The sequence below is a fragment of the Bacillus cereus group sp. BceL291 genome (assembly GCF_051776705.1).
GTDB classification, from domain to species: Bacteria; Bacillota; Bacilli; order Bacillales; family Bacillaceae_G; genus Bacillus_A; species Bacillus_A cereus.
Window position 1 is genome coordinate 1 of record NZ_JBPWAP010000017.1, and the last position, 94,965, is coordinate 94,965.

The window sequence follows — 94,965 nt, forward strand, 5'->3', positions numbered from 1 at the left end:
TTGAACCGGCTTAATGATTTTTTGTCCGCCTATTTCATAAGAGTGATTCATACATTGATCAGAATGGTAATTCACCTTCAATTCCAGGGATTCTGCCATTTTTTTCATTGGCGTTGCCATTTCTATTCGCTCCTTTTTTACCTTTGTTTTTAAACTCTATTTCTGCCGCATTAACATCAGCTAAAGTACGAATGTTTTTATTAACCCACTGTTTTAAAATGCCCTCAGCATAATTCCATTTCTTCTGCTGTTTCAAAGTACGCTCCATAGCTGCTTGTACAAGTTCTTCGCTTGTATCGTTTACCCATTGCGAAATACTTTCGGCTATGAATGAATTTAAAATACCGAAATTATTTTCGTAGAAAGAGAAGATGCTACTACTACTTACATTCTCTGTAGTATTCTTTGTAGTAATCTCTGTATTTGTCTTTACTTTAAAGTCAGGAGCTTCATTACTTTCATGTGAAGAGGTACCTGATTTTGAAGTAACTACCCTCTTTACTTCAAAGTCAACAGGGTCTTCTTCGACTTGTTGATACATACTTGATATGCTTTTTATTTCATTTACTTTAGGCTCAACGAACATTACATTATTTAAAGTGATTTCATTTACAATAATTGTTCTAAATTCGATTACGATTAAGTTCATATCCACTAATAAGTCACAAGCTCGTTTAACTTGTAGTTTTGAAAATCCAAATGTTTCTGCTAATTGCTGATAACTCTTTTGTAACTTATCTGATTTGAATTTTTTCTTATAAGTAACCTTGCCAGTATATTCATCTCGAATAACTGTAGGACGATACCAATAGACGATTTCACTCAATACCATAATTGCTACAATGTGAGGCTTACCATTACTAAAAGTGATGTAATTAAACCATTCATGATCCACTACATTACCTTTGAAATTTAATCCACCAATTTCAGTTACTACGTTTGCCATAAATATTTACCTCCTAATACAAACTGCCACATATGCTTGTCCACTTTTGATTATTCGTTGAATTTCATAATGCGGATAACCAACTTTGAAATACTGTTCAATCATTTCCTTTAATTCGTCCTTGCTCTCTGCTAAGTTCCAGAATTTATTAGGTAATAGCACTTGATATTCAGTTAAACGCATGTACTATTTCCCTACTTTCCGTGATATACTTATAACAAGTGTTTTTTCTTAAAGGACCCACTGCCATGGGTCTTTTTATTTTGTTCTACGTCACTCCAAGCCCATTGTTTTATTGGCTCATAAGTGATGTAAAGTAACCATGAACCGCATGCGATTAACATTGCAAATATGACTAATGATGTTGTATCTTCCACTAAATCACCTCCTTATTTATCAAACGGTAATTTTGTTAAAATTCCGAAATTTAGTTTTAACTAGCATTCGCTCCAACCTTTTGCGCTTCCACCCATTTAAGGAAATCTTCAGCTTTAACACGTTTACTTTTCCCAATTACAATTACCGGAAAATCTTCTCTCTTCATAAGTGCATATGCAGCTGATCGAGAAATGTTGAGGAATTCCTGTATATCCTCTGCTTTCAATGCGAATGGTAGTTGTTTAATTTGGTACATGAATTTCACTCCTTTTTTATTTTATGTATAGTTGATGACTTCATTGAGATACTACATAAAAGGTAACGATACTCAACAGTTTGCTTGAAGCAAACTGTCGGGTAAAAAAATAAGTCAACTTATACTGACTCCTTCAAAATCTCTTCTGTTGTTACATTTAAAAATTTTGCTAATTTCACTAATTTAGTAATACTTGGTTGTCTGTTCCCTAATTCTAGGTTGCAGTAGATCGATTTGTTTCGATATCCGATGTTTTCAGCAACATCACTTTGACTATATCCTAACTGTGTCCTCAGGGATTTAACTTTTTCAGTATCAAGTATCATCATGTTTTATCACCTTCATCTTGTTTGGTTAATTTGATTATATACTAAAGGTTTGCTTGAAGCAACCCTTTTATTCAAAAAAATTTTAGTTGTCTTGTAGCAAACCTTTTTGATACATTCTATATAGAGGGTTCATAAACTATAGTTAATGGTTTTAGGGGAGGAATTATTAAAATGAGTGAAAATATAATTGGCGTTAGAATTAAAGAAATACGAGTAGAACTTCTCAAAATGAGCCAACGTGAATTCGCAGAAGCTCTAGATGCAAAAAAAACTATGATTTCTTTATACGAAAATGGTCGAAGAAATCCGTCAAGAGAGACCGTTGAAAAGATGTCTCGTTTATCAGGTGTTTCAGCGGATTATATCATGGGAATCTCTGAACATAAAAGTTTAAACTCAAATGATTCTAAAGACTTAAAAGACGAACTTAAAGAAATAATGCTACAAATTAATGAACTCGATCCGAAAAAACGAGAAGAAATAATAGCTATGATTAAAGATGAGTTATAAGAAAAAAGCGATAGATAGCTTATTTGCTAACCATCGCTTTTTTTATTTTCTCAAGTTTCTTCATTACTTCTTTATCGCCTTTATATTTTTTTTCTAACGCTGCTTCTATTTTACTTTCAACTAACATCATATCATTTTTTTCTTTTATTAAATTCCCCATCTAACCCTTCCCCCATCATCCTTAATTATTCAAAAATATCAAAATGTAGAAAATGAATAACCCCTTAAACGTACGAAATGCCATTGCACCCTTAGATGCAATGGCATTTTAATTTATTTGTTATCCTAAAGTACCTGGATCCATTTTCATTAGTTGTACTTCTTTTACTTTTCCTGTTGCTTGATTATCTTTAGTTGGTACCGAACTAATCGATAACACTGATAATGCGAGCGTACATGCAATAACTACACTAGCAATTATTTTTTTCATTCTCACTGTCCCTCACTTTAAGATATCAAAAATTTTTATGTAGAATAAGTTTCCGTCCTTTAAGAACCGGTGATATGCCTTTTTTCTCAATTCTTCATCATTCATCGCAATCGATAAATAAAAATCTTGAGTTGCAGTTCGATTACTGATTTGATTTAATATTTTGCAAGCTTCACTGTTCTTGTTTTGACGAATACATTGTAACGCAATTTCAGCGTCGTCATGTATATATTCTGATTTTACAGGAATATTATGAATAATACAACAGAAAGCAGTTGTATTTTCCACTAATTTTCTTTTTAGTAATGATTTGTTATTCTTAATCTTTCTTAATTCTGAAAGCGATAATTCAAAAAAATACAATGCTTTATCAGGATTACTGAAAATATAACTCTCAGCAAAAATACTAAGTGCTGTAGCTTTCAATAAACGCGGAATCTCTTGTTTCTCTAGTACATGCTGTAATAATTCCCTTGCCGTTTTTACTTCGTCTTGCATTAAACTTGCATATGCACAGATTATATTTAATTCTACTTCGTTTAATGTCTTTTCTAAACCTTTTGGCATTTTATCAATTTTCTCCTGAATAATTCCTTGGAGAACAGTTAATACATTATATGCCCCTAAATCAAAATAACCATATACACTTAAGGTATTTACAAGAATATTCACACCTGTTTTATTTAAATTCACTTTTGTACGTAATGTTTCAATTTCTTTAAGAAACGCTCCCGATCTCAATGATTGAGTTTGTCTATCTAAACAAACTCGGAATATATCTCTATAATTATTAGTTACAGATTGTTTATAATCGTTCTCAACAAGATCATGAAGTAATTCCGTATAACCTGACTGATATAAATAATACATTGCAGTTCTTATATCAGCTTCTTTATCTGTATACTTTAAAAATTCTTGAACCACTGCCATCTTCTGTTCTTCAGAGTCAAGACCACTCAATATCTTAACTAATTTTGCGAAAGTCATAGGTACTTTTCCATTCAATGTTTTCCATAAATTTGACTGTGATAAATTTGTGATTTTTGAAAGCTTTACTGAATTTAATTCATCATCTAAAACAATACCACTTAAACTAGATACTTTATTCATAACGAAGCCTCCTTTGAACGCGAGACACCTTCCCTGAACTTTCTCAATAGAAAACCTATACCATTCAAGTTTTTTTTAAGTTTATATGTTATACTTGTGCTGACTCATGGCAAGTATTTTCCCTACCGTATTAGGGGAACAGCATAAGAGTGGCTGCACACTACTTTTGCTGCGCTATGGGTCTTTTTTGTTCTTATTTTTATATTTAAAATCAGTTTATCACAAGATTTAGAATCTTCCATTCAGTTTATTATCAAATCATGTTGAGAAAGTTTTTTTCGAAAATTCCTTTTTCACTAAGAATATTTTACCATCAAAAGAACACTTGTTCTAGTTTATTTTTAAATACAGTCCAAAAAATTAAGCAAATATAATATTTAAGGCAAATTATTTGGTATATATAGTCTAAAAATAATGCCTTATTTATAATAAAGGCATGAATACATTTGGAGAAAATTTAAAAAAATTTAGGAATGCTCGCTCTTTAACACAAGCCGAATTCGGCGATAAAGTCCAATTAAGCCGTAGTCAGATTAGTAATTTGGAAACTAATTTTAATGAGCCGGATTTGGATTCGCTAGATCGTATCGCGTCATTTTTTGATATCTCTGTCGATACACTAATGGGCCGGAAATTCACGACAAGTGAAAAGCACCTAGAAAATGTTCTCGATGAAATTCAAACGGTTTTCGCAGGCCTAGATGAATCCCAACGAGAACAATTCTGTAAACAACTCAAGTTTTACACGCAATTCTTAAACGAGAAAAAAGAATTGTTATGAGTCGATTGTAGTAGAAAACATTTCCAATCGCAACGGTAAAAATTAACAAATCCCCACAAAAAAAGAGAGCACTTGGCTCTCTTTTTTTATATTCCTGTGCCTGGATCTTTTATGTATCCTCCACCTACCCCAGGATCATACATCCCCATTCCGCCACCTGGATCTTTCCAATACCCTCCACCCGGATTTGGGTCATACTTCAATTGACTTCCACCTAAACCGCCTGGATCAAAGTTATCTCGTTTCATTTTCTTAAGCCTCCCGGTTCTTTTCGCCAGCCACCACCTGGATCAGTTGTATATCCCCCGCCTGGTCCTGGATCAAGTACTAATGGACTTCCAACTGTTCCTCCTGGGTCAGAAATCACCTTTGAACCTCCCAGATCTTTTATATAGCTTCTCATAATCTCACTCCCCCCCTTTCTTTTATACACCTGTCCCCGGACCATAAATTGGTTTCCATCCGGTTCCTGGATCTTCGTTGTATTTCCAACCACCACCGCCTGGCTCGTTATGCCAACCTACACCAGGATCGGTTACTCTGTGACCACCAGGGTCCTTTGTAAATTCCTCCATATTTCCCCCTCCTTTATTTAATATACAAATATTGTAGCTCACTTCTTTTATATCTGTAAATTTCCTTTTACAGAAATTAGGCTTACATGCTATCATTTCTTATACCACTACCACATATCACAGTTTGTATCTAGAAAACGACTATGACGAGGTGAAAAATCATGGCATACTTTCGTAAACGTGGTGAGAAGTGGTCTTTTACTATGGATGTCGGCAAAGACCCTATCACAGGTAAACGGAAACAAATCACTAAAGGTGGTTTTAAAACAAAGAAAGCTGCTCAAGAAGAAGTGGCTAGAGTCACAAATGATTTAGCAAATGGAGATTATGAGAATAGTGATATTCGCTTTTCTCAGCTCGTAGAAATCTGGATGCAAGAGAAAGAATCCTCATGCAGACCATCAACATTGTATCAATACAAACGCATCCTACGCTCGCGTGTAATGCCTGAATTCGGCGAGAAGAGGTTATCAGATATAAAACCTCTGACTGTTCATAATTTTCATCAGAAGCTACTTAAAGAGGGTCTAACAACCAAATACATTTCATCCGTTGATGTTATGTTAAAACAAATCCTTGATAAAGGTGTAGAGTTAGAAATGATTAACTCTAATCCTGCTAAGAAAGCTAAGCGGCCAAAAGTTAAAAAGAAAGCGCAAGCTAGTTGGACAGTTGAAGAAGCAATGAAGTTTATGGAGTATGCAAAAATACAAGGAAGCTATTATATTGCATTCGTTTTAGCATTGCATACAGGTATGCGTATTGGTGAAGTATTAGCTTTACAGTGGGATGATATTAATTTCGAAAACAAAACTATTCATGTACAAAGAACATTAACACTTGTGGATGGTAAGTATGAATTAGGCGAGACAAAAACCGAAGCATCTAATCGCATAATCCCCATGACAGAAGAATTAATGGAAGATTTATTAGAATATCGAAGTCATAAGAAAGAGAATTCTTTCGATTTATTAATTTGTACAAGAAATAAAAAAATCGTGCATCCATATACGATACGCTACCAGATGCATGCTTTGTGCGAAGCAATTGACGTACCGTATATTAGATTCCACGATATCCGAAGAACGTTTACAACTATTTTAATCGATTCTGGCGCAAATGCAAAGGTTGTTTCAAAATTACTTGGTCATACAAATGTTTCTACAACTTTAAATATTTATACTGATGTTTATGAAGAACGTCAAATTGAGGTAACTGAAATGCTAGGAAATGTACTAAAAAGTGGTCGAAGTGGTCAAAAAGTGGTCATTGAAGAAAAACAAGAGGATTAAACCCCACGGTATAAGTGATATAATGCATTTATAGTGTAAGTTTTTTCTTTACACTATAATGAAGTCATCATAGTAAATAATATATAGAGTATCACGTTTTTCAAAAAGATGCTACATCGAAAGGAGAGATTACCATAAAAGCTGGTGGTATTGTTGTTGAATATAACCCTTTTCATAACGGTCATCTTTATCATGTGCAACAGACAAAAAAGTTAACACAATCTGATATAATAATTGCCGTTATGAGTGGTCCTTTTTTACAGCGTGGTGAGCCCGCACTCATTTCCAAATGGTATCGCACTAAAATGGCCTTAGCAAACGGCGTAGACCTTGTTGTAGAGCTTCCATACATCTTTGCAACACAAAAGGCTGAAACCTTCGCAAATGGTGCTATTTCCATTTTAAATGCCCTACGTGTTTCTGAAATTTGTTTCGGTAGTGAGGATGGACAAATCGAAAATTTTTATAATACCATCTCCGTACAAAAAAACGAAGAAGAGACTTTTAACTACCTTGTAAAACAATTCATGGACGCTGGTAATAGTTATGCAAAAGCAACATCGGATGCTTTCTCACACATTTTAACATCTGAAAAAAACATAGATATGTCACAACCAAATAATATTTTAGGCTTCCAATATATGAAAGCAATTCTGTCACAAAATAGCTCTATACAAGCTCAAACTATAAAAAGATTTGCCTCTCATTATCATGATGAAACATTTAATGACCAACATATTGCAAGCGCGACAAGCATCCGAAAACAACTCTTTAGCGAAGAAGGATCATTTACAACAATTGAACCTTTTCTCCCACAGGCAACCACTTCGCTTTTAGCAAATTACAAACAAAATTACGGGATATTACATAATTGGGAACAATACTTTTCATTTTTTAAATATAGACTCATGACGATGTCTCCAGGGGACTTACGACATATATATGAAATAGAAGAAGGTTTAGAGCATCGTATTTTATCAAAAATACAAAACAGTTCCTCCTTCTATTCATTCATGGAAGCATTAAAAACAAAACGTTATACATGGACTAGATTACAAAGAGCTTGTACACACATTTTAACAAACACAACAAAAGAGGAAATACGTAGCGCAAATATAGAACAACACGCACCATATATTCGCCTGCTAGGTATGTCACAAAAAGGACAAACTTACCTTTCAAAAAACAAGAAAAAAATCGAACTTCCAATCCTTACTCATACAAAAACATTCGACCATGCCGCTTTAGATATAGAGAAAAAAGCAAACTCTGTATATTTCTCCATCATGCACGAACCGTTACGCACACAACTATTAAAACAGGATATAACACACCATCCTGTTCGCTATGATGAAACAACTACAAAATTCCTATAAAAAAACATCTCTATTTCAGAGAGGTTTTTTCCTTATCCATCTTTTCTAAATATGTTAACGCATCATCCAGCGTATCTACTGGTACAATTTTCATTTTTGTTTTAATATCCTTTGCAGTCTCAAGTGCATCTTTATAGTTCGATTTCTCCGCACCTTTTTCATTTGGCGCAAAGAACACTTCAGCCCCGGCATCGCTAGCAGCCACCACTTTTTGATTTATACCACCAATTGGGCCCACTTCTCCTTTTTCATTAATTGTACCTGTTCCAGCTATTTCATGTCCTTTCGTTAAGTCTTCTTCCACAAGTTGATTATATATTTCTAATGTGAACATTAAACCTGCGGATGGTCCACCAATTTCATGAGAATTAATTTTCACTTTCGGATCGACCACTAATTCTCTTTCCGTAACGATAGAAACACCTATGCCGACACGCCCATTCCCATTAGGAATCGTCTTTACATTTAAATTCTCTTTCAATTGTTTTCCATTTCTCATGTACTCAATACTTACAGCATCGTTTTCTTTTTTCCCTGTCATATATTCAATAAATTGCTCCGTCTTTTCAAATGTTTTTCCGTCAACAGCTATAATAACATCACCAAGCTTAAGCTTTCCTTCTGACGGCATTCCTTTTGCCACACCAGCAACTAATACACCTTTATTTTCAAAAGATACTGAGCGATTTGCACGTTTATATGCATTATAAATTGCTGCATTTTGCGAATCTTTCATCGCATAATTTTGGCGAAATTGATATTCTTCATCACTCTCACCTTTTTGCAATATTTCTTCCGCTTTCGAAATATGTGTATATTTATTAAACTGTGCCGCTATTAAATTCACCACATTTGCTGGTCCCATTGAAACCGTAACAAGCATAAAATCACCAGATTCTTTCGTTCCACCCTCAACTTGAACATAAGGCTCTAATTTGGCAGCCATTCCTGGTTTTGTTATATAATACGGTAAACGTACGTAAACAAGTAACATCGCCAATATAACCCCTATTAAGATTGCATATATAAACCGAAAACGCTTAAACATTATGTTTCTCCTTCCACTGCTCAATTAATAAATAAATATTTGAAACATGTTTTTCTGCTTCTACTTCTCCAACTCGAATAATGTCTTCAATGTTTGTAAAAGCACGTGAACTAAATTGCTCTACAGCTGGTCGCATCATTAAATCCGATGCAATTTGCCGATTCATTACAAGCTCATGCTGCATAATTTCAATACTTTGCATGATTACGTCATAAATGGACGTAACATCGCCATTCACCTTAATTGGAGATACATCAACAGCGATAACAATATCGGCCCCTAACTCTTTCACAACCGATACTGGGATGCGATCAATGACTCCACCATCCACTAATAATCTTCCATCTATTTTTTCTGGTACAAACACTCCAGGAACAGATATGCTAGCCCTCACCGCATCTGCAACTGGCCCACTTGTAAAAACCACTTTTTCCCCCTTCAATATGTCAGTAGCCACAACAGCCGTCGGGATATCTAACTCTTCTAAATTTTTATTATATGTAAACATTTTAATCATATCTTTGACACGTTTTCCAGCAATAAATCCCATTTTCGGTACCGTGAAATCTAAATAATACTTCCGCTTAAAAACAGATGCCAATTTATACAATCTTTCAACGTTACTACTTGCCGCATAAAACGTACCTATTAGCGCCCCCATACTACTTCCTGCAATCATGTGAATAGGGATACCAGCTTCCCTTAAAACCTTTATTACACCAATATGAGCAAACCCTTTGGCTCCTCCAGACCCAAGTGCTAAACCAATCTTTGGTTCTTTCATTTTTCTCACCCTTTAATTTTTTTCATTCCTTTTTCATACTTATGGTCTAAATTCACTACGTATCCACGTATACTGAAATGAACGTTTTTTGGGACAAAGGGGGATTTACTTACATGTATGAAAAATGGAAAACCGCTTTCCTTACCATATCAACGCTATTTTTAACCTTTTCTCTTGTACTCCACCCCCAAGCCGCTTTGCAAGCTTCTATTCGCGGGTTAAATATATGGTGGGAAGTTGTATTCCCTTCACTACTACCGTTTTTCATCATTGCGGAACTTCTAATTAGTATCGGTGTTGTAAAATTTATTGGCGTTATATTAGAACCACTCATGCGCCCACTTTTTCGCGTTCCAGGGATAGGCGGATTTGTTTGGGCGATGGGAATGGCTTCTGGTTTCCCTGCAGGCGCCAAATTAAGCGCTAGACTACGAAAAAGCAATCTTTTAACTCAGATTGAAGCAGAGCGCCTCGTTTCTTTCACAAATTCTTCTAATCCACTTTTTATTTTCGGTGCTGTGTCTATCGGTTTTTTTAATAATCCGAAATTAGGAATTATATTAGCCGCTGCCCATTATTTCAGTAACTTTGCTGTCGGATTAATTATGCGTTTTTACGGCGATAATACCGCTTACAAAAATAATACACACACTACAAAAAAACGTCGCTTTCAAAACCCTTTTTTAATTCTTCACGAGACACGCTTACAAGAAAAAAGACCAATTGGTAAATTACTTGGGGATGCCATTGTTTCTTCTATTCAAACATTACTTATGATTGGCGGATTTATTATTTTATTCTCTGTGTTAAATAAAATGATTACTGTATTCCACATTACAGCAGCTCTTTCTTTTATTATGCAACATATTTTATCATTCTTCCAACTAAGTACAGATTTTAGTATACCTATATTATCAGGTATTTTCGAAATGACACTCGGAAGCCAAATGATTAGTCAAATAAATGAAACACCGCTCTTACAACAAGCTATGGTAACAAGCTTCATTTTAGCATTTAGCGGTCTTTCTATTCAGGCACAAGTTGCTAGCATATTAGCTGAAACAGATATCCGATTTAAACCCTATTTTTTCGCACGAATTATTCAAAGTATTCTTGCCCCTATTTTTACATTTGTATTTTGGACACCATTTTATGAGAAAGTGAGTTCTTTCTCACCTATGCCAAAAGATATTCCTGTATTTTTATCCGAGCATCCTTCTATACTACATGAAATTTGGACATCTTTTATACATTATGGACCAATTTTTACATTATTTTGTCTATACTTATATGTTATTTTATTATTTTTGCGCACGTATAAAGAAAAACCCCGTTCACTTTAACGGGGTTTGAAACTTTTCTTTTAAAGCACGCTCTACAATAGGAGGTACAAGATCCACTACACTTCCTCCATACCTCGCAACTTCTTTTACAATACTCGAGCTTAAAAATGAATATTGGTTGTTTGTCATAATAAAAAATGTTTCAATATTTTCATCTAATTTTCGATTCATAGAAGTAATTTGCATCTCATATTCAAAATCAGAAACTGCTCGTAAACCACGTAATATTGCATTTGCATTACGCATTTTTGCATACTCTACTAATAGCCCACTATGCGAATCTACCTTTACATTCGGGATATCCTTTGTCGCTTCTCGAATTAGTTCTAATCGCTCTTCAACTGAAAAGAATGGTTTTTTTGATGAATTGTTTAAAACGACTACGTACACCTCATCAAATACTTTTGCTCCCCTTTTAATAATATCCAGATGCCCAAGGGTAATTGGATCAAAACTTCCTGAAGAAATAGCTATACTTGTCATTCTGTCCCCTCACCTTCATACTTATAAATCGATATTGCAGTAATCCCATAATTCTCAGCTCGTACTTTTACAAGCCTTCCTATTGAATTAGGTAAAACTACATCATTACCATGCTCTGCCATAATTAATCCATCACTATGTAGCAATCCATGTTGATCCATTACACTAATTAAAGATACAATTTTTTGCTCTTTATATGGAGGATCTATTAATATAAGATCGAATGACATTTCACGTTTTATTAACGCCTTTACTGCACGTTCAGCATCATTTCGATATACTTCAGCTTGTTCCTGTACTCTACAACTTTCTAAATTTTGATGAATTACTTTTATCGCTTTACTATCCCGATCAACAAAAATTGCTTTATCGATCCCTCTGCTCAAAGCCTCAATTCCAAGACCACCACTACCACCAAATAAATCAAGGGCGATACCACCATCAAAATAAGGACCTATCATATTAAAAATAGATTCTTTTACTTTATCTGTCGTTGGACGTGTTGTATTACCAGGAACCGCTTTAAGTGGGTGTCCTTTACATTTTCCTGAAACTACTCTCATCTGTTGTCACTACCTTTATTTCAATCTATCGAGCGATTATAGAAAGCCATTCCCACTTCGGTAACCGTTAACAAACCACATTCACCTAACTATAGAAAAACTCGGCCTCAAATAACCTCTCGTTATTTTTATGTATTCATCTCATCATTCACTAATATGAACCCAATATGTATATTAGTTCCACTTTATCTTTTTTATCCTATCACAAAATAAAAAAAAGAAAAATAAAAAGCCCAACATAAAATTTAATTTCATTATGTATATCTTCATTTAGATTGGACATAAATAATTATAACAACATCACCTTCGATGTTGTTGCCAACCGCGGAGAAGACTTACGTTTCCCCATAAGTTCTTCCTCCGGTTTCTCCTCTCCCTTTGCCTTCTTACTAGTACATGCTAGTATAAGAAGGGCCCTGCTATGCAGGGTTTTTTTTCTTTGTGTGCTTTTCATTTAAAAAGTGAAATGGTACAGTAAAAGAAAGAGGAGGAAAAGATATGATTCAACGCTTTATAGAACTTGGAGAAGGCTACTCTGATTTATATGAATTACTTGAAATTGCCAAAACAAATCAAGAACGTATAGCACATATGTTACAATTTGAAACGATAAAAAACGATAAAAAAGTGTGTTCGCTTGTTGTAATATTAAAACCAACTACTACTGGTGATTTCCAACCATTATACATATGTCGTGAAGGCATTCCTGTATTTGAAAATAAAAAAAGTAAACGTATCATTTTATTTGAAGAAACGGCAGAACAACTCGGGAAAAAAGTGGCTACCTTTACTGTAAAACCATCTACAACTTTCCCAGAAAAAGAACTATTTTTTAATCATTTAATTGGTATTTTACGAATGAACAATTTCATTCCTCCGATGAAATAACACGTTATTTCAAGTGAAAAATCCCCCGCTAAATTTAGCAGGGGATTTTTTCTATTAGCTATAATCGTATTCTTTTGCTCGATCAGGACGGGAATTTTCAAATTCCGTTTTTAAATACGGGCGATACGACTGTTCTATCTTTTTCACAAAAGGAAGTTTGTTCAACTTATGCATCATATGCTCAATTTGTTCCATATCACAATATACTACAGCATATTTTAATCGTTTTGATATGTAATGTATGTTACCATATTTCCTTAAAATCTTGGCATGTTTCAATGAATGTAAATAAACAATCATACTTTGTCGTTGCCCGAACATAATCTTCTCCATCTTCTCCTTTTAAAAACATATATTTTATATTCTATGAAAACCAATCAGAAATTTATAACATTACAGGACAAACTCTGTATACGTTTTCTTCCAACTTCTAAAAAACGGGGTACATCACCCCGTTTTTTTACAACCACAACCTCCGCCAGTACCACAACCTCCACCACAGCCACCAGCATCAAAGAATGGATTTCCTGTTGGCACTTTAATGGAAGAAGACACTTCCGAACCGATTGCTACACTAACTTCGTCTAATAACTTCTGCAAAGCAGTTTCTGCTCTTTTAAAAGCTGCAACCTTATCATGTAAGTCCACAGAACGCTTTAATTCTCTCATTTTCATCGACACGGTAGTATAGTCAGGATGGTATTTTCCAAAACGCTGTACTTCCTCATACCGTTCTTTCATCGCTGTAAATTGCTGAATTAGCGTCTGAAGTTCCATATCTTCATGTAATTCTCTATAATACTTACGATAATCTTCTGCTATATCTGAACAGATAATCGCTTTTGCAAGCTGCTCTGCCTTATCTAATATTAATACGCTTTCTAGCGTCGCTACAATCATGAGAGACACCTCCGAGTATCCATCATACCACATTTAGATTAGAACTACTAATTGAAGTGACTTACTCAAAAGAAAGATATAACGTAACTATTTTTACACTATATCCGTACACACTTATACATTAATATGTTCCGCTATATTATATTTAAGAACATCCCATTTTCCACTATTTTGTTTCACATAACTAATACACGCATTTTTTAATGGTGTCTTAAATGTAATTTCATCTGGTTCAATGGCATGTAAAATCGCTTTTATCGCGTGTGAGTGAGCAACAATAATAATACGTTTGCCAAAATGAGTTGTCGCAACATCTTCTAAAGCAGCAAAGCAACGAGCTACAATCTCTTCATCTCGCTCCATACCTTCTACTTTACCCTCAGCAATCAACTCTCTAACAGCCGCAACCGGCTTCCCTGAAGCTTCTCCAAAATTCCGTTCAACAAATCGCTCATCTAATAAAATCGATTGTAATCCAACTGCCGTTGCGATTTCATTAGCCGTTTCTTGCGCTCTAATTAACGGGCTACTTATAATGATATCCCACGTTTCTTCTTGTAAAGCAGCTGCACTTTGACTCGCTTGCTTCTTACCAACTTCATTAAGCGGAATATCTTCTCGCCCCTGAATAATTTCTTGAAAATTCCAATCAGTTTGTCCATGTCGTACTAAACAAATTTCCGTCATGCTGCAACTCCTTTTTAAATAATCAACTTCTATTGTAACAAAAGTTCTGCATGACGGACATATTTTTCACTTCCAATTAGGTTGCGTTTTGTTGCTTCATATACTGAAACATATCAATCATGATCGAAGCAACGGCCAATTGATTTTGAAACTTTTCCACTTTATCTGGTATCGTTTTTTTGAAATGTTGCATCGCCGCTAACTCAAAAGCCTCTTTTTCTTCAGGATTTCGTGTTAATTTTCTATACCAGTACGGTTGCTCTCTAATATAACGAGATAAATCCTCATCAGCCTTTATAAACTCCATAATTTCTGCTCTCATCATCTTTCCCCCTAATCCTTTTGAAAGAAAAACGGGTTATTTTCTGAAGTACTTTGCTCTTGCTGCGTACGGTTACCTTGAAATTGCTGAATAACTTGTTGCACGCTCCCAATTGCACTCGTCACATTGGCTAAATGGTTCTGCATTTGTTCCACGTCCAACTTTTTAAAAAAAGAAAGCATTTGCCCCATCACATCAGCAGTTTTTTCCTCTTCAGTTCGATTATCTTTTTCTTTTTTATTTTCTTTTACCGAAGAAAACGCAGGCGCTCCATCCGGTCTATAAGTTGCCCATATTGGATCTTCTTCACCAAGTAAGTACCATTCTTCATAAAATTGTTGCCATGTTTTATGACCACTTCTAACCTCATGAACCATTTTAGGGTGATGGTTTACAAATTCTTTAAACTGTTGAACCGATGGATGTAACGGTCCTTTTGTTGTTGGCATAATCCTCACCTCTTCATGTATATCTACTATATAGTAAGAAAAAAAAGGCGCATGGTTCGCCTATTTTTAGACGATTCATGCACCTTTTTTTCTGCTATTTGCATACGGTCAGATTCCCACCTACAATTCAGTGAATACGAAGTAACTAATTAGGTGATGTAACACCCCACCGCTTACAGTTTCGCTTTATTTTCGAATAAAGTTTTGTGTATAAAATTTATCGTATACACCAACACCTAATCCTGTAAATTGTTCATTTAATAAATTCTTTCTATGCCCTTCACTATTTAACCAACCTTGCACTGCGGCAATTCCATCACTATGTTGCGCCGCTATGTTCTCACCAGCAAGTTGAAATCCTACTTTCCCGCGCTGCAAACGATCTCCTAGTGTACCTAATGTAGGTGAGTCATGAGAAAAATAATTATTGTCTTTCATATCTTTACTGTGACCAACAGCAACATCTGCTGTTTCCTGATCCCATGTTAATAATGGTAATTTATGACGACTTCGAATGATATTTGTTAAATCAAAAATTTGTTGCATATTCCCATTTTCTACTTGTTTTATTTTTTCTGGAGTCAATGGTTGTTCTGCTATTAATTCACCTGAATAAACGAGCTGATACGGTCTTTGGCGTAATAAAGTTTCATCATCCATATAACGAACACCAACAAGCTCATGTGTAAATTGATCAAAATACAATTGCGCCCATCCATCTTCTACAGGTATTAACGGTTGTTCCATGACTTCGGTATCAGATAGCTCAAATTGATAACTATTTTTCCCTCTTTTTAATGAAATTTCATGCGAAAGCGGACTTTTTTTATATACTTCTTCATATTTTTCATTTATATAATAAGGTGGAACCTTAACTTGTTCACCAGCTGCGTATGCCGTTACAACTTTACGTTCAGAAACTCCAAATTGAACATACTGAGTTAAATCCTGGTTGTATACCCACCATTCATATCCGTATGCAGATGGCTCTATTCGAGAGGGTTCTCCCCACTTCGCTAATAGGTTTTCAGAGTCTTCACCAATCATATTTAAAACAGTGTCTGAGGAGTCTTCCTTAATTTGCTTTTTCTTTTTCACAATTTTATTTTCTTGCTTTGATTGAGATGGGGTTAATATATATTGTGAAACGAGTAATTTCCCGTATAAATCAACAGCTAAAATTAAAAATGTAATCATTACGATACGCAATAATTTCTTCAAACGATATACCTCCTGAACAAAACATAAAATTGAGATATACACAAATCCTTTTCTTTCTTTTTGTGTGTACCGTACTCTTTTCACTATATCATATTTTTGTGAAAAAAGTCTGGATTATCCCTTTTCTCTCAATATGAATTGCACTTTCTTATTATTCATACTATTATAAAAATAATGGTGTAACATTAAAAAAGGAGGTATTATATGCAATTTACAAATACGAAATTTAATGGAGCCGTCGTTGAATTAACTCTTTTAACTGAAATCATGGAAAACAACCACTTCGTACTTGCCGGACAGTGGGATTATGAACGAGTTACATACGATTATAAATTTGAAATATTAAAGGATGTTTATTATTTACGAGTGCAAGGAGTTGCTGTTGAAGGTGACATTGGCAGTAGACACGCTGAAGTAAAACTACTCCCCCCCTTATTAGGAAAACATTATTATCCTCACGGCGTTGAATATGGTGATGATGAGACTTTCCCAACGAATGTACTTCAAAAAAGCGAACAACTCCTACAAAATGTCGAAAAAGAGTTAAAAGAATTTCAAATTATTGATTAACAAAAACAAGCGCATCAATATGATGCGCTTGTTTTATTTCCCTTCCCTAAGAATGAATCGTTTTTTTTACTGGATATCCATAAATAGATCCATCTTTTACTTTAATCTCATCTTCCCAGGGGACCTTATATTTACCTTCAGCTAAATCTTTTACAAACGTATATGGATTTTCTTTCACCCCACCAGGAGTTGCTACATATCCTCTTGAACCTAAATTATATATATTATTTTCCAATCCCCATCCTAATCTAGCCTGATCTGCTAGTTCTGGATATACTTCAGCAGTAACAATCTCCCAAGGATTTCGATGACCCTGTACTAAAGTAGTCCCATCAAAATTACATACTTGTCCTTCACCAAAGTAATAAAATACACCATCATAACCCGCTAAGTTTACCGACAATGTATACATTAAATTTTGCCATGCATTTGAACGATTCGTTAGCATCCATTGTTCACTAACTTGTGTACTATATCCAGAAATACGAATTAAGACATTTGCACCTTTATAGGCCGCTTCACGAGCTACTTCAGGGAACATGCCATCATGACAAATACAAACAGCTAATTTACTTCCTCCAGGTCCATCACAAACAGGTAAGCCTAAATCTCCAGCTTTCCAAGGCTCGACTGGCACCCAAGGATTTAGCTTACGATACTTCAAAATCATTTCACCTTGTGGATCAATAATAACTGCTGTATTATATGGCTCTCCACCATCAGGATTTTTCTCCATTATTGAAAAAACACCATATACTTTAGATTCTTTACATGCCTCAGCAAATAAGTCTGTTTCTGGCCCAGGCACTGTGCATAAAAATTCTTCTGTAGTCCATTTTTTTGTATTAAGCCCTTGTGTACTATATTCAGGAAATACTATCAATTCTAAACCAGGGTAACCTGATTTGGTCGAATGAATTGTTTTTATGATTTGTTGAATTTGTTTATCAATGTCTGCACGCGATTCTACTACTGGTACTGGATATTGAATTAGTGCTGTCAAAAAACCACTAATCGGCTTTACCATACTTCCACTACTACCCATTTAAACTCCCCCTTAAAATAGTTCGTGTTTATTAAAGATAACAATATATATTTGTAACTCTCTAAAAAACTTGCACTACATATGGAATTATTACGCATGAAAGCTAGTAGTAAATTTTATCTCCACTTTTAGTACACGCCTACACTAACTTAACATAAAAAGTTAGAAAATTCAATCTTTTTAAGGTAGCTAAAAAAGAAAAAGCGCATGGAATCCCATACACTTTTTTACTTAATCTGTAAATACGGCGGCAATTGTTGCAACTGCTCCTTATCCTTTTCACGTTCTCTACGTGCCCATCTAAAGAATACATAGCCTATAATTGTACCGTACACTATTTCCTGGACAATTTTCATTATGATACCACCAGTTTGCTGATCTTGTACGACTGGCATCCAGTGCAAAAATTCTGGTCCCGTTATATTTAAATCTGATAAAGTGCCCGCTGGTACACATAGTTCCATCGCTTTCATCCAAGCAGCCGGATCCGTATACGTTGCAAATAACGGGGCTGTCGCAAAAATGATTAACGCACATGCAGGCGTTAATAATATGCCGTTAGCAAACATATAACCAAGTTTCTTTATATCACTTAACGTTTGATATTCTGGTAATGGATTTAACATCGGCCACCACATCATGATTGCTGTAAAAAACAATATAGCGAGACAAATAGGATGAGCTATTTGACTTTGTTTTACTGTATCAAAAACAACTGGTAAATGATAAAAAGAAAACAGGCCGTTAAATACAAACAACGCAATAAGTGGTTTAGCAAATGCCTTTAATATAATTTGAACGAACTTAAAAGAAGTAATGTAACGATATAACCAAATTGGTATACCAAGCAACAGTAACGGTGGAACTGCAATATACATGACTGCCATTTCAAACATATGAGCACTAAATATAATATGGCCAATTAAATCAATAGGCCCTCCCTTTACAAAATATAAAAGAACAATACCAGTCGTAAAATAAAAAATTTGCTTCTTACTTACCTTCGTCGCATTTTCAAATCGCATTCTATATGGTCCAATAATTAAGAAGTACCCAATAAGAATCGAAAGCATAAATAATAAAAAGATTGGACTCCATAAAGCCTGAAAACCAAATATCCACAAGTTACTCATTTTCACACCTGCCTTCGTAAGGTTATCTCATAATATGAAGAGGGAGCTGTGACAACACAAGCTCCCTTATTTTTCACTTTTCAAATCCACACAATTGTCATAAAAGCTAAAATTGTAATTAACCCTATTAGCAGACCAGAGTAAAGAAAGAAACTTGCTGCTTCATGTCCTTTATGACTCATATGCATAAAATAATACAATTGAAAAATTACTTGTACCACTGCTAATAGTAAAATAAACGGTACAGAGAAAATCGGACTAAAAGTTTTTGGATACGCCACTGCTACAAATGCAACTAATGTTAAAAAAATCATTAATGCAAACGTAATAACTTGATGCCTCATTTCCTCCGCACTTTTTCTCTTCCGATAAACAAGATCAACTTTAGGATTATTCGTTTGCTTTATCGCCATTGTTTATCCCACCATTCCCATTAAATATACTACAGTGAAAATAAACACCCAAACTACGTCAATAAAGTGCCAATAAATCGATGCAACATAAAACTTCGGTGCATTGTATAAATTTAGACCTCTCTTCGCATTTCTAAAGATTAATGTTAAAATCCAACATAACCCAAACAATACGTGGAGTCCATGTGTACCAACAAGAGCATAAAACGCAGAGCCAAAGGCACTACTTCTCATAGTATGCTTAAATTCATGTGTATAATGATAAAACTCATATATCTCAAATCCTAAAAACCCTAAACCTAGCAATACTGTTACTAGTAACCAAAGCTGCATTTTCTTAAAGTTAAAGTTTTTCATGTGATACATCGCATATACACTCGTTAAGCTACTCGTTAATAAAAGCATCGTCATAATGAAAACGAGTGGCATTTGGAACATCTCTTGAGATGTTGGTCCACCATTTGTAGAATTCTTTAACGCTAAATATGTTCCGAATAAGGAAGCGAACAACACTGTTTCGCCTCCAAGAAATAACCAAAAACCGACAAACTTATTTTTCCCTTCAAGGGTTGCTTTTTCAGGCTCTGCTGGAAATGTTTCATTCGTTAATTTTTCATCTACATGCATTATGCCTTGCCCCCCTTATCCTCTAAATCTTCTTTATGAATATGATACCCATGATCATCAATTACTGAACATAGGAACATTGTGCCAAATGTAATGATTAAACCAATAATTGCTACTAATAACCAGAACTTATCTTTTCCGCCCTGCATATACATCGCACCAAATGCCGCTATAAACAATCCGAAAGAAATGACAAATGGTGAAAACGAAGGATTTGGCATATGAATATCACCAACTGGTTCCGCTGCTGTCATTTCTTTATTACCTTCACGTTTTTCAATCCAAAACGGATCTAATCCGCGAACAAATGGTAATTGTTTAAAGTTATATTCTGGTGTCGGTGCTGGCATTGTCCATTCTAATGTACGTGCATCCCACGGATCACGACCAGCTTTTTCTTTTGATACTGTTGTTTTAATTACATTGAATAGAAGAACAATCGTTCCAAGAGCCATAAACACCGCTCCGATGGAACTAATCATATTCCCCATTTCCAACCCTTGCCCTTCAAGATATGTGTAGTAACGGCGTGGCATACCAATCAAGCCAAGGAAATGCTGAATAAAGAAAGTTAAATGGAAGCCGATAAAGAATAGCCAAAACGTTATCTTTCCTAATGTTTCATTTAATACTTTATTAAACATCAGTGGCCAATAATAATGAGCTCCTGCAAGTAAACCAAATACAACACCGCCAACGATTACATAATGAAAATGCGCTACTACGAAATAGTTATCATGAAATTGATAATCAGCTGGTGCAGATGCTAGCATAACCCCTGTAACTCCACCCATTACGAATGATGGAATGAAAGCTACTGCCCACATCATTGGTGTCGTAAAACGAATACTTCCGCCCCACATTGTAAAGAGCCAGTTGAATATTTTGATACCAGTCGGAACCGCAATCGCCATTGTTGCAACTGAGAAAATAGCATTAGCAACTGGACCAAGTCCAACAGTAAACATATGGTGCGCCCATACCATAAATCCTAAAAATCCAATTAATACAGTCGCAAACACCATCGATGAATAACCAAACAATCGTTTTTTCGAAAATGTTGCGAAGATTTCTGAGAATATTCCGAAAGCTGGGAGTATAAGAATGTATACTTCTGGATGACCGAAAATCCAGAATAAATGCTCCCATATAATTGTATTCCCGCCCAATGCCGGATTAAAGAAACTTGTTCCAAATAAACGATCTAACATTAAAAGTCCTAATCCTACAGTTAACGGCGGAAAAGCGAATAATATAAGCGAAGATGTTACAAATGTTGTCCATGTAAACATCGGCATACGCATATACGTCATTCCTGGAGCGCGCATATTAATAATGGTTACAAGGAAGTTAATTCCTCCAATTAATGTACCAATACCTGAGATTTGCAAGCCGAGTACATAGAAATCAACACCATGACCTTTAGAGGCTAAAGCTAAAGATGCATAAGATGTCCATCCTGCATCAGGTGCTCCACCTAAAAACCAACTTAGATTTAAAAATACTCCACCAAAGAAAAATAACCAAAATCCGAGTGAATTCAAAAACGGGAACGCTACATCACGTGCACCAATTTGAAGTGGTACAGCGGCGTTCATAAATGCAAACACGAGTGGCATAGCTGCGAGGAAAATCATTGTTGTACCGTGCATCGTTAATACTTGATTATAAGCATCCCCAACAAGAAAAGCGTTGTTAGGAATCGCTAATTGAAGGCGAATAAATAGAGCTTCTATTCCGCCTATTACAAAAAACAATCCACCTGCAATTAAATAGAGAATGGCAATCTTTTTATGGTCTACTGTCGTTAAATAATCCCATATGACAGCACCCATCCCCTGTTTTTTTGCTACAGAACTCACGTTTTCAACCTCCCCTTCGCGAATAGTCCCTCTTTACTTTTCAACTTTTAACGTTTGTAAGTATGCATTTAATGCATCAATTTGATCATCCGTTAAGTTGCCATATTTGCCAGTCATTTTGTTTCCTGGCTTCATATTTTCAGGATCTTTCAGCCATTTTTTTAAGTTTTCTTCATTGTTTTCGGCAATACCGGCAACCATATCGCGATCCGCAAAGTTTGCTAAGTTTGGTGCGATACGAGCGGAAGGTGGTCTACTATCATTAGATCCAACTGCGTGACAACCAATACAGCTTTTATTAAATATTTCTTGGCCCTCTTGCGCCTTTGTTGAAGCTACTTCTTTCTTCCCATCAATCTTCTTCATATCAGCAAGCCATTTTTTGTACTCGCTTTCATCTAAAGCTTTCACTTTAAATTGCATTAAAGAATGTGATGGGCCGCAAAATTCTGTACAAAAACCATTATAAGTGCCCGATTTATCTGCCTTTAACCACATTTTGTTCACATTGTCTGTATTTGTATCCATTTTCCCTGCTAAAGATGGAACCCAAAATGAGTGTTTAATATCGGCACCCTTCAAATTTAAATACACTTTCTTACCTGTGGGGATGACCAAATCTTGCGAAGTTACTATCTTTTCTGATTTATAAGAAAATTCCCACCAATAAAGATTCGCTGTTACATCAACAACGATAGTATCTTTATCAATATTCTTTTTCTCCATCGCACTTACATCAGCAAGTTTGAATGTATATGTAACTGTTGGAACAGCTAAGATTAGTAAAAGAATAATCGGAATAACTGTCCATATAATTTCTAGCTTGTGATTCCCTTCAACTTGCTCTGGAATATAATCTTCCTGACCTTTCTTTTGTCGGAAACGCACAATTACATATAAGAAAATAATAGTAACTACTAGTACTACTCCTACCATGATTGCACTCGCCAGTAGAAGTAAATCATATTGCATTTTTGCTACTTCTCCTTGCGGAATTAAAGTAGATTGAAAGGCTTTACCGCATCCCCCTAACAGTAAAGCCAGCAGTGAAACGAACGAAAGCAGTCGCCACTGTTTCTTCATACAAACAACCCCCACTTTCCTTGTGAATTAGATTGTACTTTATAGTTAAGTAAAGTAAATCTCAACGTAAAGAAATCCAATTATGTCGTTGTCTTAGAAGAATGTAACTACAATCATTGATACAAATAAGATTGTTAAATAATTTAGGGAATAAACAAACATTTGCACGGACCATTTGATGTCATCTTTCTTACGGAAGCCATAAAATCCTAAAACGATCCATCCGATGTTAAGCAGTGTTGCAATTACCATAAATGTTATCCCTAGTCCACTCATATAAAATGGTAGTGGTAATAAACATACTGTCCAAATCATAATTTGGCGTTTCGTAATTTCAAATCCATGAACTACAGGAAGCATTGGAATTCCTGCATTTCGATATTCATCAACACGTTTCATTGCTAATGCAAGGAAATGTGGGATTTGCCAAATAAACATAATTAAAAATAACATCCAAGCAATTGGATGGCCTAAAGATGGATCGATTGCTGCCCATCCAATTAAAGGAGGAACTGCACCAGATATACTACCTACAACAGTATTTAGTGTATACTTTCTCTTTGTCCATAAACTATATAGAACAACATATGTGAAAGCACCAATAAATCCCATTAAGACTGCCATTGGTGTTGTTAATAATAAAAATACAAAACCAAGAAGTAATATGACTAGTCCAAATGTAAGTGCAAATCCTGGTTTATACTTTCCAGTAACCGTTGGACGGGTCTTTGTTCTTTCCATTAATGGATCGATGTCTCGATCAATGTAGTTGTTTAAACAACATACCCCTGCCATAATTAATCCTGAACCAACGATTGTAAAGAATAACTTATCCAGATTGTCCATTACACTTAATCCATTAAAGTGTAATGCCAACCAAAATCCTGTAAATACAGTAAGTGTATTTGAGTTTACAATCCCCATTTTAACGAGTGCTTTTAAATCTTGTAACCGAGTTGTTTCCGGTACACTTGTAACAGCGGACTCATCATGCAGCTCACTTGTTGCATGGTTCATCACTCTAACCCCCTCTTAAAACTTTCATCTTTCTTTTTGCGCCTATTTCAAATGAAATAATTCGCTTCTATATAGCAATATTATTACAGTAGAAACATTGTTAACCCATTCTACTACTAATCTACGCCCATACTCCAATATATTAAATCATATTTCCCGAACATTTTGTGAAGAAAACATGAACTTTTTGTGTCGAATATAAAAAACTTCATTCTGACTTGTCCTTATCATAACATGATGTTACCTTCTATAATAAACTATTTTGTCCTATTTAACACGTATTCTCCCCATTTCTTTTCAAAATAGCCTATTTTTCACCCAAAATTTTCCTTGCGAACCCTGTTTTTACACCTATTTTCTCTCCCTTTCCTTCCCCCTCCATTTCTTTGCTATTTTATTATTTTTTATATATCATAGGAACTAGCGCGTTTTATTCTATACATAATGGAATGAAAATATTTCGCAATAACTTCATAGCAGAAAGATGGTGAAAGAGATTGCAACGCTTTATTAAATGGTTAGCAGTCATTACAAGCCTTGATTTATTAATAGTTTTATTAGGAGGCGCTTTAGTTACAAAAACAGGTTCTGGTCAAGGTTGTGGTAAATCATGGCCACTTTGTAACGGTGAATTTGTTCCATCTAATTTATCAATGGAAACTATTATTGAACTTAGCCACCGATTAACATCAGGATCAGCTGGAATTCTTGTCACTCTACTTTGTATTTTGTCCTGGAAATATTATAAACATGTGCGTGAAACAAAAACGTTAGCAATTTTATCCTTCGTATTTTTAGTTGCACAAGCATTAATGGGAGCAGCAGCAGTTGTTTGGGGACAAATGCCAGCTGTACTAGCTATCCATTTCGGTATTTCCTTAATTTCATTTGCTTCTGTCATTTTATTAACGTGTCTTATCTTTGAAATTGACCAAAAATTTGATGCACGTTCACTTATTATGGACAAAAAAATGAAATTTCATATTTATGGTGTAACAATTTACAGTTATATCGTCGTCTACACAGGTGCTTTAGTACGTCACGAACGAGCTAGCTTAGCCTGTCCAGACTTTCCTTTATGTAGCAAAAACAGACCTATGCCAACTCAACTACATGAATGGGTTCAAATGGGCCATAGAGTTGCAGCGATGTTAATTTTCGCTTGGATACTATACGCGATGATTCTCGCTATTCGCCATTACAAGCAGCAATCTGTAGTATATTGGGGATGGATTATTTCATTTATCCTTGTTACACTTCAAGCTGTAGTAGGAGTTTTAGTTGTATTTACAAACGCTAGTTTAGCAATGGCATTGTTACATTCTCTATTCATTTCTTGCTTGTTTGCCGTACTATGCTATTTAGTTATGCTGGGAACAAGAAGTAAAGTGAATGCCAAAGAAGCCGAATCAACTTCTAAACAAACAAAATAATTTAAAACTAAAATCCCTTGCCAATTCGGCAAGGGATTTTTTGCAATAAGAAAAGAGCTGTATTTACACAGCTCTTTTCTTATTTTAGTGATCTAATTCAATAAGTAAATCACCCGTTTGAATCGCATCACCATCGTTAACATATACTTTCTTCACTTTACCATTGAACGGCGCTTGAACTGTCGTTTCCATTTTCATCGCTTCTGTAATTGCCATAGAATCGCCTTTTTTCACTTCGTCGCCTTCTTTTACAACTACTTTAATTACCGTTCCTGGCATCGTTGCACTAATATGATTTGGATTCTCACGGTTTCCTTTCACACGTTGTGCAACTGTTGCTTTTACACTCTCGTCTTTCACGATAATTTCACGTGGTTGACCGTTAAATTCCAAGTAAAGAACACGGTTTCCATCCGACTGAGGTTCTCCAATTGATACTAGTTTAACCATCAATGTTTTACCCTGTTCAATTTCTACATCAATTTCTTCACCTAGTCTCATACCATAGAAGAACGTCGGTGTATCAAGTACAGATACATTTCCATAAAGCTCAGCAACTTTTTCATAATCCATAAATACTTTTGGATATAAAGCATATGCTACTACATCAAAAATCGTTACTTCGCGTCCAAGTTTATGGAATAATTCTTCTTTTAACGCTTCGAAATCTACTGGCTCTAGTAATTCACCTGGTCTTACTGTTAATGGCTCTTTCCCTTTTAAAATAATCTTTTGTAATTCTTTCGGGAAACCACCGTACGGTTGACCTAAATCACCAGAGAACATTTCAACAACAGACCCTGGGAAGTCCATCGCATGTCCACGCTCTAAAACATCTTGTTCTGTTAGATGGTTTTGAACCATAAATAATGCCATATCACCAACAACTTTTGATGATGGTGTTACTTTTACAATATCTCCAAACATGTCATTCACACGGCGGTACATTACTTTCACTTCATCGAAGCGATCTCCTAAACCAACCGCCTTCGCTTGTTGCTGAAGATTACTATACTGCCCACCCGGCATTTCATGCATATATACCTCTGTATGAGGCGCATTCATACCACTTTCAAACGGTGCATAGTATTTGCGTACATCTTCCCAATAGTGAGATAGTTTTTCTAAAGAATCTATATTAACATCTGGTTGTCTTTCGTTTCCGCCTAACGCATAGTATAGCGTGTTCGCACTTGGTTGTGACGTTTGACCAGCCATAGAACTCACTGCTACATCGACGATATCAACACCTGCTTCAATTGCCTTCGTATACGTTAATATACCATTTCCACTCGTATCGTGCGTGTGCAGATGAATTGGAATCGACACTGTCTCTTTTAATGCAGAAACTAAATCATATGCTGCATTTGGTTTTAGTAAGCCCGCCATATCTTTAATACCTAAAATGTGAGCTCCTGATGCTTCTAACTCTTTTGCTAAATTTTTATAATAATTTAAATCATATTTACTACGCAGTGGATCATGAATATCCCCTGTGTAGCACATTGTTGCTTCTGCAATTTTACCAGTGTCTCGTACAGCGTCAATTGCAACTCTCATGCCTTCCACCCAGTTTAAACTATCAAAAATACGGAATACATCAATGCCTGCTTGAGCAGAACATTCCACAAATTTTTGAATTAAATTATCTGGATAGTTTTTGTATCCAACTGCGTTTGAAGAACGAAGTAACATTTGGAATAACACGTTCGGCATTTTTTCACGAAGATCTAGTAATCGTTCCCATGGATCTTCTTTTAAGAAACGATACGCAACATCAAACGTTGCACCGCCCCACATTTCCGCTGAGAATAGGTTCGGTAACATTCTCGCTGTTGGCTCCGCAATTTGATGTAAATCTTTTGTACGAATACGAGTTGCAAGTAATGACTGGTGTGCATCACGGAATGTTGTATCCGTTAAAAGTACACGTTTTTGATCCTGTACCCATTTTACTAATCCGTCCGCTCCACGCTCGTCCAAAATTTGTTTCGTTCCATTTTGGATTGGCTCTGAATGTTTTAAACATGGAATACGAGCATCTGGGAATATTGGTTTTTCTTTTTTCCCTACTCCTGGGAAACCATTTACTGTTACTGTACCAATGTAATTTAACATTTTCGTTCCACGGTCTTTACGTTTCGGGAACAAGAACAATTCAGGTGACGCATCGATAAATGAAGTATCATATTCTCCTGATAAGAAGTTTTTATGCTTTACTACATTCTCTAGGAATGGAATATTTGTTTTAATACCACGAATACGGAATTCTTTTAAGTTACGTTCCATTTTTGCAGCAGCTTGCTCAAAAGTAAGTGCCCAAGTTGTAACTTTTACAAGTAAAGAATCGTAGTACGGTGTAATAACTGCACCTTGGAAGCTATTTCCTGTATCAAGACGCACACCAAAACCACCACCTGATCGATACGCCATAATTTTTCCTGTATCCGGCATAAAATTATTTAGCGGATCTTCAGTTGTTACACGAGATTGAATTGCAAATCCATGTACAACTACTTCCTCTTGCTTCGGAACACCTACCATTTTGCTATGTAATGAATGTCCATCCGCTATTAAAATTTGTGATTGAACAATATCTACTCCCGTAATCATTTCTGTAATCGTATGTTCTACTTGAACACGTGGATTTACTTCAATAAAGTAAAACTCATCATCTTTTACAAGGAATTCTACTGTTCCTGCATTTAAATAGTTTACATTTTTCGTTAACTTCACAGCAGCATCACAAATACGCTGACGCAGATCATCTGAAAGTGATACACTCGGTGCAATTTCTACAACTTTTTGATGACGACGTTGTACAGAACAGTCACGCTCGTATAAATGAACAACATTGCCTTCTTCATCTGCTAAAATTTGTACTTCTATATGTTTAGGTTTTTCAACGAATTTTTCGACGTAAACTTCATCATTACCAAAAGCTGCTTTCGCTTCTGATTTCGCTCGATTATATGATTCTCCTAATTCCTCACTAGTACGCACAATACGCATACCACGACCGCCACCCCCAAGGGATGCTTTAATAATAATCGGGTAATCATACTTTTCAGCAAATTTTTCGACTTCTTCTAATGAATTTACTGGACCATCACTACCAGGTATAACTGGAATTTGTGCTAGCTGCGCTTGTGTTCTTGCTTTCACTTTATCTCCAAACATATCTAAATGCTTACTTTTCGGACCGATAAAGATAATTCCTTCTTCTTCACAACGTTTAGCGAATTGAATATTTTCTGACAAGAAACCATATCCAGGGTGGATTGCATCTACATGATTACTTTTTGCAATCTCAATAATGCCTTCAATATCTAGATAAGCATCAATTGGTTTTTTTCCTTCCCCAACTAAATAGGACTCATCGGCTTTATAGCGATGATAAGAACCACTATCCTCTTTAGAATAGATTGCAACTGTTTTTAATCCAAGTTCCGAACAAGCTCGAAACACACGAATTGCAATCTCTCCACGGTTAGCTACCAATACTTTTTGAATACGTTGCAGCTTTGTCATGATTTTCCCCCTCTACTTTCCTACCACTCTAGAGATAAAATATATACACACCTTAAAAAGCGTGAAGTTCTTCACTTTCCACATTATATTATACTTAGAAAGCTTCACTTTATTTTTATCCATCATACCTTATTTTCTAACAAATGATAAGTTTTCTGTGCAATTTGTTTCACAAAAATAGTATAGCATACCTCTTCCTTTTCTAACAACTTAATTGTATATCACATTTAACTTAATGTGATATACCTTTTAACTGAAAGAGAAATTAGTACATCATATTTAAAACTACTTAAAAATAAAAAACACATCATGCTCTAAAGCACAATGTGTTTTTATTTTACAACTACAAGATGTGGTCCATTTTGTTCTCTTTCTTTCATTACACCATTCTGTTGTTTCTCTTGTCGTTTCACGTGACTAGCAATATTAAGTAGTATTCCCATTGCAAGTAGATTAGCTATTAAAGAACTTCCACCATAACTAATAAACGGTAAAGGCACTCCAGTAAGCGGTATTAATCCAGACATACCACCAACATTAACAAAAGTTTGTACTCCTATTAAACTTGCAATTCCGATTGCAATTAAACTTCCAAAAGGATCGTTACATTTTTGAGCAATCCTGAATGAACGAATAATAATAAGTAGCAAGCAAATTAAAATAATAGCTACACCAATAAAACCTAATTCTTCAGATATAATAGCCATAATAAAATCTGTTTGAGGTTCTGGTAAATAACCATATTTTTGCACACTATTTCCTAATCCTCGACCATTTAGCCCTCCTGAAGCAATTCCAATAAAAGAATTTACTAATTGGAATCCATCATTCTGAGGATCATTGAATGGATCAAGAAAAACTGAAAAACGTGCCTTTTGATATCCACTTAATTTATAATTAGCCAAAAAATATAGAGCTGGAATCCATACTATAGAAGTTAAAACAATTCGTTTAATCCATAAATTAATCCTTACTCCTGAACAAAGAAACATAATCCCTACTGTTCCTGCAATTAACAAATCGGTACCTAAATCATTTTGCTTTAAAATTAAAAACATTGCCATTCCAACAAAACCAAGTGTAAGTCCCGACCCTTTAAAAACAGGTGTATTTGTTTCTTGTCTCCTTGCAAAAAAGCGAGCTAATATAATAATAATCGATAATTTAACAAATTCAGCGGGCTGTATACCTAATATCCAACCTTTTGCACCATTTATTTCCTTACCAAAAATCAAGGCTGCTGCTAGTAAAGCAATACTCCCTAGCCCCATCGCCGATAAAATTATTCGTTTTCTCCAAAACTTATAAGGTAACGAAGCTACAATTACTAACAATACCGTTCCAATAGCTAAAGTTATTAATTGTTTTTTAAAAAAGTAATTTGCCGGCCAGTTATGCCTCGAAATCGCAACAATGGAACTAGAACTATATACCATTATTACTCCCAGCACACATAAGATAACAAGAGGAAGTAATAATGAATAATCCATTGATTTCCATACTTTTTTCATTTCATTTCCTCTTTCTGTTTCAATTTAATTATTGTTGTATTCCATATGTACATTGATTCTTCCTGCTTTATTATACAAATAAAAAGCTCAAACTAATTTAGTTTGAGCCCCCTTATTTGAACCCGTTATTGTTGTTTGTTTGTAAATGCTTCATGAAGTGCAGATAACTCACGTTCGAGCTCACCTAACATTGCTTTCCCTTGTTCTTCTGCAATAAGACCAAGGCGAACCGCAAAATCGACCTCGCGGGATAGTCCAAACATTTGTGTGTCTAACACTTCTTCATATAATGGACATTGCGGCATTGTAAGATGGTCCATTTGCACCTTAATAAGTCTTAAAATCTTCTCTGCATCCGCTTGTAGAAGGGCTAGTGCCTTTTCCTGATGATTTGCTACTGTCTCAGACGCCAAATTGATTCCCTCCGTTTCCGTCCTACTCTCCTCTATCCTATCTATTAATATTAGCGATAGTTTTAATAAATTGCAATAGAAACATTTTTTGTGACAACAGTGTCTAATACTATTATACTGAAAAGTGGGAGTATAACACAAATGGGGGAACAACAATGAGCGAAATTTTATTTATTAACGGAAAAGTACGTTTTCCAATCACTATTGATCCAACTGTTTGGATCTTTGATGATCGAAAAGTAGATTTGACAACTTACTTTGATGAAACTAGAGAAAACACGTCTGAACTAGAAACTTATTTAAAAAACACTTCAGAACATTGGGATCGCGAAATCCGTGATGGTGCCGCTTTTCCTCCAATACAACAAAGTGTGAAGAAATATAAAAAAGAACAGCTGATTACTGGAACATTTGGTATACCATTTCATCCATTTCTTGCTAACGCTGAAATTTTAGAGGACGCTAGGCAAGTTGAAATTGAAACGGTAGATCATACAATGACACTTCCATTAGAAACTGTCAAAAATGCTATACTAGGCTTTTCAAAAGAAGGAAAACCATTAAAAGAAGACGGGCCTGTTCATCTCTATTTCAATGATGGATCTAATCAACAAAATCCAATCCGTAACATCCGTAAATTTACAATTATTTAAAGAAAAGGAGTGAGCTTAAGCTCACTCCTTTTTACAATAAATCTGCTGCTAGTTGAGCTAAATTAGATCGCTCCCCTTTAACAAACTTCACATGACCACTAATACGCTGTTCTTTAAACTTCTCTACAACATATGTTAAGCCATTATTATATTCATCTAAATATGGGTGATCAATTTGCTGAGGATCTCCCATCAATACAATCTTACTCTTTTCCCCTACCCTAGTTAATATCGTTTTCACTTCATGCTTTGTTAAATTTTGTGCTTCGTCAATGATAATGAACTGATCTGGAATACTTCTCCCGCGTATATAAGTAAGGGCTTCTACTTCAATCGAACCCATTCCAGCTAAAATAGCATCTAACTCTCCTGGCTTTTTCGTATTAAATAAATACTCTAGGTTATCAAAAATTGGCTGCATCCATGGTCTTAACTTTTCTTCTTTTTCTCCTGGTAAATAACCGATATCTTTTCCGACTGGAACAATTGGTCTTGCCACAAGTAATTTTTTATATAACCCTAAGTCTTCTGTTTGCATAAGTCCCGAAGCTAACGCAAGTAACGTTTTTCCTGTGCCGGCTTTCCCCGTTAACGTTACAAGCGGAATATCTTCACGAAGCAACAATTCTAATCCCATAATTTGCTGCACATTTCGTGGTCGTATCCCCCACACTTGTTCATTGTGAAAAATAAGTTTCTTTACCTTCTTACCTAAGTGATCCACAATGCCAAGAGCAGAACTAGAGCCCCCTAATGCATCTTTCATCACTACAAACTGATTTGGGTAAAAAGGATGATTCGCAATTTCAGATAGAGGCAATTCACCTTTCTCATAAAAATAATCCAATTGTTCTTTTGATATATATCCTTCTAAAAAGCCAGAATATATATTTTCTACTTCAATTACGCGATCACTTAAATAATCTTCAGCCTTCAAACCAATTGCATCAGCTTTTACCCTTACGAGCACATCTTTACTTACCAAAATAACAGACTTCCCGTCCTCTTTTTCCTGTTCTTCTAAAGATAGATTTTTTGCTACAGCTAAAATTCGATTATCATTTGTTTTTTCTACAAAAATATCTTGTAGTTGCACGAATGAACGATGGTTCAATTCAATACGAAATGTTCCGCCGTTTTCTAGCGGGATACTTTCATGCAGCTTTCCTATTTCACGAAATTTATCTATTAACTTAGATACATAACGAGCGTTTCGTCCTACTTCATCCATATAACGTTTTTTCGAATCAACCTCTTCTAATACAACTGCTGGAATCACTACTTCATTGGTTTCAAATGAAAAAATAGATAAAGGATCCTGCAAAAGTACATTCGTATCTAACACATAAATTTTATCCAACCTGTTACCCCCTGACTCCACTTTTAAATTTGTAGAACAAGGGTTTCATCCATACAATATGGACGAACCATTGTTATAATTATATGTACCGTGTAAACGAGGTAGAATCGAAAATCATAGTCATTAAACCTTTTATTTATTCTTTATTCATTTCTATTCAATATATTACTTTTTATTATAATTATTAACGTTAAATCACAATAACCGATTACAAAAGTGAATAAACGAATTTCCTATTTAGCATCTTTATAATTCTCTTATCCCTACTAACACTTCATTATCCAGCTTTTTCGCTGCCCGAAGATCATATGTTTTTTCATATGTTGGTTCAATTGCAAGTTTCGCTCCATAAAACATAACATCACGCACTTCTTGCACATTTACTTCTATTACAGTTAATTTTAGAGAAATACCTTCCATTCTATCTGTCAAAATTTCACCTGCACCACTTATAGAAAATACGGATTCATTCGCCATTATAGTCAATACCACACCTGTATTATGCCGTATATTTTCCACAATACGTGAACGTTGATCTACTGCAAATCGAATACTAGTTTTACTCACTGCATACACCCAAGAAATAGCACTTACGTTAGGAACTTGCTTTTCGAAATCTGTCGTTGCTATCATAACAATACACTCTTTACGCAACGTTTGTACTAAATCCTCTGTTAAGGTAGGCTCTACTACATTCGCCATATTTTCACCTCCAAACATACTTGGTATATCCTTATCATAACTTATTTTTTGAATTGCGAAAATATTATTTTTTCCCACTATTATTCAAAAACATTATACTTCCATGATATACTTATACTGATAGAATTCGTATTGAGGTGACGAAATGAGAGTCAAATGTATGATTTGTGATAAAAAAGATATGTTAGATGATGAAAATCCTATGGCAAAAAAACTGCGTAATCGCCCTATTCATACATATATGTGCATGGAATGTTCGGAACGAATTGCAGAGCGTACAATGGAACGTCATGCAAGTGGTAATTTCCGATTATATCGTGATAAAAAAATCGAAGATGATTGGTAAAATGTAAATAAGTCCTTACTCATATAGATAAGGACTTATTTATATTTTTCTGGTTCACGATTCATCTGATCCAAAAAACAATCAATGGCTTCTAACGGAAACCTTGCAGATTTCCGTTCTCCATTCATTTCATATGTAATTAAATACATTTCCTCGTTCTTTTCGACTTCAACATTTCTTAATTTATGTTCTTCATATATCATATTTTGAAATAACAAATATGTTTCTTTTGCAGCACTATCATCTGGGCGTGCTTCCGCAACTGTTTTAATTGTTAACCAATTATATAGTGCATCTTGTACTGAACGCATGAAAACTCCCCTTCCTTATCCTGCTTTTTGTTGTTTCGCTTGACGCAAACGCAATCTATAAATTCCAAGTACAATTGCCGCTACAACAAGTCCTTCTCCAACAGGTAAAAACACAGCAAAAAAGGTTAATACTGTGCATCCAATTGCTAATGATATGTATATCACAATATTTTTTAGTACAGACAACTTTCTAGCAAACCCTAAATTATAAACGAGAGCACTTAATATAATAATCGTCCCATAAAGTAACCACATTCCTAACTCTGGATTTTCATCTACCTTACACAATTTTGCAAAAAAAGACATCCTTTCTAACACACTCTTCCCCCCTAGCAGTAAAATGCAATTTTCTTTATACACTTAATACAAGAGTAACTCGCAAAAAAAATACTGTCCACAAAAATGAGTAAATATTCTAAAAAATAAACAAAATAAAAAAACAACGCCCTTTATAAAGGGCGTTGTTTTTTTATTTTTACGCTTCGACAGATTTCTTTTTCTTAGCAGCTCTTTCGCGCTCACTCTTATCAAGAATCTTTTTACGTAGACGAATTGATTCTGGAGTTACTTCACAGAACTCGTCATCGTTTAAGTACTCTAATGATTCTTCTAAAGTCATTAGGCGTGGTTTCTTCATTGTTGAAGTTTGATCTTTCGTCGCAGAACGAATGTTAGTTTGTTGTTTCATTTTCACAACGTTAACTGTTAAGTCATTCTCACGAGTATGTTCTCCTACAATCATACCAGCATATACTTCTGTACCTGGTTCAACGAAGATTACACCACGGTCTTCAACTTGCATAATACCGTATTGTGATGCTTTTCCTGTTTCAAGTGAAACTAGAACACCTTGACGACGTCCACCAACTTGTCCAGCGTGTACTGGTTGGTAGCAATCGAATGTATGGTTTAAAATACCGTAACCACGAGTTAATGTTAAGAATTCTGTTGTGTAACCAATTAAACCACGTGCTGGAACCATGAAAGTAAGGCGAACTTGACCGTTTCCGTTATTCACCATATCTAACATTTCACCTTTACGTGCACCCATAGATTCCATAATAGAACCAGTGTATTCTTCAGGTACATCGATTTGTACACGCTCTACAGGCTCACATCTTACGCCATCAACTTCTTTAATGATTACTTCTGGCTTAGATACTTGTAATTCATAACCTTCACGACGCATGTTTTCAATTAAGATAGATAAATGTAGTTCCCCACGTCCAGATACGATCCACGCATCAGGAGAATCTGTATTATCTACACGTAAACTTACATCTGTTTCTAATTGTGAACGAAGACGCTCTTCAATTTTACGAGATGTAATGTATTTACCTTCACGACCTGCAAATGGGCTGTTATTTACAAGGAACGTCATTTGTAGTGTTGGCTCATCAATACGTAATAATGGTAACGCATCTTGATGTTCAACTGGACATACTGTTTCACCTACGTTAATGTCTTCCATACCAGAAACGGCTACTAAGTCCCCTGCTTTTGCTTCTTCAATTTCTTGACGTTTTAATCCCATGTAACCGAATAATTTCGTTACGCGGAATTGCTTCACACTTCCGTCTACTTTCATTAAAGCAACTTGTTGTCCAACCTTCATTGTACCGCGGAATACGCGACCAACTCCAATACGTCCAACGTAGTCGTTGTAATCAAGAAGTGCTACTTGGAATTGAAGTGGCTCTTCGCTGTTATCAATTGGTGCTGGAATATGTTCGATAATTGTATCGAATAATGATTTCATATTCTCTTCTTGATTTGCTGGGTTTGAATCTAAGCTTGCTGTTCCGTTCATTGCTGATGCAAATACAACTGGGAACTCTAATTGATCTTCGTTTGCACCAAGCTCAATGAATAAGTCGATTACTTCATCAACTACTTCATCTGGACGAGCGAAGTCACGGTCAATTTTGTTTACAACTACGATTGGAGTTAAGTTTTGCTCAAGAGCTTTCTTTAAAACAAATCGTGTTTGTGGCATACAACCTTCATATGCATCAACAACAAGTAAAACACCATCAACCATTTTCATGATACGTTCTACTTCTCCACCGAAGTCAGCATGACCAGGTGTATCTAAAATGTTAATTCTTTTATCTTCATAGTGAATCGCTGTATTTTTCGCTAAAATTGTAATACCGCGTTCTCTTTCTAGATCATTTGAATCCATTGCGCGTTCTTCAACGTGTTCGTTCGCACGGAAAGTCCCCGCTTGACGTAATAACTGGTCAACAAGTGTTGTTTTACCATGGTCAACGTGGGCAATAATTGCTATATTACGTAAATCTTGTCGTTTTTTCAACATGTCCAACTCCTAATGTCTTTTTAATCCTTCTCTATTATAAGAGCGAAGGGGATACAATAGCAATTAAAATAAAAGCAAGAATGAAAATATAGTTGTATTCTTACTTTTGTGAAAGTAAAATGAGATTGGAGGGTGAAGAAATGGAACACATTCAATATCGCTTTTTATTAACTGCAATTATCGGTGTTATTTTCTTAATCGGTATCGGCATTATGATTGCTGAAAATAGTCCAATCGGTATTATTATTTGCATTATCGGCACATTTGTTACAGTTGGATACGGTTTTGTAACAAAAAGAAAAATGCGCAAATCACAATAACGCTAAAAAGTAAGAAGCTTATACACAGCCTCTTACTTTTTTTGTTGCTCTCATATAAACGATAACACTTCTTCATACACTCCTGGTTTTGCAACTAACACACTGCTCTTCTCTATGATAGAAAGTGGCGCTCCAGAGAATGTCGTCACCTTACCTCCAACTTCTTCTACAATTATCTTTCCTCCGCCAAAATCCCATGGTGATAATCTCGGCGTTACATATGCATCTATTCTTCCTGTTGCAACGTATACCATCTCTAACGCTGCACAGCCATATGATCTTGTGCCTCTTGCTTTCTTAACAAGTGCCATCATACTTTCCATATTAAGCAATGGATTATCTGTAAGCCATATCGCATTTAAAGCTACAATACCTTGCTCTACAGTTCCTTTTTTCAGTGTAGGAATTGATATATCATTACAAAAAGCTCCATATCCCTTGACTGCATGATATAGTTCATCATGCACTGGATCATATATAAGTCCAATCTTTCCGATACCGTTCTCATAAATCCCAATTGAAATCGCAAAATTTCTTTTTTGATGAACAAAGTTCATCGTGCCGTCAATTGGATCAATTAACCAAACAACCCCGTCAGAAGACGTTATCTCGTCTCCATAACCCTCTTCTCCTAAAATATTATGATTCGGGAATGTTTCTTTAATTTTCCCAATTAAAAACTGTTCTATCTCTCGGTCCATATTTGTAACTAAGTCAGCTGCATTTGATTTTGTTTCTATAATAAGTGCTTTTTTCATTGATGCCATTAAATGCTCTCCTGCATCCCGAATCCACCGTTTGGCGTGTGCATCAATGTCTTTCCATACTTCTTGCATGTTTAAACACTCCGATCTATACTGTTCACAGAAAAAACGAACCCTTTATAAGGTTCGCACCAACTAATTTTTTATACATATACTATTATTACGCTTCTAAACGAATCATTTCAAGTCTTAACACTTCTAACTTTTGTACACACTCTTCTTTTTTCTGTTTGTCATCTTCCATCATCGCATCATATAAAGTTGCTAATTCATAATCTAGCTCCAAACGTAGCACCGGTATTCTCTTTTCAGCATCTGTTCTCTTTAACGCATTAATCACCTGTCTCATATTATTTGCCTCCTCCCAATATTCGTCTGCCCTCGGACTAGAATTGATTCAATTTTCTGATTTTTTGTTTTATACTATACTATGTTGGATAAATCATCTATGCAACAAAATTATATTTTTTTATTTAAATTTTTTTGTGCTGTTTTTTTTATGAATAGTACAAGCTATGCTAAAATAAAAGCAAAATAGGAGTTGGAGGAACAATCATGACAATACAAACATTCAAGTCAACTGATTTTGATGTCTTTACAGTTGATGGTCTCGAAGAACGAATGAGTGCAATTAAAACGAACATTCATCCTAAGCTAGAAGCTTTAGGGGAACAATTTGCAGAATACTTATCCAAACAAACTGATGAGAACTTTTTTTATCATGTTGCAAAACACGCACGCCGCAAAGTCAATCCACCAAACGATACTTGGGTTGCTTTTTCAACAAATAAACGAGGATATAAAATGCTACCGCATTTCCAAATCGGCTTATGGGGTACTCATGCCTTCATATACTTTGGTTTAATCTATGAGTGTCCACAAAAAGTTGAGACGGCTCATGCCTTCTTAGAACATTTAAATGATTTAAAAACAAATATTCCAAATGACTTCGTTTGGTCCATTGACCATACTAAACCAAGTGTGAAATTACATAAAACACTTGAAACCGAAGACTTACAAAAGATGATTGAACGATTAGCTACTGTAAAAAAAGCAGAATTATTAGTTGGTATTCATATATCACCAGAGGAGTTTTCAGCAATGACCAACGAACAATTCCTTGCTAAGATTGAATCTACGATGCAATCACTCCTTCCTTTATATGCACTGTGTAATCGATAGTAGAAAACGGACAATTTATATTGTCCGTTTTTAGTTGTTATCACATTATATCACTTCAGTTTTTATTTTTCAAAATATTTTTACATTTTTACGAGCTTTTGTTCTTCGACTTCTTTTGCCCTTTGAATAGCACGATATATAGAGTATCCACTTACTTCTTGAAATTCTTTATCAATTTTCTTTTCTTCTGCTTTCGATGGAACAATCTCTTTAAAACGACGATATAAACCCATTAACTCTTCTCTTATAATCCCTTTTTCATAAGCTTTCTCAATCGCTTCATAAAACTTAACAATTGTAACCATTTCCTCATTTGACCAATCATAATCTAACGGATATTGATATTCCATTTCGCACCTCATTTATCATTTCTTCTTGTTTCATTATGCTATCTTAAAGAGAATATTTTATTCTTCATTATAGCCACTCTGCATTATACACTATTTATTCATTTTAATGGAATTGTCTTCCTCTATTCATTAGTTGAGGCTAACTATTAAACATACTCACCTTAAAAACATTTTTTTCTATACATCTATAATTATTGGTGATATAATGCTTTTGTTTTATAGAAAATAAAGTGAAGCTACCATCTCAAAAACGATTTTTTGAATGGCAGAAAAACAAGCCTTATTCTAAAAAAGGCTACACTTTTTTAGAGCAGGATTATATAAAACAAATTACACTAAATATTATGAAGAAGAAGGGGTGTATAGATTGTCCCAATACGAAACACCATTGTTTACCGCTTTAGTTGAGCACAGTAAGCGAAATCCAATTCAATTCCATATTCCTGGTCATAAAAAAGGACAGGGCATGGATCCTACATTTCGCGAATTTATTGGGCATAATGCATTAGCAATTGATTTAATTAATATTGCGCCACTCGATGATTTACATCATCCAAAAGGTATGATTAAAGAAGCACAGGATTTAGCAGCCGCTGCATTCGGTGCAGATCATACTTTCTTTTCTATTCAAGGTACAAGTGGCGCTATTATGACAATGGTGATGAGCGTTTGCGGTCCTGGTGACAAAATCCTAGTACCACGAAACGTGCATAAATCAGTAATGTCAGCTATTATTTTCTCAGGTGCAAAACCGATTTTCATGCATCCTGAAATCGATCCGAAGCTCGGTATTTCTCATGGAATCACAATTCAATCTGTCAAAAAAGCACTTGAAGAGCACTCAGATGCAAAGGGCTTACTTGTTATTAACCCAACGTACTTTGGGTTTGCTGCAGACTTAGAACAGATTGTACAATTAGCACATTCTTATGACATCCCTGTACTAGTCGACGAGGCTCATGGTGTTCATATTCATTTTCACGATGAATTACCTATGTCAGCGATGCAAGCTGGTGCGGATATGGCAGCAACAAGTGTTCACAAATTAGGAGGCTCTTTAACTCAAAGTTCTATTCTTAATGTGAAAGAAGGCTTAGTGAATGTAAAGCATGTCCAATCTATTATTAGTATGCTTACAACTACATCAACTTCTTACATCTTGTTAGCATCCCTTGATGTTGCGAGAAAACGTCTTGCTACAGAAGGAACAGCACTCATAGAACAAACAATACAATTAGCTGAGCATGTTCGTGATGCTATAAATTCTATTGAGCATCTTTACTGTCCTGGAAAAGAAATGTTAGGTACAGATGCTACCTTTAACTATGATCCTACAAAGATAATTGTATCTGTAAAAGATTTAGGTATTACCGGCCACCAAGCTGAAGTATGGCTTAGAGAGCAATATAACATTGAAGTAGAACTCTCAGATCTATACAACATACTATGTCTTATCACTTTGGGAGATACAGAAAGTGATACAAATACACTTATTGCAGCTTTACACGATTTAGCAGCAACATTTAGAAATAGGGCAGATAAAGGTGTTCAAGTACAAGTAGAGATTCCAGAAATTCCAGTGCTAGCACTTTCTCCTCGAGATGCTTTTTATTCGGAAACAGAAGTCATCCCATTTGAAAATGCAGCGGGTCGTATTATAGCTGATTTTGTTATGGTTTATCCGCCAGGGATTCCAATCTTTACTCCGGGGGAAATTATTACACAAGAAAACTTAGAGTATATTCGGAAAAACTTAGAAGCAGGTTTACCTGTACAAGGTCCTGAAGATATGACATTACAAACATTACGTGTTATTAAAGAGTACAAGCCTATCAGTTGATAGGCTTTTTTTTCACCTTTTTTCCTTTTCTTCATACGATACTTAAGAATGTAACGTATAGGTGGGGATACTATTATGATTGTAATAGGCCGTTCTATTGTACATCCTTATATTACAAATGAATATGAGCCATTTGCAGCAGAGAAACAACAAATTTTATCAATAATGGCAGGAAATCAAGAAGTTTATTCCTTCCGAACAGCTGATGAACTCAGCTTTGATCTCAATTTACGAGTTAATATTATTATCTCTGCACTAGAGCTTTTTCAAAGTGGATTTCAGTTTCGCACATTTCAACAATCCTTTTGCAACCCCCAGTATTGGAAAAGAACATCCCTTGGAGGATTCGAGCTTCTTCCAAACATACCATCTTCTATTGCCATACAAGATATTTTTAAAAATGGAAAACTATATGGAACTGAATGCGCAACCGCTATGATCATTATTTTTTATAAAGCTTTACTATCATTGTATGAGGAAGAAACTTTCAATCGTCTATTTGCAAATCTTTTACTTTATACATGGGACTACGATCAAGATCTAAGGCTCATAACAAAAAACAGTGGCGATCTTGTTCCAGGTGACCTCGTTTACTTTAAAAACCCACAAGTGAATCCAGCTACGATTGAGTGGCAAGGAGAAAACACAATCTATTTAGGAAATTTCTTTTTTTACGGACATGGCGTGGGTGTAAAAACAAAAGAAGAAATTATTTATTCATTAAATGAACGAAGAGTCCCTTACGCTTTTATTTCAGCTTTCTTGACTGATACTATTACCCGTATCGATAGCCGTATAATGAGCCAATATGCTTCTTCTAGTACACCACATACATCCATAAGCTTTATTCCAATTAGAGATGATGCAATCGTTGCAACAGTTGGTCATACAACTACAATTTATTAAAAAAGCGCCTACACATGTAGGCGCTTTTTCTTATTATTAAGCTTTTGTATGTTCTTTATGGTCACATTCGCAATGAGATCCACATTTCCCGTATAGTACTGTTGATTTTTCATCTTCAAAATGTCCAATTGTTCCTTCACATACTTGGCATACGATTGTTCCCATTTTCATTTCCCCCTGAGTTTTAATAGTAATCTATTTATTTATCATTAAGCTTTCGCATTATCTTTTCTAGCACAGTCACAATTTGTTCCACATTTTCCGTAAAGTACCGTCGTTTTCTCATCTTCAAAATGTCCGATTGTTCCTTCACATACTTGGCATACGATTGTTCCCATTTTCATTTCCCCCTAAGTTTATGGTCCTAAAAACTTTTAGCTGTCCATTTCCTATCAATTATTGGGCTTTTGTATGCTCTGTGTGATCACATCCGCAAGATCCACATTTCCCGTAAAGTACCGTTACTTTCTCATCTTCGAAGTGTGCAATTGTACCTTCACAATCTTGACATACGATTGTTCCCATTTTTCATTTCCCCCTAAGTTTATAATCCCAAAAACTTTTTGTAACCGCTTAACTTTCTGTCTTTATTTTAATATGTTATACTTTTTACGTCAATAGGTTTTTAGTATAACACATTAAATATTTTTAATTTAAATTAGTATGCGATATTAAAATAAAAAAACAGCCATATTTATAAGTACGACTGTTTCACATTAATTATTCTTCATATTCCGCATGTAAAGAAGTTGACGGAACTAGAAATTTGAAAAACTGAGCTAACTCCTTTGCTTCCTCTTCTGATCCTAATTTAAAAATCTCCTGTATATATTGAACATTCTCTACATCATCTCGTCCGAGTAAAGTAGACCTTCCTGTTTGCATACAAACAATGAGCGGCTTTCCAAAAAACATATTTGTATAAATAACACCAAAATCATAACGTGTATCATGTGTCATAAACCCTAAAAATCGTACCTTCACACTTTCATGCTCATCATACAATTTTTCAAACATTGGTTTCCACCTTTCTACATCACGTTTCATTAATAGTATATTAAACAAAACATGTAATACTCCTTTTAATTGTCAAAAAATTCAGTAGGATGTAGAATGATAGTATTCTACTAAGCTAGGGGGAACTTATATGCAACACGCCTTTATTACGCTTGTACCGAAATCCAACCAACAATCAGTTTCAATAGATGATATAAAACAACTTTTTCATTATTATAAAACAGTTACTTCTAAAACTGGTGCCCAAATTAATTACACGTATACAAATACCGCTTTTCCTTATGAAATTTTAGATACATCTACAACAACATTAAAACTTCAATCCACTCACGACCGGTATGACTCAATTTATATTGGTGTTGGTATAGAAAATGAACAATCTTTCATCCAAGTTTCTTTACCACCTAATGCAACATTTGGTGACAAAGGGAAAGCAAATGAATTTTGCCGTTTTTTAGCGAAGAAATTAGAAGGAGAGTTACAATTATTTAATGGAAGAACAATGTATTTTTATAAACGCTAATTTAAAAAATAGATAATATGATTAAAAATAATATACAATTCGAACATGTAAGAAATAAAGCTTGCTTTCTTACGTGCAATACAAAATATGCTATTACATAGGCTAAATATAGAAATACGAAAAAAAGAATAACTTTATAATGAAACTTATCACCATTCGATAATGTTAATACAGTGGAAAAGCCACTCCATAGTAGTAAATGATAAAATATAACATGTAATATTTTCATGGAACCTTCTCCTTTGACATGCTCTATTTTATTAATATATGGGGGTAAGTTTGAATCAATTACATATTATAGGATGATATATATTACCTTCGAAGTAAGTTAAGCCTGAATCATTTGTTAAAGTATTATATATTCATTCGACAAGTACGTTTAAAGACCTTGCAAGTCATTTGATGAAAATAAAAATAGCCCCTCTCTTACAATAAGAGAAGGGCTATTTACATTACTTAAATTATTTTACAATGTGAATTGGCATTCCAAGAGCAACTTCAGCTGCTTCCATTGTGATTTCACCTAATGTTGGGTGAGCATGGATTGTTTGAGCGATATCTTCAGCTGTCATTCCAGCTTCGATAGCTAAACCAATCTCAGAAATAATATCAGAAGCACCTGCACCTGCAACTTGAGCACCTACAAGAAGACCATCTTCTTTACGTGTTACAAGTTGTAGGAAACCGTCAGTGCTGTTTAATGATAATGCACGACCGTTAGCAGCGAATGGGAACTTAGATACAGTTACAGTCATTCCAGCTTCTTCAGCTTGTTTTTTAGTGTAACCAACAGATGCTAGTTCTGGATCAGTGAAGCATACTGCAGGAATTCCGATGTAATCGATAGCTGATGCATGGCCACTAATTGCTTCTACAGCTACTTTACCTTCGTAAGAAGCTTTGTGAGCTAATGGTGGTCCAGGAACGATATCACCGATTGCATAGATGTTTGGTACATTTGTACGACATTGCTCATCGATTTCGATGATGCCGCGGTCAGTCATTTTAACTCCAACTTGCTCAAGACCGATTTCTTGAGTGTTTGGACGACGACCTACAGTTACTAATACGTAATCTGCTTCTACAGTTTGGATTTCACCTTTAACTTCAAAGCTAACTTTTACGCCAGTTTCTGTTTCTTCAACGCCTTTAGCCATAGCTTTTGTATGGATATTTACGTTACCTTTTTTCTGTAGAGCACGTTTAACAACAGAGCTCATAGCTTTTTCGAAACCAGCTAAGATTTCGTCGCCAGCTTCTACTACAGTAACTTCTGTACCGAAGTTAGCATATGCAGTACCTAATTCCATACCGATGTAACCGCCGCCGATTACAACAAGTTTTTTAGGAATTTCAGGTAAGCTTAAAGCACCTGTAGAGTTGATAACACGTTTAGAGTATTTGAATCCTGGAATTTCGATTGGTGTAGAACCAGTTGCAAGAACAGCATTTTTAAACGTATAAGTTTGAGCTGCATCTTCAGTCATAACGCGTAATGTATTAGCATCTACGAAGTAAGCTTCACCGCGAATGATTTCAACTTTGTTACCTTTAAGAAGGCCTTCAACACCGCCAGTTAATTTCTTAACTACGCCGTTTTTCCATTCTTGAACTTTTGTAAAGTCAACTTTTACGTTTTCTGCAGTAATACCCATGTCATCAGAATGCATTGCATTCTCATAACGATGACCTGCATTGATTAACGCTTTTGAAGGAATACATCCAACGTTTAAGCATACGCCACCAAGGTTAGCTTTTTCAATGATTGCTACCTTTTGACCTAATTGTGCTGCACGAATTGCCGCAACGTATCCACCAGGACCTGCACCAACAACGACTGTATCTAATTCAATTGGGAAATCTCCTACTACCATTGTTATTACGCCTCCATTACTAATAATTGTGGGTCATTCAATAGACGTTTAATTTGGTTTAACGCTTTTTGAGCAGTTGCACCGTCAATTAAACGATGGTCAAAGCTTAGAGATAATGCTAATACTGGAGCTGCAACGATCTCACCGTTTTTCACAACTGGTTTTTCAGCGATACGGCCGATACCAAGGATTGCTACTTCTGGGTGGTTGATAACTGGAGTGAACCATTGTCCACCTGCAGAACCAATGTTTGTAATTGTGCAAGAAGCACCTTTCATTTCAGCTGGAGCTAGACGACCTTCACGTGCTTTACCAGCAAGATCATTGATCTCGTTAGAGATTGTGAAGATAGACTTACGATCTGTATCTTTAACAACTGGTACTAATAGACCTTTGTCTGTATCAGCTGCGATACCGATGTTGAAGTAATGTTTATGAACTACTTCTTGAGATGCATCGTCTAAAGAAGTGTTTAACATTGGGTATTCACGTAATGCAGATGTTAAAGCTTTAACAACGTACGGAAGGTAAGTTAATTTAATACCTTTGTCAGCTGCTACTGCTTTGAACTTCTTACGGTGAGCAACAAGTTCTGTTACATCTACTTCGTCCATTAATGTTACGTGAGGAGCTGTGTGTTTAGAGTTAACCATTGCTTTCGCAATCGCTTTACGGATACCACTCATTTTCTCACGAGTTTCTGGATATTCACCAGCTGGGATTGGTTGTGCTTTTGGTGCTTCTTCTTTCGCTGCTGCTGGAGTAGCTTCTACTGCTGCTGGAGCCTCAGTTGCTGCTACAGTTTGTCCACCATTTGCAAATGCATCGATGTCAGCTTTTACGATACGGCCATTCTTACCAGTACCAGCTACTTTATGAATGTCTACACCTTTTTCACGAGCGTATTTACGAACAGATGGCATAGCAATTACGCGCTCATTTACTACTTCTGCAGTTGCTGCTGGAGTAGCTTCCGCTGCTGGAGCTTCTACTGCTGCTTCTTCAGCTTTTGGAGCTTCATCATGATCGTCACCTTTAAATTTAAGGTTTTCGTATCCAGGAGCATCAAATTTAATTAATGTATCTCCTACGATTGCAACTGTTCCTTCTTCTACAAGTACTTCAAGTACTTTACCTTTAACAGGAGAAGGGATTTCTACTACTGCTTTATCATTTTGTACTTCAAGAAGTACATCGTCTTCGTTTACTTCATCGCCTGGTTTAATAAACCATTTTACGATTTCACCTTCGTGGATACCTTCACCGATATCTGGTAGTTTAAATTCAAATGCCACGGAATTCAGCCCCCTGATTCATTTCATTATTATGGAATATGTACAAAAGAAACCAGCATGTGCTGATTTCTTTTGCACATGAAAAGCTAAAAATTAGAAGTTCATTACTTTGTTTACAGCTTCAACAATATCTTTGTGGTTTGGTAACCATACGCTCTCTGCTTGAGAGAATGGGAATACTGTATCAGCAGCTGCAACACGTACAACTGGAGCTTCTAAGTTTAAGATTGCACGGTCGTTAATTTCCGCTACAACGTTAGCTGCAATACCAGCTTGTTTTTGAGCTTCTTGAACTACAACTACGCGACCTGTTTTTTCAACAGAAGCGATGATTGTTTCGATATCTAATGGTTGAACTGTACGTAAGTCAACAACCTCTAAAGAGATACCTTCTTTTTCAAGTTCTTCAGCAGCTTTTAATGCAGCGTGAACCATAGCACCGTAAGCGATAACAGATACATCTGTACCTTCACGTTTGATATCAGCTTTACCTAAATCAATTGTGTAATCACCTTCTGGTACCTCTTGACGGAATGAACGGTACAATTTCATATGCTCTAAGTAGATAACTGGATCGTTGTCACGAATCGCAGAGATTAAAAGACCTTTAGCATCGTATGGAGTAGATGGAATAACAACTTTTAGACCAGGTTGTTGAGCCACTAATCCTTCTAAGCTATCAGCATGTAGTTCAGGAGTATGAACACCACCACCGAATGGAGAACGAACTGTTACTGGAGCAGTCCAACGTCCACCAGAACGGTAACGCATACGAGCTAATTGACCAGAAATTGAATCCATTACTTCATAAACGAAACCGAAGAATTGGATTTCTGGAACTGGACGGAATCCTTCAAGTGCAAGACCAACTGCAAGTCCACCAATACCAGACTCTGCAAGTGGAGTATCCATTACACGATCTTCACCAAATTCAGCTTGTAAACCTTCAGTAGCACGGAATACACCGCCGTTTACACCAACGTCTTCACCAAATACAAGTACGTTAGGGTCATTTTTCATTTCAACGCGTAAAGCATCAGTGATTGCTTGAATCATTGTCATTTGAGCCATGGCTTACTTCGACTCCTTTTCTTTGTAGATTTCATATTGTTCAGCTAAGTTGTAAGGCATTTTTTCGTACATGATTTCCATTAAATCAGTTACTTTTTGTTTTGGAGCTTGGTCAGCCTTAGCAATTGCTTGTTTGATATCTTCTTTTGCTTCTTCGATTACTGTCTCTTCAACTTCTTGAGACCATAGGCCTTTAGCTTCTAAGAACTTACGGAAGCGTACGATTGGGTCTTTTTGTTCCCATTCGTTTTCGATATCTTTTGTACGGTAACGAGTTGGGTCATCACCAGCCATTGTATGAGGACCGTAACGGAATGTTAAAGTCTCGATTAAAGTAGGGCCTTCGCCATTTACTGCGCGCTCACGAGCAAAAGCAGTTGCTGCGTATACAGCTAATGGATCCATACCGTCTACTTGAATTCCGTAAATACCTGCTGCTACTGCTTTTTGTGCTACAGTTTTAGCTGCAGATTGCTTTTCTACTGGAGTAGAGATTGCATAACGGTTGTTTTGAACAACGAAGATTGCTGGAGCTTTGAATGCACCTGCAAAGTTCATACCTTCGTAGAAGTCACCTTGTGAAGCACCACCGTCACCAGTGTAAGTAATTGCAACAGATTTTTTACCACGTAGTTTCATACCTAACGCAACACCAGCAGTTTGGATGATTTGCGCACCGATAATAATCTGTGGAGCTAATGCATTTACATTCTCAGGCATTTGGTTACCCATGAAGTGTCCACGAGAGAATAAGAATGCTTGGTATAATGGTAATCCGTGCCATACTAATTGTGGTACATCACGGTATCCTGGTAAGATGAAGTCTTCTGCTTCAAGTGCGAAATGACTTGCTAATTGAGAAGCTTCTTGTCCAGCTGTAGGTGCGTAGAAACCTAAACGTCCTTGACGGTTTAAAGAAATAGAACGTTGATCTAATACGCGAGTATACACCATACGACGCATTAATTCTTTTAATTGATCATCAGATAATTCAGGCATAGCTGCTTCATTCACAACTTCACCGTTTTCATTTAAAATTTGTAATGTTTCAAATTGAGCTGCGATAGCTTTCATTTGCTCATCAACATTAAATAGGGTCTTTTTTGTTTTAGTACCCATTCCGTTCACCTCTTCCTCTCTTGAACCATATTCTGAAACGCTTTCACTGGCTATTTTCCAGTTTAAAAAGCGCAACGATGTAAACCAACATGTTTGTATGTCGGTTGAGAATAATTTTGTGTACCTAACAATCTGTACTAATGTTTTTTCAGAAACATATTAATACAATCTTGATCACGTTTTTTAGTTTACAACTATTCTAATTACGATGTCAATTACTTTGAATACGTTTTTTTATAAATAATATGCAGGTTTCTACTACACAAACGTGTTTTTATTTTTTACATCTGTATTAGTAAGCATTGACCTACTGTTATATTATTCCCTTTTTCACTTATTTTTTCTCTTAGAATAATATGTAAACGATTTAATTCTCTTTAGTTTTTCTCTCTTCGTAACAAAAATATACAAACTACTCTTCCTTTTTTAGGTAAATACCTATACATTTCTACCCTCTCTTCCATACATTATAGTAACCGCAGTATTAGCGGGAAATGATAAAGGAGGTCATCTCATGTACGGATACTCATATTGCTATCCAACTTGTTCATATCCTTCCTACGGTTATGGCGGTTCTTGTGGCGGGTCTGGACGCGGCTTCGCCTTAATCGTTGTGTTGTTTATTCTTTTAATTATCGTTGGTGCTGCTTGCATTCGCTAATGTAAAACGAAACAACTATGGAAAGAAAAAGACGGCTTTGCTGTCTTTTTCTTTTTATCACATACATAACTACTCTATAATAGAACAATTTCCAAAATGCCTTCCCTTTCTTGCCGATGACTTTTTCCATCTCCTTTGGTAGACTAAAGAGGAAAGGAGAGATTACATATGCTTACAATGAAAGATGTTATTCGCGAAGGAGATCCTATTTTGCGCAACGTTGCAGAAGAGGTGTCATTACCGGCAAGCGAAGAAGATACAACTACCTTAAAAGAAATGATTGAATTCGTAATAAATAGCCAAGATCCTGAAATGGCTGAAAAATATAGTTTACGCCCTGGAATCGGATTAGCGGCTCCGCAAATCGGTGTTTCAAAAAAAATGATTGCAGTTCATGTAACCGATGCGGATGGTACATTATATAGCCATGCATTATTCAATCCAAAAATCATTAGCCATTCTGTTGAACGTACATATTTACAGGGTGGTGAAGGCTGTCTGTCTGTAGACCGCGAAGTACCTGGTTATGTTCCTCGTTATACAAGAATTACAGTAAAAGCAACTTCTATTAACGGAGAAGAAGTAAAATTACGTTTAAAAGGTTTACCAGCAATCGTATTCCAACACGAGATTGATCATTTAAATGGCGTTATGTTCTATGACCATATCAATAAAGAAAATCCTTTTGCCGCTCCTGATGATTCCAAACCTCTAGAGCGATAATAATAAAAAGGCGGAAGTTAATCTTCCGCCTTTTTATTATGAAATGGGTTCCATATTCACTTATAGCAATCCAGCCCACTTTAGTCCATGATATATACCGTCTTCATTAACATCCTTTGTCACATGATTTGCAAGTTTTTTCAAGTCTTCATGGCCATTTCCCATCACAATACCTGTGCCAACGGCTTCGATCATTTCTAAATCATTTAAGCCATCTCCAAATGCATACACTTGATCACGATTAAAACCTAACTTTTCAATGTATTTCTCAATTCCTTTTGCCTTAGAACCACCATTCGGAATGATATCCATTGAATATGCATGCCAACGAATAAAATGAAAATCTGGATAATGATTAATAAACTTTTCCTCTTCATTTACTTCACAAAAAAGTAGTGTTTGATAAATATTACGTTCCTCATAAAAATTAGGCTCATATGCTGGATGCTCAAAGTTTAAGCTTCCAAAGCCTTCTTTCACATAATCATGATATTCCACTGATGCTCTCATATCTTGATGGTCAAGATATACAAGTGGATATCCTTCTTGTTTTGCAAACTGAGTAAACCTATGTAAAGCATCTGGATGTAACGGATTATTAAATATTACCTCATCTTCAAAGACAACATATTGTCCATTAAAACTAACATAATTATGTATATTAAGTTCCCTGCGAATATCTTCGAACATAAATGGCGCGCGCCCTGTCGCAATTGCTACATGTACACCTTTTTCTTGTAACTGTTTTACTGCATCTCGTGTAGATTGCGGAATTTTTTTATCATGATCTAATAATGTTCCATCAATATCAAAAAAGACAATTTTATCATTCATTTGTCAAAATCCTTTCTGGGACTCTATATTCCTATTTTGAATATCACTTTTCAAATTCTAAAAAAAAGTATAACATATTAAACATCTGTGAAGAAAGCGTTCCCTTTCTGACCTTATTTGTAAACTTTGCATATATATATTAGTAAAACATGTAGATACTTGTTCGGATGAATTTTCTTTTCCATTCTTCCTCATACTATACCTATAACTAACGGCTACTGATCGTTACTATAGAATAACTTTCACTGTATGGGAAAGGACAAGATTCACCATTCACTTTTGTCCTATCTCTTATATCAGAGATAGAGTTTTCACTAGTAATAGGCATGTTTAAAATAAGGAAAGGAAGGAGTAATCATGCTGAAGAAGCTGAAGAAAAAGCTCAAGCGTTATTTAAACGGTCTAGTCCGTAAAAAGACAATCGCTTAAATTGTGCCCATTTCGGGCTTTTTCTTCATTCTCATTCGAAAAAACATGAAAATCGTGACTGTTTGCTTTATAATAAGTAACAGATAATGCAAAACATAGACAAGGAGAGGTTTTCCAAATGATTTTTAAAGTATTTTATCAAGAAAAATTAACTGAGGTTCCAGTACGTGAAAATACAAAAGTTTTATATTTAGAGGCTACGTCTGAAAAGGATGTTCGTACAAAGTTAAATAAGTTCGCATATAATATCGAGTTTGTTCAGTCTGTTACTGGCGCTCATCTTGAATATGAAAAAGAAAACGCTGATTTAACATTAGCGGAAATCGTATAGCGATATGAAATTTCTAAAAAACGACCAAGTTGCTGTATTTGCTCTCGGTGGGCTTGGTGAAATCGGTAAAAATACATACGCTGTTCAATTTCAAGATGAAATTATTATAATTGATGCTGGAATTAAATTTCCAGAGGACGAACTTCTCGGGATCGATTATGTAATACCAGACTACACTTATTTTGTGCGAAACGAAGATAAAATTAAAGGGTTATTCATTACACATGGTCACGAAGATCATATCGGCGGAATCCCTTACCTATTACGTCAAGTGAACATTCCGATTTACGGCGGAAAATTAGCAATTGCACTCATCAAAAACAAATTAGAAGAACACGGCTTACTTCGTAAAGCAAAACTTTACGAGATTCAAGAAGATGACGTTATTAAATTCAAAAAAACGTCTGTATCCTTCTTCCGTACAACTCACAGTATTCCAGATTCGTACGGCGTTGTTGTGAAAACACCTCAAGGTCAAGTTGTTCATACAGGTGACTTCAAATTTGACTTCACACCAGTTGGTGAACCAGCTGATTTAACAAAAATGGCTGAAATCGGTAAAGATGGCGTACTATGTCTATTATCTGATAGTACGAACAGTGAAGTTCCAAACTTTACTATGTCTGAGCGTCGCGTTGGTGATAGCATTCAAGACATTTTCCGTAAAGTAGAAGGACGGATTATATTCGCAACCTTTGCATCAAATATCCACCGCTTACAACAAGTTGTTGAAGCTGCTGTTGAAAACAACCGTAAAGTAGCTGTGTTTGGTCGAAGTATGGAAGCAGCGATTGAAATTGGACAAAACCTTGGTTATATTCGTTGCCCGAAAGATACATTCATAGATGCATCTCAACTAAACCGCTTACCAGCTAATAAAGTTGTTATTTTATGTACAGGTAGTCAAGGTGAACCGATGGCAGCACTTTCACGTATTGCAAATGGTACACACCGCCAAATTCAAATTATTCCTGGAGATACAGTTATTTTCTCTTCTTCACCAATTCCAGGAAATACAATTAGCGTAAGTCGTACAATTAACATGTTGTACCGCGCTGGCGCTGATGTAATTCACGGGAAACTTTCAAATATCCATACAAGTGGACACGGTGGACAAGAAGAACAAAAGTTAATGTTACGTCTAATTAAACCGAAGTACTTCATGCCAATTCATGGTGAATATCGTATGCAGCGTATGCACATGAACATAGCAAATGATTGTGGCATCCCTGAAGAAAATTGCTTCATTATGGATAATGGCGATGTTCTTGCTTTACGTTCGGATGAAGCTAGCGTAGCTGGAAAAATCCCATCTGGTTCGGTCTACATTGATGGAAACGGTATTGGAGATATTGGCAATATCGTATTACGCGATCGTCGTATCCTTTCTGAAGAAGGACTTGTAATTGTAGTTGTAAGCATTGATATGAAAGAATTTAAAGTTGCAGCAGGACCTGATATCATCTCACGCGGTTTCGTTTACATGCGTGAAAGCAGCGATTTAATCAATGATGCACAAACATTAATTACAACTCATTTAGAAAAAGTAATGGAGCGTAAAACAACACAATGGTCTGAAATTAAAAATGAAATTACAGACACATTAGCCCCATTCCTATATGAGAAAACGAAACGTCGTCCAATGATTTTACCAATCATTATGGAAATATAAGAAAAAGGACAATGCCATGAAGGCATTGTCCTTTTCTTTTCTCTTATCTTAAAAAGTGTTTAAATCGATCCACTTCATCGTCATGACCAATGACAATTAATATATCTCCTGCTTGAATATTCTCCGTAGCTCGAGGGGATACGATAACTTCTTTGCCTCGTTTAATTGCTACAATATTCAATCCAAACTTCGCACGAATATCTAATTCAATTAAAGAGTGCCCATCAATTTTTTTATTCGCAATAATCTCTACAATACTATGCTCATCTGAAAGCTCAAGGTAGTCTAGCACATTGCTTGATGCAATATTATTAGCAATCCTTTTTCCCATATCACGTTCTGGATGCACAATATGATCTGCACCTATTTTACTTAACACTTTTTCATGATAATCATTTTGAGCTTTTACAGTAATATTTTTTACACCCAACTCTTTCAAAATCAAAGTCGTTAAAATACTTGAATTTAAATTATCTCCAATAGCAACGACTACGTGATCAAAATTTCGAATACCAAGGCTTTTTAATACCATCTCATCTGTTGAATCTGCAATTACAGCATGCGAAGCTATATTTGCAAATTCATTAATTTTATCCTCATCTGAATCGATTGCCATTACTTCCATACCTAATTGAGCTAGTTCTCGGCAAATACTTCCACCAAAGCGACCAAGTCCAATGACAGCAAATTCTTTTTCTTTCTCACCCACAAGAATTCCTCCAATAACTTCAAGTACTATTTATTTTCAGTGTAACACACTTTATATGCGTCACAAAAACTATGATTAGCTCTTATTTTTGTTTTTGTATATAAAAATATTGTTGCAAGTAAAAAGCGATACCAACAAGTAGCATAGCAAATACAAATATATTTCCAAAAGAACTAAATGTTTCAAAAACGAATAATAATGTTTCTTGACCAAAAAAGGCAAATAGAAGCTGTGTGAATGCAAATAACAACGCCCATATGTAATGATGTTGATGGAATAAATAATGCGTTGCACCTAAAAAAGCAATAAACGAAAAGATAAAGATCCACCAATTTTCTAAAAATAGTTGCCAATTAGAAAATTGATATCCATTTACTAATATCGCAATAAGCGCGATAACTGCCATCGTCGGCACACTCCAAAATAATGCCCGTCCTCTAAAGAAACGAGTGCCTTTAACATCTCCTTTTTCATGTGCAATATATGTTAGTACTACTGTGCTTATATACAAAACAGAAAGAATTGTTAAAACGATAATAAGCCAAAAATGTAATTGATAATATTCATGCTCTATATTTGTCACGATTGCAGCTAACATGCACGGAATTAACATTCCCGTCCAACCATCTACTTTTCTTTCATCCCAAAAGACCGTATTACCAATCCTTATTCCTAACAACATAAAAATAATGATACCCAATACAAATAACGTAGTTTTATTCCCTACTAAACTCGTTGAGAAAGCAATTAATCCAATAAATAAAAAGAGCACAAACCCATTCATAATTTCTAGTACAGGTGATAAATATCTCTTCACCCATTTGTATGTTTCGTCATATTCATTATTATCTACTAGACGATAGGCATAAAAACTTATCCCAAAATAAACCGCCGCAATAATAACATACGCATATAAGACGAAACATAAAATCGCACTGCTAATTTGCACGTAATTCCCCACCCTTTTTTCTATGTTTCACATTGATTTTACACACTTTTCATACTAAAAGTAAACATATATAAGTTAGTCAAATAATTAATAATGAGCAGCGGCTAAACCCCCTGCTCATTATTAAAACAGTACAATTAACTTTAATTCTTCCATTTGTATGTAAATGTCTAAAATCAATCTATACGAGCGTTACTTACACCTCAGAACAAAAAGTTATTTGGAACCTTCAAGAGAGCGGAAGTTTTATTTTCTATTCCCTTTCCACTTTACATATTGGCTTAAAAATGTGATTGCCTTTTCAATCACTTCTTCGTCTGGTTTTAATTTTGCATGATGTAAACCATATTCTGAATTTACTCCAAGCCAAAACATAAATCCAGGGATTTCTCGAAGCATATAACCAAAATCTTCACCCGTCATTGCCTCAGTACATGTAATAACATTCATATCAGTTTGTTTATGTACAAATTCCATAAACTCTCTCGTTAACTCTTCATGGTTATATACTTGATGATACATTGCTCCGTAATCTATAATCGCCTCACACTGGAAAGAAGCTTCGATACCTGCAACAATTGACTCAATTCTGCTTTTCACACGCTTCATTGATTCCACTGATAATGTTCGAATCGTTCCTTCTAAACGAGATTTTTCTGCAATAATATTTTGAACCGTACCACCTGTAATTTTCCCGATTGTAATTACTGCACTATCAAGTGGATTCACATTGCGACTAATAACGGATTGAAGCTGTGTAACAAGGTGGCTCGCTGCAACAATCATGTCATTTGCAGTATGCGGATAGGCAGCATGGCCACCTTTCCCTTTTAAATCAATATATAATTCTGAAGTATTGGCAAATAACAGTCCTTCTTTCGTTGCAATTGTCCCCACAGCGTATTCTGGTGCAATATGAAGACCAAGAATTATATTTGGTTTCCATTCTTTTAACTCTTCACTTTCTAACATAGGAAGAGCACCGCCTGGTCCTTCTTCTGCTGGCTGGAATAGAAATACAAGGTCATCATCTATTCTTTCGCTCACAGCTTTCGTTAGAAGGCCTAAACCGATTGTTGTATGTACATCATGGCCACATGCATGCATCATTCCTTCATGAATAGAAGCAAACTCGTATCCAGTTTCCTCTGTAATTGGTAAACCGTCTATATCTGCACGATAACCTATTATTTTTTCGGGATTTTTTCCATTTACTTTAACGATTACACCCGTTTTCCATGTCTTCACTTCCACAAATTCATGAGAAAGTGTTCCTATATAATCTAAAATATACTGTTGTGTTTTCCATTCCTTAAATCCGATTTCTGGAATTCTATGTAAATCTCTACGAATTTGGATAAATTTGCTTACTGTCATTTTTGCACCTCTATCTATAAAAAGCGTAAGAGCCCATTTACGCTCTTACGCTTTTTTTACTTTTTATTTCTCTGGGTTTAATTGACGAAGCTCTTGTTTAATTTCTGTTTTTGCTTTTGTCTTCTCATCAATTTCTTTAATTACACGTGCTGGAGTACCTGCAACAACTGTGTATGGAGGCACATCTTCTGTTACAACAGCTCCTGCTGCTACGACTGCACCTTTCCCTACTGTAACACCCTCTAAAACAACCACGTTTGCACCGATTACTACATCATCTTCAACGATAACTGGTTTTGCAGAAGGTGGCTCAATAACACCTGCAAGTACAGCACCTGCACCTACGTGACAGTTTTTACCGACTGTTGCACGTCCACCAAGTACTGCGTTCATGTCGATCATAGAACCTTCACCAATTACAGCACCAATGTTAATTGTTGCATTCATCATAATTACAGCGTTGTCACCAATTTCAACATGGTCACGAATAATAGCACCTGGCTCGATGCGAGCTTTAATACCTTTTAAATCAAGCATCGGGATTGCAGAATTACGACGATCGTTTTCTACAACGTAGTCAACGATGTGCTTATTATTCTCATCAAGAATTGTCTTAATTTCAGACCATTCTCCGAATAATACACCTGACTTTTTATTCACAAATGCTTGTACTGTTTCAGGGAATGTTACTTCTTTTAAATCCCCTTTTATGTATACCTTTACAGGAGTTTTCTTTTCACTTTTTTGAATAAACGAAATAATTTCGTTAGCGTCCATCATTTTCATTCTTGTTGCCTCCTAAATCCATTTATAATGTTACTCTACCAAACGAAAGAGCGAGTAGCAAGATAATAATCTTATTTTTCCCTTTGAATTTCTTCTATAATTTCTAAAAATGCTTGTACTTGCTTCAACTGCCTTGCCGAGTCACTTGTTAACAACCATGTTTCTCTCGTCAGTTGAACAGGTGTTTTATACATATTTTCCTGTACTTCCTTTAAAACAGTAGAAGGTAAAAGGGCATAACCTATACCATTTAAAACAAGTTGTTTACATGTTTCAATTTGGTCAACTACAATCGTTCGCTTAGGCGGATTAGAAAATAAACCATACCACCAATTTTGTATTTGTCCATAATAAGTCGAATCACTTTTAAATTGAATGAACGGCCTATTTGTTTCTTTTAACATCGAAATATCTTTTATTTCTTTATCAACTAAATACAGTTCATCTTCAAATAATTGTTGCTTCTGACCTTTATATTCTTGTGTTCCCCTCAGTATAGCAACATGAACGTCTCCTTCATAAAACTGCTTTTGCACTTCACTACTCCATCCAGTAAACAGCGATATCTTGACAGAAGGATATTTATGCACAAACTTTTTCAAAACAGGAGGGAGCCAATATTGACCAATAACTGATGCAACAGCTATTTTTAACGTTCCATGAGTTTCCGTTCTGAAAACAGCTAGCTCACTTTTTATATCTTCTTCCCTTTGCAACATTTCTTTAGCATAATTTGCAACTTTTTCCCCTTCAGGTGTAATTGTCAATCCTTTTTGTGAGCGAATAAAAAACTTCATTCCCCATTGTTTCTCCATAGATTGTAATCGTTGACTCAGCGCAGGTTGGGAAACAAATAAACGTTCCGCCGCTTTTCTCATATTTGATTCCTGAGCTAACACAACCATCATTTGAAAATCATCAATTTGCAACTTTCTCCCTCTTTCCTTAGCTTCCATACACCTTATTTCAATAAGCTTTTCATCCTTAATTTACCCGAATGCTTTCATTCAGAAAATACAATTGTCCAGCGCAAACTTTCCTTATGTTTTATGTCTTTTTAAATATAATACATACACAAGTGATATGCACGAAAAAAAAAGTGACTTCTTCGTTTCTATGAAGTCACTTTTCTTACGTTATCGATTATGTTGCCTTACTTTCTTATTCAACAATTTTAAAATAGCCCGACGTGTTAAAATCCCCTCAAAATAGCCTTCTTCATTAACAGCGCAAATAAAAGGATGATCAATTGTCATTTCTAAAGCTTTTGCAAATGAATCGTCTAATTTAAGAACAGGTATATCTTCTTTCATCACCTGCTCTACTTTCATATCATCGAGTCTTTCAAACTCAATACGTTCTAATCCTAACATACCATCTAATATCATGGCAGTACTAATCAAACCATGTAGTTTATACATTGGATCTAAGACAGGTATCGCCGAATATCCAGATTTCACAAGAACGAGTAAAGCATGTTCTAAACTATTTCCAATTTGGACATGAGCTACTTTTTCCGATGAAATCATTAAATCCTTCACAAGAATTTGTTGAAATTCGTCTTTCGGAATACTAATCATATTACATCCCCCATTTTCCCTTTTTCCTGCTTATGTTCACAACTCTATTCACATTTTATGACAGCGTTTTCATATTATTATTTTGTCCTAAATTTATTTCAATAAAAATACAATCACACAGCTATTTTAGCATACAGCACAAAAAAAAGACTACCATTCCGGTAGCGCTTAATACCCTTTATTTTTTAATCTGTAAAATAACCTTGTGATTTTTTTATATTGCATCACATCTGTCTGTTTCAAACCATTCTCAATATCTGTAAGTTCCACAGCTAAAATTTCACTTGCGTAATTTTGCTGAAATAAAATATCTAGTAGTAAACTTTCTTCTTCCTTCGTTAAAACAACTTCCCTTTGCATATACCCCTCTCCTTACACTCGCATCGTTACTCTTATTATATAAAAAATTCAACCTATTTAATAGATGTAATATTCAGTTTTTATTAAAAGATATGTAGCAATCGTATACATACAAAAAAAATCATTTCGTATATCGATTTGCATAGCTAAACGCCGCATAAGCATCTGGCTTAATTTTTGCAGTTAATCCCATCGCTCGAATTTTTTCTGTCATATCTAAAATAAATTCTTTTGTTAAACCATCATTCCCAATGTCTAAATGAATTTCCATTATGAATCCAGCCCCATCTTGAGCATAAGGATGCAATAACTCCCATATTGTTTGTATATGAGTAGGCGTAAATAGACATGCGATTTCTTGACTAAACTGCGTTTCTAAATATATTTTCTCACGTAAGGTTGCCGGCTTATCTTTTACTGATCTATGGTGTAAACAGCCCCAGGCACCTTTTCCAACACGATGAATATGGATTGCTGTAATAAACCTCGTATCCTTTTGATGCGCTTGTGAGTCTGTCCCAATGGATAATCGATATAAATTTCGCGGATCCTTTTCAATGAAACTACAAATACGGTTAAAGACCATATCAAAATTTAAATGTCTCTCTGAAACATTGTAAAATTTATGTGCACCGTCCACAGAGTCACGTCCTTTCAATTAGACAGACTTTTCGTATTCTCATTGTATGGGACAAAAACTAAAATTATAACTTCCTATCCTTTATTCGTTTCAATATTTCGAATTACAAAGTGACAAACTTGGCACGTATAAATTACATTTTGATTAGATTGAGCCGTTAATACATGAATAATCTCAGCAGAACTTTGACAATTAGGACAAATCACAACTGGTAAACGTTCCATACGATAACCTCCTAGTTATATTTCTCCCGCTATTTGCAGAACCCAGCGATTGTGAGAAGTTTAGCTTCACATATTCACCCGGTTGACGGGACTCATTTTCCACATGGATAAGCAAACTTGCACGGATTAAAATTTCATTTTAATACCATTGTAGGAAAAATAAAAAACTTCTATACATTCCACTAGAAAGTAATAGAACTAAAAAAGGTACTGCCACATGGCAGTACCTTTTTTATATGTATCAAGAAATGATATCGTAAATCTCAATTGCAACCATGTCGATATTATCGAATTGATACACTTGAGGTTTTTCACCTTGTTGATACACTTCTAACTCATACATTTCACTTTTATCGAAAAATTTCACGCTACATTTGCGCTCACCGTTCACTTCAAAATAGCGTTGTGCTACTTCACCGCTTTCAGCTTGTTCTTGTAGACTAACAAGTCGAGTTAAAATTCCTTGGAGTAGAGACATGAAATCTCTCCTTTCTCTGATCTTCCTACCAATAGGTTTTACAGCTATACTCATTCTATCCGTCATAACAGAAAAAATGTTCCACACTCTAGGATAAAGGTTATTGGCCAGAAACTCAACTAAAAATTTGTCGAAATGCGAAGGAAAAAACAGAAAGAACATATTTCCCCTTCTTTATTGCGGTTTTTATACTGGAAGAATATAATAAAAAACAGAAAAAAGGAGGAATAACAATGAAAAAAATTGAGGTTTATACACAACCCGATTGTCCGCCCTGTGTTATTGTGAAAGAATTTTTGAAGCATAATAACGTTGCATATGAAGAATTTGACGTAAAAAAAGACGCTGCTGCTCGCAATCGTCTTTTATACGACTATGATTCTTATTCAACTCCAACAGTCGTAATTGATGGCGAAGTAGTTGCAGGGTTTCAAATTGAAAAGTTACAACAACTACTCAATATAGAATAGGAATAGGTAAATACCTATTCCTATTCTTATCCCGCTATTTGTGGGTAGTAAAACTCCTACCCCAAATTTAGCTACAGCAAAGAAGTTAGATGGAAGAGTAATCCCTCCCACTGATTAAAAGTTTCACTTTATAATTGTTGCAACCTTTTTATTTCAGTTAAAAGTTCCTGACTTTCATGATATCCTGCTAGCTTCCATTTATCTTGATCCCTTTTCAATGTTACAATTTGATACTGTCCACTTTTTGTCCGCTCATATACATATAAATTTTTATGTTCTTCATCATACGACATTTTCGTTTCTGAATTAAAAGAAAGCGGTGCTTCTTTTGCCGGAAGTAAATATTCACCACTTTGTTTATCACTTCTGCTATTTTCATCTGTAAATACTTGAAGGAAATTATCTGTAAAATACGGTGATAACGTCTCTATCATCTTATTCATCGGCAAATGCTTCCCACGAATTGAAAACTGGGTTTCATAGCCTTTTTGTATCGTTGTAAATACTTCTTTCCGATCGACTTCCACTTCCTCTTTTCCTAAAACAGTCGTAACACTATAACCAACTAGAAAGGCAACACATACAAATAGAACAAGCCATATTCCATATTTCCTCATTTTTTCACCTTCCTTTTAAAAGAACTTGTCTTTGTAGTATTCATTGTAACAATGATTATGCAAAGACAGGACAGATTTCGTTCGTAAAATCTTTACAACGATAGACAGCATTTTCATCACCATTTTCACTATTACCAATTTATGATAAAAACAAACAAAAAATGCACGAATCTCTTCGTGCATTAAAATAAAACATCTTCTTCATATAAATATTCATAAGATAAATCTATAAATAAAAAGTTGTCATCATCAATCGGGAAAGAAAATGTTCGTACCATTTCTCCCGTTTCAATATCTGCATATAAATCTGAAAGCCTCGCCTTATTCTCAAAACGCATTTTCATGATATTCTCGAGAAAATACGGGCGCCAACTCCAGTTCTTCATATAATAATCCGGCATCACAATCCATTCTCCATCTTTTTTCATAACATTTCCTGATTGTTGGAAACCATCTTCATTACAAATAAATATACGAAAACTACACTGTGATACACTTTGACTAAATTGTAATAACCAATCATTTATATCTTCATTCTTTTTTTGTTTTGATAAAACATCGCCAATGCGATCGCGTAACATCTCTGTTAAATTATAAATTTTTTGTAACTTCTTCTTTTCATGCTGAATAAACTGATGACATTCATTACCTAGTCGCTCTTTCAAAACATTCGTTTCAATAAAATCAGGTAAACATTCTTTCAAATAATTACCTTGATAATATCTTCCGCCGTTCTTCCAAGCATATTGCAGTTGATAAAAAGCATCTATTTCTTCATATAACAAAGTTGCACCAATTCTTCTAGCAAGTAATGATAAAGAATATAAAATATCTTGATAAGATTGTAAAAGTGCTGTTTGCCTTAAGTTCGTTAAATCTACTTTTAAAATATCAGGTGCTAACACGCTAATACGCTCTAAATTACTTGTGCCCGTTCCGACTTTATTAATCGAAATTTGAATACCATATGTACGATAATACATAAGCAAATGATTAAATTGCTCTATATCTTCTTTACATTCATGCTCTGTAATCTCTAAAACAATTTGTTTTAAATTTAAACCTTGTTCTTCATACCTCAATAAAAGTTGAAGCAAGCTTTCATCATCATCATTCATTAATACATTAGCATTCCGATGTATAAATAATAATAATTTTTGATCGCTTTCTAAATAACGATTTAAAGCTTTTTCTACTATAATATTATCCGCTTCCAGTTGAAATTCACTTGGAATCGAATCATCGTGAAAGAAAGAAGCTAAACTTTGTATGCCCTCTTCTGTTTGAATACGTCCTACTACTTCGTATCCAATTACAGTATGCTCATCAGCACTAAAAATAGCTTGATAATAAGGAAGGACTTTATCCAAGTTACTCATTACATCTAATGCATCTATCAACGTGCTTCCCTCCCTTTACTTTTCAAAAATTATAACATGATATTTACGGAAAAATAATAAAAAATCCCTTCAGTTTTCCTGAAGGGATTAGAGGGGTAAAATGCTAAGGGGAATTAGCAATTCTACTATGAAGAAAAAAGAGGTCTTAAATATAACGTATATATGACCTCTTGTAAACACTTTTCTTTCATATGTCACAATTCCGTCACATTTAGCCATAAAAAAATGAATCAAATATTCATTTTTTTATCCCTTTTAAAATGGATATTGATGTAAATGTTGTCCTCCATCCATTGTCATGCAAGTTCCATTTATGTACGCAGCTTCATCTGAACATAAATAATAAGCTAGACCAGCGATTTCTTCTGGCGTACCCAGCCTTCCAAGCGGAACACTTTGTATCGTACGTTTAGCCATTTCTTCTGAAATCCATAATTTATCAGCACCGCCCGTACGTTCAATTGGTCCTGGCGCGATAGCGTTAACTCGTATTCCATATTTACGTCCCCACTCAACAGCGAGCGTCTTCGTCATCGCTAATACTCCTGCCTTCGCTGCAGCCGAATGAATAACTCCTGGACCAGCATCCCATGCATATGTTGCTACCATGTTAATGATATTCCCTTTTATACCTTTTTCAATCCAATATTTTCCGACAGCATGACTACAGTAAAACGTACCGTTTAATACAATATTAATGACTGAATTCCAGCCATTCACAGATAAATCTTCTGCTGGACAAATAAAGTTTCCAGCTGCATTATTTATTAAAACATCAATTCTACCAAACTTCTCATCAATCTGTTCAATCATTTTCTGAATGTCATCCGTATTTCTTACATCCATTTGTACAGGTAATACTTGCCCTGGAAATTGTTCAATTTCCAACTTTGTTTCCTCTAGTTTTTCCTTTGTACGTCCTGTAATAACAACTCGTGCCCCTTCTTTTGCAAAACGAGTCGCCATTCCTTTTCCCATTCCACTCGATCCACCTGTTATAATAACTACCTTTTCTTTCACATACATCCCCTCCAAAAAATGAATACACATTCATTTTATCACTTTATTTAATAGAAATCTTTATATTTTTAAACTTTTCTGATATTTTAGCGTAAAGAACTTTCTTTTTATTCATTTTTTTTCGTAATCTATACTACTTTTTATTATGTAAAGTATATTTTAAATAAACTGAAAGGAGATTTGAGTAGCCTATAAATGGAATGAAAACATTGAGGTATACTCATATTTTTATGAAGCACATTACAAGAAGAAATTTTTTAAAAATTGGTATGCGTACTTGTCTCTATTCATTTATAACCAGTAGCATCGGATACTACTATGCTAAATATATAGAGCCCCATTTCATTTCTTTTACACAGCACACATTAAAATCACAACTCATCCCAAAAAGTTTTCATGGTATGAAAATTCTTCAATTCAGCGATTTACATCTCGGATACTATTTCTCGCTTCAACATTTATCTAAAGTTGTTTCTAAAATTAATGCTGTAAATCCAGATATTGTCCTTTTTACCGGAGATCTCATTGATAATTATCAAACGTATACTGACACTCCTTTCGTTGCATCCATTTTAAAAAATATACAAGCCCCCTTTGGTAAATTCGCTATTTATGGTAACCATGATCACGGTGGATATGGAACTGAATACTATGAGCACATCATGCGTGAATCAGGATTTGAGCTATTGCTCAATAGTGAAAAAAGAATTCATCTAATGGATAATAGTGAAATTTCTATTTTCGGTCTCGATGATATACTATTAGGCAAACCAAAAATAGAGAAAACATTAGAGCATGCACGGCAAAGTACTTATAACATTGTTCTTGTTCACGAACCAGATATCGCGCCCAAAGTTTCTAAATATCCAATCAACTTGCAACTTTCTGGTCATAGTCACGGCGGACAAGTACAAATTCCTTTTTTAGGAGCTATTATTACACCTTCACTCGCCAAAGACTATATTGAAGGCTTCTATACAATTCAGGATTTAACTCTCTATGTCAATCGAGGCCTGGGAAGAACACGTGTCCCATTTCGCTTTATGTCAAAACCTGAAATCACAATTTTCACACTCCAACATTCGTAATAATTCGCCTATTTTCTTACATATCCTTTCTTGTACGCGCTCATCCACGTTTTGTTTACCATATGATAAAAGTGAGTCCAATAAAGGAGGTATGTTCATGTATCCATATTATCAACCAATTCCAGTCCGTTCAGCACCTATTGGTCCAGTAGGCGACTCACGCTTCTTCCCGTTTTTTGGCGTTCCCTTTCTAGCTGGAATTGCTGGTGGATTGCTCGGCGGAGCATTAGCTTTCGGCCCTCGACCATTTTATCCACCTTATCCACCACCTTTCCCGCCGCCAGCACCTTATCCTTGTTACGGTGGACCATGTCAGCAACCATACTATTACTAAGTTAAAATAACGATTCTTTCAAATATTATTCTCTCAACGAGCCATCTCATTACACGCTTATAATAAAACTATTGTTTCTACTCATCCTTCCATTTTTGGAGCATATGAGTAGAAAAAAGTAAAAACCTCTTATTGACATAAGAGGTTTTTACTTTTTTCATTATTCAGCGTCTGTATTTTGATATGCCATCTTAAACAACTTCACTTGGCTATCAATTTCTTCTGTACTACTATTAATAACATAATAGTAATCACCATCTTTATTTTGTTCACGTGTTTTCACATTATCAGCTAATGTAAGCTGTAAAATCGCCTTAATTCGTGCCTTCATTTCAATATCTAATATCGGGAAAGATATTTCCACTCGCTTCTCCATATTTCGCGTCATCAAATCAGCTGAAGATAAATATATTTTCTCCTCCCCATTATGATGGAAATAATAAATACGGCTATGCTCTAAGTATCTTCCAACAACACTAACTACACGAATATTTTCACTTACATTTGGAATGCCAGGTCTTAAACAACATGTCCCTCGAACAATGAGCTCTACCTTTACTCCAGCTTGTGATGCTTCGTACATTTTTTTAATTAATGGTTTATCTGTTAATGAATTCATCTTAGCGATAATATATCCATTTCCATATTGCCTATGATAACGGATTTCTTCATCTATTAAATCTATAAATTGCTCTCTTATATCAAATGGAGCAACCGATAAATGATGAAAATGTGGCTTTGTTGTATAACCACTTAAATAATTAAAGAAATTGGTTGCATCAACCCCAAAGTCTTTTCTTGATGTAATATATCCAAAATCAGTATATAACTTCGCTGTTGCATCATTATAGTTTCCAGTTCCGAGATGTACGAACCTTTCGATTTTTCCGTTTTTTCTTCTTACAACTAATGTAATTTTACTATGTGTTTTCAAGTGACTTACACCGTAAATAACATGACAGCCTGCCTGTTCCAATTCTTTAGCCCAATGAACATTGTTTTCTTCATCAAATCTTGCCTTTAATTCAACTAATACTGTCACTTGTTTTCCCTTTTCAGCCGCTATCTTTAACGCCTGAATAATCGGTGAATCACCACTTACACGATATAACGTTTGTTTAATCGCAAGTACATTCGGATCGTCCGCCGCATCACGGACAAAATCAACTACCGGCTGAAATGATTCAAAAGGATGATGTAATAAAATATCATGCTCAATTGCTTTTTCAAATACATCTTCTTCATCACCTAAATCTTGAGGTGGTTGCGGAATAAGAGCCGGATATACAAGATGTTCATATAAAGGAGCTAGTTTTTTATATAAAGAAAACAAACATGTTAAATCTAATGGACCATCCATTATATATACATCTTCATCTTTTACTTCCAGAACCTCATATAATAACGCTAGTACTCTTTCATCAATGTGTTCTTTCCCAACTTCTAAACGAACAGCAGCCCCCCACTTACGCTTTTTTAATTCTTTTTCAATTACCTTTAATAAATCTCTCGCACCTTCTTCATGAATCGTTAAATCTGCATTGCGTGTAATACGGAAACGAGTAACAGATGATACTGTATATCCCGTAAATAATTTATGAGTAAAGCTACTAATTACGTCTTCTAATAAAATAAATTTATGCTTTTGCCCTTCGCTCGGTAAAATTATGAAGCGCTCAAGTAATGAAGGAACTTGCACAATTCCTAACTTCGTCCTGTTTTCCTCTTCCGCTTGCTTCTCATCATATAAAAGAGTAGCCAAATTCAAACTTTTGTTTAATAACATTGGAAATGGGCGATATGCATCAATAGCTACAGGAGTTAACACCGGAAAAATTTGCTCATCAAAATACTCTTCTATAAATTCTCGCTGCTCTTTCGTCAAATCATTGAATGTTAAACGTTCAATTCCCTCTAACTCAAGCGCTGGTAATACATAATTTTTAAATGTATCATATTGTACTGTCATTAGTGCATGGGCTTTTATCGCAATTTTATTTAATTGCTTTTTTGGTGTTAAGCCAGCTTTATTTTCTGGCTGATTAAATCCAGCACTCACTTGATCCTTTAATCCCGCTACACGTACCATAAAAAATTCATCTAAATTCGAACTAAAAATACTAATAAATTTCAATCTTTCCAAAAGTGGATTATTTGCATCTTGCGCTTCTTGTAAGACACGTTCATTAAATGCTAACCAACTTAACTCTCGATTATTGTAATAAGCTGTATCATTTAAATTTACTGCATTCCCCTTCAATAATTCCATTCTCTTCACACTTCCCCTTGAAACTTTTTCACTATAATTTAGTTACTTTTATTTTAGTAAATTACAATATTATAAAGTGTAAATTTTTTGTAAAGACATCCGTACAACCTAATGTTTTAGTTCGAATAACAAGTTAATATTCGTTTTTAACACTCTTTCTAACTGTTTTTTTTGTTTTTCAGCCTGCACTTTTTCCGCTAATGCCGATTGTTCACATAAAGCTTTAAATGTTAATCCTTCTTCGTTTTCTGTTATAGATATGGTATCAATAAGCGATCGTTGCCTTACATTTAAAGTAGCTGAAAATTGTAAAACAGCTCCTAACAGGCGGATTTTTTTTTGTTCGCTTTTATCAAACCAACCTTCAAATGGAGATAAATGTTGTTTAAATAACATTTTTGATTTATACGATGCAATAAGCGCTAGCCTTACTCGATCTTTATGCATCATGCCATCAATTGTCTTATTCGCTAATAAATAAAACGTATGTAAACGACTTGCTTCTTCGTCTATATATTTGCCTATATTAAATACTTTCGCTGCTTGATGGAACACTTCCCAGTCTTTTACTGACATAGAAATAAGCCCTATTTCCTCAAGTTGTTTGCAAATTAGTCTTCCATGTTTAATAAGCTGAATAACAAATTCCATGTCCATTTCGTATTCATGTGATAGTAAATGCAGACTTTCTTCAACTACGTTCGGATAATATGAAATCCCCAAATCTTTTGTCAACTCTTCATAGAAAACACCTTCTCTTAACCCTTTTCTACTTAATACAAATGCCGGTGCCTCTATAACATTAACAAGTGTATGAAATACTTCAACCGCTGGAATAATCGTATCTGCTCGATCTTTTGCCAATCCTTCCAATTTCTGAAGTTCTATGTACGACAATTTTTCCAATTCATCTTTTACACTTTCAATATCTTCTTCTTTCATCTTGTATAAATGTAATCCTGCTATAGGATAGCATATTAAATTTTGATGGATTTTCACTAAGTTCCTAGCACTACCACCAATTGCAATAAGAGGCAATTTCTTATTGATTAACCATGGTAACGTTCGAAATTGAAACTCTAAATACTGTTGCATTCCCTCTAACTCATCTTTAGTAGGAATATCCCCTTTAATAAATTGTTGCTTTAAAGAAAGCGCCCCAAATGGAAAACTATGGTACTCTAAAATCTCTCTATTTCTAAAGTATGTAACTTCTGTACTTCCCCCGCCGATATCTACCGTTATTCCTTCTGAAAACGATGTAGAATTCATAACCGCCAAGTATCCGTAACGCGCTTCCTCATACTCTGATAATACTCTAAGAGTAAAGTCCGTTTGTCCTTCAACAAGCTTTTTAATTTCCTCTTGATTCTCCGACTGTCTAATTGTTGCTGTTGCAACACAAAGTACATGATGCAACTGATGGAATCTTGTACTTTCTTGAAATTGAAATAATGTCTGTAATAATACTTCTATTCCCTCTTCATTCAACACACCATCAATTAAGTAATCCCTTAACCTAGCAACAACTTTCGTATTTTCAATCTCTTTATAAAAACCTCCATTTTGCTTTTCATAAATAACTAAACGCATTGTATTAGATCCAATATCTATAATGGCATACTGTTGTTTTAATATTTCTTTCAAACTTCTCACTCTTTCATTATCAAATTTCAAAAACATATTCTATTACTATTATACAAAATAGTTGTTTTTTGTAACAATATTGCTTTAATATTGAAAATATATACAATCACTTTTTGCGTATAATAAATACCTATTTTATTTATGGTATAATAATGAAAAATTGAAAGGAGATTCAATATGAAACCTTCACAACCACAATCTCAATTACAAAACCAACATTCTATTAATCGACTAGCTCAATCTATTTTCGTTGTGAATCGTCATGCTAAAGCAGCTACTAATCCTAAATATTTATACTGGTTAAAAAAGACAGCTTTAGAACGTTTGATTGCTGAAAAAAAAGCAATTAAAGAAGGATTACATTTTTCTAGAAACCCACGTTTTAGCCAACAACAATCTGATGTCCTTATACGTTTAGGCGATTATTTTTTCCACATCCCTCCTACGAAAGAAGATTTTCGAATTCTACCGCATCTTGGTCATCTTGAATCCTCCTATCGAAATCCGAAAACAACCTTATCTTTAACAGTGGCAAAAAAAACAATTCAAGATTATATTGGTCCTGAAGCATTAAAACAAGAAAAAAAATTAAGTGAACCTGTTCCATGGTATAGTCGTACTTATACAAAAAAATAAAACAGTTTGGCCAAGTGTAGGCCAAACTGTTTTATTTTTTCTCTTCTTTAATTTTAATATTTGCTTGTTTATAAAAAGCTACTTTTTCTGTATTATAAGACTTTGTGAATTCATTAAATTTATCTTTTTCTGACTCAATATCCTTATAAGATTGATTTACTACTTTTACTTTTTCACTAATATCTTTTAATTTAGTACCTTTATCTTGTAACATTGTATATAACTCTTTTTCTTGTTTTAAAGATTTGTCATAGCTGTCATACATTTTATTAAATGAATCGTGTCGTTTCTCATACGTGCTTTTCACTTTATCAGCTTGATCTTTCAATTTCTTATCTTCAATTTTCTTCACATACTTATCAGCTGACTTCACTTCTTCTTGCGCTTTATTTAAAACTTCTTTTTCTTTTGCAAGCACTTTTTCTCGTTCAGTTGTATTTTTCACTGCTTGATTCAGTTTTTCTTTAACAGTTTGATTATTATCTTTTCCTTCTTGAACAATCTGGTTATATAATTCTTGTCCTTCTTTCTCTAAAGTCTCAAGTTTTTTTGCATCTTCAAACATTGTTTTTTCTTGTTTAGCAGCGTTTTCAAACGCTACATATAATTCTTCTTCTGGTTTCGGACCGAAACAACCGGCTAATAAAATCATTGATAATGCAGTTACAATTGCTAATTTACTATATTTCAACATCTCTTCCTCCTACTTATAAATGACCATCGTGTAATATAAAAAAGTTATAAAATATGTAATTGTTCTATACACTCGCATCTTTTTTACGAAGATCATTAATATTGTTTGTACAAATTATTACTTGATATTACATTATTCTTTTTGAATTATTTAGCAATTCCATATCCATCTTTAAGTATACTACTTCGTGTTTTTTAAGGCCTGTTCACACTATGTATTACTTTAATGTCCACGGAATTTCACCTCAGTCTTAATAAGACTATAATAGTTCACCTGATAAAAGGTGATCGCTCCGCTCTCACGTCTATCATTCCCTTTCCAGCTTTCTATCAATTAATCTCTTTGTTCATTTTACACAGTACAATCGATATCTCGCAACAACTTACAAATATTCTTTTCATTTCCTAAAAAGGAAAAGTGTAGAGCTTGCTTTCCTCTACACTTTTAAAATAAAACACACTGTGCAAATTGCATTGACACTACCATCATAATTATATGCTTATTTCATATATTTTTAAAGACTTTTATTACAAACATGGCGTTTTTTTGTAATAAAAGTCAAAAAAATGTTACAAATAAAACATCTTCCTATCATATATCTTCAAATCAAAGCTTCACTCATTTTCTTGCAAATTTCTATACTGGTACAATTGATTTTGCGACTTTCTCAACAGTTCTTCAAACGTTTTTCCTTCTACTGGATAGCTAGCTGCTCCAAATAAAAGAGTGACACTGAGTAAATCACCTTCTATTTCACTTTCAATATTTTTCATTAATCGTTTTGTTATTGTTGATGTTTCATGACCATTATCAATTGCTACAATAACGTACTTATTTTCATCCCACTTTGTAACAACATCGCCCTTCCGAATTGTCTTTACAATGGTACTCTCTAATTTTTGTACTAATACTCCCAACTTTTTTTCTTGCAACGTGTCTTTTAATCCTTCCCATTCTTTTACAGAAAGAATGTACACTGTAATATTACGAGAATCTCTTTCAGATAAAGCAGCTACTTTCCCAAAAAAATCAACAACAAAATCATTGCTTGCCATTCCTCCTACTTCCATACCCATACGCTCGTTCGCTCTTTTATCGTACCAATGTCCAAAATAATAACTTAGTATCATTTGCAATATATAAATAATAAAGACGGTATAAAATGATCGTGAATCCAGTTTTGCAATTACATCCTGAAGTGCAATCCATTCTGTAACTGCCACAGTATTGCCAAGCAATAATCCACTAATTTTCCCTTTATGTTTCATACTTTTCCCCCTTTTATACCAATATATGTTTCTATATCAATAATGTTTTTCTACAAAATAAAAAATGTACATATGCAATGTACATTTCTGCTTAAGCTTGTATACCTTTTCTACTCTATTTCATATATATAATATAACTTTTATAGAAAGGAGTAATCTATATGCTACAAAAAGAGAATCTATCAGATGCTATGCGTTTACTAGCTGGTTTTCTATTATCATTAAAATTATTATTTACCTCTTTCGGCATACACTTTATTACAAACGATCAAATCGACGCTATTGTTAATGTTGTTTCATTTTTATTTATTCTATACTTTGGCTACAAAAATAACTATGTAGGAAAAAAAGGAATAGAGCAAAAGAAAATACTCAAAAAACACAACCTTCACTAAAAAAGGAACCTTTTGTACAGGTTCCTTTTTATCATTGACGCACAACAACTTCATTTGTTTGCAGTGGGCCATATGATATCTCTTTATCTTGAAATGTATATGTAGCCTGAAAGAATGTTTGTTTAAGAGCTTTATCTTTATTAGCTTTTATTTTACAACGTAGTTCCACCTTCTCATTCGGTAACAAATCATCAATTCGCCATCTAACAAGCTGGAATAAAAACTCACTTATCCCCTTATCAACTTTTAAAGAATTAGGAATATAAGCAAAGTAATCTCGAATCATATGACTTACAACAACTCTCGAAATCATTTCTACCCCTTTATTTTCCACTTCAATTCGCATAATAAGTATGTCGTTTACATCGTAGGTCAATTCATACGAAAACTGTTCTGTATACATACTACCAATTTGTAATGTAACGGCTACTTGAGGAAATTCGTTTTCCTTTTTCGATCCGTCAATCCACAATACTGGTTGTAGCGGTATTGAATACTTTCCTGTATCCGAAATTCGTCCCCATATTTTCATAATATATATTCACCTCATTTCAGATGTAACATACACACAATGAATTCCCCAAATCACTAAAGCTTGCTACAAGCAATGTTTAATATTTCTCTTCCTTTTATCCTATTCGACAATATGAAGAAAAAACCATTTTTCATCTATTAACAGAAGGTGTTCTTTATGAAATTTTTTTACAATTTACTTCATTTCCTTTATAGCAATATTCAGTATGGCTCACTCGTTCTCTACTCATACGAAAGAATATTTTGACGGAAGAAAAAGTTTGCCTTATAGTCAAATTTGACTATAATATTCTTTATGGCATATCAGTGCACTTATGGAAAAGGAATTAAAATCAACTATACATTTAAAATTTTTTATCCACTGCACTCAAAACTTAATATAGTTTACTTATTTCTAAAGGAGGGTTATATTTGGAAACTCAACCATTAAAAAAAGACGCCAACAAGACAAAATTTGTTGTTGCTGGTTTACTGCTTGGTATATTAATGGCCGCAATGGATAATACAATCGTTGCAACCGCAATGGCAACAATCGTTGGAGACCTAGGAGGATTTGATAAGTTTGTTTGGGTCACATCAGCTTATATGGTAGCAACAATGGCAGGGATGCCTATCTTCGGGAAACTTTCTGATATGTACGGGCGGAAACGTTTTTATATTGGCGGCCTCATTCTTTTCTTATTCGGTTCTGCTCTTTGCGGAACAGCTTCAAGTATTGAGCAATTAAGTATTTATAGAGCTATTCAAGGTATCGGTGGTGGTGCCCTTATGCCTATCGCCTTCACAATTATGTATGATATCTTCCCACCAGAAAAACGCGGGAAGATGACAGGACTATTCGGTGCTGTTTTTGGGACATCTAGTGTATTCGGTCCTTTATTAGGTGCTTATATTACTGACTATATAAGTTGGCATTGGGTCTTCTATATTAATATTCCATTAGGACTTATCTCCTTTTTCTTCATTACTAAATACTACAGTGAGTCTCTAGAATTTAGAAAACAAAAAATTGATTGGGCTGGTGCTATTACACTTGTCATAAGTATCGTTTGCTTAATGTTCGCATTAGAACTTGGTGGTAAGGAATATGCCTGGAATTCCACTGTAATTATTGGCTTATTTACAACAGTATTTATTACGCTTATTATTTTCTTCTTTGTAGAACGAAAAGCAACCGAGCCTATTATTTCGTTCCATCTATTTAAAAAACCTTTATTCGCAGCTAGCCAAGGAGTTGCCTTTTTCTATGGTGCCGCTTTTATTATCTGTACAGTTTATATTCCAATCTTCATTCAAGGCGTTCTTGGAGGTTCCGCCTCTAATGCTGGATTAATTTTAACACCAATGATGGTTGGTTCTGTAATTGGAAGTCAAACAGGAGGACAATTAGCTTCTCGAACAAGCTATCGTAACATTATGATGGTATCTGGTGTCTTCTTCGTTCTTGGTATTTATTTATTAAGTACTTTAACAATGGACACACCTCGTTTACTCGTAACACTATTTATGATTCTCGCTGGGCTTGGTGTTGGTTTCTCATTCTCAGTATTAAGTATGTCTTCTATTCACAAGTTGGAAATGCGGGACCGTGGTTCGGCGACATCAACAAACTCATTCTTCCGATCACTCGGTATGACTCTTGGTGTAACGATTTTCGGTACAATTCAAAATCATATTTTTACAGATAAACTAAACTCTGTATTTCCCCCTGAACTAGCAAAATTAGCTCCAAAAGGCGGAGACACAAGTTTCTTATTATCACCAGGCGCTACCGCAAAAATTCCTGCTGAAATATTAGCGGGTATTAAAGAAGCTCTCGCTACATCTATTGCGAATACATTCTTCTGGGCACTCATCCCGGCTGTACTAAGTATTATTTGTATTTTACTTATGGGAAATGAACGCCTCTTTACAGGCCCTAAAAAGAAAGAAAAACAAAAGCAAGTTAGTTAATATAAAAAAGAAGCGGCATATTCCTTTATGAAAAAGGATATGCCGTTTATAATATGTATAAAGTGAAACTTTAATCAGTGGGGGGTGTTCATCCCCCACTGATTATTAGCCCTCACCAATCGGGCTTTTACGGGCAGTTAATCCCCACCTAACTTCTTTGCTTCCGCTGAATTTTTGGGTGGGGATCTTACTAGATAAAGTTTTTATATACAGGAGTTGAGACAGCATGAGCATGAAATTAGTCATTCTCGGCTTGCTACTCGAAGGAGATAAACATCCATATGAAGTGCAGCATATTATGAAAGAACGACAAATGGATTGTTACATTAAATATGCTAAAGGATCACTTTATTACGCCTTCGAGCAATTAGAAAAGCAAGGCGCAATTCATATTACAAATGTAATTAGAGACACAAATCGACCTGACAAAACGATTTTTCATATAACAGAAGAAGGCAAAAAACTATTCCACACTTTACTATTAAAACAATTCGAAGCCAAAAACCAAATATATAAACCTATTTATTCGGCATTATCTTTCGCTCACTTTAGCAATGATCACGAATTAGTTCCTATTTTAGAAAAAAAGAAAAACGATACTCTTCAATATTTACATACTATGCAAACGATATATGATTGTAATAAAGGAAAGGTTCCACGTGCACAACTATATATTTTGCAAAGTGTAATTGAGCATATTACAGTTGAATTACAATGGCTAAACACCCTCCTTAAAGATGCTATAGCAGGCCGACTTTCAGAAGTTGCTATAGATGAAAATTGAGCTATGAAAGAAGGCATCCCTACTTCTTTCATAGCTCAATTTCTCTTTTTATACTGTAATATTATTAGTTAATCCAGGATGAAAAGTCATAATAATAAGAAATAAAAACTTTTGAATTTTCTTATTTCAAAACAGTAGACAAAATTCCAAAAATTGTGTTAGAATTTGTTTCAATATCATATCGCTTGTTAAATTCCTTTCAAAAGGAAAATAGGTACACGAAAGTTTCGTTTCGTGTTTAAAAGGGAAGCTTGGTGAAACTCCAACACGGTCCCGCCACTGTAAATGCTGAGATTTCTTTTTGGTGCCACTGTGAAAACGGGAAGGTGAAAGAAATTATATGAAGCATAAGTCAGGAGACCTGCCTGTTTTAACAACACTGATAGATTCACGGATGATGATGAGGTGTTAAAACAAAAAGGAAGGCTTATTTTCTATGTCTTTGTACTTTTTGTTATAGGTATTTCCTAGTAAACGGAAATGCTTACTTTCAATTAGGGAGGAATTTAAAATGGCAATTCAAACAAGTAACTTAGGTTATCCACGTATCGGACTACAACGAGAGTGGAAAAAAACATTGGAAGCTTTTTGGTCCAATAAAATCGATGAAGAACAATTTTTAACAACAATGAAAGAAATTCGCCTTCAACACGTAAAAGTACAGCAAGAAAAAGGGATTGAACTCATTCCAATTGGCGACTTTACATATTATGATCACGTTTTGGATACTGCCTATATGCTAGGATTTATTCCATCACGTTTTTCTGAGTTTACATCTTACCTTGATGTATATTTCGCAATGGCGCGTGGCTCTAAAGATCACGTAGCTTCCGAAATGACAAAATGGTTTAACACAAACTATCACTATATCGTTCCTGAATATGAAGAGGGATTACAAATCTCTTTAAAAGATAATCGCCCACTTCGCTTATACGAAGAGGCAAAACAAGAATTAGGAGTAGATGGAAAGCCTGTTATTTTAGGACCATATACTTTCTTAAAATTAGCTAAAGGCTATACACAAGAACAATTTCCTAACATTTTAAAACAGTTAGTTGCACCTTACGTACAACTGCTTTCAGAACTACATGCAGCTGGGGCACAAGCCATTCAAGTTGATGAACCGATTTTCGCTTCTTTAACTAAAAAAGAAGTTCAACAAGCAAAAGAAATTTATGAAACTATTCGTAAAGAAGTTCCAAATGCGACTCTTCTTTTACAAACATATTTTGATAGCGTAGAAGAAAACTATGAAGAAATTATTACATTCCCGGTATCCGGTATTGGATTAGATTTCATTCATGGTAAAGAAGGTAATCTAAATGCTATTTCAAAATATGGATTCCCAGCTGATAAAACTTTAGCTGTCGGTTGTATAGATGGCCGTAACATTTGGAGAGCTGACCTTGATGAAGTTCTTGAGTTATTTACAACGTTACAAAAACAAGTCCAAACGAAAGATATCATCGTTCAGCCTTCTTGTAGCTTATTGCATACACCAATCGATAAAACAGAAGAAACTCACTTATCGACTGAGCTGTTTGATGCGTTAGCATTTGCAAATCAAAAATTAGAAGAGTTAGTTCTTATTCATTCCGCTCTCACTCAAGGTACAGAAAGCATTAGTAATGAGCTGGAAACATATCGAAACGTACATCATACAATTCGTTCATCTGCTGCACGTAACCGAGAAGATGTCAAAGCAGCACGAACAGCACTAAAAGAAGAAGATTTTTCACGTCCTCTTCCATTTGAAAAACGATACGAATTACAACAAGTTGCTCTAGAGTTACCGCTATTACCAACAACGACTATTGGTAGCTTCCCGCAAACAACTGAAGTTCGTCAAACGCGAAAAGAATGGCGTAACGGTGTTATTTCAAATGACCAATATGAACAATTTATTGAAAAAGAGACAGAAAAATGGATTCGTTACCAAGAAGAAATTGGGCTTGATGTACTTGTACATGGTGAATTTGAAAGAACTGACATGGTCGAATATTTTGGTGAGCGCCTTGCTGGTTTCTCATTCACTAAAAACGGTTGGGTACAATCATACGGTTCCCGCTGCGTAAAACCACCTGTTATTTATGGTGATGTAGCCTTTATTAACGGCATGACTATTAAGGAAACAGTTTATGCACAAAGCTTAACAGAGAAAGTTGTAAAAGGAATGTTAACCGGACCTGTTACAATTTTAAATTGGTCCTTCGTTCGAAATGATATTCCAAGAAAAGAAGTTTCGTATCAAATTGCACTAGCTCTTCGTCACGAAATTGAACTACTTGAATCTTCTGGAATTAGAGTAATCCAAGTCGATGAGCCCGCACTTCGTGAAGGAATGCCACTAAAAGAAAAAGATTGGGATGCTTATATTACATGGGCAGTACAATCCTTCCTTTTAGCAACTTCTTCTGTAGCAAATGAAACACAAATTCATACTCATATGTGTTACAGTAACTTCGAAGATATTGTTGACGCGATTCGCGCATTAGATGCAGATGTAATTTCTATCGAAACATCAAGAAGTCACGGAGAATTTATTGATACATTAAAACATACAACATATGAAAAAGGCATTGGCCTAGGTGTATATGATATTCATAGCCCACGTGTACCGAGTAAAGATGAAATGTATAAAATCGTAGAACAATCTTTAGAAGTATGTGATCCTAAATATTTCTGGATTAATCCCGATTGTGGTTTAAAAACGAGAAGAACAGAAGAAGTTATTCCAGCTTTAGAACATATGGTGCAAGCAGCGAAAGATGCTCGTTCCCTTTTAAAAACAAACGCATAACAAAAATGGGTTATCCTTTTCTCAGGATAACCCATTTTTTATTCTTTACTTTCAAAAAAGAATTCATATTGTATTTTATATAATTCATCATCCGTTGGCTCTTCAAGAGGAATTGCTTGTAATACAACTGTATACTCACCATTTGGAATAGGTATTTGAAATTTATTAGAAAGAATACTCGTTATAACGATACTTTCATTTTCAACTGTAAAAGGAACCGTAATCGTTCTAACTACTTCTTCTTTTTCAATATGTTTGCCTGGGGTCACTTTCACTTCACAAGTATAATCAGAAAGTGCTTCAAAAATAACAGTTCCATCTGCCTTAGCATAACCTCTTTCAAAATCTTCATCAGTCCAATCTACATAAGGCTGCTCACCGTCATAGTTCATCAACATTAATTGCGAATAAGAAATCGTTAACTCCATAGTTCCCCTTCTCCTTCATTATGAAATATACAACTACTACTTCACTTCAAATTTTACTCGCGTACCATCTGGGTATTTATCTAACTTATTCCCTACCCAAGAGCCTGCTCCACGGTTATCCGCCGGACTTATATATTCAATATGTGCTCCTTTTCCGCCTTCCTTGCACATCGCCATTGGCCATTCATCACGATCATACCCTTTTTTTGATGGATATGGTGCTAACGACAATTTCCTTCTATCTGCAGCACCACCACGATCGATTGTACAAACTTCTGAATGCCCTTCTTTTATAGCATCCGTAATATGTTTTCCTGTCTCTGGATAACGTTCTTTCGGAAATTCTAACACTTGATCATACGTATTCGTTTTCTTTACACTTGTTTCCTCTGGCACAAGTACTTCATAAACTGCTACTAAAATAGACAGAATTGCGATAATTGAAATGATAATACCTTTTAATTGCTTCATGTATACCTCCATGTTTCTACCAGTTTCTTTTCCTCCGTTATTATAACAAACTTCTCCTGTATATGTTTTCAGACATTATTTTAGTTATTCCTTGCCATTCCGCCAAAAATTTTCATTTTTTCACTAATGCTGTAGAAAACTAATAGCCTTCCGACATTCTTTTTCAAAGGAAGTCCTCATAAAAGATTGAAATGATATATACGATACTTTTTGGGGAGGAAATATGATGGAAGCTACCTATAAAACGAAAGATGTCACGAATAAAACAGGCATCCCAAAACATATAGTTCGCAAATATAGTCAGCTGTTAGAGGAACATGGTTATATGATTTCCAAAACAGCTGATGCTCGTATTTATAAACTTGATGATTTAAAACTATTGAAATCTATACACGAAAGAGCTGCTACATTACAAGAAGATATTTCAGAAACGATACCGATTATTTTAAAAGAAAAAGAGGCCCCACCTGTACCAGTTATACAAGATAAGCAAGAGATACAAACGAAAGAAAAAGAAGATGGGCGTAACTTTGAGGAGTTCATGTTAAAACTTGAAATGCTAGCTCAATTAAATGAAGCAATTATTCATCAAAATTCTACTCTAATTACACAAAATCGTTTAAAGGATGAGAAACTAGACGAATTGATGCAACAAGTTTATGTAAAAGAAGGCTCTCAAGAAAAAATGCTTCAAGAGTTAGTCGATCACGCCGCTCAAACAGATGCACTGCAAAAAGAAAAGATGGACTTATTAATGAATCATATGTATAAACGAGAATCCAAACAGGAAGAAAAAATGAATAAACTTGTTAGTCAAATTTATAACAAAGACAGTAACCGTGATGCACAGCTTATGCAAGTTATTCGAGAAATTCAAGAAACAAAAAGAATGGTTGCTGCCTCAAAAGAGCAAAGCTTCTTTCAATCATTTAAAAGTTTATTTAGCCGAGCAAAACAAGAAAAAACAAATGAATAAACAATATAAATTAAAAAGTTACCTTTCATCGGTAACTTTTATTCCTTATTTTGTACAGCTGGTAATATAATAATTGCTTCAGTGCCTTTTCCACTTTCACTCTTATATTCCAATGTACCATTATGCGCTTGTAAAATACTAAATGTTACCATAAGTCCTAATCCTGTCCCTTTTTCTTTTAAAGAATAATATGGTTGCCCAAGCCTTGCTAACTGTTCTTTCGTCATACCAACACCACTATCTTTAACTCTTATTATGATTGTTTCATCTTTTTGAATAGCTGTTACTTTTAAATATCCTTTATTTCCTTGAATTGCTTCAATACCATTTTTAACAACATTCATAATAGCTTGCTTCAATTTTGTCTTATCACCAATCGTATAAAGGCTTTCTGAAATTTCAACTTGTAAATATACACCTTGCATCGCTGCAAATGACGACATAAGAGTGGTCATTTCTATTAATTGGGCTGATAAACAAATGTGTTCTTTTTTCTCAATTTGCGGCCTTGCTAAATTTAAGTAATCTGAAATAATTTGTTCCGCCCGATCCAATTCAGCTAATACAAGACGCATATAATCCTTATTCTTCACATCTTCCGTACTTTCTAGCAATTGGATAAATCCACGAACAACAGTTAGTGGATTTCGAACTTCATGTGCCACACTTGCTGCTAACTCACTTACAATATTAAGCTTTTCTGATTTTTGCATCTCTGTACGTAGCAATGCATTTTCATTTAAATATTCAGTTAAATACACCTGAAATACCATTGTCATGACCATGATAAGCGAGGCAAATATAAATCCGCTATATATTTGCGAAATATACGGTGTAAATCCTGTTTCCAAAAGAACATTAATCATGCCTAATACTAAAAAAACAAGCACATAAAATGATGAAATCATAAATGCTAAAATTAATTTCTTATCCCTTGAAAAAAGAGACCATTTCTTTGATAAAAATAGCGGAACTATCAATAGAAATATTACTTCTAAAACTGGAAGAAAGCTCATTCCCTTTAGTAACCATTCATATGCAACAAAAATAACCGCTGGGATTAAACCAACAATCCCACCATATAAAAAACCACTGACAATTGGAATGGGGTGAAAGTTATACCCACACACATTGCCAAAACAAATAGAGTATGTCATGGAGAGAACGAGCGTAACGCTAGATAAAAACATAATAAAGTAACGATTTGGCTTCGGAGGCATTTCTTGATAGCGATTTAAACGAATCGCTTCATATAAAAATAGTGGCAAAATTATGATGGCAATTTGAATCAATAAATCACGGATAAGCTCCATAACCTCTCATCCCCTATATGTATTTTGATATGATTATATCATTTTATAGGTGTATTTGTTTTAAAATTTTGATTTTTCTTAACGTATTTGTTAATTCTTTGTTAACAACTCATAATAATTGTTACAGATTTTCGAAATGATTGTAAACCCTGTACCAAATTTCCTTCGTGCAGTATACAATGAATACGGATTACAAAGAAAATATAAAAATACTTTTTTAGACGGACAATTATAGCAAAATACAGCATATAATCCATACTATCTATGTTTACAAATAAGTGATCATTACTTTAGTAGGAGGAAGATAAATATGGCGGGTACTACGCTTGTTTTAAAAGAAGAAAATTTGGTTGTTCTAGAAAATGTTGAAAAATCAGTATATGAAGAGTTACAGCATAAAGCGGGAGATGAAAACTGCACATGTGCTGTAAACGAATCAGTCGTTCACCTTGGCAAGGTATCCTCTGTACTCTGGAATGAAGATGAAATAGATTGGGAATACGGATATTAAAAAGTCGCTTATAGCGGCTTTTTTTCTCTTTTCTCTCTCTTTCTAAATAACATATACAAAGCGTAATCATAGAAAATATGATAAAATGAACTTAATTTTCAAACGGAAGAAAGGGAGATACAATGGAACAATTCATTAACCCTAGAGTGAAGGACATCCAAATTTCTGGAATCCGTCAGTTCTCTAACATGATTCAAAACTATGATAATTTGATTTCTTTAACAATTGGACAACCCGATTTCCCTACACCTTCTCTCGTGAAAGAAGCGGCTAAACGGGCTATTACAGAAAACTATACAAGCTATACACATAACGCTGGTTTACTAGAATTACGTAAGGCAGCTTGTAACTTCGTAAAAGATAACTACGATTTACATTATTCACCTGAAAACGAAACCATCGTTACAATCGGTGCTAGCGAAGCAATTGATGTTGCATTCCGAACGATTTTAGAGCCAGGAACAGAAGTAATTTTACCTGCTCCTATTTATCCAGGCTACGAACCTATTATTCGATTATGCGGTGCAACGCCTATTTTTGTAGATGTTCGTGAAACTGGATTTCGTTTAACAGCTGAAGCGCTTAAAAATGCTATTACAGAAAAAACAAGATGTATCGTACTACCGTATCCTTCTAACCCAACCGGTGTAACTTTATCAACAGAAGAGCTAAAAGATATTGTAGATGTTTTAAAAGATAAAAATATTTTCGTCCTTTCAGATGAAATTTATAGCGAGCTTGTATATGAACAAAAGCATACATCTATCGCTCATTTCCCAGAAATGCGTGAAAAAACAATTGTCATTAACGGTTTATCTAAATCACATTCTATGACTGGCTGGCGTGTTGGACTTTTATTTGCACCAAGTTATTTAGCAGGACACATATTAAAAGTTCATCAATACAATGTAACGTGTGCTACTTCAATCGCTCAATACGCTGCAATTGAAGCATTAACAGCAGCTAAAGACGCACCAAAAATGATGCGCCACCAATATAAAAAACGCCGTGATTACGTATATAATAGACTCACTCAAATGGGATTAACAGTTGAAAAGCCAACAGGTGCATTTTACTTATTCCCATATGTTGGTCATTTGACATCTTCATCATTTGATTTTGCACTTGATCTTGTCAAAGAAGCGGGACTAGCTGTAGTTCCTGGAACAGCATTCTCTGAATACGGTGAAGGCTACCTTCGCTTGTCCTATGCGTATAGTATCGAAACTTTAAAAGAAGGCTGCAACCGATTAGAAGCCTTTCTAATGAAAAAAGCTAAGAGTTAAACTCTTAGCTTTTTTATGCATAATGATCACAAGTTTGACGTTTTAGTAATTTATGAGGAATAATGATACACTTTGCAGTGGATTCTGCATTCTCTACTTTATCAACTAAAGCTTTTGCTGCCTCATATCCTAGCTGATAAATATTCACATCAACTGTCGAAAGTGGAGGGCTCGCAATTTCTGATAATAAAGCATTATTAAAGCTTACAATAGAAACATCTTTCGGTACAACGAATCCTTTTTTAGAAAGAGCACTTAACACACCAAGTCCAATTAAGTCATCCGTTGCCATAATTGCCGTTGGCGGTTGCTGCAGTCCCATTAATTCCTCAACAGCTTGTTGACCACTTTCCCTCGAAAAATCAAAATGTAAAATATATTCTTTTGGTAATACAATGTCTGCTAATTTCAAGGCATCACTCATACCAGCTAAACGATCTCTCGTTACAAGTAAATCTGATCCACCACCAATGAACGCGATTTGCTTATGCCCTAATGAAATTAAATATTCTGCCACTTCTCTTGCAGCTGTATAATTGTCATTATCTACATATGTAATTTCATCTTTTCGATCATATGGTTTTCCTATTAAAACAAACGGGAAATTTTGTTCATGTAAATATTGAATAATCCGATCATTCTCCCTTGAATATAAAAGAATAATGCCACCAATTTGGCGTCCCTGTACCATCTTTACGACACCATTAAAAATTTCTTCTTCCGTTTCACCTGTCGACATGTAAAGCGCATAACCTTCTACGTGTGCAAATGAACTAATCCCTCTTATAACTTCTGGGAAAAATGGATTTTGAAAAGCTTTACTTGCAGAACTTGGCATAACAAGACCAAGTGTTTTCGTCGTTTGGTTCGCAAGATTTCTCGCATTTAAATTGGGATGATACCCTAATTCACTCATCACTTTCCTAACACGGCGCTTTGTCTTTTCACTTATACTTGGATTATCAGCAATTACACGAGAAACTGTTGATGGTGCAACATTCGCTTGCTTCGCCACATCTTTAATTGTAACTGTCATAAAAATCCCCCTCCTCTCATTTCTCTGCCATTTTTCATATATTTTATCTCGCACTCATTGCAAGTCATAAACTTTCATTTCTTATATCTTGCAAAACTAATCCTATTCTCCCTCTTCATGTATTGTAAGGGATATAGCTATTTTTTCCTATACTATAATATACTATTTATTTCACTTCTTTTCACATGTGATGTCAAATCTCTTTTCATCTCCCTATAAACTTATTTATAGGGAGATGAAAAGAAAAATGGGACGTAATGTCCCATTTTTCATCCTTTTGTACCTCCAGCTGTTAAACCAGAAATAAAGTATTTTTGTAGTGATAGGAATAAAATTGAAATTGGGATCGCAATTAACACAGAACCCGCTGCAAACGTTGTAAATTCATTACCGAATTTCTTCGCAACCATTTCATATAATCCAACTGCTAAAGTATAATTTTCTGGTGTTCGCAAAATAATACTCGCTAAAATGAAATCTGTAAATGGACCAATGAAAGTAAATAACGCTACAACCGCTACGATTGGCTTTGCAAGTGGCATAATGATTTGCCAAAAAATACGAAAATGTCCTGCTCCATCCATTCGAGCTGATTCATCCAGTTCTTTCGGAATCGTATCAAAATACCCTTTCATAAGCCATGTATTCATCGGAATAGCCCCGCCTACATAAATTAAAATTAATGCAAGGTGTGTATCAATTAATCCTGTTAATTGAGCTAATACGTATAAAGCAATTAACGCTGCAAAGTTTGGAATCATTTGCAGAATTAAAAATGTTAATAAACCATTTTTTCTTCCAACAAAACGATATCTCGAAAATGCATAAGCGGTAAAACTAATTGCTAACACTGAGAAAATCATCGTTAAAACACTTACTTTTAATGTGTTTTTATACCATAGTAAGTAATTACTATTCTCTAGATCTAATAACTTACGATAATGATCTAACGTTGCATTTTGTGGAATAATACTTGATCCAGATAAACTATCACCTGGATTAAACGATGAGCCAATAATCCATAATAACGGATAGAAAATGATGGCACACATTACGAAAATAACTAAATAACTTAATGAGAGACGTAACATCTTCTGTCTTTTAATATTCATTTACATCATATCCTCTTCTTGGAATGATTTTGTTCTCTTAAATTGCCATAACGCAACTGTAATAACAATTAACGATAATATCATTGTAAGAGCTGCTGCTTTTCCGTACTGCGCTGAAGTCATCGTTAACTTATAAATCCATGAAATTAAAATATCCGTTCCACCTGCGTCTTGTCCAGCTACAGCAGGACCTCCACCATTAAATAGATAGATGATACTAAAGTTATTAAAGTTAAACGTATATTGCGTAATTAATATTGGTGCTGTTGCATATAACACAAGTGGCAATGTAATTTTACGAAACTGTTGCCAAGCTGTCGCTCCATCTACTGTGGCCGCTTCATATAATTCTCCCGGAATCGATTGCAGTATACCTGTTGTCATCGCAAAGATAAACGGGAACCCAAGCCACGTTTGAATCATAATTAAAGCAATCTTCGCCCAAAATGGATCTGTCATCCAAGCAATCTTTTCAATTCCGAATAAAGCTAATACTTGATTGTTAATCGCTCCGAATGTTTCATTAAACATACCAGAGAAAACAAGAATAGATACGAATGCTGGAACCGCCCACGGTAAAATGAAGATTGTTCGAATAATCGCCTTTCCTTTAATACCAGGCTGATTTACGATAATCGCTAAGAAAATACCAAGTGCAACTTGTAATGTTGTTGCAACGAATGTCCAAATGACAGTCCAAGAGAATACACTTACAAATGTCTCTCTCCACATCGGTAAAGTGAAAATATCAATAAAGTTTTTAAAGCCCACCCAATCTACTAATTTAGCTGGAGGAGAATGATATAAATCATAGTTTGTAAATCCAATTAAAATTACGAAGATGATTGGAAATACGACCACAAAGATAAGTAGTAGAAAACCTGGTGAAACCATTAAATAAGGAAAACCTTGATCTAACAAATTACGATATTGCTCTTTTACAGAATTTAACGGTGTTCCGCTATCACGTTTCTTTCCATTTTGGTATGCATCATATAAGTTAAATGCATATATGCCTAGCCCAAAAGCGATAACGATAAGGGCCAAGATTCCTTCTACTAATAGAAAGACAGAATGGTCACGTGGAACTTCTGTACCAAGCGTTACAATACCCCATAATCCCATATTTAATAAATCAGCAAAGGCTACAATAAAAGAACCTGTTAATACTAGAAAAATAAGACCTTTTACAAATTGTTTATTATACATTTGGCCCACGCCTGGAATGATTGATAACATGGTTGCCATTTTCCTATGCTTTGAATGGTTTAACCCATTTGCTGGTTCCATAGATGTTTGCATGTTCCTTCCCCCTTTTTTCTTCCTACATGGAAGGGAGAGAATTCGTGCCTCTCATATTAGAGGCACGAATTTCACCTTATTTTTTCTTGTTATGATTTGCCTCAATATTACCTTTAATTTGTTTCACTGCACTATCAAGCGCCGCTTTTGGTGCCTCTTTATCTGTAACAACTAATTGAAGCGCATCTCCAGCTGGTTTCCAAACTTCTTGCATTTCTGGAATGTTTGGCATTGGAATTCCATTTTCAGATTGCGTTGCAACTGCTTTTGCAGCTTCGTTATCTTTAATAATTGGATCTTCCATTACTGATTTTACTGGAGGAATTTCTTTTGTTTTCTCAAATCGAATTTTTGCGTTTTCTTCATTTGTTACCCACTCAGTGAATTTTGTAGCTAAATCATTTTGTTTAGAGAAACTTGTTACATGCCATCCTTTAACCCCAACAAACGTTTTCATTGGTTGACCATTTGGTAATTTCGGCATTGGAGCAACGCCATAATCAATCCCGTTCTTTTCCATTGCTTGGAACGCCCATGGGCCATTCATGATAGAAGCTGCTTTTCCTTCATTGAATAGTCCATCAGCAGCAGGCCCACCTGATTCACCGATAATACCTTTTGGGAATAATTTTTCCTTGTACCATTTTTGAAGATATTCAGCACCTTGTACTGCTCCACTATTATTTAATCCAACATCACTTGCATTTGGCTTTCCATCTTTTTCACCAAATACATAACCGCCCATACCTGCCATGAATGCATTAGCAAAGTAGAAGTTATCTCCTAATGCTAAAAATCCGTACTTGCCATCTTTCGTAAATTCTTTTGAGAAGTTAAACAGCTCGTCCATCGTTTCTGGCGCTTTTGGCATTAGTTTTTTATTGTAAATAAAGACTGGTGTCTCAATTGCTTTTGGTAAACCATATAACTTTCCATTATATGTCTGTGCTTCTATTGATGAATTAGTAAATTTACTCTTTACAGCATCATCTGCTTTCACTTCAGAAAGTAAACCTTCTGTTACTGCATTTCCGATTTGATCGTGTGGCAATGTTACAACATCTGGTCCAGTCCCCGCTGGCCCATCAAGGCGTAACTTCTTCACTTGATCTGTCATTTGCATTTCAACAACTTTTACTTTTACTTTATATTTTTCCTCAAAGCTTTTCACTGCTGGTTCTAAACCAACACCTTTTTTATCATCTTCCCAAACAAGAAGATCATAGTCTTTTTTCGCTTTACTTTCCTCTTTTTCCCCTGAATCTTTCGGTCCACATGCAGATAACATACCAATAGATAATGCTGAAACCGTTAATAATGATAATGCTTTCTTCATCCCAAAAACCTCCCTAAATTGTCTATGTACCTCAGTAACTGAAAACGTTTGCATTTAATAGTTTAATTGAAGCGCAAACAATATCTCAATCTATGAAAACGTTTGCACTATTTGTCTATCATTATACATTCTTTTATTCATTTTGCAAATGTTAATTTAAAAATTATGTCATTATACTCTTTATACATTGACTTTATATAAAATGAATACTACTCTTATAAGCAATATTAAAGCTACGAGAAAGGCAATCGTTTGCAATACAGGCTTTATTATTACACTTAAGGGAATACTATGTATAGAGATATTGAAGGGGGATTTTCTATATGTTTAAAGAAGCCATTTATCATAGGCCGAAAGATAATTATGCATACGCTTATGATGAACAAACAATTCACATCCGAGTACGTACTAAGAGAGATGATATTCAAAGCGCCGATCTTATTTACGGTGATCCTTACGAATGGAAAGACGGGAAATGGATATCAGCAAGTACACCCATGAAAAAAACGGGTTCTACTGCATTATTTGATTATTGGTCCATTGCAATTGAACCAAAATTTAAGCGCTTACGTTATGGGTTTGAATTAAAATCTGAAACAGACACTCTTATTTATGCAGAGCGAGGATTCTTTTCTAGCATTCCAAATGATGATGTTGGTAACTTTTTCTGTTTTCCATTTATTCATGCAGATGATGTATTCAAAGCACCATCTTGGATTAAAGACACCATTTGGTATCAGATTTTCCCTGAGCGATTCGCTAATGGCGATAGTACGCTGAATCCAGAAAACACCCTTCCTTGGGGAAGTGCGAATCCAACTCCAACTAATTTTTTCGGCGGAGATTTTTCTGGTGTTATTCAAAACCTTGATTACCTTGTTAAGCTTGGCATTTCCGGAATATATTTCACACCTATTTTCAAAGCTCATTCAAACCATAAATATGACACAATTGACTATATGGAAATTGACCCACAATTTGGGACGAAAGAAACTTTTAAAGAGCTCGTTGAAGAATGTCATAAGCACGGTATAAAAGTAATGCTCGATGCTGTGTTTAATCATAGTGGATACTTTTTCGAGAAATTTCAAGACGTACTAGAGAATGGTGAGAAGTCCGCATATAAAGAGTGGTTCCACATTCATGAATTTCCGATTATAACCGAACCACTTCCAAATTATGATACTTTCGCCTTTACACCGTATATGCCTAAATTAAATACAGCTCATCCAGATGTAAAAGAATACTTACTTGAAGTAGGACGTTATTGGGTACGAGAATTCAATATAGATGGCTGGCGCCTTGATGTCGCCAATGAAGTCGATCACAACTTTTGGAGAGAATTCCGAACTGAAATAAAGACACTAAATCCTGAAGTATATATTTTGGGAGAAATTTGGCACGATGCCCTTCCGTGGCTACAAGGCGATCAATTTGATGCTGTCATGAGCTATCCTGTTACAAATGCTCTACTTTCTTACTTTGCTAACGATTCCATTAAAGCAAGTGAATTCATGAAGCAAATTACAGAATCTCTACATTCCTACTCTATGAATGTAAATGAAGCAGCATTTCATTTATTAGACAGCCATGATACTCCAAGAATTTTAACAACATGCAACGGAGATAAAAATAAGTTGAAATTGCTCTATGTATTCCATCTTTCTTTCATCGGCTCTCCTTGTATTTATTACGGGGATGAAATTGGTATGGATGGCGGCATGGACCCTGATTGCCGTAAATGTATGATTTGGGATACTAAAGAACAAGATCATGCATTATTTACCCATATACAAACATTGATTTTATTACGTAAACAACATAAAGCATTTGGAGGACATGGTACTTTTCAATTCATCGAAGCAAATGATGAACATAATTATATTTCTTATACGAAAACATATGAGGATGAAACTATCTTTTTCGTTTTAAACCCTACTAATAGTGAAGTTACAGTTTCACTCCCTCTTCATGTTACTGGTAAGAAAATAATTAACATTTATACAAACGAAGAATTTTCAGCGGAAGCAAGTGTATTACAAGTTACACTTCCTCCATATGGATTCTCCATATTAAAATGGTAATCCAAAAAAGCCTTATGCCAAGTTCGAAATGGCATAAGGCTTTTTCTTATTTCAATTTGAACACTATCGCTTCATACGGACGTAATGGAATGTTATCTATTGATCCGATTTCTACATCGTAATTGTGTATAAATAACTCTGATTCACTATAACTAATATCCTTAGGCATTTCAAATACACTTTCATCCGCAGTAAAGTTTGCAATGACAAGTAGTTTTTCATCTCCATATGTTCTTACATAAGCAAAAATAGAAGGGTCATTATCTAATATTAAATCATATGATCCATACACAACTATTTCATTATTTTTGCGTAGTTCAATTAATTTCTTATAGTAATAAAAAATTGAACCTTCATCTTGGATTGCTTGTTTCACATTAATCTCTTTATAGTTAGGATTTACAGTAATCCAAGGTTCACCTTTTGTAAATCCAGCGTGATTCTGATCATTCCACTGCATCGGAGTTCTAGCATTATCACGACCCTTTATATAAATAGATTCCATTACTTTTTCTATATCTTCACCATGGTCTATCACTTTTTCTTTATACATATTTAACGTTTCAATATCTCGATATTCATCAATTGATTGGAATCGAACGTTCGTCATTCCAATTTCCTCTCCTTGATAAATATATGGCGTTCCTTTCATCATATGAAGAACTGTCGCTAACATTTTTGCTGATTCAATGCGATACATTCCATCATTACCAAAACGAGATACAACGCGAGGCTGATCATGATTATTCCAATAAAGGCTATTCCATCCGGTATGCTCTAATGCTTTTTGCCACTTTGTTAAATTCTCTTTTAAAGTAAGAAGTGAGCATGGTTTTACATCCCACTTTCCACCTTCTCCTGAATCTAAATCCATATGTTCAAATTGGAATACCATTTGCAACTCTTTTCGTTCTTCTCCAGTATACAATTTCGCTTCTTCTGTCGTTACACCAGGCATTTCACCAACCGTCATAATATCATAATGCGATAATACTTCCTCATTCATTTCATGTAAATATTTATGAATGTTTGGACCGTTCATAAAATGCTTATGACCTGAAACATACCCCTCTTCTTCTGTTTCAACAGCTGGTAATCCCTCTTCTTTAGAAATAAAATTAATAACATCCATACGGAAGCCATCAATTCCTTTTTCTAACCAAAACTTCATCATTTCATAAACATCTTGTCTTACCTTTTCATTATCCCAATTTAAATCTGGCTGTTTTTTAGAAAACAGATGTAAATAATATTCATCCGTCATTTCATCATACTGCCATGCAGATCCACTAAAAGCAGCTCCCCAGTTGTTCGGTTCTTTCCCTTCTTTTCCAGGGCGCCATATATAGTAATCTCTATATTTATTATCTTTTGATTTACGTGATTCAATAAACCAATTATGTTCATCCGAAGTATGATTAACAACTAAGTCCATCATAAGTTTCATATTACGTTCATGCATTTCATGTAATAGCTCATCCCAATCTTCCATTGTTCCGAACTCGTTCATAATTTTACAATAATCGCTTATATCATAACCATTATCATCATTTGGAGATTCATAGACTGGTGATAACCAAATCACATCAATCCCTAACTCTTTTAAGTAATCTAGCTTTGAAATAATCCCTTGAAGATCTCCTATACCATCACCATTACTATCCATAAAGCTACGAGGATAAATTTGATATACTACACTTTCTTTCCACCATTGTTTTTCCATTATGCTACCCCATTTCATTCATCATTCATTTTTCTCTTTTTTAAGGCGCAAACGTTTTCATTAATGAATGATAACAGATTCTATCTCAATTTAAAATAGCGCTTACAATTTTTATTGTTCTTTTTCTAAGAAAACATATGAAAACCACTAATAAATCTCCAATAAATGAAAACGTTTTATTTTTTTATTTATTTTTTGAATCTATTCGTTTATAATGAACTCAAAGAAAACGTTTGCATAATTATTTCTAGGGGGAAATACCATGGCAGAACTTAAATTAGAAAACATTTATAAAATATATGATAATAACGTAACAGCTGTAACTGATTTTAATTTACACATTCAAGATAAAGAATTTATTGTATTTGTCGGTCCTTCTGGATGCGGAAAATCTACAACATTACGAATGGTAGCTGGACTTGAAGATATTTCAAAAGGCGAGTTTTCAATTGATGGTAAACTAATGAATGATGTTCCTCCAAAAGATCGAGATATCGCTATGGTATTCCAAAACTACGCTCTTTATCCACATATGAGTGTATATGATAATATGGCATTTGGATTAAAACTTCGAAAAATACCAAAAGATGAAATCGATCGTCGTGTGAAAGATGCAGCAAAAATTTTAGGACTTGAACAATATTTAGATAGAAAACCGAAAGCATTATCAGGTGGACAGCGCCAACGTGTTGCGTTAGGTAGAGCAATCGTTCGAGATGCAAAAGTTTTCTTAATGGATGAACCATTATCAAACTTAGATGCTAAACTCCGTGTTGCAATGCGCTCAGAAATTTCTAAGCTACATCATCGCCTTGGAACAACAACAATTTATGTAACACATGACCAAACAGAAGCAATGACTATGGCTTCGCGTCTTGTCGTTATGAAGGATGGAAAAATCCAACAAATTGGAACTCCAAAAGAAGTATACGAAACGCCAGAAAACATTTTCGTGGGTGGATTTATCGGCTCACCAGCGATGAATTTCTTCCGTGGTAAATTGACTGAAACCGATTTCGTTATAGACAATACTATAAAAATTAAAGTATCTGAAGGAAAAATGAAGATGCTACGTGAACAAGGCTATGTAAATAAGGAAATTGTTTTAGGTATTCGCCCAGAGGACATTCATGATGAACTACTATTTTTAGAAGCTTCGCAATCTACTGCCTTCACAACAAAAATTGAAGTCGCTGAATTATTAGGTGCTGAATCCATTTTATATATGAAACTTGGAAATCAAGATTTTGCAGCACGTGTAGATGCAAGACATACATTTTCACCTGGTGATCAAATTAAATTAGCATTTGATATGAATAAAGCACATTTCTTTGATAACCAAACTGAACAACGTATTCGCTAAAAAATTTATCTTTACTATACACATACAAAAAAACCGTCCACATATATTGAGGGCGGTTTTTATTATTATACTAGGGCTTCTACTGTATGAAATGATTGTCCTTTTGTACTAATAATACCGAAAATCGGTAAATCACTAAGCACCACTTCTTCTTGCTGTTTCATAAAAGATGACGTTAATTGTTTTATCTCTATCCAAACGTCATTAATACAAAGTACATTGGAATCGTTCTCTTGTTGGCGAGAAAAAATAGAATCTATTTTATATAAACCTGCATTTTGAAAAAGCATATCAATGCGACTGAATGCATTCAAAGTAATGCTAATAACGCGTTGCCAATCTCCTTGCTTTCCCATATCATAGGATACAAAAAGTGCCTCTCCGCCTAGATTCATAATTTCCTCCACTGTTGCTTGTCCACTCTCTTGATCAATGTCCGTCACAATAACTTTTGCGCCTTGTTTAGCCAACAAAAGAGCTGTATTACGTCCAATACCGATGCCACCGCCAGTTACGATAGCAACTTTTCCTGCAAGCTTCATTTTCATTACCCCTTCTATAAGTCTTACCGTCATTCAGTATACTCCTTTATAAGATTAATCTGCAAGCAAGAAAAATTGCTATTTTACTTGTAAACGTTTACTTTTTATCCTTCTTTTTTCTTATTATTACGCTGATCGAAAACTAAACCGATGAAAATTAAAATCCCCCAAAAGATTACACTACCTCCAGTCATTTTAATCTCCCCCTTATTATATAAAGTGAAATTTTAATCAGCCCCAATATGGCGGAATAAAGATATTATTTTTAATCATTATATCATTTTCTTAATTTTCAATCTATTATAAATAGAATTAACACATTTTAGCTTTTCCTTACTGTAAACATTCCCCATATACTTATAAAATCAAAAAGACCCTTTTATTGAACTGAACCCAAAAAATTAGACAAATATATTAAGCAGCTACTAAGGATTGAACTCTGTATTGCACAGGGGACAATCCTTTTAGTTTTGTTTTAATTCTTTTGTGATTGTAGTAATGAATATAAGTTTCTAGTTCTTGCTTAAATTGTTCCATACTTTCAAACTCTTTAAGATA

Annotated in this window: 110 protein-coding genes and 1 riboswitch; of the genes, 32 read left to right on the top strand and 78 right to left on the bottom strand. The window is 34.9% G+C overall.

What is annotated here, in order from left to right; all coding sequences use genetic code 11:
* Nucleotides 1-58: 58 nt before the first annotated feature.
* From ACS2CR_RS13255 to ACS2CR_RS13275, 5 genes are all read right to left on the bottom strand, one after another.
* Nucleotides 59-946, bottom strand: coding sequence for a DnaD domain-containing protein (locus ACS2CR_RS13255; protein ID WP_438906064.1), 888 nt, complete (start codon nucleotides 944-946; stop codon nucleotides 59-61).
* A 6-nt stretch (nucleotides 947-952) separates the two neighbouring features.
* Complete coding sequence (locus tag ACS2CR_RS13260) at nucleotides 953-1,129, bottom strand: hypothetical protein (RefSeq protein ID WP_001241124.1); 177 nt, start codon at nucleotides 1,127-1,129, stop codon at nucleotides 953-955.
* Between the two features lie 29 nt (nucleotides 1,130-1,158).
* Nucleotides 1,159-1,323 carry a hypothetical protein gene (locus tag ACS2CR_RS13265; RefSeq protein WP_000390305.1) on the bottom strand — a complete coding sequence of 55 codons (165 nt, stop codon included), beginning with the start codon at nucleotides 1,321-1,323 and terminating at the stop codon, nucleotides 1,159-1,161.
* 56 nt (nucleotides 1,324-1,379) lie between these two features.
* Complete coding sequence (locus tag ACS2CR_RS13270) at nucleotides 1,380-1,580, bottom strand: helix-turn-helix domain-containing protein (protein WP_074565566.1); 201 nt, start codon at nucleotides 1,578-1,580, stop codon at nucleotides 1,380-1,382.
* Nucleotides 1,581-1,699: 119 nt separating this feature from the next.
* Entirely contained in the window at nucleotides 1,700-1,909 is a 210-nt protein-coding gene (locus ACS2CR_RS13275; protein WP_061529023.1) for a helix-turn-helix domain-containing protein, read from the bottom strand.
* A gap of 171 nt (nucleotides 1,910-2,080) precedes the next feature.
* Here ACS2CR_RS13275 and ACS2CR_RS13280 point away from each other — a divergent pair, with 171 nt between their 5' ends.
* Nucleotides 2,081-2,419 (top strand): helix-turn-helix domain-containing protein, encoded by a 339-nt coding sequence (locus ACS2CR_RS13280; protein WP_061529022.1) that lies wholly within the window; start codon nucleotides 2,081-2,083, stop codon nucleotides 2,417-2,419.
* 19 nt (nucleotides 2,420-2,438) lie between these two features.
* Here ACS2CR_RS13280 and ACS2CR_RS13285 read toward each other — a convergent pair whose 3' ends face one another.
* The 3 genes from ACS2CR_RS13285 to ACS2CR_RS13295 form a co-directional block, all read right to left on the bottom strand.
* Nucleotides 2,439-2,579, bottom strand: a complete 141-nt coding sequence (locus ACS2CR_RS13285; protein WP_193435349.1) for a hypothetical protein — start codon at nucleotides 2,577-2,579, stop codon at nucleotides 2,439-2,441.
* Nucleotides 2,580-2,699: 120 nt separating this feature from the next.
* Nucleotides 2,700-2,849 (bottom strand): hypothetical protein, encoded by a 150-nt coding sequence (locus tag ACS2CR_RS13290; protein WP_000719898.1) that lies wholly within the window; start codon nucleotides 2,847-2,849, stop codon nucleotides 2,700-2,702.
* Between the two features lie 12 nt (nucleotides 2,850-2,861).
* Complete coding sequence (locus tag ACS2CR_RS13295; protein WP_153602504.1) at nucleotides 2,862-3,959, bottom strand: AimR family lysis-lysogeny pheromone receptor; 1,098 nt, start codon at nucleotides 3,957-3,959, stop codon at nucleotides 2,862-2,864.
* A 436-nt stretch (nucleotides 3,960-4,395) separates the two neighbouring features.
* Between ACS2CR_RS13295 and ACS2CR_RS13300 the strand changes: the two genes are divergently transcribed.
* Nucleotides 4,396-4,740 (top strand): helix-turn-helix domain-containing protein, encoded by a 345-nt coding sequence (locus tag ACS2CR_RS13300; RefSeq protein WP_098317534.1) that lies wholly within the window; start codon nucleotides 4,396-4,398, stop codon nucleotides 4,738-4,740.
* 86 nt (nucleotides 4,741-4,826) lie between these two features.
* On the opposite strand, the gene ACS2CR_RS13305 is transcribed toward ACS2CR_RS13300, so the two are convergent.
* The 3 genes from ACS2CR_RS13305 to ACS2CR_RS13315 are packed head-to-tail and all read right to left on the bottom strand — an operon-like array spanning nucleotide 4,827 to nucleotide 5,315.
* The gene (locus ACS2CR_RS13305; RefSeq protein ID WP_000817551.1) at nucleotides 4,827-4,988 is read right to left on the bottom strand and encodes a hypothetical protein; all 162 of its coding nucleotides are present in this window, start codon (nucleotides 4,986-4,988) and stop codon (nucleotides 4,827-4,829) included.
* Nucleotides 4,985-5,143 (bottom strand): hypothetical protein, encoded by a 159-nt coding sequence (locus ACS2CR_RS13310; RefSeq protein ID WP_309567718.1) that lies wholly within the window; start codon nucleotides 5,141-5,143, stop codon nucleotides 4,985-4,987. The genes ACS2CR_RS13305 and ACS2CR_RS13310 overlap by 4 nt, the downstream gene beginning before the upstream one ends.
* Nucleotides 5,144-5,165: 22 nt before the next feature.
* A complete protein-coding gene (locus tag ACS2CR_RS13315) occupies nucleotides 5,166-5,315 on the bottom strand; it encodes a hypothetical protein (RefSeq protein WP_179885222.1) in 150 nt (49 codons plus the stop codon).
* Between the two features lie 161 nt (nucleotides 5,316-5,476).
* Between ACS2CR_RS13315 and ACS2CR_RS13320 the strand changes: the two genes are divergently transcribed.
* Complete coding sequence (locus tag ACS2CR_RS13320; RefSeq protein ID WP_153602503.1) at nucleotides 5,477-6,607, top strand: site-specific integrase; 1,131 nt, start codon at nucleotides 5,477-5,479, stop codon at nucleotides 6,605-6,607.
* A gap of 194 nt (nucleotides 6,608-6,801) precedes the next feature.
* On the top strand, nucleotides 6,802-7,983 hold the full coding sequence (locus ACS2CR_RS13325) for a nucleotidyltransferase (protein WP_002103536.1): 1,182 nt from the start codon (nucleotides 6,802-6,804) through the stop codon (nucleotides 7,981-7,983).
* Between the two features lie 10 nt (nucleotides 7,984-7,993).
* Here ACS2CR_RS13325 and ACS2CR_RS13330 read toward each other — a convergent pair whose 3' ends face one another.
* Together ACS2CR_RS13330 and ACS2CR_RS13335 are read right to left on the bottom strand one after the other, a co-directional pair.
* Nucleotides 7,994-9,031, bottom strand: coding sequence for a SepM family pheromone-processing serine protease (locus ACS2CR_RS13330; protein WP_000476280.1), 1,038 nt, complete (start codon nucleotides 9,029-9,031; stop codon nucleotides 7,994-7,996).
* Nucleotides 9,024-9,815, bottom strand: a complete 792-nt coding sequence (locus ACS2CR_RS13335; protein WP_000662590.1) for a patatin-like phospholipase family protein — start codon at nucleotides 9,813-9,815, stop codon at nucleotides 9,024-9,026. Before ACS2CR_RS13335 ends, ACS2CR_RS13330 begins: the two co-directional genes overlap by 8 nt.
* A gap of 113 nt (nucleotides 9,816-9,928) precedes the next feature.
* On the opposite strand from ACS2CR_RS13335, the gene ylbJ reads away from it, so the two are divergent.
* Nucleotides 9,929-11,158, top strand: coding sequence for a sporulation integral membrane protein YlbJ (gene ylbJ, locus ACS2CR_RS13340; RefSeq protein WP_000273083.1), 1,230 nt, complete (start codon nucleotides 9,929-9,931; stop codon nucleotides 11,156-11,158).
* Here ylbJ and coaD read toward each other — a convergent pair.
* Both coaD and rsmD read right to left on the bottom strand, forming a co-directional pair.
* A complete protein-coding gene (gene coaD, locus ACS2CR_RS13345) occupies nucleotides 11,150-11,641 on the bottom strand; it encodes a pantetheine-phosphate adenylyltransferase (RefSeq protein WP_000200601.1) in 492 nt (163 codons plus the stop codon). The two genes, ylbJ and coaD, sit on opposite strands and share 9 nt — an antisense overlap.
* Entirely contained in the window at nucleotides 11,638-12,204 is a 567-nt protein-coding gene (gene rsmD / locus ACS2CR_RS13350; protein ID WP_001266979.1) for a 16S rRNA (guanine(966)-N(2))-methyltransferase RsmD, read from the bottom strand. Before rsmD ends, coaD begins: the two co-directional genes overlap by 4 nt.
* A 498-nt stretch (nucleotides 12,205-12,702) precedes the next feature.
* Here rsmD and ACS2CR_RS13355 point away from each other — a divergent pair, with 498 nt between their 5' ends.
* Nucleotides 12,703-13,092 carry a DUF7147 family protein gene (locus tag ACS2CR_RS13355; protein WP_153602502.1) on the top strand — a complete coding sequence of 130 codons (390 nt, stop codon included), beginning with the start codon at nucleotides 12,703-12,705 and terminating at the stop codon, nucleotides 13,090-13,092.
* 54 nt (nucleotides 13,093-13,146) lie between these two features.
* Here ACS2CR_RS13355 and ACS2CR_RS13360 read toward each other — a convergent pair whose 3' ends face one another.
* The 6 genes from ACS2CR_RS13360 to ACS2CR_RS13385 all read right to left on the bottom strand — a co-directional run bounded on the left by ACS2CR_RS13360 (nucleotide 13,147) and on the right by ACS2CR_RS13385 (nucleotide 16,671).
* Nucleotides 13,147-13,413: a YlbG family protein gene (locus ACS2CR_RS13360; RefSeq protein ID WP_002082261.1), complete on the bottom strand. Its 267-nt coding sequence runs from the start codon at nucleotides 13,411-13,413 to the stop codon at nucleotides 13,147-13,149.
* A gap of 126 nt (nucleotides 13,414-13,539) precedes the next feature.
* A complete protein-coding gene (locus tag ACS2CR_RS13365) occupies nucleotides 13,540-13,992 on the bottom strand; it encodes a YlbF family regulator (RefSeq protein WP_000634366.1) in 453 nt (150 codons plus the stop codon).
* A 114-nt stretch (nucleotides 13,993-14,106) separates the two neighbouring features.
* On the bottom strand, nucleotides 14,107-14,679 hold the full coding sequence (locus tag ACS2CR_RS13370) for a histidine phosphatase family protein (RefSeq protein ID WP_000134947.1): 573 nt from the start codon (nucleotides 14,677-14,679) through the stop codon (nucleotides 14,107-14,109).
* A gap of 76 nt (nucleotides 14,680-14,755) precedes the next feature.
* Complete coding sequence (locus tag ACS2CR_RS13375; RefSeq protein ID WP_001200990.1) at nucleotides 14,756-15,001, bottom strand: YlbE-like family protein; 246 nt, start codon at nucleotides 14,999-15,001, stop codon at nucleotides 14,756-14,758.
* 11 nt (nucleotides 15,002-15,012) lie between these two features.
* Nucleotides 15,013-15,450, bottom strand: a complete 438-nt coding sequence (locus ACS2CR_RS13380; RefSeq protein ID WP_001143346.1) for a YlbD family protein — start codon at nucleotides 15,448-15,450, stop codon at nucleotides 15,013-15,015.
* Between the two features lie 186 nt (nucleotides 15,451-15,636).
* Entirely contained in the window at nucleotides 15,637-16,671 is a 1,035-nt protein-coding gene (locus ACS2CR_RS13385) for a CAP domain-containing protein (RefSeq protein WP_000735378.1), read from the bottom strand.
* A gap of 204 nt (nucleotides 16,672-16,875) precedes the next feature.
* On the opposite strand from ACS2CR_RS13385, the gene ACS2CR_RS13390 reads away from it, so the two are divergent.
* A complete protein-coding gene (locus tag ACS2CR_RS13390) occupies nucleotides 16,876-17,241 on the top strand; it encodes a YugN family protein (RefSeq protein WP_001160947.1) in 366 nt (121 codons plus the stop codon).
* 46 nt (nucleotides 17,242-17,287) lie between these two features.
* On the opposite strand, the gene ACS2CR_RS13395 is transcribed toward ACS2CR_RS13390, so the two are convergent.
* The 7 genes from ACS2CR_RS13395 to ctaB form a co-directional block, all read right to left on the bottom strand.
* Nucleotides 17,288-18,286, bottom strand: a complete 999-nt coding sequence (locus ACS2CR_RS13395) for a formamidase (RefSeq protein ID WP_000535802.1) — start codon at nucleotides 18,284-18,286, stop codon at nucleotides 17,288-17,290.
* Between the two features lie 227 nt (nucleotides 18,287-18,513).
* Entirely contained in the window at nucleotides 18,514-19,419 is a 906-nt protein-coding gene (gene ctaG, locus ACS2CR_RS13400) for a cytochrome c oxidase assembly factor CtaG (RefSeq protein ID WP_000069022.1), read from the bottom strand.
* An 80-nt stretch (nucleotides 19,420-19,499) separates the two neighbouring features.
* Nucleotides 19,500-19,832 carry a cytochrome c oxidase subunit IVB gene (gene ctaF / locus ACS2CR_RS13405; RefSeq protein WP_000985706.1) on the bottom strand — a complete coding sequence of 111 codons (333 nt, stop codon included), beginning with the start codon at nucleotides 19,830-19,832 and terminating at the stop codon, nucleotides 19,500-19,502.
* A 3-nt stretch (nucleotides 19,833-19,835) separates the two neighbouring features.
* Nucleotides 19,836-20,459, bottom strand: a complete 624-nt coding sequence (gene ctaE / locus ACS2CR_RS13410; RefSeq protein ID WP_000557861.1) for a cytochrome c oxidase subunit III — start codon at nucleotides 20,457-20,459, stop codon at nucleotides 19,836-19,838.
* On the bottom strand, nucleotides 20,459-22,294 hold the full coding sequence (gene ctaD, locus ACS2CR_RS13415) for a cytochrome c oxidase subunit I (RefSeq protein WP_153602506.1): 1,836 nt from the start codon (nucleotides 22,292-22,294) through the stop codon (nucleotides 20,459-20,461). Before ctaD ends, ctaE begins: the two co-directional genes overlap by 1 nt.
* A gap of 60 nt (nucleotides 22,295-22,354) precedes the next feature.
* Complete coding sequence (gene coxB, locus ACS2CR_RS13420; protein ID WP_000745268.1) at nucleotides 22,355-23,404, bottom strand: cytochrome c oxidase subunit II; 1,050 nt, start codon at nucleotides 23,402-23,404, stop codon at nucleotides 22,355-22,357.
* A gap of 93 nt (nucleotides 23,405-23,497) precedes the next feature.
* Nucleotides 23,498-24,421, bottom strand: a complete 924-nt coding sequence (ctaB, locus tag ACS2CR_RS13425) for a protoheme IX farnesyltransferase (RefSeq protein ID WP_001015056.1) — start codon at nucleotides 24,419-24,421, stop codon at nucleotides 23,498-23,500.
* Nucleotides 24,422-24,918: 497 nt separating this feature from the next.
* On the opposite strand from ctaB, the gene ctaA reads away from it, so the two are divergent.
* Entirely contained in the window at nucleotides 24,919-25,854 is a 936-nt protein-coding gene (gene ctaA, locus ACS2CR_RS13430) for a heme A synthase (RefSeq protein ID WP_001188747.1), read from the top strand.
* An 84-nt stretch (nucleotides 25,855-25,938) separates the two neighbouring features.
* Here ctaA and pyc read toward each other — a convergent pair whose 3' ends face one another.
* From pyc to ACS2CR_RS13445, 3 genes are all read right to left on the bottom strand, one after another.
* Complete coding sequence (pyc, locus tag ACS2CR_RS13435; protein ID WP_000164088.1) at nucleotides 25,939-29,385, bottom strand: pyruvate carboxylase; 3,447 nt, start codon at nucleotides 29,383-29,385, stop codon at nucleotides 25,939-25,941.
* A gap of 332 nt (nucleotides 29,386-29,717) precedes the next feature.
* Nucleotides 29,718-30,896, bottom strand: a complete 1,179-nt coding sequence (locus ACS2CR_RS13440; protein WP_000758413.1) for an FtsW/RodA/SpoVE family cell cycle protein — start codon at nucleotides 30,894-30,896, stop codon at nucleotides 29,718-29,720.
* A 125-nt stretch (nucleotides 30,897-31,021) separates the two neighbouring features.
* The gene (locus ACS2CR_RS13445; protein WP_000135694.1) at nucleotides 31,022-31,309 is read right to left on the bottom strand and encodes a YlaN family protein; all 288 of its coding nucleotides are present in this window, start codon (nucleotides 31,307-31,309) and stop codon (nucleotides 31,022-31,024) included.
* Nucleotides 31,310-31,464: 155 nt separating this feature from the next.
* Between ACS2CR_RS13445 and ACS2CR_RS13450 the strand changes: the two genes are divergently transcribed.
* Entirely contained in the window at nucleotides 31,465-31,962 is a 498-nt protein-coding gene (locus ACS2CR_RS13450) for a hypothetical protein (protein WP_001289807.1), read from the top strand.
* Nucleotides 31,963-31,993: 31 nt separating this feature from the next.
* Here ACS2CR_RS13450 and ACS2CR_RS13455 read toward each other — a convergent pair whose 3' ends face one another.
* Complete coding sequence (locus ACS2CR_RS13455; protein ID WP_000358083.1) at nucleotides 31,994-33,322, bottom strand: PhoH family protein; 1,329 nt, start codon at nucleotides 33,320-33,322, stop codon at nucleotides 31,994-31,996.
* A gap of 246 nt (nucleotides 33,323-33,568) precedes the next feature.
* Nucleotides 33,569-34,024 (bottom strand): pyridoxamine 5'-phosphate oxidase family protein, encoded by a 456-nt coding sequence (locus tag ACS2CR_RS13460; RefSeq protein ID WP_000024597.1) that lies wholly within the window; start codon nucleotides 34,022-34,024, stop codon nucleotides 33,569-33,571.
* Between the two features lie 145 nt (nucleotides 34,025-34,169).
* On the opposite strand from ACS2CR_RS13460, the gene ACS2CR_RS13465 reads away from it, so the two are divergent.
* Nucleotides 34,170-34,370, top strand: a complete 201-nt coding sequence (locus ACS2CR_RS13465; RefSeq protein ID WP_002082250.1) for a YlaI family protein — start codon at nucleotides 34,170-34,172, stop codon at nucleotides 34,368-34,370.
* Nucleotides 34,371-34,405: 35 nt separating this feature from the next.
* Here ACS2CR_RS13465 and ACS2CR_RS13470 read toward each other — a convergent pair whose 3' ends face one another.
* From ACS2CR_RS13470 to typA, 3 genes are all read right to left on the bottom strand, one after another.
* The gene (locus ACS2CR_RS13470) at nucleotides 34,406-34,681 is read right to left on the bottom strand and encodes a hypothetical protein (RefSeq protein WP_001258147.1); all 276 of its coding nucleotides are present in this window, start codon (nucleotides 34,679-34,681) and stop codon (nucleotides 34,406-34,408) included.
* 15 nt (nucleotides 34,682-34,696) lie between these two features.
* Entirely contained in the window at nucleotides 34,697-34,999 is a 303-nt protein-coding gene (locus ACS2CR_RS13475; protein WP_000893662.1) for a YlaH-like family protein, read from the bottom strand.
* A 157-nt stretch (nucleotides 35,000-35,156) separates the two neighbouring features.
* Nucleotides 35,157-37,001 carry a translational GTPase TypA gene (gene typA / locus ACS2CR_RS13480; RefSeq protein ID WP_000914762.1) on the bottom strand — a complete coding sequence of 615 codons (1,845 nt, stop codon included), beginning with the start codon at nucleotides 36,999-37,001 and terminating at the stop codon, nucleotides 35,157-35,159.
* A gap of 140 nt (nucleotides 37,002-37,141) precedes the next feature.
* Here typA and ACS2CR_RS13485 point away from each other — a divergent pair, with 140 nt between their 5' ends.
* A complete protein-coding gene (locus tag ACS2CR_RS13485; RefSeq protein WP_000400127.1) occupies nucleotides 37,142-37,321 on the top strand; it encodes a DUF5325 family protein in 180 nt (59 codons plus the stop codon).
* A gap of 50 nt (nucleotides 37,322-37,371) precedes the next feature.
* On the opposite strand, the gene ACS2CR_RS13490 is transcribed toward ACS2CR_RS13485, so the two are convergent.
* Together ACS2CR_RS13490 and ACS2CR_RS13495 are read right to left on the bottom strand one after the other, a co-directional pair.
* Nucleotides 37,372-38,157, bottom strand: coding sequence for an inositol monophosphatase family protein (locus ACS2CR_RS13490; protein ID WP_001158705.1), 786 nt, complete (start codon nucleotides 38,155-38,157; stop codon nucleotides 37,372-37,374).
* Between the two features lie 88 nt (nucleotides 38,158-38,245).
* Complete coding sequence (locus ACS2CR_RS13495) at nucleotides 38,246-38,434, bottom strand: hypothetical protein (RefSeq protein WP_001250164.1); 189 nt, start codon at nucleotides 38,432-38,434, stop codon at nucleotides 38,246-38,248.
* Between the two features lie 206 nt (nucleotides 38,435-38,640).
* Between ACS2CR_RS13495 and ACS2CR_RS13500 the strand changes: the two genes are divergently transcribed.
* A complete protein-coding gene (locus ACS2CR_RS13500) occupies nucleotides 38,641-39,267 on the top strand; it encodes a YktB family protein (protein ID WP_000155317.1) in 627 nt (208 codons plus the stop codon).
* Between the two features lie 80 nt (nucleotides 39,268-39,347).
* On the opposite strand, the gene ACS2CR_RS13505 is transcribed toward ACS2CR_RS13500, so the two are convergent.
* A complete protein-coding gene (locus tag ACS2CR_RS13505; protein WP_000456552.1) occupies nucleotides 39,348-39,617 on the bottom strand; it encodes a UPF0223 family protein in 270 nt (89 codons plus the stop codon).
* 367 nt (nucleotides 39,618-39,984) lie between these two features.
* Between ACS2CR_RS13505 and speA the strand changes: the two genes are divergently transcribed.
* Entirely contained in the window at nucleotides 39,985-41,457 is a 1,473-nt protein-coding gene (gene speA / locus ACS2CR_RS13510; protein WP_000084898.1) for an arginine decarboxylase, read from the top strand.
* Nucleotides 41,458-41,532: 75 nt separating this feature from the next.
* Nucleotides 41,533-42,363: a protein-glutamine gamma-glutamyltransferase gene (locus ACS2CR_RS13515; protein WP_153602501.1), complete on the top strand. Its 831-nt coding sequence runs from the start codon at nucleotides 41,533-41,535 to the stop codon at nucleotides 42,361-42,363.
* Between the two features lie 36 nt (nucleotides 42,364-42,399).
* Here ACS2CR_RS13515 and ACS2CR_RS13520 read toward each other — a convergent pair whose 3' ends face one another.
* The 4 genes from ACS2CR_RS13520 to ACS2CR_RS13535 form a co-directional block, all read right to left on the bottom strand.
* Nucleotides 42,400-42,528 (bottom strand): GapA-binding peptide SR1P, encoded by a 129-nt coding sequence (locus tag ACS2CR_RS13520; protein ID WP_000536796.1) that lies wholly within the window; start codon nucleotides 42,526-42,528, stop codon nucleotides 42,400-42,402.
* 44 nt (nucleotides 42,529-42,572) lie between these two features.
* A complete protein-coding gene (locus tag ACS2CR_RS13525; protein ID WP_000536803.1) occupies nucleotides 42,573-42,701 on the bottom strand; it encodes a GapA-binding peptide SR1P in 129 nt (42 codons plus the stop codon).
* A gap of 58 nt (nucleotides 42,702-42,759) precedes the next feature.
* Nucleotides 42,760-42,888, bottom strand: a complete 129-nt coding sequence (locus tag ACS2CR_RS13530; protein ID WP_000536778.1) for a GapA-binding peptide SR1P — start codon at nucleotides 42,886-42,888, stop codon at nucleotides 42,760-42,762.
* A 195-nt stretch (nucleotides 42,889-43,083) separates the two neighbouring features.
* Entirely contained in the window at nucleotides 43,084-43,380 is a 297-nt protein-coding gene (locus tag ACS2CR_RS13535) for a DUF3055 domain-containing protein (RefSeq protein ID WP_000462038.1), read from the bottom strand.
* A gap of 130 nt (nucleotides 43,381-43,510) precedes the next feature.
* Between ACS2CR_RS13535 and ACS2CR_RS13540 the strand changes: the two genes are divergently transcribed.
* Nucleotides 43,511-43,903: a DUF1885 family protein gene (locus tag ACS2CR_RS13540; protein WP_001163302.1), complete on the top strand. Its 393-nt coding sequence runs from the start codon at nucleotides 43,511-43,513 to the stop codon at nucleotides 43,901-43,903.
* A gap of 1 nt (nucleotide 43,904) precedes the next feature.
* Here the strand turns inward: ACS2CR_RS13540 and ACS2CR_RS13545 are convergent, their stop codons facing one another.
* From ACS2CR_RS13545 to pdhA, 5 genes are all read right to left on the bottom strand, one after another.
* Nucleotides 43,905-44,132 (bottom strand): hypothetical protein, encoded by a 228-nt coding sequence (locus ACS2CR_RS13545; protein WP_000697469.1) that lies wholly within the window; start codon nucleotides 44,130-44,132, stop codon nucleotides 43,905-43,907.
* A gap of 232 nt (nucleotides 44,133-44,364) precedes the next feature.
* Entirely contained in the window at nucleotides 44,365-45,777 is a 1,413-nt protein-coding gene (gene lpdA / locus ACS2CR_RS13550) for a dihydrolipoyl dehydrogenase (RefSeq protein ID WP_000260104.1), read from the bottom strand.
* 5 nt (nucleotides 45,778-45,782) lie between these two features.
* Complete coding sequence (gene pdhC, locus ACS2CR_RS13555) at nucleotides 45,783-47,072, bottom strand: pyruvate dehydrogenase complex dihydrolipoyllysine-residue acetyltransferase (RefSeq protein WP_000863419.1); 1,290 nt, start codon at nucleotides 47,070-47,072, stop codon at nucleotides 45,783-45,785.
* A gap of 93 nt (nucleotides 47,073-47,165) precedes the next feature.
* The gene (gene pdhB / locus ACS2CR_RS13560) at nucleotides 47,166-48,143 is read right to left on the bottom strand and encodes a pyruvate dehydrogenase complex E1 component subunit beta (RefSeq protein WP_000068168.1); all 978 of its coding nucleotides are present in this window, start codon (nucleotides 48,141-48,143) and stop codon (nucleotides 47,166-47,168) included.
* Nucleotides 48,144-48,146: 3 nt separating this feature from the next.
* A complete protein-coding gene (gene pdhA / locus ACS2CR_RS13565; protein WP_000536895.1) occupies nucleotides 48,147-49,262 on the bottom strand; it encodes a pyruvate dehydrogenase E1 component subunit alpha in 1,116 nt (371 codons plus the stop codon).
* Between the two features lie 514 nt (nucleotides 49,263-49,776).
* Between pdhA and ACS2CR_RS13570 the strand changes: the two genes are divergently transcribed.
* Nucleotides 49,777-49,923 carry a YjcZ family sporulation protein gene (locus ACS2CR_RS13570; protein WP_000274562.1) on the top strand — a complete coding sequence of 49 codons (147 nt, stop codon included), beginning with the start codon at nucleotides 49,777-49,779 and terminating at the stop codon, nucleotides 49,921-49,923.
* Nucleotides 49,924-50,091: 168 nt separating this feature from the next.
* A complete protein-coding gene (gene def / locus ACS2CR_RS13575) occupies nucleotides 50,092-50,646 on the top strand; it encodes a peptide deformylase (protein ID WP_000957048.1) in 555 nt (184 codons plus the stop codon).
* 60 nt (nucleotides 50,647-50,706) lie between these two features.
* Here def and ACS2CR_RS13580 read toward each other — a convergent pair whose 3' ends face one another.
* Nucleotides 50,707-51,480: a Cof-type HAD-IIB family hydrolase gene (locus ACS2CR_RS13580; protein WP_000998279.1), complete on the bottom strand. Its 774-nt coding sequence runs from the start codon at nucleotides 51,478-51,480 to the stop codon at nucleotides 50,707-50,709.
* A 547-nt stretch (nucleotides 51,481-52,027) separates the two neighbouring features.
* Here ACS2CR_RS13580 and ACS2CR_RS13585 point away from each other — a divergent pair.
* Nucleotides 52,028-52,240 (top strand): DNA-dependent RNA polymerase subunit epsilon, encoded by a 213-nt coding sequence (locus ACS2CR_RS13585; protein WP_000576435.1) that lies wholly within the window; start codon nucleotides 52,028-52,030, stop codon nucleotides 52,238-52,240.
* A 4-nt stretch (nucleotides 52,241-52,244) separates the two neighbouring features.
* Nucleotides 52,245-53,912, top strand: coding sequence for a ribonuclease J1 (rnjA, locus tag ACS2CR_RS13590; protein ID WP_153602500.1), 1,668 nt, complete (start codon nucleotides 52,245-52,247; stop codon nucleotides 53,910-53,912).
* Between the two features lie 43 nt (nucleotides 53,913-53,955).
* Here rnjA and ACS2CR_RS13595 read toward each other — a convergent pair whose 3' ends face one another.
* The 10 genes from ACS2CR_RS13595 to ACS2CR_RS13640 form a co-directional block, all read right to left on the bottom strand.
* Entirely contained in the window at nucleotides 53,956-54,621 is a 666-nt protein-coding gene (locus ACS2CR_RS13595) for a potassium channel family protein (protein WP_000504032.1), read from the bottom strand.
* A gap of 82 nt (nucleotides 54,622-54,703) precedes the next feature.
* Nucleotides 54,704-55,570: a cytochrome c oxidase assembly protein gene (locus tag ACS2CR_RS13600; RefSeq protein ID WP_001167317.1), complete on the bottom strand. Its 867-nt coding sequence runs from the start codon at nucleotides 55,568-55,570 to the stop codon at nucleotides 54,704-54,706.
* A 246-nt stretch (nucleotides 55,571-55,816) separates the two neighbouring features.
* A complete protein-coding gene (locus ACS2CR_RS13605) occupies nucleotides 55,817-56,947 on the bottom strand; it encodes an N-acetyldiaminopimelate deacetylase (protein WP_000218663.1) in 1,131 nt (376 codons plus the stop codon).
* Between the two features lie 63 nt (nucleotides 56,948-57,010).
* Nucleotides 57,011-57,733: a 2,3,4,5-tetrahydropyridine-2,6-dicarboxylate N-acetyltransferase gene (gene dapD, locus ACS2CR_RS13610; protein ID WP_000783241.1), complete on the bottom strand. Its 723-nt coding sequence runs from the start codon at nucleotides 57,731-57,733 to the stop codon at nucleotides 57,011-57,013.
* 71 nt (nucleotides 57,734-57,804) lie between these two features.
* Nucleotides 57,805-58,689: a LysR family transcriptional regulator gene (locus ACS2CR_RS13615; RefSeq protein ID WP_001987174.1), complete on the bottom strand. Its 885-nt coding sequence runs from the start codon at nucleotides 58,687-58,689 to the stop codon at nucleotides 57,805-57,807.
* A gap of 180 nt (nucleotides 58,690-58,869) precedes the next feature.
* A complete protein-coding gene (cbpB, locus tag ACS2CR_RS13620) occupies nucleotides 58,870-59,313 on the bottom strand; it encodes a cyclic-di-AMP-binding protein CbpB (RefSeq protein WP_000623579.1) in 444 nt (147 codons plus the stop codon).
* A gap of 168 nt (nucleotides 59,314-59,481) precedes the next feature.
* Entirely contained in the window at nucleotides 59,482-59,673 is a 192-nt protein-coding gene (gene abbA / locus ACS2CR_RS13625; RefSeq protein WP_001188692.1) for an antirepressor AbbA, read from the bottom strand.
* Between the two features lie 121 nt (nucleotides 59,674-59,794).
* Nucleotides 59,795-60,313, bottom strand: a complete 519-nt coding sequence (locus ACS2CR_RS13630; RefSeq protein WP_000348489.1) for a ribonuclease H-like YkuK family protein — start codon at nucleotides 60,311-60,313, stop codon at nucleotides 59,795-59,797.
* Between the two features lie 74 nt (nucleotides 60,314-60,387).
* On the bottom strand, nucleotides 60,388-60,537 hold the full coding sequence (locus tag ACS2CR_RS13635) for a hypothetical protein (RefSeq protein ID WP_000440540.1): 150 nt from the start codon (nucleotides 60,535-60,537) through the stop codon (nucleotides 60,388-60,390).
* Nucleotides 60,538-60,778: 241 nt separating this feature from the next.
* A complete protein-coding gene (locus ACS2CR_RS13640; RefSeq protein WP_000055151.1) occupies nucleotides 60,779-61,015 on the bottom strand; it encodes a YkuJ family protein in 237 nt (78 codons plus the stop codon).
* A 233-nt stretch (nucleotides 61,016-61,248) separates the two neighbouring features.
* Between ACS2CR_RS13640 and ACS2CR_RS13645 the strand changes: the two genes are divergently transcribed.
* A complete protein-coding gene (locus ACS2CR_RS13645) occupies nucleotides 61,249-61,485 on the top strand; it encodes a glutaredoxin family protein (RefSeq protein WP_000717875.1) in 237 nt (78 codons plus the stop codon).
* 128 nt (nucleotides 61,486-61,613) lie between these two features.
* On the opposite strand, the gene ACS2CR_RS13650 is transcribed toward ACS2CR_RS13645, so the two are convergent.
* The 3 genes from ACS2CR_RS13650 to fadH form a co-directional block, all read right to left on the bottom strand.
* Nucleotides 61,614-62,102, bottom strand: coding sequence for a DUF3993 domain-containing protein (locus ACS2CR_RS13650; protein ID WP_153602499.1), 489 nt, complete (start codon nucleotides 62,100-62,102; stop codon nucleotides 61,614-61,616).
* A gap of 182 nt (nucleotides 62,103-62,284) precedes the next feature.
* On the bottom strand, nucleotides 62,285-63,502 hold the full coding sequence (locus ACS2CR_RS13655) for an EAL domain-containing protein (RefSeq protein WP_000564306.1): 1,218 nt from the start codon (nucleotides 63,500-63,502) through the stop codon (nucleotides 62,285-62,287).
* A gap of 255 nt (nucleotides 63,503-63,757) precedes the next feature.
* On the bottom strand, nucleotides 63,758-64,522 hold the full coding sequence (fadH, locus tag ACS2CR_RS13660; protein ID WP_000660913.1) for a 2,4-dienoyl-CoA reductase: 765 nt from the start codon (nucleotides 64,520-64,522) through the stop codon (nucleotides 63,758-63,760).
* Nucleotides 64,523-64,752: 230 nt separating this feature from the next.
* Here fadH and ACS2CR_RS13665 point away from each other — a divergent pair, with 230 nt between their 5' ends.
* Together ACS2CR_RS13665 and ACS2CR_RS13670 are read left to right on the top strand one after the other, a co-directional pair.
* The gene (locus ACS2CR_RS13665) at nucleotides 64,753-65,610 is read left to right on the top strand and encodes a metallophosphoesterase (protein WP_033667426.1); all 858 of its coding nucleotides are present in this window, start codon (nucleotides 64,753-64,755) and stop codon (nucleotides 65,608-65,610) included.
* 97 nt (nucleotides 65,611-65,707) lie between these two features.
* Nucleotides 65,708-65,944 carry a hypothetical protein gene (locus ACS2CR_RS13670; protein WP_000283738.1) on the top strand — a complete coding sequence of 79 codons (237 nt, stop codon included), beginning with the start codon at nucleotides 65,708-65,710 and terminating at the stop codon, nucleotides 65,942-65,944.
* A gap of 160 nt (nucleotides 65,945-66,104) precedes the next feature.
* On the opposite strand, the gene ACS2CR_RS13675 is transcribed toward ACS2CR_RS13670, so the two are convergent.
* Both ACS2CR_RS13675 and ACS2CR_RS13680 read right to left on the bottom strand, forming a co-directional pair.
* Nucleotides 66,105-68,213 (bottom strand): polyphosphate kinase, encoded by a 2,109-nt coding sequence (locus ACS2CR_RS13675; protein ID WP_000421677.1) that lies wholly within the window; start codon nucleotides 68,211-68,213, stop codon nucleotides 66,105-66,107.
* Between the two features lie 108 nt (nucleotides 68,214-68,321).
* Entirely contained in the window at nucleotides 68,322-69,896 is a 1,575-nt protein-coding gene (locus ACS2CR_RS13680) for a Ppx/GppA family phosphatase (protein ID WP_153602498.1), read from the bottom strand.
* A gap of 141 nt (nucleotides 69,897-70,037) precedes the next feature.
* Between ACS2CR_RS13680 and ACS2CR_RS13685 the strand changes: the two genes are divergently transcribed.
* Entirely contained in the window at nucleotides 70,038-70,496 is a 459-nt protein-coding gene (locus ACS2CR_RS13685; RefSeq protein WP_000804862.1) for a YkyB family protein, read from the top strand.
* 31 nt (nucleotides 70,497-70,527) lie between these two features.
* On the opposite strand, the gene ACS2CR_RS13690 is transcribed toward ACS2CR_RS13685, so the two are convergent.
* On the bottom strand, nucleotides 70,528-71,190 hold the full coding sequence (locus ACS2CR_RS13690) for a YkyA family protein (protein ID WP_000922482.1): 663 nt from the start codon (nucleotides 71,188-71,190) through the stop codon (nucleotides 70,528-70,530).
* Nucleotides 71,191-71,804: 614 nt separating this feature from the next.
* Nucleotides 71,805-72,458: a diguanylate cyclase domain-containing protein gene (locus ACS2CR_RS13695; RefSeq protein ID WP_000680811.1), complete on the bottom strand. Its 654-nt coding sequence runs from the start codon at nucleotides 72,456-72,458 to the stop codon at nucleotides 71,805-71,807.
* Between the two features lie 161 nt (nucleotides 72,459-72,619).
* Between ACS2CR_RS13695 and ACS2CR_RS13700 the strand changes: the two genes are divergently transcribed.
* On the top strand, nucleotides 72,620-72,853 hold the full coding sequence (locus tag ACS2CR_RS13700) for an SPP1 phage holin family protein (RefSeq protein WP_000939446.1): 234 nt from the start codon (nucleotides 72,620-72,622) through the stop codon (nucleotides 72,851-72,853).
* Between the two features lie 31 nt (nucleotides 72,854-72,884).
* On the opposite strand, the gene ACS2CR_RS13705 is transcribed toward ACS2CR_RS13700, so the two are convergent.
* On the bottom strand, nucleotides 72,885-73,385 hold the full coding sequence (locus tag ACS2CR_RS13705; protein WP_000708120.1) for a hypothetical protein: 501 nt from the start codon (nucleotides 73,383-73,385) through the stop codon (nucleotides 72,885-72,887).
* Between the two features lie 413 nt (nucleotides 73,386-73,798).
* On the opposite strand from ACS2CR_RS13705, the gene ACS2CR_RS13710 reads away from it, so the two are divergent.
* From ACS2CR_RS13710 to metE, 3 genes are all read left to right on the top strand, one after another.
* A complete protein-coding gene (locus ACS2CR_RS13710; RefSeq protein ID WP_000449898.1) occupies nucleotides 73,799-75,340 on the top strand; it encodes an MDR family MFS transporter in 1,542 nt (513 codons plus the stop codon).
* 226 nt (nucleotides 75,341-75,566) lie between these two features.
* A complete protein-coding gene (locus tag ACS2CR_RS13715; RefSeq protein ID WP_000062063.1) occupies nucleotides 75,567-76,124 on the top strand; it encodes a PadR family transcriptional regulator in 558 nt (185 codons plus the stop codon).
* Nucleotides 76,125-76,319: 195 nt separating this feature from the next.
* Nucleotides 76,320-76,507: riboswitch (cobalamin riboswitch) on the top strand.
* Between the two features lie 128 nt (nucleotides 76,508-76,635).
* Nucleotides 76,636-78,924 (top strand): 5-methyltetrahydropteroyltriglutamate--homocysteine S-methyltransferase, encoded by a 2,289-nt coding sequence (gene metE / locus ACS2CR_RS13720; RefSeq protein WP_053512461.1) that lies wholly within the window; start codon nucleotides 76,636-76,638, stop codon nucleotides 78,922-78,924.
* A gap of 38 nt (nucleotides 78,925-78,962) precedes the next feature.
* On the opposite strand, the gene comJ is transcribed toward metE, so the two are convergent.
* Nucleotides 78,963-79,352 (bottom strand): competence protein ComJ, encoded by a 390-nt coding sequence (gene comJ / locus ACS2CR_RS13725; protein WP_000424030.1) that lies wholly within the window; start codon nucleotides 79,350-79,352, stop codon nucleotides 78,963-78,965.
* A 36-nt stretch (nucleotides 79,353-79,388) separates the two neighbouring features.
* Nucleotides 79,389-79,823, bottom strand: coding sequence for a DNA-entry nuclease (nucA, locus tag ACS2CR_RS13730; RefSeq protein WP_000811494.1), 435 nt, complete (start codon nucleotides 79,821-79,823; stop codon nucleotides 79,389-79,391).
* A 226-nt stretch (nucleotides 79,824-80,049) separates the two neighbouring features.
* On the opposite strand from nucA, the gene ACS2CR_RS13735 reads away from it, so the two are divergent.
* Nucleotides 80,050-80,799: a DUF3967 domain-containing protein gene (locus tag ACS2CR_RS13735; protein ID WP_000388471.1), complete on the top strand. Its 750-nt coding sequence runs from the start codon at nucleotides 80,050-80,052 to the stop codon at nucleotides 80,797-80,799.
* A gap of 38 nt (nucleotides 80,800-80,837) precedes the next feature.
* Here ACS2CR_RS13735 and kinB read toward each other — a convergent pair whose 3' ends face one another.
* Nucleotides 80,838-82,112 (bottom strand): sporulation sensor histidine kinase KinB, encoded by a 1,275-nt coding sequence (gene kinB, locus ACS2CR_RS13740; RefSeq protein ID WP_153602497.1) that lies wholly within the window; start codon nucleotides 82,110-82,112, stop codon nucleotides 80,838-80,840.
* 310 nt (nucleotides 82,113-82,422) lie between these two features.
* Here kinB and ACS2CR_RS13745 point away from each other — a divergent pair, with 310 nt between their 5' ends.
* Nucleotides 82,423-82,623, top strand: a complete 201-nt coding sequence (locus ACS2CR_RS13745) for a hypothetical protein (protein WP_000929277.1) — start codon at nucleotides 82,423-82,425, stop codon at nucleotides 82,621-82,623.
* Between the two features lie 122 nt (nucleotides 82,624-82,745).
* A complete protein-coding gene (locus ACS2CR_RS13750) occupies nucleotides 82,746-83,909 on the top strand; it encodes an aminotransferase A (protein WP_053512462.1) in 1,164 nt (387 codons plus the stop codon).
* Between the two features lie 13 nt (nucleotides 83,910-83,922).
* Here the strand turns inward: ACS2CR_RS13750 and malR are convergent, their stop codons facing one another.
* The 4 genes from malR to ACS2CR_RS13770 form a co-directional block, all read right to left on the bottom strand.
* Entirely contained in the window at nucleotides 83,923-84,945 is a 1,023-nt protein-coding gene (malR, locus tag ACS2CR_RS13755; protein WP_000219053.1) for a maltose operon transcriptional repressor MalR, read from the bottom strand.
* Nucleotides 84,946-85,214: 269 nt separating this feature from the next.
* Nucleotides 85,215-86,057 (bottom strand): maltosaccharide ABC transporter permease MalD, encoded by an 843-nt coding sequence (malD, locus tag ACS2CR_RS13760; protein ID WP_001022608.1) that lies wholly within the window; start codon nucleotides 86,055-86,057, stop codon nucleotides 85,215-85,217.
* Nucleotides 86,058-87,359 (bottom strand): maltosaccharide ABC transporter permease MalC, encoded by a 1,302-nt coding sequence (malC, locus tag ACS2CR_RS13765; RefSeq protein ID WP_001194996.1) that lies wholly within the window; start codon nucleotides 87,357-87,359, stop codon nucleotides 86,058-86,060.
* Nucleotides 87,360-87,435: 76 nt separating this feature from the next.
* Entirely contained in the window at nucleotides 87,436-88,695 is a 1,260-nt protein-coding gene (locus tag ACS2CR_RS13770; protein ID WP_030027746.1) for an extracellular solute-binding protein, read from the bottom strand.
* A 323-nt stretch (nucleotides 88,696-89,018) separates the two neighbouring features.
* Between ACS2CR_RS13770 and ACS2CR_RS13775 the strand changes: the two genes are divergently transcribed.
* Nucleotides 89,019-90,779 carry an alpha-glycosidase gene (locus tag ACS2CR_RS13775; protein WP_000471776.1) on the top strand — a complete coding sequence of 587 codons (1,761 nt, stop codon included), beginning with the start codon at nucleotides 89,019-89,021 and terminating at the stop codon, nucleotides 90,777-90,779.
* Nucleotides 90,780-90,825: 46 nt separating this feature from the next.
* On the opposite strand, the gene malL is transcribed toward ACS2CR_RS13775, so the two are convergent.
* Complete coding sequence (gene malL / locus ACS2CR_RS13780) at nucleotides 90,826-92,502, bottom strand: oligo-1,6-glucosidase (protein ID WP_000415178.1); 1,677 nt, start codon at nucleotides 92,500-92,502, stop codon at nucleotides 90,826-90,828.
* A 262-nt stretch (nucleotides 92,503-92,764) separates the two neighbouring features.
* Here malL and ACS2CR_RS13785 point away from each other — a divergent pair, with 262 nt between their 5' ends.
* Complete coding sequence (locus ACS2CR_RS13785; RefSeq protein WP_000818931.1) at nucleotides 92,765-93,865, top strand: ABC transporter ATP-binding protein; 1,101 nt, start codon at nucleotides 92,765-92,767, stop codon at nucleotides 93,863-93,865.
* A gap of 65 nt (nucleotides 93,866-93,930) precedes the next feature.
* Here the strand turns inward: ACS2CR_RS13785 and ACS2CR_RS13790 are convergent, their stop codons facing one another.
* The 3 genes from ACS2CR_RS13790 to ACS2CR_RS13800 form a co-directional block, all read right to left on the bottom strand.
* Nucleotides 93,931-94,440 (bottom strand): SDR family NAD(P)-dependent oxidoreductase, encoded by a 510-nt coding sequence (locus ACS2CR_RS13790; protein ID WP_000218410.1) that lies wholly within the window; start codon nucleotides 94,438-94,440, stop codon nucleotides 93,931-93,933.
* Between the two features lie 71 nt (nucleotides 94,441-94,511).
* Nucleotides 94,512-94,601 carry a hypothetical protein gene (locus ACS2CR_RS13795; protein ID WP_000145650.1) on the bottom strand — a complete coding sequence of 30 codons (90 nt, stop codon included), beginning with the start codon at nucleotides 94,599-94,601 and terminating at the stop codon, nucleotides 94,512-94,514.
* A 220-nt stretch (nucleotides 94,602-94,821) separates the two neighbouring features.
* A partial coding sequence (locus ACS2CR_RS13800; RefSeq protein WP_326254927.1) for an IS3 family transposase occupies nucleotides 94,822-94,965 on the bottom strand: 144 nt, incomplete at its 5' end.

What these genes read in the sequence shown, in the direction of transcription:
- ACS2CR_RS13255 (WP_438906064.1), bottom strand. Translation starts at nt 946, where the DNA reads ATGGCAAACGTAGTAACTGAAATTGGTGGATTAAATTTCAAAGGTAAT.
- ACS2CR_RS13260 (WP_001241124.1), bottom strand. Translation starts at nt 1,129, where the DNA reads ATGCGTTTAACTGAATATCAAGTGCTATTACCTAATAAATTCTGGAAC.
- ACS2CR_RS13270 (WP_074565566.1), bottom strand. Translation starts at nt 1,580, where the DNA reads ATGTACCAAATTAAACAACTACCATTCGCATTGAAAGCAGAGGATATA.
- ACS2CR_RS13275 (WP_061529023.1), bottom strand. Translation starts at nt 1,909, where the DNA reads ATGATGATACTTGATACTGAAAAAGTTAAATCCCTGAGGACACAGTTA.
- ACS2CR_RS13280 (WP_061529022.1), top strand. Translation starts at nt 2,081, where the DNA reads ATGAGTGAAAATATAATTGGCGTTAGAATTAAAGAAATACGAGTAGAA.
- ACS2CR_RS13285 (WP_193435349.1), bottom strand. Translation starts at nt 2,579, where the DNA reads ATGGGGAATTTAATAAAAGAAAAAAATGATATGATGTTAGTTGAAAGT.
- ACS2CR_RS13290 (WP_000719898.1), bottom strand. Translation starts at nt 2,849, where the DNA reads ATGAAAAAAATAATTGCTAGTGTAGTTATTGCATGTACGCTCGCATTA.
- ACS2CR_RS13295 (WP_153602504.1), bottom strand. Translation starts at nt 3,959, where the DNA reads ATGAATAAAGTATCTAGTTTAAGTGGTATTGTTTTAGATGATGAATTA.
- ACS2CR_RS13300 (WP_098317534.1), top strand. Translation starts at nt 4,396, where the DNA reads ATGAATACATTTGGAGAAAATTTAAAAAAATTTAGGAATGCTCGCTCT.
- ACS2CR_RS13305 (WP_000817551.1), bottom strand. Translation starts at nt 4,988, where the DNA reads ATGAAACGAGATAACTTTGATCCAGGCGGTTTAGGTGGAAGTCAATTG.
- ACS2CR_RS13310 (WP_309567718.1), bottom strand. Translation starts at nt 5,143, where the DNA reads ATGAGAAGCTATATAAAAGATCTGGGAGGTTCAAAGGTGATTTCTGAC.
- ACS2CR_RS13315 (WP_179885222.1), bottom strand. Translation starts at nt 5,315, where the DNA reads ATGGAGGAATTTACAAAGGACCCTGGTGGTCACAGAGTAACCGATCCT.
- ACS2CR_RS13320 (WP_153602503.1), top strand. Translation starts at nt 5,477, where the DNA reads ATGGCATACTTTCGTAAACGTGGTGAGAAGTGGTCTTTTACTATGGAT.
- ACS2CR_RS13330 (WP_000476280.1), bottom strand. Translation starts at nt 9,031, where the DNA reads ATGTTTAAGCGTTTTCGGTTTATATATGCAATCTTAATAGGGGTTATA.
- ACS2CR_RS13335 (WP_000662590.1), bottom strand. Translation starts at nt 9,815, where the DNA reads ATGAAAGAACCAAAGATTGGTTTAGCACTTGGGTCTGGAGGAGCCAAA.
- ylbJ (WP_000273083.1), top strand. Translation starts at nt 9,929, where the DNA reads ATGTATGAAAAATGGAAAACCGCTTTCCTTACCATATCAACGCTATTT.
- coaD (WP_000200601.1), bottom strand. Translation starts at nt 11,641, where the DNA reads ATGACAAGTATAGCTATTTCTTCAGGAAGTTTTGATCCAATTACCCTT.
- rsmD (WP_001266979.1), bottom strand. Translation starts at nt 12,204, where the DNA reads ATGAGAGTAGTTTCAGGAAAATGTAAAGGACACCCACTTAAAGCGGTT.
- ACS2CR_RS13355 (WP_153602502.1), top strand. Translation starts at nt 12,703, where the DNA reads ATGATTCAACGCTTTATAGAACTTGGAGAAGGCTACTCTGATTTATAT.
- ACS2CR_RS13360 (WP_002082261.1), bottom strand. Translation starts at nt 13,413, where the DNA reads ATGTTCGGGCAACGACAAAGTATGATTGTTTATTTACATTCATTGAAA.
- ACS2CR_RS13365 (WP_000634366.1), bottom strand. Translation starts at nt 13,992, where the DNA reads ATGATTGTAGCGACGCTAGAAAGCGTATTAATATTAGATAAGGCAGAG.
- ACS2CR_RS13370 (WP_000134947.1), bottom strand. Translation starts at nt 14,679, where the DNA reads ATGACGGAAATTTGTTTAGTACGACATGGACAAACTGATTGGAATTTT.
- ACS2CR_RS13375 (WP_001200990.1), bottom strand. Translation starts at nt 15,001, where the DNA reads ATGAGAGCAGAAATTATGGAGTTTATAAAGGCTGATGAGGATTTATCT.
- ACS2CR_RS13380 (WP_001143346.1), bottom strand. Translation starts at nt 15,450, where the DNA reads ATGCCAACAACAAAAGGACCGTTACATCCATCGGTTCAACAGTTTAAA.
- ACS2CR_RS13390 (WP_001160947.1), top strand. Translation starts at nt 16,876, where the DNA reads ATGCAATTTACAAATACGAAATTTAATGGAGCCGTCGTTGAATTAACT.
- ACS2CR_RS13395 (WP_000535802.1), bottom strand. Translation starts at nt 18,286, where the DNA reads ATGGGTAGTAGTGGAAGTATGGTAAAGCCGATTAGTGGTTTTTTGACA.
- ctaG (WP_000069022.1), bottom strand. Translation starts at nt 19,419, where the DNA reads ATGAGTAACTTGTGGATATTTGGTTTTCAGGCTTTATGGAGTCCAATC.
- ctaF (WP_000985706.1), bottom strand. Translation starts at nt 19,832, where the DNA reads ATGGCGATAAAGCAAACGAATAATCCTAAAGTTGATCTTGTTTATCGG.
- ctaE (WP_000557861.1), bottom strand. Translation starts at nt 20,459, where the DNA reads ATGCATGTAGATGAAAAATTAACGAATGAAACATTTCCAGCAGAGCCT.
- ctaD (WP_153602506.1), bottom strand. Translation starts at nt 22,294, where the DNA reads ATGGGTGCTGTCATATGGGATTATTTAACGACAGTAGACCATAAAAAG.
- coxB (WP_000745268.1), bottom strand. Translation starts at nt 23,404, where the DNA reads ATGAAGAAACAGTGGCGACTGCTTTCGTTCGTTTCACTGCTGGCTTTA.
- ctaB (WP_001015056.1), bottom strand. Translation starts at nt 24,421, where the DNA reads ATGAACCATGCAACAAGTGAGCTGCATGATGAGTCCGCTGTTACAAGT.
- pyc (WP_000164088.1), bottom strand. Translation starts at nt 29,385, where the DNA reads ATGACAAAGCTGCAACGTATTCAAAAAGTATTGGTAGCTAACCGTGGA.
- ACS2CR_RS13440 (WP_000758413.1), bottom strand. Translation starts at nt 30,896, where the DNA reads ATGAAAAAAGTATGGAAATCAATGGATTATTCATTATTACTTCCTCTT.
- ACS2CR_RS13450 (WP_001289807.1), top strand. Translation starts at nt 31,465, where the DNA reads ATGAGCGAAATTTTATTTATTAACGGAAAAGTACGTTTTCCAATCACT.
- ACS2CR_RS13460 (WP_000024597.1), bottom strand. Translation starts at nt 34,024, where the DNA reads ATGGCGAATGTAGTAGAGCCTACCTTAACAGAGGATTTAGTACAAACG.
- ACS2CR_RS13465 (WP_002082250.1), top strand. Translation starts at nt 34,170, where the DNA reads ATGAGAGTCAAATGTATGATTTGTGATAAAAAAGATATGTTAGATGAT.
- ACS2CR_RS13470 (WP_001258147.1), bottom strand. Translation starts at nt 34,681, where the DNA reads ATGCGTTCAGTACAAGATGCACTATATAATTGGTTAACAATTAAAACA.
- typA (WP_000914762.1), bottom strand. Translation starts at nt 37,001, where the DNA reads ATGTTGAAAAAACGACAAGATTTACGTAATATAGCAATTATTGCCCAC.
- ACS2CR_RS13485 (WP_000400127.1), top strand. Translation starts at nt 37,142, where the DNA reads ATGGAACACATTCAATATCGCTTTTTATTAACTGCAATTATCGGTGTT.
- ACS2CR_RS13490 (WP_001158705.1), bottom strand. Translation starts at nt 38,157, where the DNA reads ATGCAAGAAGTATGGAAAGACATTGATGCACACGCCAAACGGTGGATT.
- ACS2CR_RS13495 (WP_001250164.1), bottom strand. Translation starts at nt 38,434, where the DNA reads ATGAGACAGGTGATTAATGCGTTAAAGAGAACAGATGCTGAAAAGAGA.
- ACS2CR_RS13500 (WP_000155317.1), top strand. Translation starts at nt 38,641, where the DNA reads ATGACAATACAAACATTCAAGTCAACTGATTTTGATGTCTTTACAGTT.
- ACS2CR_RS13505 (WP_000456552.1), bottom strand. Translation starts at nt 39,617, where the DNA reads ATGGAATATCAATATCCGTTAGATTATGATTGGTCAAATGAGGAAATG.
- ACS2CR_RS13515 (WP_153602501.1), top strand. Translation starts at nt 41,533, where the DNA reads ATGATTGTAATAGGCCGTTCTATTGTACATCCTTATATTACAAATGAA.
- ACS2CR_RS13520 (WP_000536796.1), bottom strand. Translation starts at nt 42,528, where the DNA reads ATGGGAACAATCGTATGCCAAGTATGTGAAGGAACAATTGGACATTTT.
- ACS2CR_RS13525 (WP_000536803.1), bottom strand. Translation starts at nt 42,701, where the DNA reads ATGGGAACAATCGTATGCCAAGTATGTGAAGGAACAATCGGACATTTT.
- ACS2CR_RS13530 (WP_000536778.1), bottom strand. Translation starts at nt 42,888, where the DNA reads ATGGGAACAATCGTATGTCAAGATTGTGAAGGTACAATTGCACACTTC.
- ACS2CR_RS13535 (WP_000462038.1), bottom strand. Translation starts at nt 43,380, where the DNA reads ATGTTTGAAAAATTGTATGATGAGCATGAAAGTGTGAAGGTACGATTT.
- ACS2CR_RS13540 (WP_001163302.1), top strand. Translation starts at nt 43,511, where the DNA reads ATGCAACACGCCTTTATTACGCTTGTACCGAAATCCAACCAACAATCA.
- ACS2CR_RS13545 (WP_000697469.1), bottom strand. Translation starts at nt 44,132, where the DNA reads ATGAAAATATTACATGTTATATTTTATCATTTACTACTATGGAGTGGC.
- lpdA (WP_000260104.1), bottom strand. Translation starts at nt 45,777, where the DNA reads ATGGTAGTAGGAGATTTCCCAATTGAATTAGATACAGTCGTTGTTGGT.
- pdhB (WP_000068168.1), bottom strand. Translation starts at nt 48,143, where the DNA reads ATGGCTCAAATGACAATGATTCAAGCAATCACTGATGCTTTACGCGTT.
- pdhA (WP_000536895.1), bottom strand. Translation starts at nt 49,262, where the DNA reads ATGGGTACTAAAACAAAAAAGACCCTATTTAATGTTGATGAGCAAATG.
- ACS2CR_RS13570 (WP_000274562.1), top strand. Translation starts at nt 49,777, where the DNA reads ATGTACGGATACTCATATTGCTATCCAACTTGTTCATATCCTTCCTAC.
- def (WP_000957048.1), top strand. Translation starts at nt 50,092, where the DNA reads ATGCTTACAATGAAAGATGTTATTCGCGAAGGAGATCCTATTTTGCGC.
- ACS2CR_RS13580 (WP_000998279.1), bottom strand. Translation starts at nt 51,480, where the DNA reads ATGAATGATAAAATTGTCTTTTTTGATATTGATGGAACATTATTAGAT.
- ACS2CR_RS13585 (WP_000576435.1), top strand. Translation starts at nt 52,028, where the DNA reads ATGATTTTTAAAGTATTTTATCAAGAAAAATTAACTGAGGTTCCAGTA.
- rnjA (WP_153602500.1), top strand. Translation starts at nt 52,245, where the DNA reads ATGAAATTTCTAAAAAACGACCAAGTTGCTGTATTTGCTCTCGGTGGG.
- ACS2CR_RS13605 (WP_000218663.1), bottom strand. Translation starts at nt 56,947, where the DNA reads ATGACAGTAAGCAAATTTATCCAAATTCGTAGAGATTTACATAGAATT.
- dapD (WP_000783241.1), bottom strand. Translation starts at nt 57,733, where the DNA reads ATGAAAATGATGGACGCTAACGAAATTATTTCGTTTATTCAAAAAAGT.
- ACS2CR_RS13615 (WP_001987174.1), bottom strand. Translation starts at nt 58,689, where the DNA reads ATGGAAGCTAAGGAAAGAGGGAGAAAGTTGCAAATTGATGATTTTCAA.
- cbpB (WP_000623579.1), bottom strand. Translation starts at nt 59,313, where the DNA reads ATGATTAGTATTCCGAAAGACGAATTTCAACAAATTCTTGTGAAGGAT.
- abbA (WP_001188692.1), bottom strand. Translation starts at nt 59,673, where the DNA reads ATGCAAAGGGAAGTTGTTTTAACGAAGGAAGAAGAAAGTTTACTACTA.
- ACS2CR_RS13635 (WP_000440540.1), bottom strand. Translation starts at nt 60,537, where the DNA reads ATGGAACGTTTACCAGTTGTGATTTGTCCTAATTGTCAAAGTTCTGCT.
- ACS2CR_RS13640 (WP_000055151.1), bottom strand. Translation starts at nt 61,015, where the DNA reads ATGTCTCTACTCCAAGGAATTTTAACTCGACTTGTTAGTCTACAAGAA.
- ACS2CR_RS13645 (WP_000717875.1), top strand. Translation starts at nt 61,249, where the DNA reads ATGAAAAAAATTGAGGTTTATACACAACCCGATTGTCCGCCCTGTGTT.
- ACS2CR_RS13650 (WP_153602499.1), bottom strand. Translation starts at nt 62,102, where the DNA reads ATGAGGAAATATGGAATATGGCTTGTTCTATTTGTATGTGTTGCCTTT.
- ACS2CR_RS13665 (WP_033667426.1), top strand. Translation starts at nt 64,753, where the DNA reads ATGAAGCACATTACAAGAAGAAATTTTTTAAAAATTGGTATGCGTACT.
- ACS2CR_RS13670 (WP_000283738.1), top strand. Translation starts at nt 65,708, where the DNA reads ATGTATCCATATTATCAACCAATTCCAGTCCGTTCAGCACCTATTGGT.
- ACS2CR_RS13675 (WP_000421677.1), bottom strand. Translation starts at nt 68,213, where the DNA reads ATGGAATTATTGAAGGGGAATGCAGTAAATTTAAATGATACAGCTTAT.
- ACS2CR_RS13680 (WP_153602498.1), bottom strand. Translation starts at nt 69,896, where the DNA reads ATGTTTTTGAAATTTGATAATGAAAGAGTGAGAAGTTTGAAAGAAATA.
- ACS2CR_RS13685 (WP_000804862.1), top strand. Translation starts at nt 70,038, where the DNA reads ATGAAACCTTCACAACCACAATCTCAATTACAAAACCAACATTCTATT.
- ACS2CR_RS13690 (WP_000922482.1), bottom strand. Translation starts at nt 71,190, where the DNA reads ATGTTGAAATATAGTAAATTAGCAATTGTAACTGCATTATCAATGATT.
- ACS2CR_RS13695 (WP_000680811.1), bottom strand. Translation starts at nt 72,458, where the DNA reads ATGAAACATAAAGGGAAAATTAGTGGATTATTGCTTGGCAATACTGTG.
- ACS2CR_RS13700 (WP_000939446.1), top strand. Translation starts at nt 72,620, where the DNA reads ATGCTACAAAAAGAGAATCTATCAGATGCTATGCGTTTACTAGCTGGT.
- ACS2CR_RS13705 (WP_000708120.1), bottom strand. Translation starts at nt 73,385, where the DNA reads ATGAAAATATGGGGACGAATTTCGGATACAGGAAAGTATTCAATACCG.
- ACS2CR_RS13715 (WP_000062063.1), top strand. Translation starts at nt 75,567, where the DNA reads ATGAGCATGAAATTAGTCATTCTCGGCTTGCTACTCGAAGGAGATAAA.
- metE (WP_053512461.1), top strand. Translation starts at nt 76,636, where the DNA reads ATGGCAATTCAAACAAGTAACTTAGGTTATCCACGTATCGGACTACAA.
- comJ (WP_000424030.1), bottom strand. Translation starts at nt 79,352, where the DNA reads ATGGAGTTAACGATTTCTTATTCGCAATTAATGTTGATGAACTATGAC.
- nucA (WP_000811494.1), bottom strand. Translation starts at nt 79,823, where the DNA reads ATGAAGCAATTAAAAGGTATTATCATTTCAATTATCGCAATTCTGTCT.
- ACS2CR_RS13735 (WP_000388471.1), top strand. Translation starts at nt 80,050, where the DNA reads ATGGAAGCTACCTATAAAACGAAAGATGTCACGAATAAAACAGGCATC.
- kinB (WP_153602497.1), bottom strand. Translation starts at nt 82,112, where the DNA reads ATGGAGCTTATCCGTGATTTATTGATTCAAATTGCCATCATAATTTTG.
- ACS2CR_RS13745 (WP_000929277.1), top strand. Translation starts at nt 82,423, where the DNA reads ATGGCGGGTACTACGCTTGTTTTAAAAGAAGAAAATTTGGTTGTTCTA.
- ACS2CR_RS13750 (WP_053512462.1), top strand. Translation starts at nt 82,746, where the DNA reads ATGGAACAATTCATTAACCCTAGAGTGAAGGACATCCAAATTTCTGGA.
- malR (WP_000219053.1), bottom strand. Translation starts at nt 84,945, where the DNA reads ATGACAGTTACAATTAAAGATGTGGCGAAGCAAGCGAATGTTGCACCA.
- malD (WP_001022608.1), bottom strand. Translation starts at nt 86,057, where the DNA reads ATGAATATTAAAAGACAGAAGATGTTACGTCTCTCATTAAGTTATTTA.
- malC (WP_001194996.1), bottom strand. Translation starts at nt 87,359, where the DNA reads ATGCAAACATCTATGGAACCAGCAAATGGGTTAAACCATTCAAAGCAT.
- ACS2CR_RS13770 (WP_030027746.1), bottom strand. Translation starts at nt 88,695, where the DNA reads ATGAAGAAAGCATTATCATTATTAACGGTTTCAGCATTATCTATTGGT.
- ACS2CR_RS13775 (WP_000471776.1), top strand. Translation starts at nt 89,019, where the DNA reads ATGTTTAAAGAAGCCATTTATCATAGGCCGAAAGATAATTATGCATAC.
- malL (WP_000415178.1), bottom strand. Translation starts at nt 92,502, where the DNA reads ATGGAAAAACAATGGTGGAAAGAAAGTGTAGTATATCAAATTTATCCT.
- ACS2CR_RS13785 (WP_000818931.1), top strand. Translation starts at nt 92,765, where the DNA reads ATGGCAGAACTTAAATTAGAAAACATTTATAAAATATATGATAATAAC.
- ACS2CR_RS13790 (WP_000218410.1), bottom strand. Translation starts at nt 94,440, where the DNA reads ATGACGGTAAGACTTATAGAAGGGGTAATGAAAATGAAGCTTGCAGGA.
- ACS2CR_RS13795 (WP_000145650.1), bottom strand. Translation starts at nt 94,601, where the DNA reads ATGACTGGAGGTAGTGTAATCTTTTGGGGGATTTTAATTTTCATCGGT.